The organism is Bradyrhizobium amphicarpaeae, from assembly GCF_002266435.3.
Lineage (GTDB): Bacteria > Pseudomonadota > Alphaproteobacteria > Rhizobiales > Xanthobacteraceae > Bradyrhizobium > Bradyrhizobium amphicarpaeae.
On the sequence record NZ_CP029426.2, the window covers coordinates 3,343,999 to 3,455,792 of the forward strand.

Below are 111,794 nucleotides of genomic sequence, written 5' to 3' on the forward strand. Positions count from 1 at the left end.
ATTAGGACGGCGCAGAGGAGATTATTCTCCGGCAGAAATTTTTGGTGTGGACTCCTTACGGCCTCTTGCAATCTCGAAGATGCGGGAGGAACAATATGCGTCCTGAGAGCTTTGTTGCTGGCGCGAGGGAATTGACATGCGGCGGCTGACTAGCCTGGTTCGACGGTTCTTCGGCCCGCGGATGCGGCGCCCGGTCGATGCGGATCCAAGTCTTCCTTTCACCCCCGAAGAGTTCGGCCGGCTGATTCGTAGCGGCCGGCACGAGGACATGAAGCTGCTGGCCGAAGGGCTGGCCTGCCGGTCCATCCCGCGCCGCGCCAGTCATCGCGCCACCCACTAGACTTGACCCACTAGACTTGGCGCGCTGCGCCGCCATTGCCCGGGGCTCACCGCGTGAGTGCGACCTGCTTGAACGAGGTCACCAGCGCTTTTTCCAGTTTTCCGTCCATCCCGCGCAGGATGTCGTAGGCTTCCGCGCGCGGCATGGTCGGCTTGTAATGCCGGTGCTCGATCAGCGCTGCAAAGATGTCGGAGATCGTGAGAATCCTCACGATGTCGCAGATGCTTTCGGCGCAGAGCGCATCGGGATAGCCGCTGCCGTCGAGATATTCGTGATGGTGGCGAACGGCATCGAGGATCTCCGGCGAGATCTTGTCGTGTCCCTTCAGGAAGTCGTAGCCCGCGACCGGGTGGGTCTCGATCAGGGCGCGTTCCTCCGCGTCGAGGCGGCCCGGCTTGTCGAGAATGGCGAGCGGGATCTGCGCCTTGCCGATGTCGTGGAACATGGCCGCCGAGTAGAGGCGCTCCAGGTCGGTCCTTCCGACACCGAGGCTCAGGCCGAAGTCGATGGCGACGCCGGTCACGAGCAGGCAGTGCTGATAGGTTCCCTCGTGGTGGCGCCGCACCGTCGTGAGCCATTCCGAAAGGCCTCGCGCGGTGATGCGATCGGCAATCTGACGGCCGGCCTCCCTGGTGCCATCGACGTCGAGGGGCTGGCCGAGCGTGACTGCCGTGAACATCGAGGCGATCGCGGTTGCAGCCGCCTCGACCGCGTTGTCGGACTGTGCCGTCGCGCCCGGCGAGGCGGTGGACGGACCCGCTGGATCGGACAGCGCAGACAACAATTGGTTCCGGTTGATCGTACCGGGCAGGACGTGCGTCGCCCCGAGCGCGTAAGCTTGCGAGATACCGACGTGCGAGGTGTGCTCGAGGAGGAATATCCGCTTCTTCGCCTTGGCGAGCTTGCCCGCCCGCCTCTTGATGGCCGCGATGTTGTCGACATCGCGCAGCTCGGCACGGATGACGATGGCAGAGGGCACCTGCGACAGCTTGGCTTCGGCGTCCAGCCGCTCGCCGGCAACGGCAAAACGGTCCTCGAGGATCGCACAGACGCCGGCCAGCTTGTCGGATGTGTCGGCCAGCACATGGACGAAGGAGCGGGCCTGGTCCGTCTCGCGGATGGCGCCCGCATCGACGGGGCTGAAGATGGTTCGCGCGTTCTGCACGGTTTGACCTGGTCTGTCGCGGTTGCAATGGGTGGGATGAATGCCGGCCTATTTGCTTTGGACCACGCTTTGCGTAGCGGCTGACGGCGCGCTCGCCGGCCGCTTCTTGCCGTCGGCGGTGACGAAGTGAATGCCGGCCGTGGTGCCATCAATCCAGACCAGCTCGCAGCGCCGATAGGCGAGCCCGGTCGACGACAGCAACATGAAGAACTCCTTGGCCTGCAGCACGTCCAGCGTGCCTTCGACCTCGAGCTTTGCGCCTGTCTGCGACACGTCGAGTAGAACGCAGCTGCGCCGCCATGTGCCGTCGGAGCCCATCAGATTGACGGCCTGCCTGTGGTCCATCCGCACGCGCGCCGCCTTGCGGCCGTCGAACTTCATCGGCTAGCCCCCGCTTTTGCGCCGCGACTTCCGCGACTGCTCCCCTTGACGCTCGCGGCGATTTCGCCCCACCGTACCGTCCACTGACTGGTCGACAGAAGCAGCGTCTCGAAAATGAGCTGTGCGCGTTCGCGCTCGGCAAACGAAAGCCTGATCCCGCTGCGGTTGCTCAGGATGGTGAGCGTGGTCTGCCAGTTCAGCCGTGAAGCCCGGCAGGCCATGACCAGCCCTTCGCAATCGCCGTCGGTCATGACGTGCTCGACGATCTCCACGGGCGTCCCCGAAAGCACCGACAAGGCCGTGAGCAGATTGGCGGTCTCGCCGCGGATCGCGAAGCGATTCACCGTGGAATCGTTGAGCTTTCCGATGCGGTTGAGCGCGACGATCTCCGGCCGTGCGCTTGCATAGTCGGCCGCACTGGGCAACCGGGGCACAATCGGCGCTGCCGCTTGAGGATCCGAAACGGAGGGAGCCTTGGTCTCCGCGCGAGCGTTGGGGGCCGGCGAGGCCGACAGCAACTTCTTCAAGACCGGATCTGGCGTGCCTGGTCTCAGCGCGAGCGCCTTCGTGAGCTCGTCATCGCTCGCGCACGTCTCGACGAGCGCGACGTAGGCGGCATCGGAGAATTGTGCGCCTGCGTTCCCGATCAGGGCCAGGTGGACGGCGCGGCCGCCGCGCCTGATGAGAGTCTCGGTCAATTGCGGCTCGATGCGCGCGCGGGAAGCAATCGCGAGCTGCTGTGGTTCGCCGCACGAAATCGCGATCGTTTCGAGATCGGACGCGGACAGCGCGAGCGATTTGAGCAGCACGCGACAGGCGACATCAGGATCGTCGTGCGAGGCAAGACGTCTCGATGTCTCCGGTGGAGCTGCTTTGAGTTCGGCGAGCGCATCGCCGAGTTGGATCAAGGCGCTGGCCTCGAGCCGCTCCATCAATCGCACCAGGACACCGTCGACCACATTGGCAAGCAATTGCTGAGGCCGGTCGCGGCTGCCACTGAGCAACTGCAAAATGCCGTCGAGGATGCGGGAGCAACGGTCCAACGGGCAGGTTGCGACCGCATCCTCCAACTCGATCAATAAATTGGCAGGCGCGTTTGCCATCATGGCAGGGAGCCCGAATTGCAATGACTTTGACGATCTAACGCGTTCCATTCCGCCCGAAAGGCGTTAATTTGCTTTTTAGGATTTCGCGCTCGGGTGCCGAATTACCGGAAAACGCTATCGAAATTTGGCGAGATGCCACGTCCCTCCTTGTCCTCAGGACTGGACACTCGTCTCCTGAGGGGAAGCGTTCAGATCGATTCCCTCGGTCTGACGTAAAACCGAAGGGGGGAGCGAACGGCTCATTGCCGGGCGCGCGATGACGCTGCGCTTCTCGTCGCCATGAACAGCATTGATGATGTGCCCAGCTTGGCACCCAGAATATTTCGCTTTTCGGACGTCGATGAATTTCGAAATGCCATCCGAGGATTGAACCTCGAATTTACGCCTTTCGTTCGGAGGATATCGGCCGAGCAGATCATTCTGTCGATGCCCGGCTGCGAGGTGAATCTGACGACCGCATTTCCGCGCGTGGTCGACGCCCAGCTTGTCGAGAGTTGCACGGCGGTCGGCTTCACGATGGACGACCTCGACGTGCCGATACGCTTCAACGGCTCGCAGCGTATGCGTCCGGCTGTCGTCATCGGCAGCGGCGGCGCAGCCTATACCATTATCGAGGAAGTGCAGCGCCAGATTGCCTCTGTGGTTTTCAGGCCCGAGGTGACTGAACGCGGCTGGCCGAGCCCAACCCAGAGCTTCAAGATTTTCGAAACGAGCGCCGTTGGCCTTCATCGGTTGCGCAGTGTGGTTCGCGAGATCCTGGCCGAGGCCTCAGCGCCGGTCGAGGCGTCAGATATACCGCTCAAGGCGAGAGCAATGAAGGAGTCTCTTCTCGCGGCCGTCGACCACGCGCTCGAAAACGTCGTCTCGGCCCGCTGGACCCTGCGTCCCAACGACGAGCGCAACTTCCGGATATTCAAGGATATCAGCGCTCTTCTGTCCGATGATCTCTCGCTGCCGATCTACAGCGATGAGATTGCCCGCAAACTCGGATTGTCCGTCCGCACGATGCACGACGTCGTCCGCCGCTATCGCGGCATGAGCCTGCACCGTTACCTGCGTCTGCGGCGGCTGTGGCTGGTGCGCCAGCGGTTGCTCGCGGGCGCCGACAGTGTCAAGGCCGTGGCGCTCGCGTTCGGCTTCTGGCATCTCAGCGACTTCTCCCGAAGTTACCGCGACCAGTTCGGCGAGGCGCCGTCGCATACGCTGGAGTGCGGACGCGGGCGATAGTTGGCAAATCGAGTAGGGCGGCCGCCGGTTTCGTGCTACCGTCCGGCGATGAGCAATCGCATCCTCGTTCTCTACGGTTCCTACCGTTCCGACCGCATGGGCATCCGCCTTGCGAATTTCGTCATCAATCGGCTGCGCGAGCGCGGCGACGAGGTGACCCTCATCGACGCCAAGGCGATTGGGCTGCCAATGCTCGACCGCATGTACAAGGAGTATCCGAAGGGCTCGGCGCCCGAGGCGCTGGAGCATCTGGCCGGGCAGATCCGCAGCGCCGACGGCTTCGTGTTCGTCACCGGCGAGTACAATTGGGGCATCCAGCCCGGCCTGAAGAATCTCACCGACCATTTCCTCGAAGAGTGGTTCTGGCGACCGGCCGCGATCGCGAGCTATTCGGCCGGCCGCCTGTCCGGCGCGCGCGCCGCAACCGCCTGGCACGGCACGCTCTCCGAGATGGGCATGGTGGTGGTGTCGAGCACCATCGGGGTCGGCCCGATCGCGCAGACATTGTCGGCCGAGGGCGAGCCGATCGGCGACGGCGGCAAGGCCCTGGAGCACGCGTTCCCGCGCTTTGCCGATGATCTCGCGTGGTGGATCGAGGCGGCGAAAGCGCAGCGGGGGCGCAAGGCGCCGCCGTACTAGGCCCGGCTGCGTAGCCCGGATGGAGCGAAAGCGTAATCCGGGGCAGTGCCGATGACGTTCGAATCCCGGATTTCGCTACGCTCCATCCGGGCTACGAGTTCATGCCTTTAGGCCGCCCTGACCTCACCGAGGAAGCGGTCGAACTGTCCGGCGAGATCGCGCGACTGCGTCGAAAGCTGCTCGGCGGCGCCGAGCACTTCCCTGGCAGCAGCTCCGGTATCGTCGGCGGCGCGCTGCACGCCTGCGATGTTGGTGTTGACCTCCTGGGTGCCGCGGGCGGCCTCCTGGACGCTGCGGGAGATTTCCTTGGTCGCCGAGCCCTGCTGCTCGATCGCCGCGGCGATCGCGGTGCCGATCTGGTCGATCTCGCCGATGACGTCGGCGACGTTGCGGATCGCGGCCACGGTCTCGTCGCTCGCGGTCTGGATCGCCGTGATCTGCTCGGAGATTTCGGTGGTGGCCTTGGCGGTCTGGCCCGCCAGCGATTTCACCTCGGAGGCGACCACGGCGAAGCCGCGGCCGGCTTCGCCGGCGCGGGCGGCCTCGATCGTGGCGTTGAGAGCGAGAAGATTGGTCTGCTCGGCAATGCTTTGGATCAGGGTGACGACGTCGCCGATCTTCTGCGCGCCCTCGGCGAGGGTGCGTGCCGTGTCGCCGGTACGGCGGGCGTTCTCGACGGCGCGGGCCGCGATTTCGGTGGATTGTGCGACCTGACGGCCGATCTCGGAGATCGAGGAGGTCAGCTCTTCGGTGGCGCTGGCGACGGTCTGCACGTTGGTCGAGGTCTGCTCCGAGGCCGCGGCGACGACCGCGGCCTGGCTGTTGGTCTGGGCCGCCGTGGAGGTCATCGACTGTGCCGTGCTTTCCATGGTCGAGGACGCCTTGGACAGGCCGCCGACGAGCTCGGTGACCTTGGCTTCGAACGTGCGAGTGAGCTGGTCGAGCGCCTGCGCGCGGCGCATCTTGCCGTCGTTCTCGGCCTGCTTCTCGGCCGTGAGCCGATCCGCCCGGATCATGTTGTCCTTGAAGACCTGGACGGCCGCAGCCATCGCCCCGATCTCGTCGGAGCGCTCGGCACCCGGGATGCTGTCGGCAACCTCGCCCTCGGCGAGCCGTGACATCCGGCCCGTCAGGTTGACGATCGGCGCGCAGACGCGGCGGCGAACCATCGCGATGAGTCCGACGCTCGCGATCAAGACGGCGACAAGGCCTGCGAGCGCGATGGTGAAGCTGGTGCGCGCGGCGGAAGCAGCGCCGGCGAGGATCTGCTCGGCATTGTCGTAGAGCGCATCGCGAACTCCGATGATGGAGCCGAGGCCCTTTTGTGACGCCGCATAATAGGTCTCGACATCGTGCTCATACTTGCCGCTGACGGCGCCGTCCTTGACCAGCTTGAGCTCGCGGCCGAACTCCTCGACGTAGCGCGAATTCATCGTCTCCAGCGCAGTGCTGACATTGGCGGGCGTTGCGGGATGGCCGCGCAACTCCATCAGCGACATCACGATCTGGTCGCTGCGTCCCTGCATGCGGGCGACGTCGGCCTTTTCCGCGTCGGTCGCGACCTTCTTGCCGCCGACGAGGTTCTTGTGCACGCTGGCATTGAGGCCGCCGATGTCGCGGAGCGTCATGGCGATGTTGGCGTAGTTCGCCTGCCGGTAGGCGTCGCCGTTCAGCATCGCCATGCGGCGAACCTGCTCGTTGAGCAGTGCGGTCACGCCTGCGTTGAGAACGGCGTTGTCGGCGACGACCTTGCGGGCCGCGTCCTTGCGCGCGTCCGCGGGGCCCGCGATCGCCTTGTCGATGGCTTCGCGGAGCGCGGTGAACTTCGAATTGATGGCGTCGATCTCGGTCCCGATGTTGGTGCCGTCGTCGAACGAGCCGGGCAGCTCCTTGCGCAGGGCGTTCATCCGGTCGCGCGCACCATCGGTCTGCTTGCGGAGCTTGTCTTGTTCGGCCATCTGCGCCGGATCCACCGTCGCAGGCCCGTAGAGGATGTTGGTCGAAAAGCCCCGTTCGGGATTGAGATAGCGTGGAATGTCGCTGGCGGCGCGGACGATCGCAAGCCGGCCCTGGGCCTCGCCGATCCTGTCCATCGTCTGGTACTTGGTCGCGGCGACGTAGACGGCGAGGCCGCCGCCGACGGTCGAGAGCGAGACGATGGCGGTGGTCAGGAGCGTTCCGATTTTCATGATCTGTCCGGCAATTGGCGCGGGAGGGGAGAATGATATTCTCCCGAAAATTGACAGACCCGTATTAATCGGGGGTTTACGCTGCCGGGTTCTGCGGGTGCGGCCCGGCCTAACGACCAAGGGTAGCAAGAATCTCCAGCGTTGCGGCGTCGCGCTCGCCTGCGAAATAACGGGCGAGCGCCTCGCCGAACACGGGCTGATCGGACACCGCGCCGAACAGCGTCATCGACGAACGGAATTTGGCGTCATCCGGCGCCCCGAGGATCGCGTTGATGCTCCGGCCCTGAACCGCAAGCACGAGCCCGGTGCATTCGATCAGGCGCGCCCCGAGCACGGAATGGGCGAGATAGGCCTTCGCCTCCGCGCGGGAGCCGATGGCGTAGCGCTGCGACATGGCGCTGGAGCCAAGTCCGGCGACCTGCGGAAAGACAAACCACATCCAGTGGGTCTGCTTCCGGCCCCGGGCCAGCTCCCGCTGAACGTTGCGGTAGACCGGATCCTGGGCCTGGACAAAGCGCTCGAGATCGAAAAGATCGGTCATTAGATACCTCAAGATGCCTTGCCGCACCCTTGTCGGCCGCGATTATGCCTAACTTTTGGCTCCCAATGTGGTAGCTGGTATAGAGTCGCCGGGTGGGGGTTGGGCCCCCCGGGGGTCGTTTTGGGGATCTGATGGTTTCCGACCGCGCAAGCGCCGAGAGGCTTTTGTCGCGCCGCCGTATTGGGCGAGCGGAGACGATATTGCTGTCTTTGGCTGCCGTCGCACTGGCACTGGGGGCTGCTGCCTGGGTTGCTGATTTCGGCGATACGACCGCACTCGTCAACGCTACGCTGCCGCCGGCCAATAGCCCGTCTTTCGAGGACCGTTTTGCGTCGGCTTCCGGCAATCCGCCGGCCCGCGAGCTCGGCCTGCGGACGATGGAGCGTTCCGCCCTGAGCGCGGTCCAGCTCAAGCTGCGCGACGCCAAGGCGATGCTCGCCCAGAAGCTCCAGGGCGACGATTGGCGCTCGACCTTGACCGATGACGACCGGCACGTGGTTGACGAGACGCGGCCCTCGCAGCGCGCCGACGCTATCCCGATGCCGCGCTCGCGACCGGCCCAGGCGGACTTGTCCGCCCAGATCGCCTCCAGCCAGGCCTATGCCGACACCAACCCCAGGGTCGACAACCGCAACTTCTTCGAAAAATTCACCGACAAGATCAGGCTCGCGTCGCTGACGCCCGGCGACGGCCTGTTCGGCAAGGCGCCGGATCTGGCCGCGCTCGGCTACGATTCGCGAACAGCGGTCTACGACATCAAGGCCAAGGCGCTCTACCTGCCGAGCGGCGTCGCGCTGGAAGCCCATTCCGGCATGGGCGCGCTGATGGACGACCCCGACCATGTCGATCAGCGCATGGTCGGTGCGACTCCGCCCGCGATCTACGACCTGAAGCCGCGCGAAAGGCTGTTTCACGGTGTCCGCGCTTTGCGCCTGACGCCGACCGAGGGCACCAGCGCACTTGGGCGCGTCGGCCTTCTCACTCACAACTACATGCTGGGCCCGCGCGGCGATTCCAACGGCTGCGTCTCGATCAAGGACTATGATCGTTTTCTCAAGGCCTGGGACAATGGCGAATTCAACCGCCTTGTCGTGGTGCCGAGCCTGAACGGATCTGCGACGGCCTCGCAGCGCGCCAGCACCGACTCCTGACATTCGCCTGCTTGCTGTGGGGCTGCCGTTTCCCCTTCGTTAAGCCGTCATCGTCCAGAAGCAGCCCATGAGTGATCCATCAAGTTCCGAGACCCCGCTGCGGACGACGTTCAAGATCAAGCTGAACGGTGACACGTTGGCGATCGCGACCGTCGGTCAGGCCTATCAATTCCTCACCAACTTCAAGTCGGTCGAATGGATGGAATTCCGCTCCCTGCACGAGGACGCCGTCGAAGCCCTGGAAGGCGCAGCCGGTAACGCGATGCTGGCGGTGCAGGCAACCAACGCCGTGCGCGCGCTGTTCGTCAGCGCCAAGCTGCTCTGAGGCTGTTCTGCCCACGGTCTCGTAGCCCGGGTGGAGCGCAGCGTAATCCGGGACGGTGCCGTTGACGCGCAATTCCTGGATTGCGCTGCGCTCCATCCAGGCTACAGGCCGTTCTGTCGCATCTTGAACTCTGCCTTGGGAACGGGCAAACGGTCCGCGACGATCGTCGCCACAACAATATGTTTTGAAATTTAGTTCAGGGGAGAGACCTCATCATGAAACGCCGTACATTCCTCAAGGGCGGTGCCGTCGCCGGAGCGACGACGCTGGTTGCTGCACCTGCGATCGCGCAGAGCGCGCCCGAGATCAAATGGCGCCTGACCTCGAGCTTCCCGAAGTCGCTCGACACCATCTACGGCACGGCGCAGACCTTCGCGAAATATGTCGCCGAGGCCACCGACAACAAATTCCAGATCCAGACTTTTGGCGCCGGCGAGATCGTTCCGGGCTTGCAGGCGCTCGACGCCGTCAGCACCGGCTCGGTGGAGATGGCGCAGACCCCGCTCTATTTCTACATCGGCAAGGAGCCGGCGCTGGCCTACGCCACCGGCGCGCCGTTCGGCATGAACCATCGCCATCAGGAATCTTGGTGGCACTTCGGCGGCGGTGCCGATCTCACCAACGAGGCGCTCAAGCCGTTCAAGGCGCACGCGATCCTCTGCGGCAATTCCGGCACCCAGATGGGCGGCTGGTTCCGCAAGGAGATCAAGACCGTCGACGACCTCAAGGGCCTCAAATTCCGCATCGCCGGCATGGGCGGCCACGTGTTGGCGCGGCTCGGCGTCGTGCCGCAGCAGATCGCGGGCGGCGACATCTATCCGGCGCTGGAAAAGGGCACGATCGACGCGGTCGAGTTCGTCGGCCCCTATGACGACGAGAAGCTCGGCTTCCAGAAGGTCGCCAAGTACTATTACTTCCCCGGCTGGTGGGAAGGCGGCGCGATGCTGCACATGATCGTCAACGACGAGAAATGGGCTTCGCTCCCCAAGCAGTACCAGGCGATCGTCAACCAGGCCGGCGCGGCAGCCGGCGCCTGGATGCTGGAGAAATACGACAGCGTGAATCCGGCGGCGCTGAAGCGGCTGATCGCCAATGGCGCGGAGCTGAAGGCGTTTCCGCAGCCGGTGCTGGAGGCCTGCTACAACGCGACCCAGGACCATCTGAATGAACTCGCCGCCAAGAGCGACCTGTTCAAGCGGACCAAGGAAAGCCACGACGCGTATATGAAGGAGCTGCTGTTCTACACGCAGATCGCGGAGAATTTTTACGACAACTATCTGCTCAGCAAGATGCGCAACAAGAGCTGACGGCGAGAGGGCGCGGCTCTGCGATTGCGCCGCGCTCTTGTAGGGTGGGCAAAGGCGCATTTGCGCCGTGCCCACCACTACTTGCTTGACTCGTCATGGTGGGCACGCTGCGCTTTTCCCACCCTACGAGATCTATCGTGTGTTGAATTACGCCGTCCCCAACCCCAGCTTCGCATAAATCCGCCGCGCGTACGCACCGAACGCATCGGTCGTCTTGAGCGGAAGGTCGCGCGGGAAGGGCAGGTCGATCGGGAAATAGTCGGCCATCTTCGCAGGTCCCGCCGTCAGCACCGCGCAGTGCGACGACAGGAACACCGCTTCCTGAATCGAGTGCGTGACGAAGATGATGGTCTTGCCGCTCTCGCGCCAGATCCGCAGCATCTCCAGGTTCATCTGCTCGCGCGTCAGCGCATCCAGTGCGCCGAACGGCTCGTCCATCAGGATCAGCTTTGGATCGTGGATGAACGCGCGCGCGATGGCGGTGCGCTGCTGCATGCCGCCTGACAGCTGCTGCGGATATTTCTGCTCGAAGCCTGAGAGGCCGACGAGGTTGAGCAGGTCGCGCGCCCGCTCGCGCGCCGCCTTCATCGGCAGGCCGACGATTTCGGCCGGCAGCAGCACGTTGTCCAGGATCGTCCGCCATTTCAGAAGCAGCGCTTGCTGAAACACCATGCCGATGTCACGGCTCGGATCGAACGGGCTGTCGGCATTGCCGATCTTCACGCTGCCGCCGTCGGCGCCGTGCAGACCGGCCAGGATCTTCATCACGGTCGTCTTGCCGCAGCCGGACGGGCCGACCAGCGAGACCAGCTCGCCTTCCTGTACGTCCATGGTGACGTCGGAGACGGCCAGAAATTCGGCGCCGCCGCTGCGATAGACCTTGCGGACGCCTCGGAGGCGGATGAAGGGTTCTGAGCTCATGCCAGCCATTTACTCAAATGGGCGGCAACGAAGGCGTCATCGCTGAGGTCGGCGTGCTCGCGGCAGACGCGGTCGATCTCGTCCTTCTGGCCGGGGCTGAGGCCCTCGTTCGGATCGAGGCACCACAGGCCTTTCATCAGGCCCTGGCGCCGCAAAACCTCGTGGCAGCCGGCGATGCAGCCGTGGAAATCATTGGCGACGTCGAAGAAGGCGCTGTTGCAGTCGGTAACGCGGGCGTCGAGCGCGAGCAGGTCGGCCGGCACGCTGTCCTTGTGCCGCGCCGCCTTGCAGCGCTCGAACTGCTTGATCGCGCTCGCCGTCCACACCGACCAATGGCCGAGCAGTCCGCCTTTAAAGTAGGTGCGCGTGGTGACGCCGTTGTCGCGGAGGTCGAACGGCAACATCAGGTCAAGCAGGATGTGGTCGTCGTTTCCGGTGTAGAGCGCGACACGGTCGAGCGCGCCCGCGGCCGCAACGCCGCGCAGGACGTCGAGGGTGCGATAGCGGTTGAACGGCGCGATCTTGATCGCAATGACATTGTCGATCGAGGCGAAGCGCTGCCAGAACCGGGCGGAGAGGATGACGCCGCCGACGGCCGGCTGAAGATAGAAGCCGACCAGCGGGATCTCGGCTGCAACAGCCGTACAATGGGTGATGATCTCGTCCTCGGAGGCGCTCTTCATCGCGGCAAGACTGAGCAGGCCGGCATGATAGCCGATGTCGCGCGCGGTGCGGGCCTCGGCAACGGCTTGCGTGGTCGGGCCGGCGAGGCCTGCGACCATCGCCAGCGGACGCTTGGTCCAGTTGGCCGCAGTCTCGGCGGCAAGCTCGAGCACGGGGCGATAGAGCCCGACCTCGCGGATGGCGAACTGCGTGGTGTGGACACCGACCGCAAGACCGCCGGAGCCTGCGTCGATGTAGTAGCGCGTCAGCGCGCGCTGATGCGTCTTGTCGAGCTGGCGCTCGGCGGTGAGCGCGAGAGGATGCGCCGGCATCACGGTGCCCTCGGCGATCAGCTTGCGGATGTCGGCGTTGATCTGGCTGTGGTGCATGATGTCCTATCCGAATTCCGGGCCGGCGACGGCGAATGGCATGTCTTCACCGGCAGTGGTGGCGGGGCCGAACCGCATGCGCTGGAACGGCCGTTCGATGGTCCAGCCGGATGCTGTCAAGCCTTCCAGGAACGCGGCTTGCGAGGCGACGGCGTCGAGCAGCAGCGGACCGGTCTCGGAGCGCGCGATCGCGTCGATCAGGGTCAGCGCTGCCGCGGCATCGTCGGCCAACAACGGGCCGACCTGGCGGGCGGTGCGGCCGTCGCGCACCAGCGCGATGGCGCCGTTCGCGCCGACGATGCGGGAGCCGGAACGCCGTGCAAAGGCTTCGAACAGCGCGGTCCGGTCGAAACCGGTGGCTCGCAGGTCCCGCGCACGCAGCGCTTCGATTGTCGCGGACGACGATGGCGGCGTTTCGGCCCGCGCAGGCTTCGCCAGCTTGAGGCGGCGCAATTGCAGCGTCGGCGTGAACCCCAATGGTCCGTAGACGGCGGCGCCGTCGGGCGTGGCGTCGAGCCAGCTGGTCAGGCCGTTCCGACGCGCCGTCTCCAGGCAGGCATCGACGAGGTGGGTAGCAAACCCACGGCGGCGATGTGTGCCTGAGACCAGCACCATGCTGATCCAGGCGTTGTTGCCGGAATAGGGCAGCACGGCGGCCGTGGCGACCAGCCGCATGCCGTCGCGAATGCCGAACACGATTCCGTCGCGCAGGAAGATGCGCCAGTCCTCCTCTGTCTGGTTCCAGTGCGCTTCCGTCGACAACGCCAGCCCCGCGATCGCGTCGTCAAGGCCGAGCTGGACGATGTGCGGGGCGTCAGTAACGGCCATCGCGGACCTCGTATTTGGTGGGCTTGCCGAGGCTCGGCATGGCGCGCGAGACCCAATCGGCGGTCCAGGCGATCAGCTGCTCGGTGTCCACGACCGGCCGGCCGAACAGGTCCACGGCCTTCGAGGTGTCGGTCAGCCAGGCTGTCGGCTGCTCCTCGCCGACAAGCACCGGCGCGCGACCGAACCTTGCGCCGAATTTTGCCGCGAGATCGCGCACCGCCAAAATCTCGTGGCCGCTGACATTGATCGGCGAGGTCGGCGCGGTACAATGGGCGAGGCAGCGCAGCGCCTGCGCCGACGCGTCGCCCTGCCAGATGAAGTTGACGTGCCCCAGGCTGACGTCGATCGGTGTGCCCGTCAGCACTTTCGTCGCGATGTCGTGCAGCACGCCATAGCGCATGTCGATCGCGTAGTTGAGGCGGAACAGCCGACCGGGCGTCGAAAACTTGCGCGAGAAATACTCGAACATCCGCTCGCGGCCGACGCAGGACTGGGCGTATTCGCCGGGCGGGTTCGGTGCCATCTCCTCGGTCGAGCCTTTGCTCTCGACAGGCACGAAAGGGTAGATGCAGCCGGTCGAGAACGCCACGATGCGCGAGGACGGAAAGGCCTGCGCCACCAGCGCCGGCACATGCGCGTTCATCGCCCAGGTCAGCGACAGATCGCCCTCGGCGCCGAACTTGCGGCCGGCCATGAAGACGATGTTGGGCGCTTTCGGCAGCGACTGGATCGCCTTTTCATCCATCAGATCGCAATTGATGGTTTCGACGCCGCGCGCGTGCAGCCATTCCTTCACGCCGGCCTCGCTGAAACGAGCGACGCCGATGACGCGACGGCCCGGCGCGGCGGCCTTGGCGAGCCCGGCCAGCGTCGGGCCCATCTTGCCGCCGACGCCGAGGATCATGATGTCGCCCTCGACCTCGGTGAGGTCGTCGATCAGCGCTTGCGTCGGCCGGCACAGGAGATCGTCGAGCGCCGCGATATCGGGAATGGTCTTCGGCAGGGTCTCGCGGGTGAGCAGCATGGTCGGTCCTTCGTCAGTTTTGTCTGGCATCGCCGACCACGAACATGCGTTCGAGGACGAGGACCAGGCCGTAGAGAGCGACGCCGAGCAGGGTCAGCAGCACGACGGCCATCACCATCGCAGGCGTGTCGAGCGACGACTGCACCTGGATCATGAGGTAGCCGAGCCCGCGCTCGGAGGCGATGAACTCGCCGACGATGGCACCGGCGACCGCGAGGATGGCGCCGACTTTCATGCCGGAGAACACGTAAGGCAGCGATCCCGGCAGCTGGATCTTGCGGAACAACGTCCAGCGCGAGCCGCGCAGCGATTTGACGAGGTCGAGCAGCTCAGGCTCGACCTCGCGCAGGCCGCGCGCGGTGGTGAGCAGGATCGGAAAGAAACAGATGCTGAAGGCGATCAGGATGTTCGGGATGATGCCGTAGGAGAACCAGACGATGAAGAGCGGCCCGAGGGCGACCTTCGGGATCATGTTCAGCGTCACGAACAGCGGCAGCAGCACCAGGCTGAGTAGCGGCGCCCAGCTGAAGATCACGGCGAGCGCGACACCGACCAAGGCGCCGAGCGCGAAGCCGCCAAGGATCTCGACCGCCGTCACCAGCGTGTTGGCGCCCCAGGCGTAGTTCGCGGTTCCCAGTGTCTGGATCGTCGCGAGCGGGGAGGGCAGAATGAATTTCGGCACGTGGAAGGCATCGACCGCGACCTGCCAGAGCACGAGCACGGCGAGGTGCACGATCAGGATGATCGCAAAACTGCGCGAGGCGCGTGCGCTGTCTCCGGCCACCGGTTGCTCCCTGTTGGCGCGGCCGCGATGCCGCAAATCTTCAGCCTAAGCAACCGCAAGCCTAGCCGCCTTTCGGGAAAGTTTCAACCAGTTGGTTGATTAGGCCGCAGCGACTGCAGTACGAGGTCGGCGACATGGCGGCGGCGGGCGCGCCGTGCGGTGCGGCTCGACAGGTCCTTGCCGAAGATCGCCGACAGCGTCGGCGTATTGGAGAAGAAGAAATAGCTGAGGCCCGCGATGGAGATATAGAGCTGGACCGGATCGATGCCCTTGCGGAACACGCCCGCGCGCACCCCCTCGTTGAGAATGTGGGAGACGCTCTTCACCAGCGGGGAGTGCATCGCTTCCAGCCGCGTCGAGCCGCGGACGTGGCGGGCGCCGCCGCGGTTCTCGTCGTTCAAAAGCACGATGAAATCGGGGTTGGCGGCCAGATGGTCGAACGAAGCCTCGATCAGCTTGCGGATCGCCTTCTCCGGCGGCAGGCCCTCGAGATTGAGCTTGCGCTCCTGCTCGCGGATGTCCTCGTAGACCCATTCGAGCACGGCGAGGTAGAGCGCGTCCTTGTCGCCAAAATAATGATAGACCAGCTGCTTGTTGACGCCCGCCCGCTCGGCGATTTCGTCGACGCGGGCGCCGGCGAAGCCGTGCCGGGCAAATTCAAGGCGCGCCGCGGTCAGCAGCTTGTTGCGGGTGGCGACGGGATCGCGGCGCTGCGGCACGGTGTCGCCAGATCGTTTTGCGGGCATTTCCAACCAAACAGTTGACAAGTGGAAGGCGGGCTTGTTGCATTGGTATCCTCACACGGGGAGAGCGACAAGCCGGGTCGCTGGCATGAGGAGAGATGCGATGAAGCGTTTGCAGGCGGCTGTTGTGGCCCTGATGCTCGGTTTGCCGGCGGTGCCGGCGAGCGCGGGCGAGGCGGTGAATCTGATCCTGAACTGGACGCCGACGGCCGATCACTCGCCGTATTATTATGCCAAGGCGCAAGGCTGGTACGAGAAGGCCGGCATCGACGTTACGATCGAGACCGGCAAGGGCTCGGGCGTCTCCGCCGCCAAAGTCGGCTCCGGAGGCTCGCCGTTCGGCGTTGCCGATCTCGCCACCATGCTGGTGGCCAAGAGCAAGGGCGCCGACACCGTCGCGGTGATGAGCGTCTATGCCAACACCGGGCAGACCTTCTACTGGCTGAAGAGCTACGGCGTGACCGGCGTGAAGGATTTTGCCGGCCACAAGATCGGCAACCCGCCCGGGGACGCCTCGCGCGTGATGTGGCCGGCCTTCGCCAAGGCCGCCGGCATCGCGCCCGATTCCGTCGGCTTCGTGAACGTCGGACCGACCGCGAAGATCGCCGCGCTGAAGAGCCACACCGTCGACATCATCAGCGACTTCTACAACGAGCACGATCTCAAGGTGATCGAGTTCGGGCAGGACCTCGGCTACGTCAACTGGAAGGACATCGGGCTCAATCTGTACGGCAATTCGCTGATCGTCAACGGGGCGTACCTGCAGAAGCACCCGAAGGTCGTCGAGGACTTCGTCCGTGTCACGCAGAAGGCCTTCGCCGCCTGCGTTGCCGACGTCGCGCCGTGCCTGAAGGCGCTGCTCGACCAGGTCTCCGGTCTCGACCAGGCGAACCAGGAGCGCCAGTGGGAGCGCATCAAGTTCCTGATGACGGACGAGTTCACGACTACCAAGGGTCTTGGGTGGATCGACGGCGAGCGGATGAAGAAGGACTACGAGCTGGTCCAGACCTATCTCGGAATGGAGAAGCCGTTCGACGTGACGACGGCGTTCACGACCAAGATGCTGGATCCCGCCATCAAGATGGATGCCAGCAAGGTGAAGAAGTAGGGGGTGGCGGCGCGCTCCTCTCGTGCCCCGGACGCAGCGCAGCGTCCCTTGACGGTGCGCTGCAGAGCCGGGGCCCATTGTGCCGAGAGCATGATCCGGGCGGCCTGGGTCCCGGCTCTGCGCAGCAGCGTTGCACGCTGCAGCGCGTCCGGGACACGAGAGCGGTGTCAACCGGCCCATTCCCACGTAACCCCACGGAGAAATTAACCGGCCGTTAACCATATCCGCCGCATCGTTAACCATTCAATAACAGGGAACGAGTCGGCCGCTATGGAGGCTGCAGTCAAACCTCAACGCCAAATGGTGCGCCTGCGCGGGCGCTCCTATGTGGCCTTCGTGTTTACGCCGACGGTTCCGGTGCAGGATTGGCTGCACGAGATCGACGCCACCATCGCGCGCTCGCCGGGCTTCTTTGCCGGCCGGCCCGTGGTGATCGACCTGTCCTCGGTCGATCTCAGCCAGTCCGGCATCGGCCATCTGCTCACCAGCCTGCAGGACCGCAACATCCGCGTGCTCGGCATCGAGGGCGTGGAGGAGGCGAAGCTGACGGCGATGATGCCGCCGCTGCTGTCGGGCGGGCGCAGCTGCGTGGTCGAGCCGAGTGCGCCGAAGAAGGCCGAGACGAAGGCCGAGGCCAAGCCGACCTCGCTCTTGCTCGAAAACCCGGTGCGCTCGGGCCAGACCGTGATCTTCCCGGAAGGCGACATCACCATCCTCGGCTCGGTCGGGTCCGGCGCGGAAGTCGTCGCCGGCGGTTCGATTCACGTCTATGGCGCGCTGCGCGGCCGCGCCATGGCGGGCGTGAACGGTCACACCAGCGCGCGCATCTATTGCCAGAAGATCGAGGCCGAACTGCTTGCGATCGATGGGTTTTATCAGACCGCCGACGATATCGATGCCGCCTTGCGCGGCAAGCCGGCCCAGGCCTTCCTGCAAGGCAACACCATGCGAATTACCGCGCTGAACTGACCAGAAGGAGATTTTAGAAATGGCCAAGGTACTGGTCGTGACATCAGGCAAGGGCGGCGTCGGCAAGACCACGACGACCGCCGCCCTGGGAGCGGCGCTGGCGCAACGCGGCGACAAGGTCGTCGTCGTCGATTTCGACGTCGGCCTGCGCAACCTCGACCTCGTGATGGGTGCCGAGCGCCGCGTCGTGTTCGACCTCATCAACGTAGTGCAGGGCGTTGCGAAACTCCCGCAGGCGCTGATCAAGGACAAGCGGCTGGAGAACCTCTGGCTGCTGCCGGCTTCGCAGACCCGTGACAAGGACGCGCTGACGGAAGAGGGCGTCGGCAAGGTCATCGACGAGCTGCGCGCCCGCTTCGACTGGGTGATCTGCGACAGCCCGGCCGGCATCGAACGCGGCGCCTCCATGGCGATGCGCTTCGCCGACGAGGCCGTGATCGTGACCAACCCGGAAGTCTCCTCGGTGCGCGATTCCGACCGCATCATCGGCATGCTCGATTCCAAGACCGTGCGGGCCGAGAAGGGCGAGCGCGTCGAGAAGCACATTCTCATCACGCGCTACGATCCCTCTCGCGCCGCGCGCGGCGAGATGCTGACCATCGAGGACATCCTCGAGATCCTCGCCACACCCTTGCTCGGCATCATTCCCGAAAGCCAGGACGTGCTGCGCGCCTCCAATGTCGGCACGCCGGTCACGCTGTCGAACGCGGATGGCGCCCCGGCGCGGGCCTATATCGACGCGGCGCGCCGGCTCTGCGGCGAGACCGTCGCCATGCAGGTGCCGACCGAGCGCAAGGGATTCATGGATCGTCTGCTGCGACGGAGGGCTGCATGAGCATGGGTTTGCTTCGGCTTCTCCGCGGCAACAAGGCCTCTGCACCCGTCGCTCGCGAGCGGCTGCAGATCCTGCTTGCCCATGAACGCGGAATGCGTGGCCAGCCCGATCTGCTCGGTGTGCTGCGTGAGGAAATTCTCGCCGTCGTGTCCAAGCACGTCACGCTGGACCCGACCAAGGTCATCGTCCGGCTCGAGCGCGGCGACGAGGTGTCGACCCTGGAGGTCGATATCGAGGTGCCCAACGATTTCGAGCGCAAGAAAGCGGCGGTCGCGTAGGGAACGCGGCCGGCGAATCCCAATTTTGGGGTGGGTGAGAAGGCGGTCCGCTGGGCATAGCGGGCCGCCTTTGTTTTGGGGCTTCGGAACGCGGGCCTGCCCTCAATCGTTGTGAACAACCGCGGGAGCGAAGCGGCCTGCGGTCTGGTCAGACGGGAGAGCGCCCATGATGTCCGAGGTCCAGGTCCACACCGTCGCGCGGCAGATGCTCGAGCAGCACGGGTTTGCTGCGATCGCGAAGGCCGCCGAGCAGGCCCAGGCTTGCGAAGGCCGCGGCGAGGCCGATGACGCCAGGGAGTGGCGTCACATCGCCGATGCCATGAAAATTATCCGCGGGCCGCACCAGAGCTGATTGCCAGGCTGGAACGCTTCAGCGCTCCTCGCGATCCGATCCCCGTGACGAGGATCGATGCTGCGTCTGCGGCTGGTCGCGCTCGCCGGCTTCCTTGCAAGGGAGCGGTTCCCACGATCCGTCCGGCGCCTGCTGATAGGCGCTGCACGAGGACGACGAGGTCGATTTGTCCTCGCCCTTTTGGGCGTCGGAATTCTTTGCCTGTGCCGGGGTGGCCAGCGCTGCGCTCACCGCGAGCACGCCGGCGACAATGAGATGCGTCATCCGCATGGGCTTCTCCTGTGCGAAACGAGCCTGCATGCTGGCGAGGAATGTGACGATTATTGGCCGAAACGCGGGTTCCGTCGGGGTGTGCTTAACGCCGCGACGGCGCCCTTGCTAGCCGCCCTTGGCGCGGATCAGGCCGGCGAGGTTGGTTTTCTGGGCCTCGCACCAATTGGGCATGCCGAGGCGACGCTGGTTGAGATCGGTCGCCTGGGTCGCCACCGCGACCTCGGCCATCAAATCGTCGTCCTGCTTCTCGCCCATCTTGCCGCCGGTGTGCATCCAGGCAATCGCCTTGCGCACCTTCTCCGTCGTGCCCTCGGGCAGCTTCATCTGTTCCGCCTTCTGCACGAGATCCTGGTAGACGACATCCGTGCCCGGACATTCGACCTTGGCGGCGAAGGCCTGCAGGACCAGGGTCACATAGGTCGAACGTGGATGGTCCTCGGCCTGGGCCGGAGCGGCGATCAGCAACAGGCCAGCCATCAGGAAACCGTAGCGCATCCCAGGTATCTCCTCCGCTTTTTTTAAGAGGCTAGCGTCCGGCCGGCTGCTCCGCAATGGTGCCGGGGCGAATTTGTCGCTCCACGCTGCAATGCGCTATCGTGGCCCGCATCCCGGCCTCGGAGAGCGATATGAGCCTGTTCAGCACGCCGTTCGATCCCACCCGCGACACGGCGCTCGTCACCGGCGCGGGCAACGGCATCGGCCGCGCCATCGCGCAGGCCCTGGTCGGCGAGGGCGTCCGGACCGTATTCGCCGACATCAGCGCGGAACGGGTGAGCGCCGCGATCAGTGCGAGCAAGAATCCTGAGCTGGCGGTGCCCTGGATCGGCGATCTCGCCGAGCCCGATGCGTGCGACGCACTGCTTGCCGCGGCGGACGCCGCGCTGGGCGGGATCACGCATTTCGTCCACAGCGCCTCGCCGCCGCGGCGGGAGGCCGATCACGCGCTCGCAGTCGATCGCAAAACCTGGCAGCAGATGCATGCCGTTAATCTCGATGCCGGCTTTCATCTGGCGCGCGAACTCGCAAAGCGGCTGATCGCGGCGAAGCGGCCGGGCTCGTTCCTGTTTCTCACCTCGCTGCATGCCGGCACGCCGCGCAACCTCCCGCATTATTCGACGGCAAAGGCGGGGATGGCGATGCTGGTGAAGGAGCTGGCGAAGTCGTTTGGCCGCTACGACATCCGCGTCAATGCGCTGGTGCCCGGCGCGATCGCAGCCGGCGGGTTCGTCGCGGATCCCGCGCTAGCGCGGCACATTCCGCTCGGGCGCCTCGGCGAGGCCAATGACCTTGCGCCGATGGCGCTCACCGTCTTGTCGAAGAAGCTCTCCGGCTACGTCACCGGCGCGGCCTTCGTCGTTGACGGCGGTTTGTCGCTGACGAACTGGTTCGAGCCGCCGCTGCTGGAAGAGTAGTCAGCGTTGCCAGGCCGGCACGGGATCCAGCGGCGTGCGATAAAGCTCGTTGTCGTCGCGATCGGTGACGCGAACCGCGCAACCCCTCTGCTGCAGCTCCGGTTTCACCTGCGACAGCTCGGTGGCGAGCTGATCGGCCCGATCGGAGGCAACCTCGATGTCTTCGAGGATGATTCCGCCCTGGTTCCTGAACTCTCCACCAACCACGAGATCGAAAGAGTAGTACGGCATCCGAGTTCCCCGGTGTGACGAGATGAGCTTCGGTGGAAGTCTCAACACATGACGGATGGTACTACTGAGTCGATATCTATCGGATGAACGGACCGCGCAATCTCTGTGCTTATGGCGCAGAAATGATGTGCAGCATGTGAACGGGGTAACATTTTATTAAACATGTCGACGCGATCATGAGGCATGGAATTGCAGCAGAACCGGGCTCCGGGAACCGGCAGCTGCAAGAGAAGGCCGCCGGCATAGATCCCGACGGCCTTTTCTCTTGAGCGAGGAAAATCGCCTTCCGTAATTTCCCGGACTCAACGCATCACATCGACCAGGACAGCCTATGCGACGTTGTCGCAGCGCGCCGTGCTGTTGTGCGTGGTCTCAGTCTTAGCGCAACGGCATCGGCGGACGCACGATTGGCCCGTCGTCATCGGCGACGGCTTGGGTCGTGGTGACAGGTGCGACCGGCGGCGGGACCGCGGCAGCTTGCGACGGCGGTGGCGCGAGCGGCGCGGGCGAATAGGCCGGCACGTAGGTGTGCGACACGACCGGTTTCGGTTTGCGAACCGGCGGTGGTGACGGAGCCCGCGGAGGGAGCGCAGCGGTGCGCGCGCGCGGATCGACCGGCTTGACCTCAGCTGTTGGCTTCGGCGCGGGCGGTTTTGCCATCTCGCGCGCCATCTGCTCCTGTCCGGCCTTCAACCCGGCGATCTCAGCTTTGAGCGCTTCGATCTGCTGCGCCATCGCGGCGAGATCGTGCGTCATCGCTTGCACCGACTGCGCTGCATCGGGCTGCGTCGCTGCAGGCGCAACTGCGGCGACCTGGACTGCGGGCGGCGTCGCAGATTGATCGGCCGTTTGATCGGTTGCAGCCTGCTCCGTGGGCGGTGCGGCCTGCGCGGTAGCGACCGGCGCGGTCTGCGATGTCAACGGCAGCAGCGACGCCAAGGCCGGTGTCCATTCGGCGAGCATCTGCTTGGCGGCGTCGCCATGTTGCGCCCAGACGATCGTTGCGGCCGCACTGCCGCCCGCAAAAAGAAACGTGACGAAAGCGCCGCGCAGCCACTTGCCGGCGGCGGATCGCTTCCGCGGACCGGCACCATCGCTCGCGGCGACGCGGACGGCGGTGTCGACAGAGGGCGGGGGGGCCGCCTGCAACTCCGAGATAGGACTGAACCTGGGCTCCAGAGAGATTTTGCGCTCGAACGAGGCTTTCGGCTCCGGCACGAATTTCGGCTCCGGACGGGTCGCGATGTCAGGTGCCAGCGCGGGCGCAACGCTGACGGGACGCGAAGCCAGCACGATGGCGGGCGAAATCTGAATCGCGTCGTGCGGATCGTTGTCCTTGACCGTGTCCTTCACGATCTCATCGACGATTTGCTTGGGGTTCAGCGTCGCGAGCATCGCAGCTCCTCTGAAGCCCGGTGCTTAAAATCCGGGCGTTTGAAATACTGGTCGTCCGCATTGGCGCGAGCCGATTGATTGATGTGAGCCCATCCCGATCGGACGAGCCTCGCTCGATGACGCACGAGTCCAGCCGGGTTTGACCAAAGCAAGGCGAGGGGATGGAGATGATGCGACGCTCTTCCGCCGTTTGTGGTGATGGAACTCACCTTGTCGAACACGCGCAAGTGTTCCGCAGGGCCTTGTTTTCAGCACGATTTTGGCGGCATCTGGAAACGCTGGGGGCGCTGCTATCCGCTATCGGGGGCCGGCGGTGCCAAGATTTCTGATCGCTCTACTCGCTGTTGCCTTGCTGCCGCTGGGCGGCTGCATGCAGACCACACTCTCGCCGTCGACCGACGCGAGCATGACGCCGCGCGACCGGCAGTTGCTCTCGCATGCGCCTTACGCGCAAGCGAACGTGCCCGAGCAATTTCTCCGTCACGTCGTCGACTACCAGCGCAAGGAGCAGCCGGGCGCCATCCTGGTCGATACCGACGCGCGCTATCTCTATTACGTGCTGCCCGAGGGCAAGGCGATCCGCTACGGGGTTGCGGTCGGCGAGGAAGCCATGGCGTTCTCCGGCGTCGCGCGGGTCGGCCGTCTGGCGGAATGGCCGGACTGGGTTCCGACGGCAGATATCCAGGCGCGGCTCGGACCATATCCGGCACGCGTTCCCGGCGGTCCCGCCAATCCCTTGGGCGCGCGTGGCATCTATCTTTATTCCGGTAACAAGGACACGCTCTACCGCATCCACGGAACCAACCAGCCGGAATATATCGGGCAGGCGATCTCGTCCGGCTGCATCCGGATGCGCAACGAGGACGTGATCGATCTCTACGACCGGGTGAAGCTCAATTCGACGGTCGTGGTGCTGCCGCCGGGACAGAGCGCGCAGGCCGAGGCGGGCGGAAGCTGGCGCGGGTGAGGAAGGCTCCGGCGCGCCCTGGTGCGGTCTGATGTCGCTCTATTCCTCAGGCCGGGCAATGCGCCATTGCAACGTGGTTGCGGTGCCGTTGGCTTCACCTGGCGTCTTGTCGGCGGGGGAGGTGTAGAGCGGGCGATAGCGGTACGCCCACATCTTGCTGCCGTCGTTGCGGCTGATCACGGTGAAGTCGCCGACCGCCTTGGCGTCGGCCGTTGCTGGCAGAGGCACCCAGCTCTCGGTACATTTGCCGTTGCAGTTCGACGTCTTTCCAGTGGTGTCGCGCTCGTAATAATAGAGCGTCATGCCCTTGAGATCGACGAGCTTGGGACCCTGCTTGGTGATGATCACCTTCGCCGGCGCGATCGCCGCCTCGGGCTTGGGCGCAGGCGCGGCTTCGCCGCCGCCATGGCCGTTTGCGAGCGCAAAGCCAGTCGAGAGCGCGATGGCCGCTGCCGCAATGACGAACCTGAACATCTTGATCTCCCGAACCGGCAAAGTTAATTGCGCGTTAAGCGCAGAATGTTGCCGAGCGTAGCAGCTGAAGGTTAGTTCCGGGTTTCGTAAGCCTGCGACAATTACGTACAGGAATACCCGATCATGCCTGCACGTCGCGCAGTGGCGCGCGGCTCAGATCGTTGCCCGCGGCAATCGCCTTGCGCAGCAGCCGCATCAATTCCTCGCCTTCTTTCGTGCTGAGGCCGCGCAGCAGGATGCGCTGGGCCGATTCCACGGCCGGCGTGATCTTGCGCAGCGTGCGCCGGCCCTCGTCGGTGATCTCGAGCTCGCGGGCGCGGCGATCGCGGCTAGAGGCGCGGCGCTCGGCCAGGCCCTTCTGCACGAGGCGATCGATCACGCCGGTGATGGTAGTTCGGTCATAGGCGATCAAGCCTGCGAGCGTCACCTGGTCGAGCCCCGGATTGGCCTTGATGGTCGCGAGCGCGGCGTATTGCACCGGCGTGAGGTCGAAGCCGGCATCCGCGACCTCGGCCAGGAACACGGCAACGGCGATCTGTTGGAACCGGCGCGCCAGATGCCCGGGCATGTCGTTGTTGTCTTTCACCGAATTCTCCTTCGGAGCCGGGAAGTGCGACGTCGTTGACAAGTATACTGATAGTCAGCATACTGAGCAATATCAAAACAGAGAGTTGACGGGAGCGGCGCATGCAATTCCATCTGAATGGATTTCAGCCGGGCGACCCTGAGATCGCCGACCCCGCCGAGCGCGTTCACGCCCCGGGCGCGGCGGGCGCCGTGCCTGACGAGGTCGATGTCCTCATCGTCGGCTGTGGCCCTGCGGGCCTCACGCTCGCCGCCCAACTCGCGCAATTCCCCGATATCAAGATCTGCATCGTCGAGCAGAAGCCGGATCGCCTGCTGGTCGGGCAGGCCGACGGCATCGCCTGCCGCACCGTGGAAATGTTTCACGCCTACGGCTTCAGCGAGCGCGTGCTGAAGGAGGCCTATTGGGTCAACGAGACGACGTTCTGGAAGCCGGACGAGCGGCAGCCCGAGACCATCGTCCGCAGCGGAAGGGTGCAGGACGTCGAGGACGGGCTGTCCGAATTCCCGCATGTCATCCTCAACCAGGCGCGCATCCATGACGGCTTTCTCGACGTGATGCGGAAATCGCCGGCCAAGCTCGAACCTCATTACAGCCGCCGGCTGGTCGACCTTCAGGTCGATCCGGCCGCGGGGCCCGACGATCACGCCGTGACCGTGCGCCTGGAGCGCCTCGACGCTGCGAACGAAGGGAAGGTCGAAACGATCAAGGCGCGCTATGTCGTCGGCTGCGACGGTGCGCGCAGCATGGTGCGCAAGTCGATCGGGCGGGAGCTGCACGGCGATTCCGCCAACCACGCCTGGGGCGTGATGGACGTGCTGGCGGTGACCGATTTTCCGGACATCCGCTTCAAGTCCCTGATCCAGTCGGCGAGGGACGGCAGCCTGCTGATCATTCCGCGTGAGGGCGGCTACATGGTCCGCATCTATGTCGAACTCGCCAAGCTCGAGGTCGGCGAGCGCGTCGCCAACCGCAACATCACCTCCGACGATGTGATTGCGAAAGCCCAGCGCATCCTGAAGCCGCATACGCTGGAGGTGAAGGAGATCGCCTGGTGGTCGGTCTATGAGATCGGCCAGCGTCTCACTGACAAGTTCGACGACGTGCCGGAGGCCGAGATCGCATCGCGCCTGCCACGTATCTTCATCGCCGGCGATGCCTGCCATACCCACAGCCCCAAGGCCGGGCAGGGCATGAACGTCTCGATGCAGGACGCATTCAATCTGGGCTGGAAACTTGCCGCCGTCCTGCGAAAGCGGTGCGCCCCACACCTGCTGCATTCCTATTCGGCGGAGCGCCAGGCGGTTGCGAAAGAGCTGATCGATTTCGATCGCGAGTGGGCGGGGATTTTGGCGTCGTCAGCAAAAGCGGGCGGCGCCGACGCAGCCAGGACGCAGGACTATTTCGTCAGGCACGGCCGCTACACCGCGGGCACGGCGACGCATTACATGCCATCGATTCTCACCGGTGCAGCCTCGCATCAGCATCTCGCGCATGGCTTCGTTATCGGCAAACGCTTCCACTCCGCACCGGTGATCCGGCTGGCGGATGCCAAGCCGATTCATCTCGGCCACGCCGCGCAGGCTGATGGCCGCTTCCGGATCTATGCGTTTTCGCCTGCGGAAGATCCTGCGGCCGCAGGCTCCGCCATTCGCGCGCTGTGCACCTTCCTCACCGAAGCAAGGGAGTCTCCGGTGAGACGATACACCCGCGTCGGCGCCGACATCGACAGCGTGATCGATTTGCGGGCGGTCTTCCAGCAAAATCATCGCGAGCTCGCCGTCGCGGCGATGCCGTCGCTGCTGCTCCCGCGCAAGGGGCGCTATGGCTTGCGCGACTACGAAAAGATGTTCTGTCCTGACCTCAAGAGCGGTCAGGACATTTTCACGATGCGCGGCATCGATCGGAAAGCCGGCTGCGTGGTCGTGGTGCGGCCGGACCAGTATGTCGCGAACGTGCTGCCACTTTCCGACTTTGCCGGGCTTGCATCGTACTTCGACGCGTTCATGTTGCAGGTCAACTGACGGTCCTTCAGCGCGCCATACGCGGTGCGCCGATGAACGGCGGATGAATATCGAACCGCCCACGTGCGTACATCTCGATCTTTCGATAGACGGCGCGCCGTACTGGGAACGCCTGTTGTGCTGGCGCGTTCCGCCTCTCAAAGGAGGACTGCGCCATGAAGTTCAGAACCGCTTTAGTTGCAGCATTGTTGCTGGTCCCGACGGCCGCGCTGGCCGCTCCGGGCATCGTCACCGTCTCGACAGGCCTGCGCGCCGGGCCGGGGCCGGGTTTTCCGCTCGTCGACCGGGTCCCCGAGGGCGCCCGCGTCAACATCCATGGCTGCCTGCGCGGCAATGCCTGGTGCGACGTCAGCTTTTCCGACGATCGCGGCTGGGTGTCGTCGCAATATCTCGAATATCTCTATCGCAATCAGTACGTCTATTTGCCGGACTATGTCGATGAGATCGACGTTCCCGTCGCTCCCTTCGTGCTGACGTCGTACTGGTCGAACTATTATGAAGGGCGTCCCTTCTATCGCCGCCACGCTTACTGGAATAACTACTGGACCTCGCACGAGCGCGTTGCGACGCGGATGACGCTTGATCCGCGTGCGGCTCGCATCGGCCGGGCGGCGACGGGCGATGCCGCAATCGCATTGGGGCGCGACGGCGTGCACGGCAAGGGTACCGCCGCGACTTCAAGGCGTGACGCCGCGACCACACAGCGCGACGCGGCGATCGCAAGGCGCGACGCTGCGATCGCGAAGCGCGACGCTGCTGTTACGCCCGACCGGACCCGCGCTGGACGAAGCGAGCGTATCGCGCATGAGCGGACCAACGTACAGACCCGCAATCCGCGCGATGCACAGGCGCGCATGATGCACGAGCGAGCGGCGACCCGCGCTCCGGTGCGTGCGCAGCCGATGGCCCGCGCGCATGAAGCGCCCCGCGTATCGGCCGCGCCTCCAGCCCGTCCGGCGATGCCGCATGTCGCCCAGCCGAACGTGAGCCATGGTTCGCCGATGAATGCCCGTGCGCAGATGCCGGCGCCGCGCGCCGCCGCGCCTGCAATGCCGCACGGCGGCGGGGGTGGTGCCCCGCATATCAATGCGGCCCCGCGTGGCGCCGCTCCGGCGGGCGGCCCCGGTGGCGGACATCAGCGGCACTAGCATTGCAAAGCACCGCAAAGCAAAGCCCGGCCCCGGTGCCGGGCTTTTTCTTCGCCGTGCCCAGGCTTTTACAATTTAAGATAGTTGTTCGTGAGCAGATTTCGTCGATCGTAACATGTCTACCCAAAGCTGTAAGTATCCACTCGGGGCAGCGGGGCACGGGAGGATGACATGAAACAGAGCCAGGCGGAGACGCGCCGTCAAAATGTCGCGAAGCGTTCCATGACGAAGGAGGCCAGGCAGCTGAGCGGCCTGATTGCGGGGCTGCGCGAATCCCTCGAAAGGATCCACAAGGAACGGATGGGTGCCAAGCTCAGCGGCGCCGAGATGGGCATGCTCGACGAGCGCCGCAACAACCTGCTGCTCACCATCGCAGCCCTCGACGACCGCCTCTCAGCGGTGCAGGGGCTGATCGATCTCGGCCGCCCGCACGTCATCCGCGTGCACTAGGGGCTTTGGAGACGGGACCATCGGTTCCATCGACACCGATCGCCAGCGCCGATCATCGGCGCCATGCCTGCGGATGGCACCAAATTGCCACGCTCCCGGCGAATTGCCGCCAAAGCCCGCTGCCACGAGGAGGCCGGGTGCAGGGCGACGCAAGGGGATGCGAATTGGCCTACAAAATGATCGCAGAACGCGACAACGCGAAGTACAGTTTCGCCCGCGAGAGCCGGCTGCTCATCGTGGCGAAGGCGAAGGTGTGGGCGAGCGAGGGGTGGCAGGTCGTCATCACCGACCAGGACGGCAAGGCCTACGCGCCACCGGAGTTCGATCAGCTGTTGGCGGCGTGACCCAAAGGCGGGCGAGGGGACGGCATTTGACATCGCTGTTTCGACCGGGGCGCGTTCTGATCGTGCCCGTGATGATTGTTGCAGCCGCCGCCGTTCTGACGGCGACGGTTGCCACCGCGCAAAATCTCGACGCCGGCAAGCCGCCCGCAAAGCTGTTCGCTGACGGCTGCGCGACCTGCCATCGCAGCCCGCGCGGCCTTGCCAAGGGGCGCTTCAGCCTGACTCTGGCCTGGTTCCTCAAGGATCACTACGCGACCAGTTCCGACTCGGCCAAGGCACTCGCCTCTTATCTGCAGTCGGTTGACGAGCCGCCGCCGCGCGCAGCGGTCAGGCCCAAGAAACCCGCGCGATCCGCAGCGCGCCCTGCAAAGCCCGTGCAAAGCCAATAGCCGGTGTGCCGGCTCCCCGGCGTCAACGCACCGTGGTCTCCGAGAACAGGTTGATGACGACGACACCTGATACGATCAGGCCAATGCCGACGAAGGCTGCGGCGTCCAGTATCTGGCGGAACAGCACGAAGGACACGGTGGCGGTCAGGATGATGCCGACCCCACCCCAGATCGCATAGGCGATGCTCAACGGGACGACCCGGATCGCTACCGACAGTGCATAGAACGAGGCTACGTAGAGCAGGACCATCCCCAATGTCGGCCACGGACGGGTGAACTGCGCCGACTGCTGCAACAACGCCGACGCGGTGACCTCGAACACGATGGCGAGCGCGAGTGCCGCGTAGGCATTGAAAACGGGGGACATGAGTCTCTCAGCGGGTGAAAGATGCAGCGCGACAGCCACGGTCAGTCATGAACAGACTCTTCGCCGTGAGCGAATATCATTCGTAAGTGACGAAGCTGCGACACCGGCTGGAAGACGGGCCGTGCGGTTTCAACTGATCCGCACGGAGAGTTCGACGTCTTCGGCAAAGGGGGTGGACATGTAACCACTGCCGACTGCGCGCACACGCGCCAGGTAGTCCGGGCTGTCGTCGGCATTGTCGGCGACGATGATCGCGCCCGCGCCGAGATGGCCTTCGAGCAGGTCCAGGATCTCCGGATAGAGTGCCTTGGCGCCATCGAGCAGCACGAGATCGATCGTATCGGGCAGGTCGACGCTGAGGGTTTGCAGCGCGTCGCCTTCACGGATTTCGACGAGATCGATCAGGCCGCCGGCAATGAGGTTTTGCCGTGCCCGCGCCGCCTTGGACGGCTCGAACTCGCTGGTGATCAGACGGCCGCCACCATTGTCGCGCAGGCCTGCGGCAAGGTGCAGTGTCGAGATGCCGAACGATGTGCCGAACTCGACGATTTCCGTGGCCCGGGAGCTGCGGGTCAGCATGTAGAGCAACTGGCCCGTCTCGCGCGACACCGCGAGCGGTGCGTCCTTGAGGCGTCCGTAGAGGTCGCGATAGTCGGTCTTGCTGAGCATCAAGCGCGCACGATCGGCATCGGAGAAATCTGTGAAGCCTGCCAGCGTTGCGTTGTTCGCTGCGTCGGTTTCGTCGAACAAGCGCTCTAGAAACGGCGCAAGCGATGTGATGGTCGGAATGGTCATATGAGGTCTCCGGAGTGGACGAAAAACGCGTGCTTGCGTGCCGAGTCAAATACGACTAATTCGTCGCATTTCCTATTCGCATTCGCCAGGTGAGCCATGGCCGAGCGTCGAAGCCGTTCAATTTCTTCACGAAAACAGCCGCAACAGGCGCGCTCCAATGAGCTTGTCGCAGCTATTCTCGATGCAGCCGTTCAGGTCCTGACGAAGGAGGGCGCGCAGCGTTTCACCACGGCGCGGGTGGCGGAGCGGGCCGGGGTCAGCGTTGGATCGCTCTATCAATATTTTCCGAACAAGACCGCGATCCTGTTCCGTCTCCAGAGCGACGAGTGGCGGCGCACGAGCGAGCTGCTGCGCGGCATCCTCGAAGAGCGGGCGAAGCCGCCGCCGGTGCGGCTGCGCGCGCTGGTCCATGCCTTCATTCTGTCCGAGTGCGAGGAGGCCGCGATCCGCGGCGCGCTCAGCGATGCCGCGCCGCTCTATCGCGACGCGCCCGAGGCGCAGGACGCGCGGGCCGCCGGTGCGGGGATCATCGCGGCGTTCATGCGGGAAGCGCTACCCAAAGCCCCGGGGGCAACCCGTGCGCTTGCCGGCGAGCTGATCAAGACGACGCTGAGCGAAGTCGGCAAGCGGTTTTCGGAGACGCCGCGCAGTGAGGCCGAGATCGCTCGTCATGCCGAGGGGCTGGCCGACATGTTCTGCGCTTACCTCGGCGAGCTGGCGCGCCGCTGACGTGCGGGCGCCGCGTGCTCCCGGGGCCGGTACAGGCTACTCTTGCATCGCCTGATGTTTCTCCTTACGGACCACTTCCATGCTCGTCATCTCCATCCAAAGCCAGGTGGTCCACGGCCATGTCGGCAACAGCGCGGCCGCCTATGCCATTCAGGCGGAAGGCGTGAACGTTGCGGCGGTGCCGACGACGCTGCTGTCCAACCATCCGCGCTATCCGAGCCTGCGCGGGCGGGTGCTGGAGACCGAGCTCGTTGCCGATCTTCTCAGGGGCGTCGAGGAGCGCGGGCTCGTCGACGAGGCCGCCGTGCTCGTGACCGGCTATCTCGGCTCGCCGGGCAACGCCGCGGTGATCGCCGATTTCGTCGAGCGGGCGCTCACGCGGAATTCCAGGCTCGTCTATCTCTGCGATCCCGTGATCGGCGACGACGGCCGCGTCTATGTCGCCGACGGTATCCTGGATGTGGTCCGGCACCGGCTGCTGCCGGCAGCCAGCCTCACCACGCCGAACCAGTTCGAGCTCGAGCTGCTCTCAGGCCTCACGATCGCGGATGCGCAAGACCTGCGTGCGGCGTGTGCGGCGCTGGCGGGGACCGGCCGCATCGACGTGGTCGCGACCGGTTGCACGCTCGCTGATACCCCGGCAGGGCAAGTTGAGACGATCCTGTGCGCCGCGGGGCAGTTGTCGCGCTTTGCGACGCCGTGCCTGCCGATCCGCCCTTATGGCACCGGCGATCTTCTGACCGGCCTGATCGCCGCGCATCTGGCCAAGGGCGAGGCGATCGAGGCTGCGGTGCGGCTTGCGGTCGAAACCATCTTTGCGGTGCTCACGCGCACGCAAGAAGCCGGCACGGCCGAGATGCGGCTGGTGCCGCTGCCGACGCCGGGACGTAGACCTTGACGTCCTCAGGTTGCGCGCTTGCCGGTCGATTGCGCCGATTTCTGTGGCTTGGCCGGGCTCTTCTGCTCGCGCGCGGCTTGCGCCTTTTGGGCCTTTGGCGGCTTGGCGCTCGCGACAGCCCGCGACGTCTTCGGTTTGGCTCTGGCGACGTCCTTACGTTCACTCGTGCCACGCTTTGAGATGTATTCGGCGCCGTCGACCGGGCCGACATGCGGCGGATCGCGGCCGAGATAGGGCCGGCCGATGCCGTACGCCTTGGCATTGGCGTCGACCCACTTCCAGAGGATTTCAGTCGAGACCCAGCGCTGCGCCCGATTATTGCCCTGGGTGCTGACGATGTCCGCCGCCATGCCGTGGCCGTAGCCGCCGCGCGTGCTGCCGCCGTGATAGGAGCGGTCGGAGGCGGCCTTCAGGCCGCTTGCGATCGACTGGCGATAATCGTCGCGGAACGCGCTGGTGATGCCGGGCGAGAGGCCGGCGGCCTCCGCGGCGAGCAGCGTGCGGAACAGCTTCTGCTTGAAGCTCTTGTCCATGCCGCCGATGACGTAGTCCATCATCGACATGCCGGCATGCTCGGCCGCCTTCGGATCCTTCCAGCCGAAATCCTCGTCGACCAGCTTGGTGAAGCTGCGCATCACCGTGATCGTCTTGCCCTTGCGCTTGACGGTGACGGCGCGGCGCTCCTGGACCTTGATCGAGTCCTCTTTTGCGGTGCGCTGATAGAGCGCCCAGAGATAGCGGTCGATGCAGGCATCCATGACGAAGCATTCGTCGAGCACGGCGACGGTGTCGGCCGGCGGTGATGCCTTGCTCACAGGTGTGACGGGGCCGGTCGCGATCGCCGCGGGCGACAGTTCGTCCGTCGTCACGATCTCGGTGGGATCGGCAGAGGCGAGCTTGACCGTCGCGGGCGCTTCAACCGGGGAAGCCTCACTGACGACGGGCTCTGGTTCAGGCGAGATCTGCGGCGCGGGCGGCGTCTCCGCAGGCAGGATCAGCGCCGGATCGGCCGAGGCGAGCTTGATGGCGGGCGGCTCGGGCACCGTTTCAGTGATCGTCGGAGCCGGTGCCACGGCGATGGCAGCCGCGATGTCGGCGGTCAAGGCGATACCGTCCTCGATCGTCGCAGCGCGCGGCACGTCGGCGAGGTCGAGCCGGCTGAGATCTTTGGCGCGGGACACGGCAGCCGCATTGGCGCCGCTGTTCTCGATGAGGGCAGGGGCATAGGCGGAAAGGGAGAGCGCCAGCCAGCCGGCGACAACGGCCGAGGGGCACGCGACCGCCACCAGAAGAGACCGCCGATCGTTCATGATCCCTGCCTCCAAACGGTTCTGTTCGGACACGCTCTGTCGGAACAGTCATGATGCAAAACAGTCTTGCACGGAAAGGCACGCAGCGCCTCGATTGTTCGGAGGACCGTGTGGCGGCGCAATGGCGTAATTCGGCGAAATCGGGCTTTTCGCGGGGGTGTTGCCAAGGTGCAACGCGGGTTCCACAGCCGTTTTCGAGGGAAATCTCGAGCAGAAGCAGTGTTCATTGTCGTCAACTTGAAGCGATCGGGTTTATTCAATCTTGGATTGTGGTCGTGCATTTCTCGCTTGCCGGCGTTCCGGTAGAGTTGGGAAGGACACGATTGTGACGTTGAAATGCAAATGGGCTGAATTCCTCGCCGATGAATCAGGCGCCACCGCGATCGAATACGGCCTGATCGCAGCCGGCATCGCGCTCGCGATCATCGAGATCATCCATGCGCTCGGCATCAATCTCGTCGCAAAGCTGCAGTCGCTGGCGACGGCATTGAAATAGGGCGGCGCGCTATGGCCGGGGTGGTGTGCTCGGTGGCTGAACACCGTCCTTAAAACCGTCATGTCGCGGCCGGCCGTGATTCGGCCAACGCCTTGTACGCGTTAAACATATCGCCATGCACCGCACGCGCTGTTGCAATGCAGCAAAGCATGTCGCAATGCAGCAAATCGCGCCTAAATATGCTCCGACTCTTCCACTCTGGAGCATCACAATGAACAAGAAGACTCTGTCGATCGCCGCCGCCATCCTGGCGATCGCGGGCAGCACTGCGGCTTTCGCCGCCGAGTTGCCGACTTACGAGACCAACGGATTTCCGGTCTCGCCCTTGCAGGTTCGCGTCCTCGGCGCCGCGCATGTCGAGCAGCAGACCGCTGCGCCGACCAACCTCGCCTCGGCTCACCAGGTGAACGTGCTCAGCCCTCGCAAGGTGAAGACCGCCACCGTCGGCGTTGCGCGCTAAGCTGACATTTTGAACGGCAGCTGGGCTCCGCGAAAGAGGCGGAGCCCACTGCCTCAAATGATCGAAATCGACGCTGCTTGCGCAACCCGCGTGCGGCGATCGTTCGGACTGCCTCGTGCGCGATCTGGCGCCGATGCGCTGATCGAGAATCCGGCCGCGAACAAGTTCGCGTGAATGTGCCGATGATGTATCCCCGTTCATAACAGGCGTGATCCCTTTAACAGTTGCTTTGCACGTCGCGTCGCTTGATGCGGCCGCCGCATCGTTGCGGCCGATTTTGAAATCATATTGGAGGCCATCGTGCCCGTTGCACAGAAAGCCGATATCGTCACCGCGTCACCGCGTGCGTTCATTCTCAAGCACACGGCCCTGTTCGCCGCCGCCGCCTTGTTCGTGTTCGTGCTGAGCCTGACCTACGGCCTCGATCTCAGCCCGGGATTTTTCTGAGCGGCGTCGGGCGCGGCGCTGAAGCCCGATAATCACCGCCGCGTGCCAGCCCTGCAGCCGCATGGGTTGAGCCGATATAGGCGCTGACATAAGGCTTGAAGCCATGGATCAGCGGACCAGCGGCGCCGGCGCGCTCTCTCAGCAGCACGATACGGCGCCGGCACTGCTCGGCGTCACGTGCGGCCTTGCCGCGGCGCTGTTCTGGGCGCTGGGCTTTGCCGCCACGCGGCATGGCCTCAAGGTCGGTTTCACGCCGGTCGATCTGCTGGTGCATCGCTATGTCTGGTCGGGACTCGTGTTCCTGCCGCTGGTGCTCCGCGCCGGCATCTCCGATCTCTGCGGCATCGGCTGGAGCAGGGGTCTCTTGCTGATGGTGCTCGGCGGCCCCGTGATGTCGCTGATCTCCTACACCGGCTTTCTGTTCGTGCCGCTCGGCCATGGCAGCGTGATCCAGCCCTCCTGCGCGACGCTCGGCGGCCTCCTGCTCGCGGCGTTGGTGCTGAAGGAGCACATCTCCGCCTCGCGCCTTGCCGGCGCGGTCGTCATCGTCGGCGGCCTCGGCGTGATCGGCGCGGAATCGATCGGCCATATCGGGGCCGACGGCGTGCTCGGCGATTTGACCTTCGTGCTCACCGGATTGATGTTCGCAGGATTCGGCGCGGCTCTGCGCCACTGGCGCGTCTCGGCGGTGTCGGCTGCGCTGGTGATCAACGTGCTGTCGCTGCTGCTGCTGCCGGTCTACGTCGCAACCGTCGGCTTCGCCCATGTTGCGGCGATGGGCGTGACCGAGAATGCGATCCAGGCGCTGGCGCAGGGCGTGCTTGCCGGCCCCGCCGCGCTCTATCTCTACGCCGTCTCGGTGCAGCGCCTCGGCGTCGCCCGCGCCGCGGTGTTTCCGGCCTGCGTGCCGGCGCTGACGCTGCTCACCGGCTGGCTGCTGCTCGGCGAGCCCCCGACGATGCTGCAGGCCGCAGGACTCGTGACGGTGCTGTGCGGATTCTATCTGGCGCAGCGGCAGGGTTAGGCGCGGGCTCAAGCCTTCTTCACGAACTCCGACTTCAGGTTCATCGCGCCGATGCCGTCGATCTTGCAGGCGATGTCGTGGCCGTCGCTGGCGTCCTGCAGGCGGATGTTGCGCACCTTGGTGCCGCCCTTCACCACCGAGGAGGAGCCCTTGATCTTGAGATCCTTGATCACGATGACGCTGTCGCCGTCAGTGAGAACATTGCCGTTGGCATCGCGCACGCCGGTCGCCTGCGCGGTGTCCGCCGCCGCTTCGGCCGCACCGCTCCACTCATGGCCGCATTCCGGGCAGACCCAGAGATCGCGGTCCTGATAGGCGTGCTCGGAGCTGCAGGCAGGGCATTTCATCGCGTCGGTCATGGGCTGTCTCGTCAAAGCGCTTCGTTCGCGGCGCGACCGTAGGGGCGGGATCGCGGAAAGCAAGCGAAAGCTGCGGAAAGCGCCGGTGCCATACCACCGAAGCGGCGCGATGAGGATCGCAGTGAGCCAGCCGAGCAGCTTGCTTGACGCAGATCAACCTCGGCCGCCCGGTGCGACCTACGCTTCGTGTGCCTTCGAAGCAGTGACGGGAGATGGCGATGTCTCACAGCGTTCGACTCTATCTCGGGTTCGTCATCCTGGTCGCGTTGTCGGTGCTGCTTCTGCTGAGCGTCATTCACTCCGCCGCGGGGGCGCCGCGGTCCGGCCCGCGAGCTGCGGCCGAGGGGCATCGTCTGGCCGAGGCGTGGTGCGAGAGCTGTCATGCCGTCGACCCGCACATGCCGGGCTTCTTCGACGAGGCGCCGAGCTTCCAGGCCATCGCCGACCGCAACGGCACCACCGCGCTGTCGCTCAAGGTGTTCTGGCGGACCAGCCACCGGAGCATGCCGAACCTCGTGATCTCGCCGCAGCAGGCCGACGCGCTGTCGGCCTACATCCTGAGCCTCAGAGACAGGTGAGGCCGGGCAAAAGCGATTCTGCGAAAACAACCCCATGCACAGTAGAGATGTGCTTGATAAGGCTCGCATATTTCGGCAATGCCGAATCGTGCGACTTGAGGCGTCGGGCAAAACAGCGGATTGCGCTTGGCGCCATCCGAGCTAGGTTCGTTCCGCAATTGCAACGAGCCCGCCATGACCTTTCTCCTCAACATCGACGTCCCCGACGTCGCGCAAGCCACGCGCTTCTACACCGCCGCGTTCGGCCTCAGTGTCGGCCGCCGCTTCGGGAGTGATTTCGTCGAGCTGCTCGGCTGGCCCGCGCCGGTCTATCTCCTGACCAAGCCGGCCGGCACGATCGGTGCCGGCGGCGACCGCCGCCGCTACGAGCGGCACTGGACGCCGGTGCATATCGACGTCGTCGTCGATGATGTCGACGCCGCCGTCGCGCGTGCGCTCAGCGCCGGCGCGATCCTGGAGGCGCCGGCGCGCGATGCGCCCTATGGGCGGATCGCGATGCTGGCCGATCCGTTCGGACACGGGTTTTGTCTGCTGGCGTTCAGCGAGAAGGGGTATGATGCGCTGATTGGAAGTTCGTAGTTCGTAGCCCGGATGAGCGAAGCGACATCCGGGATATAACTCGCAGGATAAGTCCCCGGATATCGCTTCGCTCATCCGGGCTACGACCGCTAACACACAGCGAAATCACAATCGGGACGACATGCCGGCCAAGCCGAAACGAAAGCTGAAGACCTACCAGACCTCGCTCGGCTTCTATGACCAGGCTATCGCGGCACCCTCGATGAAGGCGGCGCTCGAGGCCTGGGGCGCCAGCTCCAATTTGTTCCATCAGGGCGCGGCGAAGGAGACCGACGACCCCGATGTCGTTGCGGCGACCATGGCGAAGCCGGGCGTCGTGCTCAGGCGTCCGGTCGGATCGGACAAGCCGTTCAGCGAAAGCGCGGAGCTGCCGACCGATCTCGTCGATGACGACGCCGAGCCCGGACGCAAGCGCAAGAAACAACCTAAGAAACAACCCAAGAAACAGCCGAAGAGCAAGCCGCGATCCTTGAAGCGTCCCGCCAGGGCCGCAGAGAAATCATCCGGCAAGAGCGACGATCAGGCAGCCCGCAAGGCCGCCGCCGCGTTCGAGAAGGAGGAGCGGCGGCGAGAGGCTGCGCGCGCCAGGGAGGAGGCCGCCCGCGCCAAAGAGCGCGCCCGCCGCGACAAGGCGGTCGCCGCCGCCGAGGCAGTGCTGGACAAGGCACGACGGGAACACGATTCCAGGGCGGAGGCGATCGAGGCTGAGCGGGCCGCGCTGGACGAGCGCGCGGAGGCGGAACAGGACCGCTGGGACAAGCAGCGGATCAAGCTGCAGGAGGCGCTGCGCCGGGCGCGGGAGTAGGGCCGCGAAAACGCCGGACCAACATGTCTCGCGCGCGCCGCAGGATCGCGGTTCCATCCCTATATGAGCTGATGTCTCATACAGGATCTCCATGCCCGAAAAGTCCTCGAAATCCGCAAGCCCCATGCTCGTGCGCCCCAGGCGCGCGGCGCCGGTGCTGGTCTGCCGCAAATGTCTCAAGCGCAGCGACGAGGGCCGCGATGTCGGTCGCGCGCTGAAATCCGAATTGAAGGCGCGGAGGCCTGATGGCCTCAAGCCGGCCAAGCTGGTCATGACCGGATGCTTCGGCCTGTGCCCGAAGCGGTCGATCGTGGTCGCGAGCGGCGCCAGCCTGCAGCGGCAGGAATATGTGCTGGTAGAAGACCGCGATCAGGTGCCGCGCGCGCTCGCGCTGTTGAACGGCGAACGCGACGGTTGATCGTCGGTCCCGGCGCCGGCGGGCGCGCGTTGGCAGGCATTTCTTTGCCGCGGCCTGCAGTTGTGGCTGAGCCGCCGGACGATCAGCAGCTCCGGAAAAGCTCCGCGCGGTAGTTTTCGCTGTGATGGCGGCGAGGGCGGAGAGGCTGTTCGACGCTGCCGCATCGACCGGGAGCGCAAGCACCATGAGCGATCATCGCGCCGCAGCCAGGCGCCACACGCTGCGGACCGGCCTCGTCGAGTTCGACAACGGCGCCGGCAGCATCGTCAGCGTGCCCTGCACGATCCGCGACGTCTCCGCCACCGGCGCGCGTCTGGCGCTGAACAGCTCGGCATGGGTTGCCGACGCGTTCACGCTGGTGTTTTCGAGCGGCCTGCGCAAGGGTTGCCGGGTCGCCTGGCGCAAGGAGCGGCTGATCGGCAGCGCGTTCGCGGACGGCTATGCGAGCCCGGACGAGCAGGCCGCGATGATGACCGCGGACGAGCAGGCAAGGCACCGCCTCGGCATCGGCGCGCGCGTCAAGGCCGCACGCGAGACCCGCGGCTATACGCGAGCCCAGCTCGCCGAGCGCATTGGCGTCACGCCGGCTTTCGTAGGCCAGGCCGAGCAGGGCGAGGCGGACATTCCGCTGTACCAGCTGATGCATATCGCAGATCTGCTGATGGTCGGTCTAGACGGGCTCGTGGCGGGGCCGGTGCCGGAGGAGGTTGATGCGGGGTAGGGCTTCGTAGCCCGGATGAGCGTAGCGACATCCGGGACTTCGTTGCCGGATGATTCCCGGATATCGCTACGCTCATCCGGGCTACATCCGAGCGCGCCGCTCTATCCCCGTCATTGCGAGCGTAGCGAAGCAATCCAGGCTGCCTCCACCGAAGGATTCTGGATTGCTTCGTCGCAAGGGCTCCTCGCAATGACGGCGGAGAGGTCGGAGCGCCAAATTCGTCAGCGGTCATCCCAGCAAGCTCGCGCGAAATTTGCTTGCCTTGGTCCGAGTCCTTTTGCACTCTCGCCGCGAAGGAGACCAATGCATGACAAAAATCACCGCCGCCTGCGCGCTCGGAACCGCCCTGGTGCTGGGCAGCCTGGCAACATCGGGTGCTGAAGCCCGGACGCGGAAAGCCGTCGTCGTTCGCGCACCCCAGGAGCGCCTGATCGTCACGGCGCCCGTGCTGAGGCCGACGCCGTGGGATTACAACGTCGTTCCGCGCTATCGCTACCGCCCCGAGGACGACAAGGTCGATCCCTACGGCCCGCCGCTGGTGCCGTCCTATGTGCGCTACGAGGGATGGCGCTGGCCGTATTGGTGGTAGGAAGCGACAATTCGTAGGGTGGGCAAGGCGAAGCGTGCCCACGTGTCTTTGGCCGGATCGCAGAGATCGTGGGCACGGCGCAAGGGCGCCTTTGCCCACCCTACCACTCATCCGGGCTACAAGCGTCCGCCCTCAGATGTTGCCTTGCTCGCTCTCCGGCACCCTGTCCCAGGGGCGGTAATAGAGCCGGGCGCATTCCTCGCGCAGCACGCCGCCTTCGATGCTGAGATCGTCGCGATAGGCCTTGGCGACGAAGTCGAGCGTATCGACCTGGCGCGCCTCGAAATACATCTTGTGGACGTCCTCGCGGCCGGCGCCGTAGACGATGCGCGAGACCTTCGACCAGATCGACGCCATGGTGCACATGCCGCAGGGCTGCAGGGTGGTGTAGAGCGTGGCGCCGCGGATCTCGCCGTTCTCGAACGAGGCGCCGGCGGCCCGGATCGCCTCGATCTCGGCATGGGCGACGGCGTCGTGATGCTCGGCGACATGATTGCGCTCGGCCGCGAGCACGCGCCCGTCCAGCACGATGACGCAGCCGATCGGGCTCAGCGCGGGATCGGTGCCGTCAGCGCTCGCCACGCGCAAGGCCTCCGCCATCCAGCGCACATCCTCGCTCATCGCCCTATTTCGGCTCGATGCGAAGCCTGGGGTCGGTCGGCAACACCACGGCGCCGGCGTCGGCCGCGGCCTGCTCGGTGGTGACGGTCCGCCGGGCGTCGGCCTCCTTGGCCGGCAGCAAGAACAGGCCGGCTGCACCGAGAGCGATGCTGGCGAGAATGATGATCAGAACGGGAACGTTGCGCATGATCATACAAATCAAATGACCGCCGCAAGTTCCTGAAAGCGCAGAGACAGACGAAGTGGATTACGCGGCGCAAAACCACCCTACGAAATCGACGTTTTCCTCAACCGCTCAGCCATCCGCTCGGCGATGGCGACCGTGGTCAGGTGCGTATTGGCGCGCGGCACTTCCGGCATGATCGAGGCATCGACCACCCGCAGGCCCGTGTAGCCGATCACCCGGCACTCGGGATCGACGACGGAGCGCGGATCGGAGGCCGCGCCCATGCGGCAGGTGCCGCTGGCATGCTGGGCATCGCTGCACTCGGCGAACAGCCAGTCATCAAGCTCGGCGTCGCTGAAAGGCGCGTCCATGGAGTGTCCGCTGTTGCCGTAATCGACGCGGGAGGCGATGTCGGTCACGGCAGGCTGCAGGCAGATTTCGCGCAGGCGGCGGACGCCGTCGCGCATCCTCTCGAGATCGCGCGGGTCGGACAGCATCCGTTCCTCGACCGCAGGATCGACTTCGGGGTCGGTGGTGGTGATGCGGACGCTGCCCTGGCTAAAGGCCTGATAGACGGAGACCGCGATGCGTCCCAGCGAGACCACGGCCAGCGCTTGCGGCGTGCGGGCGAGGTTACCTGCGATCATGATCATGTCGTTGTCGCCGGCGCCCGCAAGCCCCGACGAATAGCGCAGGCAGCAATTGGTGTGCCGGTGCATCAGCGTCGAGACCTGGCGGTCGTCGCGCAGATGCAGCAGCGCGTTGACGATCGGATGATCCAGCAGGTTCTCGCCGACCGGCAGGTCGGCGCGGACCGCGATGCCGAGCCGCTCCAGCAGCGCGGCGGGGCCGATGCCGGAGCGTTGCAGGATCGCCGGCGAATGGATCGCGCCGGCGCAGAGGATCACCTCACGCGCGGCGCGCGGCGTATAGGACTGGCCGTTGACGCGGACCCGGACGCCGCTGGCATGCAGCCGGTTGCCCTCGAACACGATGGTGTCGACCAGTGCGTTGCCGACGATGGTGAGATTGGCGCGGCCGCGCGCCGGCTCCAGATAGCCGTCATTGGTGGAGATGCGCAGGCCCGCTTCGCTGTTGATCGCATAAGGCGAGACGCCGGTGCCCTCAGGCGCGTTGTGGTCCTCGCACCAGCCATAGCCCAGCGCCAGCGCCGACGATCGCAGCGCCCGGTCGACATTGCCCCAATCCGGAATCGGCGCGCGATACACCGGGATCGGACCGCGGTCGCCGTGCCAGGCGGCCTCGGGGAAATTCTTGTCGGTCTCGAGCTTGCAGAAGAAGGGCAGCATCTCGTCCCATGACCAGCCGGTGCAGCCTGCCTCCGCCCAGCGATCGAGATCATCGGGAACGGCGCGGATCGCGATCTGGCCGTTGATGGTCGAGCTGCCGCCCATGGCACGGCCGCGCCAGAGCAGCAGCGGCTCTTGCCGCTCGGTGCGCCGCGCGAGCAGGTTCGGCCAGCGGAAGTCGTCATCGCCGATGGCGCGCATCGGGTTCGGGATGCGGATATGCTCCGGCGTGGTCGCCGTGCGCAGATCCTGCCCCGCCTCGAGCAGCAGCACGCGATGCGAGGGGTTTTCGCTGAGCCGCGCCGCCAAGGTGGCGCCGGCGGAACCGCCGCCGATGACGATGGTGTCGTAATCCTGCTCAAGCATTTTCGCTTGCTCCATTCCTCGCGCGTCATCCCACGCGCCCTTGAACGCAACCTGCGATGTCGCGTCGTTGATCACGACGCGCGGTGTCGATCCACCAGGCCGCGTGGCCAACACATAGATCATTGCGCCAGACTGTTTCCAGCCATGTCGCGCACAAAGTTGTGGCGCGGCAGCGATGATAAAACGCGCAGAAGGACGGGGCAGGCGCAGCGTCGCGTCGAGATTGCCGCGGAAGGGATCGTATAGGACTTGTTGCGGGAGGCCTGCGCGCACGCCTCGTCCTTCGAGACGGCGCTCACGCGCCTCCTCAGGATGAGGCCAATGGGCGTCAGTGCCTGTTGAAACTGTAGCCACGTATTCATCAGTAGACACGCATTCAGTCCTCATCCTGAGGAGCCCGCCTAAGCGGGCGTCTCGAAGGATGGCCGCAGGGGAAAGGTCTCATGCGCGGCGGCGCGGTTAACACATTGGTTATATCTTTACGGTCATTTTCGCGACCTCAGTCAGCGAGGAGGTACCATGTCCGACATCACCATTCCCGGCGGCAAGATCCGTTCGTTCGTCGAGCGGATCGAGAACCTCGACAGCGAAATGCAGGAGTTGAGCGAACAGAAGAAGGAAGTCTTCGCGGAAGCCAAGGGCGATGGCTTCGACGTGAAGATCCTCAAGGAGATCATCAAGCTGCGCAAGGAAGACAAGAACGAGCGCGACGAGCGCGAGAGCCTGCTCGACCTCTACATGCGCGCGATGGAGACGGCCACGCCGGAGCAGGCGAAGGCGGCGTGAGACGCAGACAGATCAGTGAAGAGTGACGGCCGCAATCCCGGCGATTGCGGCCGTCACGCGGTGACAACTGGCCAAGGGGAAGGGCAGCAGAACCCACCGTCATTCCGGGGCGCGCCCGCTTGGGCGCGAGCCCGGAATCCATCGGGCGGCACGACACGAGGCGCAATGGATTCCGGGCTCGCGCTTCGCGCGCCCCGGAATGACGGCGGCTCAATAGCGGCTGCCGGTGCCCTTCTGCTGAGTGATCCAGTCCGACAATGATTTTGGTTTCGCTTTCACCATCCGGACGGGGGATGCCTTCGCATTGTCGCGCAGGCCTTTCGTCGAACCTGCGCGCGGCGCTTGCGTTGCGTTGCCTCTCGAGCCAGCCGTCGCCGCCTCCGCGGCTTCCTTCTCCAGCCGCAACTGCTTCAATCGCGCCATCTTGATGCGCTCCGCCTCGACTTCGGGTCGCTCGGCGAGCAGCGGCTTGGGTTGAGCCATCTCGGCCGGAACCAGGACGCCGAGAATGGTCGTCTCGCCGAGCGCCTTGCAGGCCTCTAACCGATGCAGTCCCTCGACCAGAACGAGGCGGTCTCCGTCCATTCGAACGGAAATGGGGGTCTGCTGCCCGATGTCCAGCATGCTTTCCGCGATCTCCGCGACGATCTCGGGCTTGAGGGTCTTCTTGATTTTCGTGGGAACGAAGATCGTCTCGATCGGGAAGCTTTCCGGTGGGGGCATAACTCGACTCCGCTTCTACCGGGGCCGTTGGAACTCATGCCGGTGAGGTCAGGAGTTTAAGGGGAAAGGGATCGACCGCAAAGGCAATTCGGCGCGCGGGGTATTGAATGAGCCTCTAATGAAACCCCTAGTAAGCTCGCGGATCGCTCAAATTCGATTGAGGAATATTCCGAGATCGAGGTCGGCTATATCGCTCTTGGCGATGTAGTGAGCGATCTTCCAATTGTCAGCCTTGCTCCAACCGTTCGGGTGATCGGCCAAACGCTCAAACGGCTGAAGGACCTCAAAACTGTCGCCTAATGCCGACTTGATAGCATGATCAGGAAAATAGTTTTCAAGAGCGCGCAGCTCTGTGACGCAGACTTCAAATCCAACCTTTTGGCAGATGTCTTGAAATGCAATGCGTCGCTGGGCTGGTGGGGCCGCTTCGTGCGGTCGCTCGCTGTCCACTAGTGCGAATATGTTGTTCGAAAGTCGCTTCAACTCTTGTAACTCTTGCTCTCGTCCACCTGCAACGAGCTGATCCCCGCCCAAGGGCAAGATCACAGTAGTGTGTTCCTTGCCGAAGAGGCGCAACAGCTGCTGCACGGCTTTGACATCGTTTACCCCTTCAACCAACAAAATTCGGTCGCACCCCATATCCTTAAAAGCAGAAAAGCTGAGTTCTCCTAAAAACTCCGAGTAGTTTGAAGTGGCTTCAAAAGGACGGATAACAGGCCCTCGTTCTTCTTTTTGAATTGAGTAAATGCGATTCGCGACGGAACGAGCTAAGCCAATCGAGTGGGTTGAAAACAGGCATCCGACCGCGGCGTACTGTGCAAGCGTGAGCAAAAAATCCATCTGCAACGCGGGATGCAGATTGGTCTCAGGTTCATCTATTAGGATGATCGATGGCTTCGATGTCGCGGCATTGCCGAGCACCATAACAAACTGGCTGATGCCAGATCCCAATTCACCAAGGCGGTACTGGTTGCCATTGATAGTAGCCAGCAGAGTCTCGAGCGGTACTGAAGCATTGATCTCCAATTGTTCAAACTGAAAGAGGCGCCGAATCTCTTCCGTTATTTTCGTGATCGCGCGAGCATTTGCTTTCGACCCACCTGTCTTCCAATTGTTCCAGAGGTTGATGAAGCCGGTGCCGATCTGGAAGTCATAGTAGCTAGCCGACCCTTGGTTGAGGGCATTTCGGAATGCGCCGTAGTATTTGGCGTTTCTGAAAACGCTTAAGATTTCGCGTAGGTCCTGGAAGTCGAAGAGCGTCCTAGGTTGACCATTAGCAAGAAATAGCCCGGTCGACTGTTCTCCGACAAAGCCACTAGGAGCTTCTACAGGTGCATCGGGAGATTCGAGAGAGTAGGCCCGAAGCCACCACGTGGTTGGGGCTGACCGATGAGCAGTAAGGCGTAGACGATGCATGTGGTGGACGATTGTCCCGGGCTCAGCATCGATGCCTTCTGAGACGTTGCTGGGATTGATTACTTCAAGTTCGATGCTGAGGTTTCGATCGTTCGAGTTGTTGAAAAGCTCCGCGGGATCCGATGTCCCAGGATAGCTGATGTTTATCTGACTTCCGTTTACCCCGGCCCCCAGGCTCGGATCAAGTGTAGGTGGCCGAATCAATACGTCGAACAATTCGCGCAACTCGAAAATAAGTAACTTCAATGCCGATTTACCCGCGTTATTCGGGCCGACTAGCGCAGTCAAGCCGTGTCCGATTTCAATCACCGCGCGCGCTTGATCTGAGAAGCCGCGGTAATTCTTTATCGTTAGCTTTGCTGTCTTCATTGTCCTGCGTCAGCTCCTGGGTGAGCCCTTGCAAAACCCATCAACAATCCTGGGGAAGATAGATTTCGAAAAGGGCTCAAACCATCCTGCGGCTACGTGGCGCCCGTCCTTCGATGATAGGGCATGTCAGCGACGATCATTTGTTGGGTCGAGCCGTCCCAAGCATAGTAGATGCGAAGGCACCGGCTGGGATCGCGCGTATTTCCCCCGTTCTTAATGTGCCAATCCGCCGTGTATTGGTTGCCCTGCCAACTAAAATCGAAGCTATCTTTACCGCAATGAGCATTGCGCACTCCGTCGCTAACAGGTTCCTCCCTAATTGAGCCGTCACCGCCGCTTATTCGCGAATTACGCCCTTCATTGGCGAGCCAAAGGAGGCAGTTCGCAGCCAGTGAAAAATCAGTGAACTCAGGAGACTTTACTGCACGACGCGCAACGGGGCTTAGAACGACGCGCCCCGCGAGATTGGAATCGCACCAGTTTGCAAAATCGGCCCACGAGTCAGGAAGAGAGAGTGTGGCATCGGCTTTCTCGCCTTGCTGCTCAATTTGGGAAAGTAGTTGCTGCACCCGAAATGCTGAGGCACGTTGTTGTTCTTCTGCTGCCTCAGCTCTCTGCTCCGCCCGATCGTGTTCGCTGGCATAATATTCTTGAGCCGCTCTTTCTTCCTCAACCTGCTTTTCGAGGGTCGCGATCCGAAGCTCGGCTGCTTTCAGTTGTTCGACGTCACTCGCTCCCTCATTAGCTAGTTCTTGCTGCCTTTGTTTCAGGCGCGAGCTGCGGATTGCTGCGAAAGCTAATACCTCGTCTCCAAGGAGCGTGCGACGCACGCTTTCGTATGCAGCGAGAGTTCGTATCCACCTTGCGCATTGTGCAGGCCCGTCCTGTGTGGCTAGGTGGTCTGCGATCACAAGCCTATGGTTGTAGGGGCTAGCATCTTCGGCAAATCCGGGAAGATAAACTCTGACCGCGCCGCCGAACACAGAGCGTTGTTTGCCAAATCGATCAGTTATTCCCCAAGTGAAAGGAGCCGGCACGACTACAACGATAGCTATGCCAAGCGTTGCCCGGGCTAGACTATCGGCGTCTAGCAGAGGTTCTTCTTCGTTGGTGCCAGCTTCCGGTACCGTTAGTACGAACAAAGGCAGTTTGCGATTTTGATCCACCATTTGGTCGCAGAGATCATCAGCCTCTTCATACGATCGGATAACTCTAGGGGTCGCCGCCAGGACATTGCATCCGCGGGCAAGCCCGCAGTGTTCAGCGACTTGTTGAACTAGACCGGGGACATGAGGTTCGATGTCTAGTTCGTCTTCAGACGTGCTGGCGAGAAGTCTAAGGCTGAAGCGTGGAGCTTGGTCAGCGAGTGTTCCAACAACTACTTCCGTAGTCCATATACGTCCGGGTATCTGCTTGTCCGGATCTTCGGCACGAATCGCCCAGACGTCCGCTTGCTCAGTTTGGATTCGAACGCCAATGCTGTTTCTGCCGCCTGAGAAATACTCAAAATCGCGATGTTGCCACGCTTCTTGAGGGAGGCGTCCGCCAGATCTCCTCTGTGCCCAGGCAAGAACTTCTTGGCGTGCCGCATTGGCGGGCTTCTGTTTCCGCGTACCTATTGTCGCGGCAACTCGAAGAACTTCGTGTTCGCGTACCGGTCCTGCCATTCGCGCGAACAGCGGGACGAGCGCCTTCCATATTGGGGAAGCTTGCATTCAGCTAAGCCTGGGTCGGAGCCGCGCGGTACGTAAATCTTAGGTAAAGAATAAAGGATCGATAAATTTACGGTTCATCTTATGGTTGCACCCTAATCAGATCAAGCGAAGTCTCGTCGGAGCTTCGTTGGTGCAAAGAGCAAAGAAGTTGCATTGCAACAAAGAGCGACCTTTCGGTCGCCCTCCTATGAATGCTGGCGTCAAGGTTCGGGCCACATCTTGTCGTAGCCTGCGGCCCTCTAAGAACATCCCGTCGTGCTGCCGCACGTATCGCACTTCATACAGGTCCCATTCCGCACCAGCGTGAAGTTGCCGCACTCCGAGCACATCTCGCCCTCGTAGCCCTTGGCCTTGGCCTCAGCGCGGCGCTCGGCCTTGCTGGGGACCGCAACCGCGGCGCTGCCGGCCTTGCTCCATTGCAGGGCTTCCAGTTTCTCCGTCGGCGAGAGGTCGTGCTGGACTTCCTGCTTCAGCGCGACGGCGCCTTCCAGGACGTCGCCGACCCGGGCGCTCGCGCCGTGGCCGGCCAGCGCGGTGACCTTGCTGCCGCCTGAGGGCGCGCTGTCATTGCCGGACGAGACCGCGGCCGAGCCGCCGCGCATCACGAACAGATTGTCCGTGCGGGAGCGGGTGAGGCCGCGCGAGACCAGCCTGTTGGCCTGCTGGTTCGGCTCCTCCGGCTCCTTGCCTTCCTCGACGCCCTTGCCGAGCGCGTCGAAGTTCGACTCGGTCGGATCGACATGGGCGAGGTCGAAGCGCGACATGTAGCTCACCGCCAATTCGCGGAAGACATAGTCGAGGATCGATGTCGCATACTTGATGCTGTCGTTGCCCTGCACGGGGCCCGCCGGCTCGAAGCGGGTGAAGGTGAAGGCGTCGACATATTCCTCGAGCGGCACGCCGTATTGCAGGCCGAGCGATACCGCGATGGCGAAGTTGTTGATGAAGGAGCGGAGTGCGGCGCCTTCCTTGTGCATGTCGATGAAAATCTCGCCGAGACGGCCGTCGTCATATTCGCCGGTTCGCAGATAGACCTTGTGGCCGCCGACGACCGCCTTCTGGGTGTAGCCCTTGCGGCGATCCGGCATCTTCTCGCGCTCGCGCATCACGATGATGCGCTCGACCAGCTTCTCGACGATCTTCTCCGAGACGTGGGCGGCGCGCGCCGCCATCGGCTTCTCGTAGAGGCTCTCAACCGCATCGTCCTCGTCCTCATCATCGCTGATGAGCTGCGAGTTGAGCGGCTGGCTGAGCTTCGAGCCGTCGCGATAGAGCGCGTTGGCTTTCAGCGCCAGCTTCCACGACAGCATGTAGGCGGACTTGCAGTCCTCCACCGTGGCGTCGTTCGGCATGTTGATGGTCTTGGAGATCGCACCCGAGATGAAGGGCTGGGCCGCCGCCATCATGCGGATGTGGCTCTCGACCGACAGATAGCGCTTGCCGATCTTGCCGCAGGGGTTGGCGCAGTCGAACACCGCGTAGTGCTCGGCCTTGAGGTGCGGGGCACCTTCCACCGTCATCGCGCCGCAGATGTGGACGTTGGCTGCCTCGATCTCGCGCTTGGTGAAGCCGACGGCCTGGAGCAGGTCGAAGCCGGGGGCCGCGATCGCCTCGGCGCCGATGCCGAGCTGGTCGCGGATGAAGTCTTCGCCGAAGGTCCATTTGTTGAAGGCGAACTTGATGTCGAAGGCGGTCGGCAGCGCCTTCTCGACCTTGGCGATGGCCTCATCGGTGAAGCCCTTGGACTTCAGCGTCGAGGCGTTGATGCCGGGCGCGTTGGAGAGCGAGCCGTGGCCGACGGCGTAGGCCTCGATCTCCGCGATATCGGCTTCGCGATAGCCGAGCGCGCGGAGCGCCGCGGGGACCGCGCGGTTGATGATCTTGAAGTAGCCGCCGCCGGCGAGCTTCTTGAACTTCACCAGCGCGAAATCGGGCTCGATGCCGGTGGTGTCGCAATCCATCACGAGGCCGATCGTGCCGGTCGGCGCGATCACCGTGGTCTGGGCGTTGCGATAGCCGTGCTGCTCGCCGAGCTCGAGCGCCGCATCCCAGGCCGCCTGCGCATGGGTGACGAGGTCGGTCTGCGGGCAGGACACCAGGTCCATCGGCACCGGATTGACGCTGAGCGCCTCATAGCCGTTGGACTGGCCGTGGGCGGCGCGGCGGTGGTTGCGGATGACGCGCAGCATGTGCGCGGCGTTCTTCTTGTAGCCGGGGAAGGTGCCGAGCTCGGCGGCCATCTCGGCGGAGGTCTTGTAGGTGATGCCGGTCATGACGGCGGTGAGCGCGCCGGCGATCGCGCGGCCTTCCTTGCTGTCATAGGGCAGGCCCATGGTCATCAGCAGGCCGCCGATATTGGCGTAGCCGAGGCCGAGCGTGCGGAACTCGTAGGAGAGCTCGGCGATCGCCTTCGACGGGAACTGCGCCATCATCACCGAGATTTCGAGCACGATTGTCCAGAGCCGGCAGAGATGCTCATAGCCCTCGACGTCGAAGCGCTTGGCCTCGATGTCGTAGAACGTCAGCAAATTGGCGGAGGCGAGATTGCACGCGGTGTCGTCCAGGAACATGTATTCCGAGCACGGATTGGAGGCGCGGATGTCGCCGGACGCCTTGCAGGTGTGCCAGTCGTTCATGGTGGTGTTGAAGTGCAGGCCGGGATCGGCCGAGGCCCAGGCGGCGTGGCCGATCTTCTCCCAGAGGTCGCGCGCCTTCAGCGTCTTGGTGATCTTCTTGGTGGTGCGTCCGACCAGATTCCATTCGCCGTCGGTCTCGACCGCGCGCAGGAAGTCGTCCTTCAGCGAGACCGAGTTGTTGGAGTTCTGGCCGGAGACGGTGAGATAGGCTTCGCTGTCCCAGTCGGTGTCGTAGACGTCGAACTGGATGTCCTTGTAGCCCTGCTTGGCGAACTGGATGACACGCTTGATGTAATTGTCGGGCACGAGGCTGCGGCGCGCGAGCTTGATCTCGCGGCGCAGCGCCGGGTTCTTCTCGGGGTCGAAGCAGTCGTCGCCCGAGCCTTCGCAATTGACGCAGGCCTTCAGCACCGCCTTGAGGTGCTTCTGGTTGATCTTGGATCCGGTGACGAGGGCGGCGACCTTCTGCTCCTCCTTCACCTTCCAGTCGATATAGGTCTCGATGTCGGGGTGATCGACGTCGACGACGACCATCTTGGCCGCGCGGCGCGTGGTGCCGCCCGACTTGATCGCGCCGGCTGCGCGGTCGCCGATCTTGAGGAAGCTCATCAGGCCGGACGAGCGGCCGCCGCCGGAGAGGCGTTCGCCTTCGCCGCGCAGGCGCGAGAAGTTGGAGCCGGTGCCGGAGCCGTATTTGAACAGGCGCGCTTCGCGGACCCAGAGGTCCATGATGCCGCCCTCGTTGACGAGGTCGTCACCGACGCCCTGGATGAAGCAGGCGTGCGGCTGCGGGTGCTCGTAGGACGATTTCGAGCGGGTCAGCTTGCCGGTGAAGGGGTCGACGTAATAGTGGCCCTGGCCGGGGCCGTCGATGCCGTAGGCCCAATGAAGTCCGGTGTTGAACCATTGCGGCGAGTTCGGCGCGACCATCTGCATCGCGAGCATGTAGCGGAGCTCGTCGTAGAAGGCCTGCGCGTCCTCGTCGGTCGAGAAATACTTGCCCTTCCAGCCCCAATAGGTCCAGCAGCCGGCGAGGCGGTCGAACACCTGCTTGGCCGAGAGCTCGCTGACATAGCGCTCCTTCTCGGGCAGGAGGGCGAGGGCGTCGGTGTCGGGCACGGAGCGCCACAGGAAGGAGGGGACGGATTCCTCCTCGACCTTCTTCAGGCGCGCGGCGACGCCCGCTTTGCGGAAATACTTCTGGGCCAACACGTCGGAGGCGACCTGCGACCACGCGGTCGGCACCTCGACGCCGTCCAGCTTGAACACGACCGAGCCGTCGGGATTCCTGATCTCCGAAATGGTCTGGCGGAAATCGATTCCCGCGTAAGGTGACTGTCCTACCGTGGTGTGGCGCCGCTCAATCCGCATCGTATTGCCCCGTCCTATTCTCTGACCGGTCCCGCCTCCGTTCAGGCGTGCCGGGTCGACGTTTCGTTTCGCGGCGCCCTTTTGGCCATCGGCCGGAAGGCATCGCAGTTCAGCCGGTGGACCCGGCCCTTGTTCTCCCGACGCGACTCCTCGATGCCTGCATCGATCATCCGCCGGCATGTCCACGCCCATCCGCCCCAACGGGATGCGCGCGACAAGCGTTCAACGCCCCACACCATCACAACTTCTATCGATGCCATCCGAGCCTGTTGCCGGCCCGTTCTGGCGCCCGAAAAGTCCGCTTATCGCGGGCAGACAAGCCCTCATTCCGCAGCCTTCGGCTGGCTGGCGGAGATGAGATTTGCGGAACCCTTTGGGGGAGTGCCGGCGGGACGCAAACTCACTCGCGCCGAACGGATCGAAAACTAGGACTCTCCATTGCGCCCGTCAAGAACTAGTGCGAGTTCCTGAATCAAATACTAAATATGGTGGATTGCGGGGGATAACAGGGGGCAAGCCCGCGCCTGTTGTGGAGGCAAGTATCAGTGAGTCCTCAGAGATTCCCAACCGAAAAAATTCGCATTCCGTGGTGCTGCGGATGCTTCATCCCGCTGTTCACAGGGCAGGTATATTTTTGGGCGAAGGGATTGCGTCAGCAGGACTCACGTAGCCCTACGGAAGGTGAGGGCAGGCATGCCCGCCGGGGTGGTGGTTTGGCGTGCGAATCCGCGCCAAGCTGACCAACGATTTTGCCGGGTACCCTTCATGTTTGATTCGACTCGCCGGGATGCGCGGCCGCGCATCGCCCCGGCCGGCCTGATGTTCCTTGCCATCACCTCGATCGGCTGGGGCTTCAATTGGCCGGTGACCAAATTCCTGCTCTCCGAGCTGCCGCCGCTGACGCTGCGCGGGGTGACCGGCGTGCTCGGGGCGGTGCTGCTGGCGGCGCTGGCGGTCCTCCGCCGGCAGAGCCTCAAGGTGGACCCCGCGATCTGGCCGCGCCTGCTCACCGCCGCCGTGCTCAACGTCACCGGCTGGATGGTGCTGATGGGCCTGGCGCTGCTCTGGCTCCCGGCGAGCGAGGCGGCGCTGATCGCCTACACCATGCCGGTCTGGGCCTCGATCATCGCCTGGCCGGTGCTGGGCGAGCGCCCGACTCTGCTGCGCACGCTGGGGCTGGTGATGGCCTTCGTCGGGCTTGCCTCGATCATGGGCGGCAACGGCATCGCCGCCAGCGTCGAGAAGCTGCCTGGAATCATCATGGCGCTCGCCGGCGCGCTCGGTTTCGCGGTGGGCACGGTGTTCTCGAAGAAATACCCGATCCATCTGCCGCCGATCACGGCCGCGGCCTGGCAGATCGGGATCGGCTGCCTGCCGATCTCGATCATTGGCCTCATGGTCGAGACCACGCACCTCTCCAACGTGACGCCGCTCGGCTGGTGGCTGCTGGTCTACTCGACCGTGGTCCAGTTCTGCATCGCCTATGTCAGCTGGTTTGCAGCGCTGGCCCGCCTGCCGGCCTCGGTCGCCGCGATCGGCACCATGGCCGTGCCTGTGATCGGCGTGGTCGCCTCGGCGATGGCCCTGCACGAGCCGCTGGGGCCGGGCCAGATCGCCGCGCTGATCTTCACGCTGGCGGCGGTGGTGCTGGCGACGCGCTAGCCACCCCCCCGGCAAGCGCCTTCCTGATCATCTCCGCGAGCTGGTTTCTCCGATACGGCTTGGTCAGCAGCATCACGCCGTCGTCGAGCTTGCCGTGATGGACGATGGCGTTGTCGGTGTAGCCGGAGGTGTAGAGCACCTTCACGCCCGGCCGCAGCTTCGCCACCTCGTCGGCGAGCTCGCGCCCGCTCATGCCGCCGGGGATGACGACGTCGGTGAAGAGGAGATCGAATGGCTGGCCGGCCGCGATCAGTTCCAGTGCGGTCTTTCCGTCGGGGGCGGCAATCGTCTTGTAGCCAAGGCTCTGCAATTGCGCGGTGACGAAGCTGCGCACGAGGCTATCGTCCTCGACGACGAAGATGGTCTCGGCACCGCCTTCAATCTGCGGCGCGCCGGTCGCGGCCACGTCCGCCATGCCATCGCCCGGCGGCAGATAGAGCTTGATCGTGGTGCCGTGGCTTTCCTCGCTGTAGATCTTGATGTGGCCGCCGGACTGCTTGACGAAGCCGTAGACCATGGAGAGGCCGAGGCCCGATCCCTTGCCGACCTCCTTGGTGGTGAAGAACGGCTCGAACGCCTTCTGCTGGGTATCGGGCGACATGCCGGTGCCGGTGTCGCTGACGGCGAGCATCACGTAGGGGCCTGCCACCACGTCCGCGTGAGCCTGCGCATAGGCCTCGTCCAGCACGACGCGGTGGGTCTCCAGCAGCAGCTTGCCGCCGTTCGGCATCGCGTCGCGCGCGTTGATCGCCATGTTGAGCACGGCATTGGTGAGCCGGGACGGATCGATATGCGCGGTCATCGGCCCCTGTTCCAGCACGGTCTCGATCTGGATCTGCTCGCCGAGGGTGGGGCGCAGGAGTTTTGCGATGTCGGCGATCGCGGCGTTGATCTCGACGTTGCGCGGCTGCAGCGGCTGCCTGCGCGCGAAGGCGAGCAGATGCTGGATCAGCTCGGCGCAGCGCTCGGCGGCCTCGTCGATCAGCCTCGCCACGCGCTGCAGCTCGGGCTGCTCTTTCAGGCTCGCCACCAGCGTCTCGGTGTTGCCGGAGATCACGGTCAGCATGTTGTTGAAGTCGTGTGCGACGCCGCCGGTCAGCTTGCCGATCGCATCCAGCTTCTGCGACTGGTACAGCTGCCGCTCGGTCTCGCGCGACATGGTCGCGTCGTGATAGACCAGCACCGCGCCGGAAATGTTGCCTTGCCCGTCCAGCATCGGCCGGCCGCTGATCATGAGATGACGCGAAGGATTGCCGCTGTGCGGGCGGACGATCATCTCCATGTCCTCGAACTTCTCGCCGCGCAGCACGCGCACCGAGGGCAGCTCGTCGGCCTTGAGCGGCGTGACGCCGTCGCCGTGAAACACATCCGACAGCGCGCGCAGATTGCGCAGGTTCATGCCGGTGCGATGCAGCAGCATGCGCTCCGCGGCCGGATTGGACAGCAGGACGTTGCCCTCGGCGTCGATGACCAGCACCGCCTCCGCCATGCTGTGAAACGTGCTCTGGAGCACGTTGACCGACAGGCGCAGTTCGTCATGCGCGTTGACGAGGTGTTCGGTGCGCTCGGCCACCGCCGCTTCGAGCGCGTGCTTGGCGGCCGTGGTCTCGCTCAGCGTGCTCTCGAGCTGTACCGTCGCGCGCCGGCTCTCGCGCATCATCAGCGCGACCAGCAGCAGGATCAGCAGGGCGCCGGCGACGTCGATGCCGAGCAGCACGATGCCGGTGCGGCGCGAATCCTCGGAGCGCGCGGCGAGCACGCGGTCCTCCTCCGCGCTCAGATGGTCGAGGTTGCCCATCACGGCGTCCATCAGGCCGCGGCCCTCGGCCTTGCCGTTGAGCGCGGCTATGCCGGCCTCGTCGCCCGCCGCGCGAAGGCGCATCGCCTCGGCCGCGATCTCGACCCGGCGCAGGGCCAGCGGTTCGGTGCCCTCCAGCAGCTTGACCTGATCCGGATTGTCGCGCACGCCGCGCTTGAGCTCGGCGAGGGCCGGCGCGATCTGGGCTTGTACGGCCTGTAATTCGGCGCTGAAGGCCGGGCTGCGGTAGAGTTCGTAGCCGCGCGCGGCGCTCTCGGCGCGGCGCAGCAGCACGCGCAGATCGGAGATCTTCTTCTGTACCCGGACGGTCTGATGGACCCAGGCCGCGTCGGACCGCGACTTGACGTCGAGGGCGATCGAGGCTGCGGTGATGATCAGGAGGATGGCAAGTCCAGCACCGAGAATGACGCGCTGCGTTGGGATCAAGGGGCTTCTTTCTTGTCCTTCGCCTGTGCGCCTTCGCCCGGACCGGCGAGGCATTCCCGGATCGTGGTCAGCAGCGCTTCCGGCGTGAACGGCTTGCGCAGGCAGCGCGTGGCGCCGAGCTCCAGCGCCATGCGGAGAAAATCGGGAGAGGGCGAGGCGGACGATGCGAAGGCGTAGCCGGACATCGCAATCAGCGGAGTAGCCGGCGCGCGCTCGTGAAAGATGCGGATGGACTCGAAGCCGCGCATATGCGGCATGAAGATATCTACGAGCATGACCTCAAAGGCCTGTCCTTCCAGCGCAGCCAACCCCGTTTCGCCACCGTCGGCCAGCGTGACGTCGAAGCCCTGACGTTGGAGGAGGACCTCGATGGTCGCGCCGACCATCGGATCGTCATCAACCACGAGAATACGCGGCATGACACTTCCCAGTAATCGAAATCCCCATCGTCGGTGGTGATATCCGCGAATCGTGCCTCGGGTCAATTTTGGATTGGATCAGGGTAGATATGCACGGTGCGGTGAATAGAGGTCCGGTTATATCGACTTGTAAGCATCGTTGCCGGCGACGGGCCCGATGCGGGCGAAATCGCCGAGGCGCCCGGGATGCGAAAAAAGGCGTCGCAGCGATGCGACGCCTTCCTTCAAGCGTGACTGGAGTGCTTACGGACAGGGGTGACGCTGGCCGTCATAGCCGAGATAGGTGCCCGAAGCCGGGTCATATGACTTGAAACGTTGCGAGCAATAGGCCACGGAATCGTCGCCGCTATCGGGAACGACCGCTACCGACGGCTCGTCATAGTAGCTGTCGCCATCGTAGTAGGGGTCGCCGTAATAGCCGCCGCCGCCATAATAGGCGTAGGAGCCAATTCCGCCGATAGCGGCACCCGCCGCGACGCCGGGCCAGAAGCCGCCGCCGCCGTGACGATGATGGTGCCAGCCGCCGCCGTTCCAATTGCCGCCGCGACCGCTCCAATTGCCACCGCGACCCTGCCAGGTGCCGCCGCTGGCGGCCGCGAAGTTACGGGCTGCGCCGCCGGTGAAGGACGTGCCGCCGCTCGGGCGGGCCGCCAAAGCGCCGCCACCGCCATGGAACGCGGCGCCACCGCCACCCATCCGCGCTCCGCCACCGAAGCCGCCGCCGCCCATGCGGGCGCCGCCGCCACCGAAGTGAGCGCCACCGCCACCACCACCGAAATGTGCGCCGCCACCGCCGCCACCACGACCACCGTGACCCTGCGCGAAGCTCGGCGTCGCCAGCGGCAGAACCAATGCTACCGCCGCAGCGGCACTCAAAATTTTCAGACTTTTCATGAGTGAACTCCTTTTCCCGGAAGCAAACCCTGTGAAGGGACAGGGGTTCCTGGGATCACGCCGGTTTGCGCGTGAACGGAAGCCTCGCGCATGGCCGCTGTACCCGGCATGAACGGATCGCGTCCGATTTGCGGCAACCTTGGGCGCGAGGGCCGCGCATGCGGAGGGGACCGCCGCTCCCGCCGAACTGGACATTTCGCCGCCCGGATGGCATCAGGACCCGACGAAGCAGGGCCCTTGCCGCATGAAACAGTTCTTCCTCAAGTTCTTCACCTGGTGGAATGGCCAGACTTTTGGCACCCAGCTCTGGACCAGGCGATACGGCGAGCTGGTCGGCCAGGACGAGCAGGGCAATCTCTACTATCGCACCCGCGGCGGCGTGGTCGATCCGACGCTCGGCTTCGAGCGGCGCTGGGTGGTCTATAACGGCTATGCCGAAGCCAGCCGGATCCCGCCGGCCTGGCACGGCTGGATGCATCATACCGTCGATGTGCCGCCGACGCAGGACAACTACAAGCCGCGCGAGTGGGAAAAGCCGCACCAGCCGAATCTCACCGGCACGGCACAGGCCTATCGGCCCTCGGGGTCGACCCTGGCCAGCGGCAAGCGGCCGAAGGCGACCGGCGATTATCAGCCCTGGACGCCGGGCTAGGCTTTCCGTCCGCCATCAATCTCGATCGTTCGGTTGGATGCACCCGCATCCGCCTCACCATGCTGTGGACAACGGGAACAGCGGGGACGGCGTCGGCGCGGACGTTGCGGTCGCGCGAGCGATGCGGCTCAATGACACCATCTTACGGAGATGGGAGACCATCGCGTTCGGTTCGGGCAACAGTTCGCGACTGTCCCGAAATGCAGCGGCCGCCGACCAGGACTCGATCGGGAGATAGGCCCCCGGTCTGGAAGTTCCGAAATCGCCCGATGGAATGTGCAGCCGCCGTAAGACAGGAAAGGCCGCTTGGGAAACCGAGCGGCCTTTTTCTGTTGGGGACCGGCACGAAGGTCACGTGCCCCGGACGCGGCGCAGCGCGAAGTGATGCGCTGCAGAGCCGGGGCCCATATTGCAGCAAGCTGTGTGGGCCTGCTGGGTCCCGGCTCTGCGCAGCAGCGTTGCACGCTGCAGCGCGTCCGGGACATGAGAGGAGGAGCTAGTTCACCCGCTCCGCCGCGCGCTTGACCGCTTCGAGCCTCCGCGCCTGGTTTTGCGCGCCGCGCTCTCTCAGCAAGGCCAGCACTTCAGCAGGCGCCGTATCGGGCGAGCCCGAATTGAAGGGAGGGGCGGGATTGTATTCCATCTGGAGCTGGATTGCTTCCGCCGTGGTGCGATCGATCAGCATCGACACCAGTGTCAGCGCGAAATCGATTCCTGCGGTGACGCCGCCGCCGGTGATGCGGTTGCGGTCGACGCAGACGCGCGTCTTCGTCGGCGTTGCGCCGAATTGGCTCAGCATCTCCATCGCACTCCAATGGGTGGCGGCGCGGTAGCCCTTGAGCAGGCCGGCAGCGCCGAGCGCCAGCGACCCCGTGCAGACCGAGGTGACGTACTTCGCGCCTTCGGCCTGCTTGCGCAGGAAATCCAGCACCTCCTGGTCATTGAGCAAATCGTTGGTGCCGGCGCCGCCGGGCACGCAGATCACGTCGAGCTGCGGGCAGTCTGTGAACGTCGTGGTCGGCGTCAGCGTCAGCACCGAATCGCTCGGCACCGGTTCGATCCGTTTCCAGATCAGGTGCAGCTGTGCCCCCGGAACCATCGCGAAAACCTGCAAGGGGCCGGTGAAGTCGAGCTGGGTGACGCGCGGAAACACCAGAAGACCGATCTGGAGCGGTGACGACATCGGCAGGTCCTCCAAAGATGAGCTTGACGGGCGAAGACTGGCATGGTGCGGTCTTGTCTGAAATGGCGTAATTCCCTCTATTTCGGACACTGGCTATGATCGGCATCCTGATTTTCCCGGATTTCCAGCTGCTCGATGCGGCCGGCCCGATCTCGGTGTTCGAGGTCGCGGCGCGCTGCACAGGCAAGCCGCTTGCGCTCCGCGTGGTGGCCGCGAGCGCGGGACTGGTGCGCAGCTCGTCGGGCGTCGAGATGATGGCGCGTGATTTCAAGTCGGCGAATGCGATCACGACGCTGTTGATTGCGGGCGGCGCGGGCGTAGCGGACGCCGCGCGCTGCGAGATCACGCGCGCCTTCGTGCAAAGGCTGGCGCGGCGCGGTGTGCGTGTCGCGAGCGTCTGCTCGGGCGCCTATGTGCTCGCCGAGGCGGGGCTGCTCGACGGCCGCCGCGCCACCACGCATTGGGGACGAACGCGCGATTTCGTCGCGCGCTATCCGAAAGTGAAGTTCGAGCCGGACCAGATCTTCACCCGCGACGGCAATGTCTGGACCTCGGCCGGCATCACCGCGGGCATCGATCTGGCGCTCGCGATGGTGACGGAGGATCATGGCGAGGAGGTCGCGCAAGAGGCGGCGCGGCACCTCGTGCTCTACCACCGCCGCAGCGGAGGCCAGTCGCAGTTCTCCTCACTGCTGGAGCTGAAGACGCCGAACGGCCGCTTCGGCGCGCTGTTGTCCTGGGCGCGCGAAAATCTCGACGCGCCGCTGACCGTGGAGGACCTCGCCGATCGCGCCGGCATGAGCGCGCGGCATTTTGCCCGCGCCTTCGCCGCCGAGACCGGCACGACGCCGTCGAAGGCGATCGAGCGGCTCCGGCTCGAAGTCGCGCGCGAGCGCGTGCAGTCCTCGCGCGAGGCGATCGAGCTGGTCGCAGAGGCGACCGGCTTCGGCGATCCCGAGCGGATGCGCCGCGCCTTCATCCGCGCCTTCGGCCAGCCGCCGCAGGCGCTGCGGCGCGCGGCGCGGGCGGGGTAGGACGGGCACACGATCGTCAGCCGAAGGCCTTGCCGACCTCCCGACCGACCGATGCGATCACGTCATTCCGACCATTTGGGTCGAGCGATGCGCCGGTGAGGTAGACTGCGATGATGAGCGGCGAACGCTTGGGCGGCCAGACGATCGCGACGTCATTGGCAGTGCCATTTTCACCTGCTCCGGTCTTGTCGCCAACCCGCCAGCCTTGCGGCAGCCCGGCGCGTAAACGAGTATCCCCGGTCTTGTTGGCGATGAGCCATTGGCCGAGTTGATCACGCCCTTCCGGAAGCAGGACGTCACCGAGCAGCAAGCGTCGGTAGTTGGCGGCCATCGCATTTGGAGTCGTGGTGTCGCGAGGATCGCCGGGCTTGGCCTCGTTCAATTCGGTTTCAGTCCGGTCCAATCTCGTGATGTCGTCGCCGAGGCTCCGCGCAAAGCTGGTCAAGCCGGCTGGACCGCCGATATTCTTCAGAAGCGCGTTACCGGCCGTGTTGTCGCTCCGGGTGATGGCCGCGTCGCAGAGCTCGCGGAGTGTCATTCCTTCTCCGCCGATGTGCTCGCGGGTGACGGGCGAGTACTCGACGAGATCGGCCTGTTCGATACGAACGCGTCGTTCAAGCGCTTCCAGCTTGCTGCCCGCGGCTTTGAGGATTGCCGCGGAGGCCAGGACCTTGAACGTGCTGCACATGGGAAAGCGTTCGTCTCCCTTGTGATGGATCGGAACGCCGGTCATTGTATCGAGAACGGACACGCCGAGCCGGCCGCCACTCTTCAGCTCCAACTGTTTGATGGCTTCGATCAGCGATGCGGTTCCACCTGACGCGGCGCCTGAGACGCCCGGCAGGACAAGACTTCCGGCCACCGCCAGTGTTGATGAGCCGAACTGACGTCGTGTGAGCATCGTGACCTCCCGAAGATTGCAGCGAGGTTTTGCGTCTGGCTCCGGCAATTGACAAACGATGCTTCGTAAGGCCATCCATAAGCAAAACTTGGATCAGAATGGCCCGCCGTCCCGCCAGCATTTCCACTCTGCCTCTCAACGCGCTCCGCTCATTCGAGGCGGCGGCGCGCCATCTGAGCTTCACCAAGGCCGGTCTCGAACTTCGGGTATCGCAGGCAGCCGTGAGCCAGCAGGTTCGGGCGCTGGAAGAGAGTCTGCGCGTCAAGCTCTTCAAGCGACTGACCCGCGGGCTTGCTCTCACGGAAGAAGGCGAGACGCTACAGCCCGTCATATCAAGCGCCTTCAGCCAGATCAGTCAGGTCCTGGATCGGTTCGAGAATGGCCGCATGCGTGAGAGCATCGCCATCGGTGTGGTGGGGACGTTTGCGTCGGGTTGGCTGCTTCCTCGCCTCGGGAGCTTCACCTCGAGCCATCCGCATATCGACGTCAGGATCTTCGCGAACAACAACCGTGTGGACCTCGGCGGCGAAGGATTGGACTATGCCATTCGCTTTGGCGACGGTGCGTGGCACGGAACGAACGCCGAGCGTCTGGTCGAGGCTCACTTCACTCCGATGTGCGCGCCTGATGTCGCGAAGCGCCTCAAAGATCCGGTCGACCTCCACAAGGAGGTGCTGTTGCGCTCGTATCGGCCGGGCGAATGGGCGCACTGGTTCGAGACGGTAAAATGCAGGCAACCGCGGATGACCGGCCCGATTTTCGACTCGTCGGTCTCCCTGGCCCATGCGGCAGCTCAAGGTGCCGGCGTCTCGCTGTTGCCGGTCGTTTTGTTTTCCGACGACCTGGCGCGCAAGCGGCTGGTTTGCCCGTATGACAGTCAAGCCTTTCTGGGATCTTATTGGCTCACGTCCCTGAAATCGAAAAAGCTCTCACCTGCCATGAAAGCATTTCGCGACTGGATATTGGCCGAGTGCAAGAAGAAGAGACCACGCAGCGCATAAGCCTTCTCCATTCTGGCGAAGTGCGTTGAGCGCGGTCCTCGATGCTGACCGAAACTCAGGCGGGTCCCCGCCCTCCGGGCGGCAAGTCTCAGTGCTTGACGTCTCTGAGGACGCCCGCCAGGCCGTCGATCATGGACTTGACCCAACGGTCGTCTCTCGCGAGGGCCTCGGTCTTCAATCTCAGCTGATCTTCATCCGTGAGCGGCAGCGGTGGCGGCGGAGCGTTCTTTTCAATGAACATCATCACTGGACCTCTCAAGGGGCAAGACTCCCTGATGTCGATCGTTCCCGAGCGAGTGTCTTTTTGCACTCCGCGCCCCGGTCTGAGGTAAGTTCTCATCCGTCCAAAATAGGCCTTGCGCTGCCTCCGCAATGGGTAGCTACTGCGCGCCTCAGCGCGCCACGCTGCTCAGCCGTCGGAGGGCGCAATGCAGAGCTACGTAAACCACGAAAACATCAGACGTTACGAGAAGCTCATCGCGATCAGTGAGGGTGACCCGTCACGCGATGAAGCACGGTATCAGACGCTGTTGCGACTCCTGGCCGAGGAAAAAGCCAAGGACGTACGGCCGGACGACTGGCCGAACGTCTGATCTGGACCGCCCATTGGCGGCGTCGATCCAATTCGGCTTCAAGTTCCGCTTCGGGGCCGCATGTCCGATTTGCCGCCGAATCGGACATCCAGCAATTGCGGGGAGGGGGCGCGTCAGTGCTCTTTGCGCGCCGCCAGGCGACGCGCGATCGGCATCAGCATGTATGGGGCGAGGTGGATCGGAAACTGCGTCATCGCGAAATAGAGCCAGGTGGTGGGCGGCAATGCGCCGGCGGTTGCCGCAAGCATCAGGCCGAGATTGCGCTGTGACACCATCAGGCCGAGCGCCAGCGCGCGCCCGGTGCCGATGCGGCGGAACAGCAGCGTGGTGATCGCGAGCAGGGTGAAATAGATCGCGAACGAGAGAGCCGCGAGGCCAAGGGTGAATAGCGGCTGCGCGACGAGGTCGCTGACGACGTCGCCCATGATCGCGGCAGCGAAGACGAAGAGGATGATGATGTTGAGGCCGTCGATCGGCGTCTTGTGACGCTGGATCGCCTCTGCGCCGAAGATCCATCGGATGGCGGTGGCGGCCAGCAGCGATGCTGCGAGGATGCCGAGCAGTTTCAGGCCCAGCGTCAGCGGCGTGACGCTGAGCATGTCGCCGAGGAAGAGGCCCGCGAACAGCGAGGCCGTGAAGGGCACCAGCGCGGTCGACGTCACCAGCGTGATCAGCACCAGCGTGGCATCGAGCCCCATCAGCGCGGCCAGTGCCGGAGAGGCCATCATCGGCGAGGCCATGCTCTGGAGCATCAGTGCGAGCGAAAGCCCGGGCGCGCCGGCCGTGAGCCCGGTGGCGTGGGCGATCAACCCGACGATCAGCGGCACACCGATCGTGGTCCAGGCCGTGGCAGTTGCCACCAGCGCCGGCCGGCGCAGATGGCTGTAGAGGGCGGCCAGATCGACCCGCATGAAGGAGATGCAGAGCAGGCACAGGATGGCCTCGGTGAGATAAGGGCGCAGCAGCGCGCCGAGCGATGGCACCGCGGCCGCGATGAAAACGACGGCGGCAACCCCGCGCGTGCCCTGGCTGCCGAGCCATGACAGGACGCGCAGCGGGTAGGCGAGAGTCGTTGGGAGGGTGGACGGCATTGCGATGAGTGTCGCCTGCGTAGCCCGGATGAGCGCAGCGATATCCGGGACAGGTATTTGCGAGGGGTGAGAGCGGTCCCGCATGTCGCTGTCGCTCATGCGGGCTACGGAAGTTCGCTAACCCAATCCCTTTAGCCAAGCGCCGATCTCGCCGACGGCGACATTGGCCTGTGGCAGCAGCTTGCCCATGGTGAAGAAGCCGTGGAACTGGCCCGGATAGTGCTTGGTGGTTACGGGCACGCCGGCCTGCTTGAGCCGCGCGGCATATTCGTCGCCTTCGTCGCGCAGCGGATCGGCGCCGGCGGTCAGCACATAGGCCGGCGGCAGGCCGGCCAGGCTTTGCGCGCGCGCCGGTGAAGCGCGCCAGTCGTGGATGTCGGCGACGCCATTGAGGTAGTGGTCGCGAAACCAGCGGATCACCGAATGCGTCAGCAGCACGCTGGTCTCGGGCTCGCGGTGGGAGCCGTGGGTCATGGCGAAATCGGTCGCCGGATAGATCAGCACCTGGGCCGCGAGCGCAGGGCCGCCGGCGTCGCGCGCGGCGAGCGCCACGACCGCGGTGAGATTGCCGCCGGCGCTGTCGCCGCCAATCGACAGGCGCGAGGCATCGATGCCGAGATCGCGCGCGTTCGCCGCGATCCATTGGGTCGCCGCGATGGCGTCATCGGCGGCAGCGGGAAACTTGTGCTCGGGCGCGAGGCGGTAGTCGACCGAGATCACGATCAGCGCGCCGGCGTCGGCCAGCTGGCGGCAGACGACGTCGTGGGAGTCGAGATCGCCGATCACCCAGCCGCCGCCATGGAAGAACACCAGCGCCGGCGCCAGGCCGTCGTGCCGGCGCGGCTCCTTGGGCACGTACAGGCGGGCGGGGATTACCGCGTGCGGGGCCGGGATCGAGAGCGGCGTGACGCGGGCAAGTTCCGGCGGCTCGGGGTTGGTGGCAAAGCGGGCCTGCGAATAATAGGCGCGCGCTTCTGGCGCGGTCAGGGCTTCGTAGGCGGGGCGGCCGGCCTCCTGGAAGGCCTTGTAGACGGCGGCGGCATCGGGATCGAGCACCACGGGCATGGAACGGCGCACCTCTGGGTTTCCGGTTATCGTTGGACGTCGTTTTCGGGCGCGATGCCCGCTTCGCGCCCTTGGGAGGGGGGATTCGACTATCCCACCCGTCAGCCGGTCTGGCCAGCGGGCGGCGGGCAGGGCAGGGATGCCCGCCCTTCCCCCGCCGTATTCGCCGTGTTAACCGGAGGGCCTGCGAGCGGCGGTATCCCCTGTAGAATGTCCAACAAGCCCGATTCGCTGTTGAAGCCGCGCGAGATGTTTCGAACCATTACCCTGACAGGTCTTGCGGCGCTTTTGGCCGCCACCGCACTGACGGCTGCGACGCCGGCCCAGGCGCAGATCGGCACGATCTTTTCCGATCCGCCGCCGCTGCGGCCGCCCGGCAACATTCCGCGCGGTCAGCCCCAGCCGCAGCAGATCCCCGATGACGACGAGGAAGTGCCGGAGCTGCCGCCTCAGGGCCGCGTGCTGCCGTCGCGCCCGATGCCTCCGCCTCAGGGACGGCAGGGCAATGTGATGCCGGGACCGGTCGAGAGTCAGCCGTTGGCGCCGCCGCCGGGCTCCACCGTCGCGCCGCCGAACCAGCTGCCGTCCACCGCGGTTGCGCCGCCGGGCGCGCCGGGTCGCCAGCCGCAGCAGAAGGGCGGGCCGGGCGGCGCCGTGCCGCAGACCCCGGCCAGCCTGCAGCCGGGCGACGAGGTCGTGACCGAGCCGCCGGCCCAGAAGATCGTGAACAAGAAGGCGACCTTCTCGGGCCTCGACAAGATCACCGGGCGCATCATCAATTTCGACGAGGAGATCGGCGAGACCGTCCAGTTCGGCGCGCTCAGGGTCAAGACCGACGCCTGCTACACGCGGCCGGCGACGGAAGCCACCAACACCGACGCCTTCGTCGAGGTCGACGAGATCACTCTGCAGGGTGAGGTGAAGCGCATCTTCTCGGGCTGGATGTATGCGGCAAGTCCGGGCCTGCATGGCGTCGAGCATCCGATCTACGACATCTGGCTCACCGACTGCAAAGAGCCGCAGCAGACCATTGCGACCGCAGCGCCGGATCCTGCGACCAAGCCTGCACCTCCGCCGCCGGCTGCGCAGAAGAAGGCCGCGCCGAAGCAGGTGCAGCAGCGTCCGCCGCAGCCTCTGCCGCCGATCCAGCAGCAGCAACCGGCCCCGCCTCCGCCCCCGCCGCCGGAGCAGCGGCCGGGTCTGTTCGGCATCCCCGGGTTTGGCCGTTAGGCCAAATCCCCCAGGGTTGGCCGCTAGGCCTGGCTGTCGATCATTGCCGCGCGGCGATGATCTCGAGCGCGCGTGCGCCCGGGATCGCCTCACCCGCAGAGAGCTTCAGGAAATCGCCGGGATCGCCCGCGAGCGCCTTGTCGAGCAGCGCGGTGTAGCGCCGCCGCGAGATTTCGGCCGCGCCGAAGCTCTTCAGATGGTCCGTGACATATTGGGTGTCGAGCAGCTCGAAGCCGCCATGGATCAGCCGCGCGACCAGATGCACCAGCGCGACCTTGGAGGCATCGCGCGCGGTGTGGAACATGCTCTCGCCGAAGAAGGCGCGTCCGAGGCTGACGCCATATAGCCCGCCGACGAGGTCCTCGCCCTGCCACGCCTCGACGCTGTGGCAATGGCCGAGCTCGTAGAGGCCGCCGTAGAGGTCACGGATGCGCTTGTTGATCCAGGTGTCCTCGCGTCCGGCCTGCGGCGCGGCGCAGCCGGCGATCGTCGCCTTGAACGCGGTGTTGACGGTGACGCGAAACACATCCGAACGCACGGTGCGCGCGAGCCGCGAGGCGACGCGAAATCCGTCGAGGGGGATGACGCCGCGCAGCTCCGGCTCGACCCAGAACAGGGTCGGATCTTCGGCGCTTTCGGCCATCGGAAAGATGCCGCAGGCATAGGCGCGCAGCAGCACGGCCGGTGTGATTTCAGACGGAGCGGAGTCGCGCGAAGTCATGGTTCGCAATCATAGCAGGATCGCGATGCCGTTGCGATGGGGGGCGCGGCAGGGCGCGAAGATCAGCTCGCGGCCGCCGTGCTGGTCCTGTTGGGGGCTACGGGCATGCGCGCGAATTTCAGAACGATCCGGGTTCCGGAATGGGCGGGATCGCGCTCGACCACGGCGTCGAGCTTGGAGGCCATGGCCGCGACGATGCGCTGGCCCATGCCGGTGGAGCGCGGGTCGGCCTTGACGTTGTCGCCGACGCCGTTGTCGGTGATCGACAGCAGGACATCCTCGCCGTCGGCGTGCAGCTCGACATGAATCGGGCCGGCGCGGTCAGGATAGGCGTATTTCACCGCGTTCATCACCAGCTCGTTGACGATGATGCCGACGGCGACCGCGCGGTCGGGATCGATCTCGATCGGCTCGGCCTTCAGCGTCAGGCGCGACATCCGGTTGCCTTCGGCCGAGCGGCGGAGATCCTCGAGCAGCGAGTCCAGATACTGGTTCAGGACCACGCTCTTCAGATCCTGCGAGGTGTAGAGGCGGCGGTGCACCTGCGCGACCGCGGCGACGCGGCCCATCGCGTTGGTCAGTGCCGCCTTGACCTCGTCCTGGGCGGCGGAGCTTGCCTGCAGGTGCAGCAGCGAGGCGATGATCTGGAGCGAGTTGCCGACGCGGTGGTTGACTTCGCGCAGCAGCATTTCGCGCTCGGCAGCGAGAGCTGCATAGCGGTCGCGCGAGGCGTGGATCTCAGCTTCGGCTTCCTCGCGCGCCCTCTGCAATTCCGACTGGCGCAGCGCGCCTTCGGCGGCGACGTGGAGCAGGGGGATGAAATCGCCGGTGACGTCCTTGACCAGATAGTCGGCCGCGCCGGCCTTCAGCGCCGTGACCGCGATGCTGGAATCCTGCGAGGCCGTGACGAACACCACGGGCGGCGAGCCCGGGATCGCCATGATCTGCTCCAGCGTCTCCAGCCCGTCGAGGCCGGGCATGTACTGGTCGAGTGCCACCACGTCGATGATGCCGTCGATGTTGCTTTCGGCACACGCGCGGCGGATGCGATCCAGGCCTTCCTCGCCACTGGCGGCATGGACGACCCTGTAGCCGCGCCGCGTCAGGCCGCGATCGACCAGGCGCGCCAGCGCACCGTCGTCGTCGATGTAGAGCAGGGTTGGCGTGCGCTGGTTCATGGGGCGGCGGGCGGGACCTGGATGACCGAGAAGAACAGCCCAAGCTGCCGGATGGCATTGGCGAAATTCTCGTAGTTGACGGGCTTGGTGATGTAGACGTTGCAGCCGAGCTCGTAGCAACGCTTGATTTCCTGGGAATCGTCGGTGGTGGTCAGCACCACCACGGGCGAAGCCTTCAGGTATTTGTTTTCCTTGATCTGCCTCAGGATGTCGATCCCGCTCATGTCGGGCAGGTTGAGGTCGAGCAGGATCAGCAGCGCGTTGCCCTTCTGCACGAGTCCGCTGCCGTCGGCGCCGAACAGATGCTGCATCGCGTCGGTGCCGTTGGGGAAGGCGACGATCTCGTTGTTGACTCCCGAGCGGCGGATGTTGCGCTCGATCAGGCGGGCGTGGCCCTCGTCGTCCTCGATCATGATGATGGTAACAGGCTGGGTCATCGATCTGCGTTCCGGTTGTTCACGTTCCAGGCGATCGGCAACGTGATGGTGAAGGTGCTGCCCGCGTCCAGTTCCGATGATACCGACATGGTGCCGCCGAGGCGACGCACAAGTGCACGCACATGCGCAAGACCGATGCCCTGGCCAGGCTTGTCCTGGGTTCCCGCCCGGCGGAATAGGTCGAAGATCCGCTGGTGATCCTTCGGGTCGATCCCGCGGCCATTGTCGGTGATCTCGAAGATGGCGTAGCCGAGCTTGGTCCGCCCGCGGATTCTGATCTCGCCGGGCACTCCGCGCTTGAGATACTTGATCGCATTGTCGACCAGATTGGAGAAGATCTGTTCGAGTGCGAGCCGGTCGCTCACGATGTCAGGGAGGGGCTCGATGTGGATCTCGGCCTGCGCCTCGGCCGCCTGGTGCGCCAGCGTCGACACGATCGCCTCGATCAGTTCGCGCGTGTCGACCTTCACGGGCTGGAATTCGCGCCGGCCCTCGCGGGTGAGGTTGAGAATGGCCGAAATCAGCCGGTCCATCTTGGCGATCGACGTCTTGATGAACCTGAGCGCTTCGGAAACATCGTCCGAGAGCTGCTTGTCGGCCGCTTCGAGCATGATCTCGCCGGGGGTGCCGGGCGCCAGCGGCGGCCCGCCGGCGGGGACCTGGGTGAGGCCGCCGATGCGGCGGAAGACATCGCCGCTGAGCTCCTCGAGTTCGCTGGTGAAGCCCATGATGTTGACGAGCGGCGAGCGCAGATCGTGGCTGACGATATAGGCAAACCGCTGGATCTCGTTGTTGGCCTCGCGCAGGTCGGCGGTACGTTCGTCCACGATGGATTCGAGATTGAAATTGGCGTCGCGCAGCCGCGCTTCAGCCTCGTCACGGGCGCGGGCCGAGCGCCGCACCAGCCAGATCGAGATCAGCGCCAGCACCACGACGAGACCCGAGCCGATGCCCGTCATCGAAGCGGCGAGGGTCTGGCTGCGGTCGGAATTGGCGGAGCGGAGGCGGAACAGCCGCTCCTCCTCCTGGATCATCGCGTTCGCGATGGTGGCGATCTTTGCGGTTGTGTTCTGAGCCGCGGCCTCGCGAACCAAGGCCGTGGATTTGTCCGGCTGGCCCTGCTGGATGAAGCTTATCTCCTGCGCGAACTGGCTGATGCGGGTTTGGATCGCCTCATTCAGCTTCTGGACGTTCGAGCGTTGCTCTGGATTGTCACTGCTCAAGCGGGTGAGCTTGTCCAGGGCGGGGGGGATGGCGGCGAGCGCGGTTTCATGGTCGACCCTGAAATTGTCTTCCCGGGTTAGCAGGAGGCCGCGCACTGCGCTTTCGGCACGCCGGATTTCGAGCAGCAGCGCGTTGACCTGGTTCTCCACCTCGATGGTGTGAACCACCCATCTGTTGTCGTCCCGCGCTTTATTGACCAGGTAGACCGAACCGGCGCTGATGGCGGTCAGCACCAAAAGCCCCGCTGAAAACAGCAGGATCTGCCAAAATGTGCGCCGTCGTTGCGCGTCGACGGTCACGGCTGGTACGCCTTGTGAGACTCGGCCGAAATCAAAATGCCCCCTGGGAACTGGCCCCAACGTTGGGAACGCTATGGCGGCCTAAAGGTTCCACAACGAAAACGGATTTATCGCGGGGCGGGTTCCGCCTTGCCGGCGAGGTACTGTTCCAGCCAGTGGATGTGGTAGTCGCCGTTGATGATGTCGTCTTCCCGCACCAGCGCGCGGAACAGCGGCAGCGTGGTCTCGATGCCTTCCACGACCATCTCGTCCAGGGCCCGGCGCAATCGCATCAGGCATTCGGCGCGGGTCTTGCCGTGCACGATCAGCTTGCCGACCAGGGAATCGTAATAGGGCGGGATCGTGTAGCCCTGGTAGACCGCGGAATCGATCCGGACCCCGAGCCCGCCGGGGGGGTGATACTGCAGGATACGGCCGGGCGAGGGGCGGAAGGTCTGGGGATTTTCGGCGTTGATGCGGCACTCGATCGCATGGCCGATGACCTGGATATCTTCCTGCCTTGCCGGCAAATCGCCGCCGGCGGCGATGCGGATCTGCTCCAGCACGAGGTCGATGTCGGTGATGCTCTCGGTGACGGGATGCTCGACCTGGATGCGGGTGTTCATCTCGATGAAGTAGAACTCACCGTCCTCATAGAGGAACTCGATGGTGCCGACGCCGAGATATTTCATGTCGCGCATGGCCTTGGCGCAGGTTTCGCCAATCTTGGCGCGCGCGGCGGCGGCAAGGACAGGCGAGGGGCCCTCTTCCCAGACCTTCTGGTGACGGCGTTGCAGCGAGCAGTCGCGCTCGCCGAGATGGATCGCGCCGCCACGGCCGTCGCCGAGGATCTGGATCTCGATGTGGCGCGGCTTCTGGAGATATTTTTCGAGATAGACGGAGGCATCGCCGAAGGCGGATTTGGCCTCGTTGGCCGCCGTCGACAGCGCCATGAGCAGGTCGGCCTCGCTGTGTGCGACCTTCATGCCGCGGCCGCCGCCGCCGGCCGCCGCCTTCACCAGCACCGGAAAGCCGATTTGCTTGGCGATCGCCATTGCGTCGTCATCGGGACCGACCGCGCCGTCGGAGCCGGGCACCACGGGGATGCCGAGCTTCTTGGCGGTCTTCTTGGCCTCGATCTTGTCGCCCATCAGGCGGATGTGCTCGGCCTTGGGACCGATGAAATGCAGATTGTGCTCTGAGAGGATCTCCGCAAAGCGGGCGTTCTCGGACAGGAAGCCGTAACCGGGATGCACGGCATCGGCGCCCGTGATCTCGCAGGCCGCGAGCAGCGCGGGCACGTTGAGATAGCTGTCCTTGGACGCCGGCGGTCCGATGCAAACGCTCTCGTCCGACAGGCGCACATGCATGGCATCGGCGTCGGCGGTGGAGTGCACGGCGACGGTCGCGATGCCGAGCTCCTTGCAGGCCCTGAGGATGCGAAGGGCGATTTCGCCGCGATTGGCTATGAGGATCTTGTCGAACATGGTGCCTCGGGGGGAATAGCGAATGGCGAACTGGGAGGAGTAACTATTCGCTACTCGCTATTCGCCACTCCCTCACTCAATGATCACCAGCGGCTCGCCGTACTCGACCGGCTGGCCGTCCTCGACCAGGATCTGCGTCACCGTACCGGCGCGCGGCGAGGGGATCTGGTTCATGGTCTTCATGGCTTCGATGATCAGGAGAGTCTGTCCGACCGAGACCTTGCTGCCGACCTCGATGAACGGCTTGGCGCCGGGCTCCGGCGCCCAATAGGCGGTGCCGACCATGGGCGAACTGACGGCGCCGGGATGCTTCGACAGGTCGGGCCCGGCGGCGGCGGGCGCGGCGGCTGCTGCCGGCAGTGCGGCGGGCGCGGCTGCCATCTGCATCGGCATGGTCGCGGCAACGCTGACGTTGCGGGCGACGCGCAGGCGCAGGCCCGCACGTTCGATCTCGATCTCGGTGAGACTGGTCTCATCGAGCAGCAGGGCGAGCTCGCGGACGAGCGCGGAATCCTCGCTGGAAAACTTTGCGGCTGCTTTGTCGTCTGGCTGGCGCGCCATGTTGTTTGATCCGAATGTTCTGTTTGATGAGAGGCTTCAGGCCTTGGGCTTGATGGCAAGCTTGGCGGCAAGGCCCTGGATGGCGAGGCGGTAGCCCTCGATGCCGAAACCGCAGAGCGAGGCGAACGCCGCGCGCGCGGTGTAGGAGTGGTGACGAAAGCTCTCGCGGGCGTGGATGTTGGTCACATGCACTTCGACCGTCGGGATCTGCACCGCGAGCAGCGCGTCGTGCAGCGCGATCGAGGTGTGCGAATAGCCGCCGGCGTTGACGATGATACCCTTCATTTTGCGGGCATGCGCCTCGTGGATGAAGTCGATCAGCTCGCCCTCGCGATTGGACTGCCGGCAGTCGGCCTTGAGGCCGAAGCTGGCGGCCGTGTCCCGGCACAGCGCCTCGACGTCGGCCAGCGTGGCGTGGCCGTACTTCTCGGGCTCGCGCGTCCCCAACATGTTGAGGTTCGGTCCGTTGAGAACGAGGATCGTATCGGTTGCTGGTTCGGCCATTCCTATCCCGGCAGGTGCTTCGGCGTGGCGGGGTTATAGGTAACAAAGCGTCCTAGGGGAAGCCTTGAAGGGCCTCCCAGGGGCCTTCAAGTACCTCATCCCCGGTGCAAAAACCTGTGCGGAAGCCACGGAAATTGCTTGTTAACCAGTTCTAATCGTGGCTGCCGGAGGGAGGCTCCAAGGGGAGGGCAACGGATAGGCCAAAGGCCCCTGCCGATGTCTCGGCAAGGGCCCATTTGGCGTTCAGCGAGGCAGCTTAGCCTTCGATGATGTAGACGATCTCGCGGGTCTGCGGACGGACGATCACGTACTGGCCGCGGACGAAGATCACTTCATAGCCACGCCACTGCGGATAGATCTCGACGATCCGGGGCGGCAGCGGATGGAAGTGGACCGATGCCGGGATCGCGGTGCCGACCGAGATGTTGAAGTTAACGTTGGTGGTCTCCTCGATCTTGGTCGACTTGATCGCCGAGGAGATTTCAGTCCGCTTCTCGGCGGGCGGCGCAGCCGCGGTCGCGGGCGCGTTACCCGTCGTGGTCTGGGACTTGCTGTCGGTGGCGGCCTTGCTGTCGGTAGCGGTCTTGCCGTCCGCGCCCTTGGTCTGGGCGTTCATGTTGCCGCTCTTGGTGTCGGTCTCGGTGCTCTTGGACTTGTCCATCTGGGACTTGTCCATCGTGCTCTTCGACTTATCCTGCTCCATCGTGCTCTTCGACTTGTCCTGCGCGTTCTGCGTACGCTCGCCCTTCATCGCGCCGGCCTTGTCGTCAGCCGCGTTCTTGTTCATCGCGCCCGACTTCTCCATCCCGCCGGACTTTTCCATTCCACCGGATTTCTCCATCGCGCCGGAGGACTTCTCTTCAGAGGCTCCGCCGGGCTTCATGGCGCCGCCGGCTTGGCCGACGGTGCCCTTCTCCCGGCTCATGGCGCCGCCGTGCTCTGCTGCGCCACCCGAGGGCTGCGCATGCTGCGTCGGCGTTGCCCCGGCTGCACCACCGGTGTCGCCCTTCATACCCTGTGCGTTCGCCACACCGGCGCCCGCGACAAGTGCGGCCGCGGCAACCGAGATCATAAAACGGTTCAACATGGAAATTCTCCTCACGTGGTTCTTTGCGTCATTGCCCGCGCCGACAACGAAAGGGGAAGTGGGTTGTTCCGGAACTTAGTCAGTTCCGCGGCATTTGTTTGTTGAACGCCAGATGAATGACTTTCGCACGAAGCTGCCACGGTTCGTGCGCAAGAAAAAAGGCCGGCTCTCAAGCCGGCCTCCGGTGCGATCAGGATCGAAAGTCGTGTGATCAGCAAGTCGCCTTGCCGCAGCGGGCAATGCCGATCTTTTCTTTCAGACCTTCGACGCCGACGGCGCCGACCACGATCTGCTTGCCGATCACGTAGCTCGGCGTGCCGTTCATGCCCATCGCTTCGGCGAGCTTGAAGTTCTCCTCGATGGTGGCGCGCACTTCGGGGCTGGCGAGGTCTTTTTCGATTCTGGCAGTGTCGAGGCCGGCTTCCTTGGCGGCCTGAAGCGCGCGCGCCTTGTCGGCGGCGCCGCGGCCGCCGAGCAGCTTCTGGTGGAAGTCGAGATATTTCTTGCCGGAGGGATCCTGCATGCGCACGGCGACCGCGACCTGCGCCGCCTCGACCGAGCCCTGGCTCAGCACCGGAAATTCCTTCAGCACTACCTTCAGCTTCGGATCGCCCTTCATGAGCGTGAGCATGTCGTCCATCGCGCGCTTGCAATAGCCGCAATTGTAATCGAAGAACTCGACGAAGGTGACGTCGCCGTCCTTGTTGCCGAGCACGACCTGGCGCGGCGAGTTGAAGATCGCATCCGCGTTCTGCGCGATGCTGGCCTCGTGCTTCTGCGTCTCGGCCGCGGCCTGGCGCTTGCTCAGCTCAGCCATGGCTTCCTCGAGCACCTCGGGATGGCTGACGAGGTAGTTCTTGATGATCTTCTCGATGTCGGTGCGCTGGCCGTCGGAGAAGCTGTCGGCCGACGCGGGCGCGGCCGCGCCGAACAAAGCGAGCGCAAATAGCGCGGGAGCAAGCAGGCGCAGCGAAGGCATGGGTAAATCCTCTTATCCAAAGCAGGTTTCGGAATACGTCCCGGCGGACTTAAGCTCGGGGTCGTGACGTCGTGGGTTCGGGCGTCGTTCGAGTTCGTCAGTTCTTCGGCGGCTTCGCCGCCACGATGTCGTCGGCCTTGACCCACCCGGGCGTGCCGACGGCGAAACGGGTTTTCGCGCGCGTGGCGAGCTCGCGGGCGGTCTTGTTGTCGCCGCGCAGGTAAGCGGCTTGCGCCGAGGCCAGATCCGCTTCGGCATAGTCGCCCTTCCGGCCATAGGCCATCGCGAGCTGGGTAAAGCCGAGCACCGCCTCGGGCTCTCGGGCTACCGCACCGCGCAGAATCCGAACAGCGTCGTCGGTGTAGGCTTTATTATCGGTTCCAACCAGAGCCTGCCCAAGTAACATCTCGATGAGGGGGGCATTGTTGGAAAGCTGTGCGGCCTTGCGCAACGGCGCGATCGCCTCGGCCGGCTTGCCGCTCTCCAACAGGGCCTGGCCGCGCACCTCGTAGAAGTACGGGTTGTTGGGCTGGACCTGGATCAGTGCGTCGATCTGGGCGAGCGCGCTGCGCAGATCGCCGTGCAGATAGGTGCTGATGGCGCGGGCATAGCGCGCCGGCATGCTGTCGTTGGTCTGGGGATAGCGGCGGTACACCGTTTCCGGCCGCTCCATGAACGCGGAGATCTTGGCGCGAACCATGTCGTGGCGGAGCTGCAGCGCAGGATCGTCCTTCTTGTTCCAGTAGGGGCTGGTGCTGGCGAATTCCTGAAGCGCGGCGACGCGCTCGGCCGGCATCGGATGCGACTGCAGATAGGGATCGGCGCCGCGCGCGGCGAACAGGCTCTCGCTGGTGAAGCGCTTGAAGGTCTCGTACATGCCCTTCGGCGATTGCTGGGTCGCGGTCAGGAATTTCACGCCGGCGCGGTCGGCGTTCTCCTCCTGCTGGCGCTGGTAGGACAATAGCGTCCGGCGGATCACCTCCTGCGGAGCGGAGATCGCGGCGGCGCCGGCATTGGCGAGCCCGTTGTTGCCTGCGCTGCTGCGCTGGGTGCTGCCCGCGGCGATCGCGCCCGCGCCGAGCAGCATCGCGATGATCATCTGGGTCTGGGCGGCGGCGAGCTGCTCGCGCAGCTTGGACAGATGGCCACCGGCCAGATGCCCGGTCTCGTGCGCCAGCACGCCGATGATCTGGTTCGGCGTCTCCGATTGAAGCAGTGCGCCGTAATTGACGAAGATGCGGCGGCCGTCGGCGACGAACGCGTTGAACGAGCTGTCGTTGATGATCACCATCTGGATGTTCTGCTTCTCCAGACCCGCAGCACGCAGGATCGGGCGCGTGTATTCGCGCAGCAGCTGCTCGGTCTCGGTGTCGCGCAGGACCGGCGGCCCCTTCTGCTGCGCCCGCGCCGCCGGGAGCGGCAGCAGAGCGATCGCCGCGGCCGTGACGAGGGCGATGAGGGCGGAAGCCTTCTTGCGCAATGCGATCTGGAACGACATCAAACGGTCTTGGTCAAACGGTCAGGACAGCGGTTTCGTGATTGGTTTTGGCGATTGGCGGCGGACCGGATACGCGATATGCCCTTGTGAGCGTTACCCTTATGAGCCGTACAATGCGGCCAGTCTGGGGCGCAAGCGCCCCGTTTTACGGACCAGACGCACCGGTCCGCCAGCGAATAGCAGAAATCGATGCACGATGCGACATTGAGGACCCGGTTGGGGCAGTGGCTCGAGCCCTCCCGCCGCAGCGATGTTCCCCCGTTCATGGTGATGGACGTCATGGCCGCGGCCGCCCGAATCGAGGCCGCCGGCGGCCATGTCATTCATATGGAGGTCGGCCAGCCCGCGGCCGGGGCGCCCAGCACCGCGATCGCGGCTGCCCACGCGGCGCTGGAGGCCGGGCGGATCGATTATACCTCTGCGCTTGGCATTCCCAGCCTGCGGCAGCGCATCGCGCGCCATTATCGCGATGCCTATGGCTGCGACGTCAGCCCTGACCGGATCGTGGTGACCACCGGCTCCTCCGGCGGGTTCATCCTGGCCTTTCTGTCGATGTTCGAGCCCGGCGACCGCGTCGCCGTGACGGTGCCCGGCTATCCGCCTTATCGCCATATCCTTACCGCGCTCGGCTGCGAGCCGGTGCTGATCGAGACCACCCACGAGACGCGCCATGCGCTCACCGGCGAGGCGTTGCTCGCGGCGCATCGCAAGGCGCCGCTGAAGGGTGTGCTGGTCGGCAGTCCCGCCAATCCGACGGGAACGATGATGTCGCGCGAAGCGCTCGCAGGACTGATGACGGCCGCCGAAGACGCCGGCATCCGCTTCATCTCGGACGAAATCTATCACGGGCTCGATTATGCGTTTCCGGCAGTCACCGCGGCAGCGCTCTCCGAGCACGCACTCGTGATCAACTCGTTCTCGAAATATTTCTGCATGACCGGCTGGCGCGTCGGCTGGATGGTCGTGCCTGACATCCTGGTGCGGCCGATCGAGCGGTTGCAGCAGAACCTCTCGATCTCGGTGCCGTCGCTCTCGCAGATTGCCGCCGAAGCCGCCTTCGACGGTGCGGCCGAGATGGAGGCGATCAAGCACGGCTATCAGGAAAACCGGCGGATTTTGATCGAGGGTCTGCCGAAAGCCGGCCTCACCAAGTTCCTGCCTGCCGATGGTGCATTTTATCTCTATGCCGACGTCTCGGACTTCACCTCCGACAGTTTCGAATTCGCCAAGCAGATGCTCGAACAGGCGCGCGTCGCGGCCACGCCGGGGCTCGATTTCGATCCTGTTCATGGCCGCTCCTTCATCCGTCTTTCCTATGCGCGCTCGCCCGGCGAGATGCGCGAGGCAGTTGACCGGATCGCTCACTGGCTTAAATAGCCGCCAGTTTTCGACCAATTCCGGAGTTCAACTTGTCTGACCGATCTGTCCCGACCCCTGCCACGCATTTTCCTCTCGCCGCATTGATGTGGCCGACCCGACCGGGCGAAGCCGTTGGCGCGGTGCGTGCCGTCGTTCTGGTTGCGCTCGGCACCGCATTGATGGCGCTGTCAGCCAAGGTCAATCTGCCGCTGCCCTATGTGCCCATGACGTTGCAGACGCTGGTGGTGCTGATGATCGGCGCCGCCTATGGCTGGCGTCTTGGCAGCGCAACCATGATTGCCTACCTCGCCGAAGGTGCGCTTGGCGCGCCGGTGTTTGCCGGGCCGGTGGGCGGACTTGCACCGCTGTTTGGCCCGACCGCGGGCTATCTGTTCGGCTTCATTGCAGCCGCTTTCGTGACCGGCTGGCTCGCTGAACGTGGTTGGGATCGCAGCGTGATGCTGCTGTTCGCAGCGATGGCTGTCGGTCATATCGTCATTCTGGCAGCCGGCTTTGGCTGGCTGGCGTTCGGCCTCGGGCTGGGCGCTGCAAAGGCGTTTCAGGTCGGCATCGTGCCGTTCGTTGCGGCCTCGCTGGTGAAGAATGCGCTTGGCGCAACGTTGATGCCGGCAGCGCGCAGATTGATCGATCGCCGTCGGTAAAAGGCGCAGGAGCAAGCGGTTCCGATTGACAGGGCCGGCCAAGTTGATCTTGGCTGGCCCAGTATTTTGAGGGGGAGTAAACGATGACGACGACAACCATGACGGGGGCGCCGGTCGCGCCGCCCGTCGCCAAGCCGTGGTACAAGGTTCTCTACGTCCAGGTGCTGATCGCCATCGTGCTCGGCGCCATCGTCGGCTGGCTCTGGCCGACGGTTGCCACCAACGAATGGATCAAGGCGCTCGGCGACGGCTTCATCAAGCTGATCAAGATGGTGATCGCGCCGATCATCTTCTGCACCGTCGTCTCCGGCATTGCCCACATCCAGGACGCCAAGAAGGTCGGCCGCATCGGCGTCAAGGCGCTGGTCTATTTCGAGGTGGTCTCGACCTTCGCGCTGGTCATCGGTCTCCTCGTCGGCAATCTCGCCAGGCCGGGCGCGGGCTTCGGCAATGCGGCGGCAAACGAGGCGGCCGTTGCAAATTACGCCAAGCAGGCTGCCGGGCAGAAGTCCGTCGACTTCGTGCTGCACATCATTCCGGACACCGTGGTCGGCGCGTTCGCGCAAGGCGAGATCCTTCAGGTATTGCTGTTCTCGGTGCTGTTCGGCTTCGCGATCATGAGCCTCGGCGAGCGCGGCCACACCATCCGCAGCTTCATCGATGACGCCGCCCATGCCGTGTTCGGCGTCATCTCCATCGTGATGCGCGCGGCGCCGATCGGTGCGTTCGGTGCGATGGCCTACACGATCGGCAAGTTCGGCACCGGCGCCATCCTCAATCTGATCGGGCTGATCGCCACGTTCTACCTGACCGCGGCGCTGTTCGTCTTCGTCGTGCTCGGCATCATCGCGCGCCTGGCTGGATTCTCGATCTTCCGCTTCCTGGCCTACATCAAGGACGAATTGCTGATCGTGCTCGGCACTTCGTCCTCGGAAAGCGCGCTGCCGTCCCTGATGGAAAAGCTGGAGCGTCTCGGCTGCTCCAAGTCGGTGGTCGGCCTCGTGGTGCCCACGGGGTATTCGTTCAACCTCGACGGCACCAACATCTACATGACGCTGGCCACGCTCTTCATCGCGCAGGCGCTCGGCTACGATCTCAGCTTCAGTCAGCAATTGACCATCCTGGTCGTGGCGATGCTGACATCGAAGGGCGCCTCCGGCATCACTGGTGCGGGCTTCATCACGCTGGCGGCGACGCTGGCCGTGGTCGATCCGCGCCTCGTGCCGGGCATGGCGATCGTGCTCGGCATCGACAAGTTCATGAGCGAGTGCCGAGCCCTGACCAATCTGTGCGGCAACGGAGTCGCCTGCGTGATCGTCGCCTGGTGGGAGGGTGAACTCGACCGCGACAAGCTCAACGCAAACCTCTCCAGGCAGATCGATCCGACCGACATGGAGACGGCGATCACGACGGACTAATCTGGATCTGACAACGCGAGCTGCGTTGTCAGACCTTGAAGTAATGGGGCTGGTCGAGATCCTCGATCAGCCCTTTTTCCTTGGGCGCCCAGCCGAGCGCGGCCCGCGTCTTCGCGCTCGAGGTCGGAACGTCGACGGCCGCAAACCGCGCGAACCAGCCGAAATGAGATTCGGCCTCGTCGGGCGATTTCGAGATCACGGGCACGCCGAGCCTCTTGCCGATCACCCCCGCGATCACCTTGAACGGCACGCCTTCTTCGGCGATGGCGTGATAGCGGCGAGCGGATGCGCCTTGCTCCAGCGCGAGGCGATAGACGCGCGCGGCATCGAGGCGATGGGCGGCGGGCCAGCGGTGCATGCCGTCGTCGACAAAGGCCGCAGCTCCTTTCTCCCGGGCAATCGCAATCAGGCGCGGGACGAAGCCGTGGTCGCCCTCGCCGTGGGTCGTGGGCGGCAGCCGCACGATGCCGGCACGGACGCCGCGGTCGGCGAGCTCTTCGGCGGTCGCTTCCGACACGCGCGGAAAGTGGCGGGCCGCCGCATCGTCCTCGGTCGCGACCCGTCCGGGCGCGAGCAGCGCGACGCCCGAGGTGACGATCAGCGGACGCTCGGAGCCTTTCAGTTCGTCGCCGAGCGCGAGGATCGCACGGCGGTCGAGCTCGCAATTCTCGGTGAACTTCGAGAAGTCGTGGTTGAATGCGAGGTGAAGCACGCCGTCGGAGGCGGCCGCGCCGCTGCGCAACGAGGCGTGATCCTCAAGCGAGCCGCGATGGACCTCCGCGCCCATCGCGGTGAGGGCGGCGGCACCAGCGTCGGTCCGGGCAAGGCCGGCAACGCGATGTCCGGCGGCGATCAGGTCGGCAACGACGGCGGAGCCGACGAAACCGGTGGCGCCGGTGACGAATACACGCATGAGCAATCTCCAAGGAGGCAATCGGGGTTGGCGGAGACGAACATCGGCGCTAGATTTATCCAGGTAAAGCAGTGACCTTATCGGGGTATAGTAGCTAACAGGATGAGCGAGACCGCATCCGTCGAAAACCTGCTCGGGGCCTATTTGAAGGACCGCCGGACCCGGCTCGATGCCGCCGCGTTCGGTTTTGCCGGCAGCCGCAGGCGCACGCCAGGGCTGCGCCGCGAGGAGGTGGCGCAGCGCGCCAATATCAGCCCGACCTGGTACACTTGGCTGGAGCAGGGCCGCGGCGGAGCGCCCTCGGCCGACGTGCTCGACCGCATCGCCCGCGCCTTGCTGCTGACCGATGTCGAGCGCGAGCATCTGTTCCTGATCGGCCTCGGCCGCCCGCCCGAGGTGCGCTACCAGGCCAGCGAAGGCGTCTCGCCGCGGCTGCAGCGCGTGCTCGACGCGCTCGCATTCAGCCCGGCACTGGTGCGGACCGCAACCTGGGACGTCGTCGCCTGGAATCGGGCTGCAAGCACCGTGCTGACGGACTACGGCGCGATCCCGCCGGGACAGCGCAATATCCTTCGCTTCATCTTCTGCGACCCGCGCGTGCGCGCGGCGCAATATGACTGGGACAGCGTGGCGCGCTTCGTCGTGGCGGCGTTCCGGGCGGATGCCGCGCGCGCGGGCGCGGTGTCGCATGTTGCCGACTTCGTCGATGAGCTCTGCCGCACCAGTCCGGAATTCGCAGCGCTCTGGCGCGACAACGACGTGCGCCATCATGGCGACGGCACCAAGCGGCTGCTCCACCCGGTTCACGGCATGATGTCGTTCGAATATTCGAGCTTCAGCGTCGAGGGCCGCTCCGATCTCAGCATGATCGTCTACAACCCGGCGACGCCTGAAGATGCCGAGCGCATCAGAAAGCTGCTCGCGGCGCGAACGGATTGACGGGAGCAGGCAGCTTGCCCGACGGCTTAGAAGCGCCCCGGCCGGTACGGCGTCGGATCGATCGCAGGCGTCTCGCCGCTCATCACCTCCGCAAGCAGGCGTCCCGTCGCCGGGCCGAGGGTGAAGCCCTGGTGGCCGTGGCCGAAATTCATCCAGAGGCCCGGATGACCCGGCGCTTGCCCGAGCACCGGCAGCATGTCGGGCGTGCAGGGGCGGGTGCCGAACCACGGATCCGGCTCGACGCGTTGGCCGAGGTCGATCAGCTCGCGTGCGGAAGCCTCCGCGGCTGCGAGCTGCACCGGCGTTGCGAGCGCGTCGGGGCGCGTCAGCTCCGCTCCCGTGGTAATGCGAACGCCCTTGGCCATCGGCCCCATGGCGTAGCCGTTACCCTTGTCGATCAGCGGCAGGTCGAGCGAAGCGCCGCCGCTGTAATGCATGTGGTAGCCGCGCTTGCGCACCAGCGGAATGCGATAGCCGAACTTGTGCAACAAATCGGGCGACCACGGCCCGAGTGTCACGACCGCATGGGCGGCGTCGATGCGTCCCTGATCGGTATCGACCGACCAGCCGGTCGCGCTCTGCTTTAGCGACTGCGCATCGCCGATCACGATCGTGCCGCCGAGACGCTGGAACAGCTCGGCATAGGCGGTCACCAGCGCGCCGGGATCGGACACGGTCCAGGTGTCGAGCCAATGGATGGCGCCGGGGAGATCGTCGCGCAGGACCGGCTCGGCCCTGGCCAGTTCGCTGCCCGACAGCACACGAAAATTCACGCCGAACTCGCGCCGGTCTTGTTCGGCGTCCTTGATCGAGTGCTCCAGGGCGGCAGCATCACGATAGAGCGCGCGATAGCCGGCGCGGCGGATCAGATTGTCGGCATGGGCCTCGCGAATGAGGATGTCGTGCTCGCTCGTCGCGTAGGCGATCAGCCGCGCCCATGCCTCGATTGCCTCGCGATGGCGCTTCGGTGCCGAATGCCACCAGTAGCGGAGCAGGGGCTCGATATGGAGATGAAGCGACGACAGGCTGTAGCGCACGTCGTTGGTGCGGCCGGTCGCGATCTTCAGGAGCGTCGCAAGGTCCCGCGGCATCGGATAGGGGCGGACCGCTTCGGCCTGGATCATCCCGGCGTTGCCGTAGCTGGTCTCGCGGCCCGGCTCCCTGCGATCGACGAGCGTGACGGCCCAGCCGCGCTGCTGGAGGTGCAGCGCCGCGCTCACGCCGATCATGCCGCCGCCGAGAACGATTGCGCTTTGCATTGAAACTGACCTCGCCAAATCAAAAAACGCCCGGCTTGACCCGGGCGTTTTCTCTCGAATGTTCGGTTTTATTCGCCGCCGCCGAAGCGGCGTGACCACCAGCCGGCGCGACGTGGCGCGGCCGGCGTTTCGCTTGCCGGTTCCTGCGCGGGCTCGGCTGCCGGCGGAGTGGCCGGCTCAGGCGCCTGCGCAACCGGGGCTGTCGGCTCGCTCGGGCTGCTCGACAGGAAGCTCACCTTTTCCCGGACCGTGGAGCGGCGCCGCGCGGCCTTGTCGTCGGCGGGCTCTTCCTCTGCGGCAACGGGCTCCGGTTGGGCCGGCGCCACCTCGGTCTGCACCTCGGCGCGCGGCTCGGGCTGCGAGACCTGAGGCTCGGCGGTGTGCTCGGCCTGCGCGATCGAGGGCGCAGCCTCGCTGCCGAAGCCGTCGAAATCGGCCACGGCGTCGGATGCTTCCGACGGCTGACTGGTACCGAGTTCGTCACCGATCGAGCCGGCAAGACCCTCCTCGCCGCTGCCACGCCGACGGCGTCCGCCGCGACGACCACGCCGGCGGCGGCGGTCGGCGCTGCCTTGCTGCTCGCCGCGGGCCGCCTGTTCCTCGCCCTCTTCGCCCTCCTGCTCGGTGTCGGCATCCTCATCGCCTTCGCCAGCCGCGATAGCCGGCTCGGGGAGGGTGGCTGGGCTATCCTCACGCAACTCGCCGTCGCGCTGGCCACCGCGGCCGCGCCGGCGCCGGCGGCGCTTGCGGCGCTGGCCGTCCTGCTCGGAACCTGCCTCGCCCGCGGCCTCTTCAGCGAGACCTTCGCTTTCCTCGGTCTCGACTTCGGATTCGGTCTCAATGTCGAAACCGTCCTCGTCGTCAAAGGCTTCTTCCGCCAGCGGCGGCGGGCTCGCCGCGGCCTGCGCCGCGAGCAGCGCCTTGGCGGCCTCCAGCGTATGCACCTGCTCGCCGCGGTCGATCAGATAGGCCTGCGGTCCCGACACGCTGGGATCGGCGATGACCGACAGCGTCACCTTGAAGCCGTTCTCGAGGTCGCGCAGATGGCCGCGCTTGTGGTTCAGCACATAGAGTGCGACGTCGGTGCGGGTGCGGACCACCAGATTGTGGGTCGCGCCCTTCATCAGGATCTCTTCGAGGCCGCGCAGCAGCTGCAGCGCCACCGAAGACACCGAGCGGACATGGCCGGTGCCGCCGCAATGCGGGCACGGGTCGGTCGAGCTCTCGAGCACGCTGGCGCGGATGCGCTGGCGCGACATCTCGAGCAGGCCGAAATGGGAGATGCGGCCGACCTGGATGCGCGCGCGGTCCTGCCGCAGGCAATCCGACAGCTTGCGCTCGACCGCACGGTTGTTACGCTTCTCGTCCATGTCGATGAAGTCGATGACGATCAGGCCGGCGAGGTCGCGCAGACGGAGCTGGCGGGCGACCTCTTCGGACGCTTCCAGATTGGTCTTGAGCGCGGTGTCCTCGATATGGTGCTCGCGGGTCGAGCGGCCGGAGTTGACGTCGATCGAGACCAGCGCCTCGGTCTGGTTGATCACGATGTAGCCGCCGGAGCGCAGCTGCACAGTCGGCGAGAACATCGCGTCGAGCTGGCTTTCGACGCCCATGCGCGAGAACAGCGGCTGGCCGTCGCGATACTGCTTCACCGCGCTGACATTGGCGGGCATCAGCATCTTCATGAAGTCGCGGGCTTCGCGGTAGCCGGCTTCACCGGCAACCGAGATTTCGTCGATCTCCTTGTTGTAGAGGTCACGCAGCGAGCGCTTGATCAGCGAGCCTTCCTCGTAGACGAGGGTCGGGGCCTGCGACTTCAGCGTCAGGTCGCGCACCGTTTCCCACATCCGGATCAGATATTCGAAGTCGCGCTTGATCTCGGGCTTGGTGCGGGCGGCGCCGGCGGTGCGCAAGATGATGCCCATGCCCTCCGGCACGTCCAGATCCTGCACCACTTCCTTCAGGCGCGAGCGGTCCTGAGCGCTGGTGATCTTGCGGCTGATGCCGCCGCCGCGGGCGGTGTTCGGCATCAGTACGGCATAGCGGCCGGCGAGCGAGAGGTAGGTGGTCAGCGCCGCGCCCTTGTTGCCGCGCTCTTCCTTGACGACCTGCACCAGCATCACCTGGCGGCGCTTGATGACTTCCTGGATCTTGTACTGGCGGCGCGGGCGGAAGGTTCGCTCCGGCACTTCCTCCAGCACGTCGTCGCCGCCGACGGATTCGACGACTTCCTCTTCGGCTTCCTCGTCGTCCTCGTCCTCATCCTCGTCGTCTTCGCCGGTCGTTTCCGCAGCCTCGGCATGCGGGGCCTCGCCGTAGACGGCGTCGGCCGGCTCAGTCGAAGCGGTCACGGCCTCGGCGAGATCTTCGGCATGCGTCTCGTGGGACTCGGAGGCGTGAGCCTCGAAGGTCTGGGCCTCCTGCGGTTCGGCAGCAACCACGGGCTCGGCGCCGACGGCGGCGACAGGCGCGGGGGTCTCATCGACATGATGATGCTCGTGATGATCGTGGCCATGGTCATGATCATGCGCGTGATCGTCGCCATGGGCATGATGGTCGTGCGCGTGTTCTTCGTGGTCATGATCGTGGTGATCATGATGGCCATGTTCGTGGTGATCGTGCTCGCCCTGATGCTCCGCGTCGGCGTGCAGATGCTCGCCTTCGTGCGACGCGCCTTCGGTGAGCAGGGCCTCGCCCTCGACCGGCTGGGCCGTGGAATCGGTGCCTTCAACGATTTCGCTGCGGACGCGCTCGCCATGACCGCGGCGGCGGGAGTTGCGGTGGCGCGAGCGGCGGCGGCCCTGGGAGCGGTTCTCGCTCTCTTCCTCGGCCTCGCGATGGGCCTGTTCCTCGGCCTCGATCAGCGCCTGCCGGTCGGCGACCGGGATCTGATAATAGTCGGGATGGATTTCGCTGAAGGCGAGGAAGCCGTGGCGGTTGCCGCCATATTCGACGAAAGCGGCCTGGAGCGAGGGTTCGACCCTCGTGACCTTGGCGAGGTAGATATTTCCGCGAAGTTGCTTGCGTTGCGCGGTCTCGAAATCAAACTCTTCGACGCGATTGCCGCGGACCACGACGACCCGGGTCTCTTCCGGGTGGGTGGCATCGATCAACATCTTGTTGGGCATGTCTTAACTCTTGGCGGCGGCGGGCGCTATTCACCGTGGGCGCGAGCTGCGCTGCCGGGTGACGCGACGGTCCACCTGATTCGGGGGTGAGGGGAAGGCCGAAACGCCGTCTCTCGCGCCTTGCCGAACCGGAAGCCTCAGGGCCAAGGCGGCGCGCGGGATTTTCACTCCGCAGCGTCGCGAATGATCCTTCAGAATTCGTCGGCACAGTCTGGCGCATCAAGCGTCGGCCCGTATGAAACATTGGGCGGCGAGGCCGCCCTTCAATCAGTTGCTGCTGGCCAGGCATGGCGCGAGCGCGCTCGCCTTTGGGGGTCACGAACCGCTCCCTTGGGATCAAGGGACCGGGTAATGGGTTACGCCGCTGTCAGAACCGTCCCGGAAACACTGAGGTACCCGAGGACCGTCCGCCACCGGCGCTTGACCCGCTCCACCTCGCTGCCGCGCACCGCGCTGGTCTTTGAGAGGAACGGAAAACGCTGGAATTCCCAAACCTTGAGAGTTCCGGCGCTGCACCGGGAGGCTGAATGCGACACAACCGGAAATATCGGCCGTCAGCATTCCGTACATACGAGGAATGAGCCATCGGTGCAAGGGAGCGTCGCACGGCGGTCACAGTCAGCGAGTTTCGCGCTTCTGTCATTAAGGATCAATTAACCCTGTGGTTCTATTGCGTTAAAAGGGCTGCTCGGAGGCACGGAATCGGTGGCGAGCCGCACAAATCAACGGGTTTTGCTGGGATGCGCTCTGCTGTGCGCCGCAGCGTTGCCGTGTGCTGATTCCTCGCGCCTGAGCGCCGCGGAAAGCCAGCCGCAACCCGTTGTTGCGGCGGCGAGTTTTCCAGTCGCCTCCGCCGCCCGGCTGGCCGGAGATGGCCAGCAGACTCGCTTCATTCTCGACCTCGACCAGACCATCACCTTCCGCGCCGTCACGCTGGCCGACCCGTACCGGGTCGTCGTTGACGTGCCGCAGCTGAATTTTCGGCTGCCCGCGGGGGCAGGGGGCGGGGGGCGCGGATTGATCAAGGCCTTCCGCTACGGGCTTGTCATGCCGGGCGGCTCGCGAATCGTGTTCGACCTGACCGGCCCGGCCCGGATCGCCAATTCCTATGTGCTGGAGGCGGCCAACGGCCAGCCGGCCCGGCTCGTGCTGGAGCTGGAGGAGGTCGACCGGACCGCTTTCGTGCAGTCGCTCGCACCCGAAAGCCGCCCCGAACTGCGGCCGACGATTGGCGAGGCGCAGCCCGCAACGGCTCCCGCGACGGCAGCCCCGGACACGGCGCAGCAGAAGGCTGACGGCCGCCCGGTGGTCGTGATCGATCCCGGCCATGGCGGCATCGACAACGGCACGCAGTCGAGCGGCGAGAGCGAGAAGAACCTGGTGCTGGCCTTCGGGTTGGCGCTCCGCGACAAGCTGGAGAAGGCCGGCAAATACCGTGTGGTCATGACGCGGGACGACGACACCTTCATCCCCCTCAATGACCGGACCAAGGTCGCCCGGAATCTGAAGGCGGCCTTGTTCGTCTCCATTCATGCCGACGCGCTGCCCCGTGCCGAGGGCGATGCGCAGGGCGCGACCATCTATACGCTGTCCGACAAGGCGTCCGACGCAGAGGCACAGCGGCTGGCGGACGCTGAAAACCGGGCGGATGCGATCGCCGGCTTCAACCTCGCGGAGGAGCCGACCGACGTCGCCGATATCCTGATCGACCTCACGCAGCGGGAAACCCGCACCTTTTCAAACCGTTTCGCGCGCCTTCTGATGGGCGAGATGAAGTCGACGGTGCGAATGCACAAGCATCCCCTGAAGTCGGCGGGCTTCCGGGTGCTGAAGGCGCCGGACGTGCCCTCGGTGCTGGTCGAGATCGGCTACGTCTCAAATAAAGGTGACCTCGAGCATCTGGTCTCCGAGGGCTGGCGGTCCCGTGCCGTGGGCTCGATGGCGCAGGCGATCGATGGGTTCCTGACCAAACGGATGGCCACGGCGGGATCGTCAAACTGACGACCCGGGGATCGTCCAATTCACGCCCCGGGGATCGTCGTACTGACGACCCGGGGGTGTTCGAACTGAAAGGGTTTTCCAGTCCCGCCGCAAAAGCCCTAGTTTGGCCACAGCGGGCGCTTTATAAAAATGCCGCAGGGGGCTCGGAATCGGCGATAATCCTGCTTGGCAAGGGTCTTGAGCCCGGCACTGATGGTATGTCGTAAGCCGGCCAATTCGCGACGTGAGGTTGGCGCCTGTTTGGGGTGCGGTTTTGCGGTCCGATAGGGCTGATACTGGGCTGATCCAGAGTTTGAACGGATAAACACATAATGCGCTTGCTTGTGCGGTTCATGGGCTTCCTGTTCGCCGCGGGAACTGTGGTGTTCCTTGTCGGTGTCGGCGCCGTGGCAGGCCTGATCTGGCATTTCTCCAAGGACTTGCCCGACTACTCTCAGCTTCAGGATTACGAGCCGCCAGTGATGACCCGCGTGCACGCGGTCGACGGCTCGCTGCTCGGCGAATATGCCAAGGAGCGGCGGCTGTATCTGCCGATCCAGGCCGTGCCCAAGCTCGTGATCAACGCGTTCCTGGCGGCCGAAGACAAGAATTTCTACGAGCATGGCGGCATCGACTACACCGGCATGGCGCGTGCCGGCGTGGCCTATATCCAGAACTACGGCTCGAACCGTCGCCCGCAGGGCGCCTCCACCATCACCCAGCAGGTCGCCAAGAACTTCCTGCTGACCAACGAGGTCTCCTTCGCCCGCAAGATCAAGGAAGCCTTGCTCGCGATGCGAATCGAGAAGACCTATTCGAAGGACAAGATCCTCGAGCTGTATCTGAACGAGATCTATCTCGGTCTCGGCGCCTACGGCATCGCGGCCGCTTCGCTGGTCTATTTCGACAAGTCGGTGAACGAGCTGACGGTGGCGGAAGCTTCATATCTGGCCGCGCTGCCGAAGATGCCGGCGACGCTGCATCCGGTGCGCAACCGTGACCGCGCCATCGAGCGCCGCAATTACGTCATCGACCGTCTGGTGGAGAACGGCTGGATCAAGCAGGCCGACGCCGACAAGGCCCGCAAGGAGCCGCTGGCCGTCACCAGCCGGTCCAATGGCGCCCACACCTTCGCCGGCGAATATTTCGCTGAGGAAGTCCGCCGCGACATCTTCGAGCGCTATGGCGAGAAGAAATTGTATGAAGGCGGCCTGTCGGTGCGCACGACACTCGACCCGAAGATCCAGGTCATGGCGCGCAAGGCGATGGTCACGGGCCTCGTGAACTATGACGAGCAGCAGGGCTATCGCGGTGCCATCAGCAAGCTCGATATTTCGGGCGATTGGGGCGTGAAGCTCGCCGAGATCAAATCACTGTCGGACATCTCGCCGTGGCGCATGGCCGTGGTGCTGGAGACCAGCGACCAGTCGGCGCGGATTGGCTTCCAGCCGAACCGCGAGCTTGGCGGCGCCGTGAGCAAGCAGCGCGAGACCGGCATCGTTACGGCAGACGGCGTGCGCTGGGCGCGGGCCGCGCAAGGCGGCGCCAAAGGCAAGACGCCGACGGCGGTGTCGCAGGTGCTGCAGCCCGGCGACGTGATCTATGCCGATCCGCTTTACAAAGACGGTCAGCCCGTCGAGGGCCAGTACCGGTTGCGCCAGATCCCCGAAGTGTCCGGCGCGATGGTGGCGATGGATCCCTGGACCGGCCGCGTGCTCGCGATGGTCGGTGGGTTCTCGTTCGACCAGAGCCAGTTCAACCGCGCCACGCAGGCCTATCGGCAGCCGGGCTCGTCGTTCAAGCCGATCGTCTATTCGGCCGCGCTCGACAACGGCTACACGCCCTCGACCGTCGTGCTCGATGCGCCCATCGAAATCGACCAGGGGCAGGGCGCCGGCGTGTGGCGGCCTGAAAACTTCTCCTCGGGCAAGTTCCAGGGGCCGGTGACGCTGCGCAACGCGCTGCGGCAATCGCTCAACACCGTGACCGTGCGGCTGGCGCAGGACATCGGCATGCCCTTGATCGGCGAATATGCCCGCCGTTTCGGCGTCTATGACGAACTGCCGAACTATCTCTCCTACGCGCTTGGCGCCGGCGAGACCACGGCGATGCGCATGGTCACGGCCTACTCGATGCTCGCCAATGGCGGCCGCCGCGTAAAGCCGACGCTGATCGATCGCATCCAGGACCGCTACGGCCACACCATCTTCAAGCACGACCAGCGCGAATGCCGCGGCTGCGACGCGCCGGGCGGCTGGAAGAACCAGGCCGAGCCGCAGCTGATCGACCGCCGCGAGCAGGTGCTGGACTCCATGACCGCCTATCAGATCACGGAGCTGATGGAAGGTGTGGTTCAGGCCGGCACTGCGACCGTGGTCAAGGCGGTTGGCAAGCCGATCGCCGGCAAGACCGGCACCACCAACGAGGCCAAGGACGCCTGGTTCGTCGGCTTCTCGCCGGACGTCGCCGTCGCCATCTACATGGGCTACGACAAGCCGCGTCCGCTCGGCAAAGGCAACGCCGCGACCGGCGGCCATCTCGCGGCTCCTATCGCGCGCGACTTCCTCCAGCTCGCGCTCGCCGACAAGCCTGCCGTGCCGTTCAAGGTGCCGGCCGGCATCAAGCTGGTTCGCGTCGTCGCCAAGACCGGCATGCGCGCCGGCCCTGGCGAAACCGGTGGAACCATCCTCGAGGCCTTCAAGCCGGGCACGGCGCCGCCGGACAATTACTCGGTCATCGGCGTTGCCGATGCCGACGGGCGCGGCGGCGGCATGCCGGCGTCGCAGCAGCAGCAGCCGGATTCCGGCTTCTTCATGCGGCCGGGCACCGGCGGGCTGTACTAAGGCTTAGGACAAGACAGAGGATCCCGGTTCCGGCGGTTGCGCTTTGGCGCTGCCGCCGTTACATCCCGTCGAGCGCGATGTTCATCGCGCTTTGGATTTTGTCTTTGCGCATGATCGTCCGGGAAGCGGCCTCTCACTTTCCCGGATCATGCGCGCCACGCGGACCCATTCCGCGACATCAGAGAACGACATGCGCGCCGAAATCGAACGGTTGGTAGAAGAGATCAAGCAGTCAGTCGGGCTGCTGAGGAGGCATCTTTGACGTCGAGAAATCGACGGCGCGCCTCGCTGAGCTGAACAAGCTCGCAGAAGATCCAAACCTCTGGAACGATCCCCAGAAGGCCCAGAAGCTGATGCAGGAGCGGACCTCGCTCGAGGATTCGCTCTCGGGCATCGGCAAGGTCGAGCAGGAGCTCGAGGACGATATCGGCATGATCGAGCTCGGCGAGGCCGAGGGCGATGAGGGCGTCGTCACCGAGGCCGAAAACGCGCTGAAAGCTCTGAAGAAGGAAGTCGCCCGGCGCGAGCTCGAGGCGCTGCTCTCGGGCGAGGCCGATCGCTTCGATTCCTATCTCGAAGTCCATGCCGGTGCCGGCGGCACCGAGAGCCAGGACTGGGCGCAGATGCTGCTGCGCATGTACACGCGCTGGGCCGAGACCCACGGCTTCAAGGTCGAATTCCTCGAAGAGTCCGAGGGCGAAGAAGCCGGCATCAAGTCCGCGACCATCCAGGTCTCCGGCCACAACGCCTATGGCTGGCTGAAGACCGAGGCGGGCGTGCATCGCCTGGTGCGCATCTCGCCGTTCGATTCCAACGCGCGGCGGCACACCTCGTTCTCGAGCGTGCAGGTGTTCCCGGTCATCGACGACAGCATCAAGATCGACATCAAGGAATCCGACGTCCGCGTCGACACCATGCGGTCGGGCGGCGCCGGCGGCCAGCACGTCAACAAGACCGAATCGGCGGTGCGCCTGACCCACATTCCGACCGGCGTTGCCGTGGTCTGTCAGGCCGGCCGCTCCCAGCACAAGAACAAGGCGCAGGCCTGGGACATGCTGCGCGCACGCCTTTACGAGATCGAGCTGAAGAAGCGCGAGGAAAAGGCCGCCGCCGACCAGGCCGCCAAGACCGATATCGGCTGGGGTCACCAGATCCGCTCCTACGTGCTCCAGCCCTATCAGATGGTGAAGGATCTGCGCACAGGGGTGCAGACCTCGGACACCTCAGGCGTGCTCAATGGCGAGCTCGACGACTTCATGGCCGCGACGCTGGCGCAGCGCGCCTTCGGCACAACTGGTGCCGACATCGAGGACGTGGACTGACCATGCCCCGCATCGCCTTCATCGGATTGGGGCGGATGGGGCATGGCATGGCCGGCCGCTATCTCGATGCCGGCTATACGGTGACGCTGTGGAATCGCAGCAAGGCCAAGGCGGAAGATTTGATCGCGCGCGGCGCGCTTTGGGCGACCTCGCCCGAGGACGCTGCGATCGACGCCGACGCGGTCGTGACCATGGTGGCCGACGACGAAGCCTCGCGCGCGGTCTGGCTCGGGCCGAAGGGCGCGGCCAAGACGGCCAAGGCCGGCACCATCGCGATTGAATGCTCCACGGTCTCCTACGACCACGCCCGCGAGATGGGCCGCGAGCTCAACGCGCGCGGGCTCATCTATCTCGATTGTCCCGTAACCGGATTGCCGGACGCGGCCGCGGCCGGAAAGCTCACGCTGTTGGTCGGCGCCAATGCTGCCGACCTCGAACGCGCGCGGCCTTACCTCGTGCCGATCGGCTCGACCATCCGCCATTTCGGCGCGGTCGGCTCAGGCACCGTCTACAAGCTGATCAACAATCTGATGGGCGCGATCCAGATCGCGGGCCTGGCCGAGGGTCTTGCAATCGCCGAGCAGGCCGGGCTCGACATGAACCTCGTGCTGGACTCGATCCAGGCGGGCGTGGCCGCAAGCCCGCAGGTGCAGCGCCACTCCAAGCGCATGGTTGCCCGCGATTTTTCCGGCGCGACCTTCACCACGGCGCTGCGGCACAAGGATGCCGCCTATGCCTTGAGGCTTGCGGAGAGCCTGCTGGCCGGCAAGCCGCTGGTCGCACACGCTGCCGTCGAGTCCTACGCGCAGGCCAAGGTTGTGATGCCGGACGATGACGAAGGCAGGATGATCGAGCTGGTGTCGCGGAAGAAATAGGCCAGCGATGCGGGACTCGATATCGCAACCTGTAAAAAATGCTTGCACGCCACCCTTTGAGGCGACATGTCGGCGAGACGGTCATTTCGGAAGCTGAACGACGGGTTGAATGCGGAGCCGAATGCTCCGTGCCCGCGAGTGGCGATATCGGGCGACGACGTCCTGCTCCGCTTCCTGCTCAATCCCTTTCAATTCAAATCGTTTGCCGAGGAAGACGACGGCGTCCTTCGCTTTGCGAATTGCAACCGATATCGCCTCGGCGCAACCAACGATGAAGGATGGTACGGCGGCCAATGTCGCTACGGCAAGCTGGCGCCATGTTGGGGTGAATTTTACGAGATCGTTGGTCCCGATCCACATCTGATGGAACCGATCGACTGGACCCTTGTGAAAGAGACTTCGACATCGTCGCATCACTTCCTGTTCTATTTTCGCGACGAGACGTTCGAGTGCCTCGCTGCCGACTGGACGTTCGAGCCTATTCCAGAGAATGCGCTGATCCGTAAGTTGCGCGCCGGCTGAGGTGAGCCGTTTTGCATTTCTGACGGAAATCGGGTGGTGCAATCCGCCGGTCCGGTCTAGCTCGGGCGCAAAGGTCAAACCCATGCCCCCGAAAGACGACCGGATCGACGCGCGAGACTGGTCGCTGCTTGCCGTGCTCTCGATTCTCTGGGGCGGCTCCTTCTTCTTCAATGGTGCGGCGTTGCGGGAGTTGCCGCCGTTGACGCTGGTGTTTTTACGTGTCTCGCTCGGTGCGGCCATGCTGCTGCCGTTGCTGCGCATGCAAGGGATAGGTTTGCCGAGCGGCATTGCGGGGTGGACGCCGTTCGTCACGATCGGGCTGCTCAACAACGTCATTCCGTTCTCGCTGATCGTGATCGGCCAGACTTTCATTCCGAGCGGGCTGGCATCGATCCTGAACGCGACGACGCCGCTGTTCACCGTGCTCGTGATGGCCGCGACAGGCGAAGAAGCGTTGCAGATCCGCCGCGCGGCCGGTGTTGCGCTCGGCCTCGTCGGCGTCGTCATCCTGCGCGGATGGGGCATCGAGACGACGCCTGGGCAGGGGCTCGGCATCCTGCTCTGTCTGGGCGGGGCGCTCAGCTATGGATTCGCCGCACTGGCAGCGCGGCGATTGCTCAAGGATTCGCCGCCGCTGGGCACGGCGACGTTCCAGCTGATGGCATCGACGGTCATGTTAGCGGTCGTCGCCGGCGTGGCGGAGCAGCCTTGGCGCCTTGCGATGCCGGGCGTTGCGACATGGTCCGCCGTGCTTGGCCTTGCTGCGCTTTCGACGGCGCTCGCCTATATCGTGTTCTTTCAGATCGTGCGGCGCTCAGGCGCGAGCAACGTCATGCTGGTGACGCTGCTCATTCCCGTTACCGCCATTCTGCTGGGATGGCTGGTGTTGGGGGAGCCGATTTCCACGCGCGAGATCGCGGGCGCGATCATCATCGGCAGCGCGCTGCTGGTGATTGACGGGCGCGCTCTGCACCTGCTGCGGCGCAGCGTTTAGTTCCACATCCGCTGTTTCGCCTTGCGGAAAATCGTGGTGCTTGCCAGCCATCGTCCGCCTTGCGACACTCCCTGCAAAACAAGACTACAAAACGTAAGGGGAGAAAACGATGCCGGGTCGTCGCGAAAACCTTGCTGCCCTCGCCATTCTTGCCGGCGTGCTCGTCACGACGCCGGCCTCGGCGCAGAAGAAATACGATCCCGGAGCCACCGACACCGACATCAAGATCGGCAACATCATGCCCTATAGCGGGCCGGCGTCGTCCTATGGCGTGATCGGCAAGACCGAGGCCGCCTATTTCAAGATGATCAACGAGCAGGGCGGCATCAACGGGCGCAAGATCAATTTCATCAGCTATGACGATGCCTATTTGCCGCCGAAGGCGATCGAGCAGGCGCGCAAGCTGGTCGAGAGCGACGAGGTCCTCTTGATCTTCCAGCCGCTCGGCACGCCCTCGAACTCCGCAATCATGAAATACATGAACGCCAAGAAGGTGCCACAGCTGTTCGTCGCTTCCGGCGGTACCAAGTTCGGCGATCCCAAGAATTTTCCGTGGACGATGGGCTTCCAGCCGAACTACCAGAGCGAGGGGCGGATCTACGCGAAATACATTCGCGACAAGTTTCCGGACAGCAAGATCGCGGTGCTCTGGCAAAATGACGACGCCGGCAAGGACCAGTTCAAGGGCTTGAAGGATGGGCTCGGGGACAAGGCGAACATGATCATCGCCGACAAGTCCTATGAGGTCAGCGATCCCTCGATCGACTCGCAGATCGTGGCGCTGCACGATTCAGGTGCCGACATCTTCTTCTCGTGGGCCGCTCCAAAAGGTTCGGCGCAGGCGATCCGGAAGGTCGGCGAGCTCGGCTGGAAGCCGAAATTCTTCCTGGCCAACACGGCCACGTCCATCGCGTCGGTGCTGAAGCCCGCCGGGCTCGACTATGCCAAGGACATCATCTCGACTGCATATCTGAAGGATCCGACGGATCCGACCTGGGACAAGGATCCGGCCGTGGTGAAGTGGCGCGAATTCATGGACAAATACTATCCCGACGGCGACAAGGCCAATGCCAACAACCTCTATGGCTACGTCCAGGCCGAGGCGATGGCGCAGGTGCTGAAGCAGTGCGGCGACAACCTCACGCGTGAGAACGCGATGAAGCAGGCTACCAGCCTGAAGAATTTTCACACCGACCTGATGCTGCCCGGCATCATGGTCAACACCTCATCCGACGACTACTTCCCGATCGAGCAGATGCAGCTGATGCGTTTCAACGGGCAGGCCTGGGAGTTGTTCGGCGATGTCATCACCGGCGAGGTCGGCCACGAGCGAGGCCAATAGCTGGGGGTACCTGAAGCGCGATAAAATCGGGATGAATCGTCATCGCGCTTCAGGATGTTGTTTGGTCCAGCTCTATGGCATCTTGACGTTGGGTTCGCGCTCCCAGACCCGCAAATTTGCCAGGCTATCGACGAATGATTTGGCCTCTTTCGCGTTGCCAATGGCAATGCAGCCTTCGTCGAGATCCTCGGAGGCAATGCCCGCTTTCTCGAACAGGGGCAGTGCCGCATCGACGTAACCGATGAACTTGCAGTGCGCAAAGGCGTCGGCGACGAAGTCGCGCGCCGTGGATTCCAGTAGCAGATCGCCCATCGCGTCTTCAGCCGGCAGTAGCGCGACCGCGTCGTAGAGAACCGACGGGCCTCCGTCGATCATTTGGTCGGCCTCGATCCAGCTGCCGTCGCTGGCTTTGACACCCGTCACCTTCGGCGCAATGATCTCGAACGTCGCTGCGGCCTTGTCGAGAGCGGCCTTGAGGCCCTTGAGGATGCCCGCGTCCGAACCGTCGGAAACGAGGATACCCAGCTTGCGTCCCTCGAACCGCTCCGGGCCGTTTTCGACGATGCTCAGGGCTGGGGAGGGATCGAGATCCTGACGCGTGGGCACGGCTGCATCCGCAGGCTTCGGCATCTTCTGCAGGCCGAGTTTGTCTGCGACCTTGCTGGCCAGTGTTTCCTCGATGTTGAGAAGATGCGAGACCATCCGCTCGCGGATCGCGGGAATCTTCACCTTGCTGAGCTCGAACGTCAGGGCTGCAGCAATGTGCGACTGCTCGCCTGCAGTCTGACTGATGAAGAATTGACGGGCCTGACTGTAATGGTCCGCGAAGCTTTCGGCACGCAGACGGCGCTTTTCGCCGTCCACCGTTTCGGGGAAGGGCGTAAAGCCGCGCTGTGGCGACTCTCTCGGGCCTTCGCCGAAGGAGTTCGGCTGGTAATTGACGCGACCGACCGGATTGCACATCGCCATGTGTCCGTCCTGCTGGAAATGAGCGAACGGGCATTTGGGCGCATTGATCGGGATGTGCATGAAATTGGGGCTTCCCAGCCGTTTCAGCTGGGTGTCGAGATACGAGAAATTGCGCCCCTGCAGCAGGGGATCGTTGGAGAAGTCGATGCCCGGCGGCACGTTCTGGGTCATGAAAGCGACCTGTTCGGTCTCCGCGAAGAAATTGTCCGGCATCCGGTCGAGCACCAGTCGCCCGACTGGAATGGGCGGCAGAATTTCCTCGGGAATGATCTTGGTGGGATCGAGGACGTCGAAATCGAACTTGTCTGCAAAGTCCTGATCGAACAGCTGGAGCTGAAGCTCCCACTCCGGAAAGTTGCCGGTCTTGATCGCCGTCCAGAGGTCGCGCCGGTGGAAGTCGGGATCGGCGCCGTTGATCTTGACGGCTTCGTTCCAGACCACCGACTGCAGCCCGAGCTTCGGCTTCCAGTGGAATTTGACGAAGGTGGATTCGTTCTTGGCGTTGACGAGCCGGAACGTATGAACGCCGAACCCCTCCATGAAGCGAAATGAGCGCGGGATGGCGCGGTCGGACATCACCCACATGACCATGTGCATGCTCTCGGGGGTGAGGCTTATGAAGTCCCAGAAATTGTCATGAGCGGACTGGGCCTGGGGAAAGGCGCAGTCCGGCTCTTCCTTCACGGCGTGGATCAAGTCGGGAAACTTGATGGCGTCCTGAATGAAGAAGACCGGGATGTTGTTGCCGACGATGTCCCAATTGCCTTCCTGCGTGTAGAGCTTGACCGCAAAGCCGCGCACGTCGCGGGCGAGATCGACCGAGCCCTTGCTTCCGGCAACCGTGGAAAACCGCACGAACGCCGGCGTCTTTTCGCCGGCGCGCTGAAACAGGTCGGCGCGGGTGTATTTCGCCAGCGACTTGTAGGTCTCGAAGAACCCGTGTGCCGCGTATCCGCGTGCATGCACCACCCGCTCCGGGATGCGTTCGTGGTCGAAGTGGAAAATCTTCTCGCGAAAATGGAAATCCTCGAGCAGCGTCGGCCCGCGTGCGCCGACCTTGAGTGAGTTCTGGTCGTCGGATACCGGTCCGCCCTGGGCGGTCGTCAGAACCGGGGCTTTTCCCGTTGCAGTCTGATGAAGTTCGCCGCCTTCACCCCGCACGAGCTTCTGATCATGAATGGTTGCCGTTCCCGCAGAGGCGCGGGTTGGTTTCGTCGTTTTGGCCATGTGAGGATCTCCAGGCGCCCGTGGAGTCCTTCAATCCGGCGGCTTAGCTTACGTTCCTCTTTTGGAACGGCCTCACGGCTAGCCCGCGCTGAGGCGCACGCCGGCGCGCAGGAATTTCTGCGGATCGACCGCTTCGCCCTCGATGCGGGTCTCGTAATGCAGATGCGGACCGGTCGAACGACCGGTCGAGCCGACCAGACCGACGACCTGGCCGATCTTCACGATCTCACCGACCTTGACGTTGATCTCGGAGAGATGGCCGTAGCGGGTCGAAAGCCCGTTGCCATGGTCGACCTCGACCATGCGGCCGTAACCGCCCGACCAGCCGGCGGACACCACCTTGCCATTGGCGGTGACGCGAACCGGATCGCCGCTGGCGGCACGGAAATCGAGCCCGGTGTGCATCGCGGGCCGACCGAGGAAAGGATCGCTGCGAACGCCGAAGCCGGAGGTGAATTCGACCTCGCCGATGACGGGCTTGCGATAAGGCACCAGCGCCAGCGTGCGATTGAGGCGGTCCATCTCGGCGCGCGTGGTGTTGATGCGTGAGAGCTGCTTTTCGAACGGCCCGGCATTGGCCGTCAGTTTGACCGGTACGAACGGCCCGCCCATCGCGGTGCGCGGCACGGCGGATTCGAGATTGGCGAGATTCAGGCCGAGATCGCTGACGACACCGCGCATCCGGCGCATCCGTGAATCCATGCCTTCCTCGACGGCGCTGAGCGCCGCCATCTGGCGCCGCTCGACCTGGTCGAGCGAGGTCGTGAGCCGGACCAGGACGCTGTCGAAACCCTGATTCTTGGCGAATTGGTTGGTCGGGGGCGCCGCGACAGTCCGAGCGCGCGACTCGAGGCGCGCCTCACGATCCGGCGGCGCCACGAAGATCACGGTGTCGCTGATCGGCGAAGGCTTTGGCGTCACCTGGCTCGAATCGCCGCGCTGAGGCGTCGCTCGCGGAATCGAGCCGGTTACATCAGGCATGGCTCCGAGCGCCGTGGCTCGGGACTCCAGCGCCGTCTGGCGCTTCATGATCTGGTCGAGCTTCTGATCGAACTGTTCCTGGTCGAGCAGCTGGCGGCTGGTGGTCCGGTCGACCTTGGCGCGCAGCTCCGCGATGCGGTCCTCATAGGCGTATTGCATCTCGGCCTGGCGGGCGATCAGCCGGGTCAGGACGTCGTCACGGAACGCGAAATAGGTGGCGGTTGCCGCCGACCAGAGGCCGAGCAGCACCACCGTGCCGACCACGATCCAGAACACCACGGGTCCGAAGCGGACCTGTTTGCCGGCGTGGACGATGGTGTAGGCGTCGTCGGTTGCGGGAAGGGGAATCGCTGCGGCTGCCGCAATGGCAGGACGGCGTTGGAAGGCCCGACCGTGGTCGTGAGGGTGATGTTGGGCGTACTGCGAATATTGGGCAGAACTTTTCGACATCGGCACTCCCGCGCCGGTCGGATGAGTCCGTACGGCCTAATTGCCGCAGCAATCTGGGCCGCTCATGGTTAATTTTCCGGAAACGGGAACGCGCGAATTTAATGAGCTGGTTAAAGACTCCTTGCGGCTTCCAGCACCTCGTCGGCGTGACCGTCGACCCGGACATTGCGCCAGATCCTGGCCAGTTTGCCATCGGCTCCGACCAGTATCGTGGTGCGAAGAATTCCAAGGAAGCTCTTGCCATACATCGACTTTTCGCCCCAGGCGCCATAGGCTTCCAGCATCTGGTGCGTCTCATCGGAAATCAGGGGGATGCCGAGCTTGTGCTTGTCGCGGAATTTTTCCTGGGCCTTTAACGGATCGGCGGAGACGCCGAGCACGGCGGTGCCGGCAGCGGCGAAGGCGCCGGCCAGGCGGGTGAAGTCGATCGCTTCCCGGGTGCAGCCCGGGGTGTCGGCGCGGGGGTAGAAGAACAGCACGAGCTTTTGGCCGGCATAGTCCGCCAATGTGACGACGTCGCCGCCGTCGCGGGGCAGGCGGAAGGAGGGGGCCTTCTGGCCCTCGGCCAAGCCGGATTTCGCCTTTGCGGGCGGGGATACCGATTTGGACGAATTTAACTGTTTCGATGCGGCCCTATGTGATCCTGGTTTTGCTAAGGTCACGGCTGATTTGCTCGCCGGGGTCCGCGGTGTTTTTGCGGGCTTGGCCGGGATCGAGGCCCGCGTCTTGAGGGCCTTCTTTTTAGCGGTCGGACTGCCGGAGGACGTTTTGGACGATTTCGTTCGGGATTTCTTGGACATACGCCTTCCTTTCGACGCTTTCGGCGGGTCAACCGAAACGGTATTGCAGCTCTCGTCCGGCGTGCCGGAATCGCGCCCTTGGCTGGGCAAATCTGGCGGCGCCGGAGTATGGTTACAAGGAATTCCACGCACCACCCCACTGCTCGTTGAACGCGCTCCCGGGGCGAAATGACGAACAGCAGGAATATTCGAGGTATGGCGGCAATGCCGGCGCAGGGAGCTTCGCTTCCGGTGGACGGCTGCGGTCCCGACGGCGCTCAATCCTATGACGGGCGCCTGTATCGAGAGGCAATGGCAAGGAACAGGTCGCCCCAGGATTACAATCCGGACTTCGATCGGCGCGGCGTTCAGCAACAGCCGCAGGAATGGGACGACGCCGATTGGGATCCGGATCAGGAGGCGGCCGCGGGCCATCGCGCGCGCCGGCTGTTGTCGCGTTCCAATTCGGGCTTTCACCGCTTCGGTGACGGGTTTGGCGGGTTGCGGCGCTGGCTGGCCGCCGATCGCTGGCTGAAGCGGGTCGCGCTCGTCGTCGCAACTCTCGCCGTCGTCTTCGTCGGCTGCTTCGGGGCGCTGTGGTGGCGGCTCGGTGCCGGCCCCATCAATCTCGATATCGCAACGCCGTGGCTGGCGGCCGCGATCGAGGACAATATCGGTCACGGCAACACGGTCGAGATCGGAGGCACCCAGATCGAGCGCGCCGGCCGGGTCCGCATCGCCGTCCGCATCCGGGACATCATCGTCCGCGATCGCGATCATGCCATCGTTGCCAGCGCGCCTAAGGCCGAAGTGAAGCTGTCGGGTGCAGGGCTCTTGATGGGGCACCTGCGTGCCGAAAGCCTCAATCTGGTCGATGCCGAGCTCGCCATCCGCATCGCTCCCGACGGCACCGTCACCGTGTCCGCCGGCGATACCGCAAAGCCGCTGGCAACCGGCGTCGCCTCGAAGAAGGACGCGGGCCTGCCGCCGACCTTCCCGCGCAATGGCGTCCCGCCACCGCCCTTTGCGACGGCGCCTGCGAACCAAGATCCATCCCAAGCCGCCTCACAAGGCCCGCCTCAGGCGACGGCGCAGAGCGGCATCCTCCAGGGCCTCGACTGGCTCGACAGTCTGAGCATGACCGGCCTCGACGGCCAGAACCTCAACGAGATCGGCCTGAAGAACGGCAACCTGATCGTCGACGATCAGCAGCGCGGCAGCAAATGGTCGTTCGAGAACATCACGCTCAGCCTGCGCCGGCCGAACCAGGGTGGCGTCACGCTCAGCCTGGGCGAAGAGGGCGCGCGCCCCTGGATGCTGCGCGCCACGATCGGGCCGGCCGAGAACGGCGTGCGCTCGGTCGACATCAAGGCCGACAAGGTCTCGACCTCCAACATCCTCCTCGCGTTGCGGGTCAAGGATCTCACCTACACGGCCGACCTGCCGCTGACGGGCGAGCTCAAGGGCGAGCTCGGCCGTGACGGCGTGCCGACCTTCTTCCGCGGCAAGATCGCGGTCGGCGCCGGCAATATCATCGACACCGACACGCCAGACTATCCGATGGCGATCGACCAGGCCGAGATCAACGTCGAGTGGGACGCCAATCGGCGGGTGCTGGTCGCACCGTTCAAGATCCTGTCGGGCGCGAACCGTCTGACGCTTCTGGCCCATCTCGAGCCGCCCAACGGCACCGTCAATGACTGGCAGCTCGGCTTCAGCGGCGGTTCGATCCTGCTCGGCGGCATCGACAACGAGCCGCCGCTCGTCTTCAACCGCATCGCCGTCGGCTTCCGCTTCGACACCGACCACAAGCGCCTCTTGCTGACGCAGGCCGACATCAGCAATGGCGAGATCGGCGTCGCCGGCACGGGTGCCATCGACTATTCCGGCGAGCCGCGGCTGACGCTGGGCTTTGCGGGCACGCCGATGTCGGCCTCCGCGCTGAAGCGGATGTGGCCGACGCTGGTCGTTCCCGAGTTGCGCGAATGGGTGATCGAACGGATCGAGCGCGGTACGCTCCAGCGCATCGAGGTCGGCGTCAATTCGCCGACGAAGAACCTTCCGCGCAAGGGCCCGCCGATTCCCGACGACGGCCTCTCGGTCAATATCGTGGCGAGCGGCGTCGCGGTCCGTCCCGTGGACGGCATGCCAGTCGTGCACGATGCCGATCTGAAGGCGCGCGTGACCGGCCGCACCGCGACCGTGACCATCGGGCAGGGCATTGCCGACACGCCCGCCGGCCGCAAGGTCACGATTTCCGATTTCGTTTTCGAGGTGCCTGACATGGCGCCCAAGCCCTCGCCGTCGCGAACCAGGTTCCGCATCGACGGCCCCGTGTCTGCGGCGGCCGAGATGCTCTCGAATGACCGCCTGAGCGATCTGTCGTCGACCGTCATCGATCCCAACACCAGCAAGGGGACGTTCACGGCAAACATCCAGCTCGGCCTCCCGGTCAAGGGCGAGCTGACCAAGGCGGACACGACCTACGCCGTCACCGCCGATCTCAACGGTTTTGCCGCCGACAAGCTGGTGATGAACCAGAAGCTGGAGGCCAACACTCTCAAGATCGTCGCGAGCAACCAGGGCTATCAGGTCAAGGGCGACGTCAAGATCAACGGGCAGGCGGCATCGCTCGACTATCGCAAGCCGGCCGAGGGCGACGCGGATGTCAAATTGCAGGCGACGCTGGACGATGCGAGCCGGGCGCGGCTGGGATTCGATCTCAGCCCCGCCGTCAGCGGATCGTTGCCGATCAAGCTGTCGGGCAAGATCGCCGGCGGTCCCGAGCAGACGACCAAGCTCGGCATCGAGGCCGACCTGACCTCGGTCAAGCTCGACAATATCCTGCCGGGCTGGGTCAAGCTGCCGGGCAAGTCGGGCAAGGCCTCCTTCAAGGTCGTGCCGACCGCGCAATCGACGCGTCTGGAAGACATCGTCATCGAAGGCGGTGGCGCCTCGATCAAGGGCTCGCTCGAAGTCGACGCGAACGGCGATCTCATGAACGCGAACTTCCCGGTCTATTCGCCGTCTGACGGCGACAAGGCCTCGCTGAAGGTGGAGCGCAGTCAGGATGGCGTGGTCAAGGGCACCATGCGCGGCGACGTGTTCGACGGCCGCGGCTTCCTGAAGTCGGCGATCTCAGGCAATTCCAAGGACGACAAGACCAACAAGTTGAAAAACGTCGATTTCGACATCGACGTGAAACTCGGCGCCGTCGCCGGCTTCAACGGCGAGGCGATGCGCAGCGTCGACGCCAAGATGTCGAAACGCAATGGCGCCATCAAGGCGTTCACGCTGAGCGGCAAGGTCGGCAAGGACACGCCGGTGGCGGCGGATCTGCGCGGTGGGCGTGCGCAGGGTAACCGCGAGGTGATCTACCTCCAGACCAACGATGCCGGCGCGCTGCTGCGGTTCACCGACACTTACACCAAGGCGGTCGGCGGCCAGATGGTGGTGGCGATGGAGCCGCCGACATCCGATCCGAACACCTCGCGCGAGGGCCTGATCAACGTCCGCGACTTCACGGTGAAGGGCGAGGCGCAGCTCGAACGCGTTGCCGCCGGCGCGCCGAACGGCACCGGCAACGGGGTCTCGTTCAGTGCGCTCCGCGCCGAGTTCACCCGGCAGAACGGCGCGCTGACGGTGCGCGACGGCGTGGTCAAGGGTCCCATGATCGGTGCCACCATCGAGGGCTCGATCGACTATCCCGGCAACCAGGTCTGCATGAGCGGCACCTTCGTGCCGATGTATGGCGTCAACAACATCTTCGGCCAGATCCCGCTGTTCGGCATCTTCCTCGGTGCCAACAACAACGAGGGTCTGATCGGCGTGACCTATGAGGTCGTGGGCACGCCGGTTGCGCCCGTGATGCGCGTCAATCCGATCTCGGCGATGGCGCCGGGGCTCCTGCGCAAGATCTTCGAGTTCAACACCGGCAAGCAAAATGCGCCGTTCGAGGAATTCCCCTCGCAGTCGAACGACGGCTCCACGGGATCGACGCGCCAGCTCTCGAGCGGCTGCACCCTGACGCGGCGGTCTCAGTAGAAACTGCCGTTCTGGTATCCGCAGATGGTCAGCGCGGAGAACGTGGATGGCCGGGACAAGCCCGGCCATGACGCCTGTGGAGGATTTTAGCGCAGGAGATCTTACGCCGCGCGCACGCCTGCCAGGAACGTCCCGACTTCGCCGGAGAGCTGCTCGGCCTGCTTGGAGAGGTTGCTGGCTGCGGCGAGCACCATGCCGGCGGCGTTGCCGGTCTCGTTCGCGGCGGTCGAGACGCCGCCGATATTGGTGGTGACTTCCTGGGTGGCTTCCGCGGTCTGCGAAACGCTGCGGGCGATCTCGGCGGTGGCGGCGCCTTGCTCCTCGATCGCGGCCCCGATCGAGGTGGCGATGCGGCTGACCTCCTCGATGGTGGCGGTGATGCCGCCGATGGCGTCCACGGCCTCCTTGGTCGCCCCCTGGATCTGGGCGATCTTGTCGCCGATCTCGCGGGTGGCTTCGGCGGTCTGGCTCGCCAGCGACTTCACCTCGGAGGCGACGACGGCAAAGCCGCGGCCGGCCTCACCGGCGCGCGCGGCCTCGATGGTGGCGTTGAGCGCGAGCAGGTTGGTCTGGGCGGCGATGCTGGAGATCAGCTCGGCGACGTGCTCGATCTGCTGGGCGCCGTCCGAGAGCGCGCGCACGATGGTGTCGGTACGGCGGGCGCTGTCCACGGCGCGGCCGGTCACTTCGGCGGATTGCGCGACCTGGCGGCTGATCTCGGTGATGGAGGAGGAGAGCTCTTCGGCGGCGGCCGCGACGGTCTGGACGCGCTGGCTGGCTTCGGTCGCGGCGGTACCGACCACGACGGCGCGGCGGTTGGTGCCTTCGGCGGTCGACGACATCGACTTGGCGGTGGTCTCGAGCTCGCCGGAGCCGGAGGCCATCAGGCCGACGAGATGGCCGACGGAGGCATCGAAGCGGTCGGCGAGGGCGATCAGCGCGTCGCGCTTCTCCTGCTCGGTGCGGGTCTTGGTGGCGACCTGCTCGGCTTCCAGATTACGCGCCGTCAGCGCGGTCTGCCTGAGCACTTCGAGGGTTTCGGCCATGCGGCCGATCTCGTCGCCGCGGTCGGTCTCCTCGACCGGCTTGTCGATGGCGCCTGCGGAAATCTCCTGCATGCGGTTCTTCTGGCGATCGAGCGCGCTGAGCACGTCGCGGGCGATCAGCCAGGACAGAGCCGCCATCAGCAGCATCAGGCCGGCACCGATTGCAGCGAGTTGCAGCGTCAAGGCGCGAATGTCGGCGTCGATGTCGTCGACATAGAGGCCGTAGCTGATGGTTGCGTTCCATGGCGCGAATTTGCGCGCGAACACGGTCTTGCGCACGGGCTCGGTCTGGCCGGGGCGGGGGTAGAGATAGGAGGTCACGCCGCCCTGCGCGGTGTCGCTGCCGGCCTTGATGATGGCGTCGGCGATCAGGACGCCGTTGGAGTCCTTGGCCCCGGTGATCTTGCCTTCCAGCTGCTGGTTGGCGCCGTTCACCAGGATGGAGGTGTCGGGGTTGTAGACGACGGGGTAGCCCTGGTTACCGTTGAAGTTCATGCGGCGGCCGCGCTGGTGGAACTGGGCCTTGGCGTCGGCCGGCGTCAGCTTGCCGGCGGTCACTTCGTCCTGAAGCGATTGTGCGTAATTGTAGAGTAGCTCCACCGCAGTCCGCATCTGCTGGACCCGGTCCTCCATCATGCGGCTCTTGCTGAGGACCGACGAGACGCCGATGATGGCCGTGACCGTGAGCGCCGCAAGGCAAACCATGCTGGTAAGTTTGGTGCGGATCGTCAGATGGCTCAACAGCTTCATCACAGCCCCTACGGAATGGTTGTTGTTGCTCGCATGGGTAGCATGAAGTTCTTACCAATCATGAATTTACGCCTGCGGGCGCCGGCTGCGCGAGGGACGCTCCGCAGCCTCATGCGCAAGCGTGCAGGCAGAATGCCATGCATTGCCGTGCGCCCGTATTCTTGCGGGAGGATCTCGTACCCGGACTGTGTTGCTGATCGAGCGCTATCGGAGCGGCAATGAATCGATTCGCTCATCGCCTCATCATGGTGGTGCTGCTCGTGGCGGCCCTCGTTCTGATCTGGAACGTGCTGGGGGCGCGCTGAGTCGGCACCGGCAGATCCGCCGGTGCCGTCTTGCTTCCAGGTTAATTCGCGAGCGCCTCAGCGCCGCGCGAACGTGCAGTTAGTCCTTGCCCATCGCCGCATCGGCGCTGACCGAGCCGCCGCCGGCCGCCGACAGATAGAGGCAGGCGAAGCAGAACAGGATCGCGGCGGTGCCGCCATTGAGCAGCGGCAGGAATACCGGCGTTTCGCCCTTGAGCATGTGGCCCATGAAATAGGCGAAGGCCATCTCACCCGAAAGGATGAAGGCGGTGAGGCGGGTGAACAGGCCGATCATCAGCAGCGCGCCAAGCACCAGCTCGAGCGTGCCGGCGGCGTAGATCAACGGCGGGATGTTCGCGAAGTAGGGAAGCACCGGAAACTTGAACAGCTTGGCGACGCCGTACTGAAACAACAGGAGCCCGGTGATGAAGCGAAACAGGCTCAGAAGAACCGGTTGAAAGCGAGTGAGATAAGGAAAGTTCATTGGTTTGTGCCCTCCATCCAATGCCCGACTAGGATCGTATTCAGTTCAACCCCGCAAGCGACCCCGCGTCGATTTGCGCTGACATTTTTGTCATGTCGGACAAAACACCGCAGTTCGTCCGTTCACGCCGCTTGCGCCGGATTTTTTTTTCGTACGATGTCCGTCCATCATCCGTATTTTCCCGGTGACACCGAGGGATGCAGGTTACGTTGGGGAGACCTATTCCCGCAAGGCGGGCACGATCAGGAAGGGGATCATTCCGAGGATCACGCTCGCAAGTGCGAACACGAGCAGCAGGTTGTAGCCGTGGGTGAAATCGTGGATGAGGCCGCCGCTCCATGAGCCGAAGGCCGAGCCGAGGCCGCTGCCGATCGAGATGGTGCCGAAGATCGTGCCGACGCGCTTGCCGCGAAAGATCTTCATCGCGGTTGCCGTGATCAGCGGGCCGCGCGAGCCCATCATGCTGCCGAAGCAGACGACGAAGCCGGTGAGCAGGATGATGTTCGGATAGTACTGAAGCAGCCAGAGCAGGGCGATGCCCAGAATCGAGATCGCGTAGCTCAGCAGCACCGACGGCCGCCGCCCGATCAGGCCGTCGAGCGCGGACACGCCGAGCATGCCGAACACCAGCACGACGCCGGAAAAGCCCCAGGCTGTCGCGGCCTGCAGCGGCGGGAAGCCGGCATCGATCAGATAGGCCACGATCTGGGCAGCGATCGCATACATGCCGACCGCGGTGAAAAAGAAGGTCGAGAACAGCGCCCAGAACGCGTGGTGACGCATGGCGCTCGGAAGCGTCCAGCCATGGTCGATGAAGTCAGGATCGCTTCTCTTGGTCACATGCGGCGAGCCGGCTGAAAACATCCGCCAGGGCAGCAGCAGCAGCGGCACCAGCAAGCCGAGCGCGGCGAAGCCGAACAGCTGGTAGGTCTCGCGCCAGCCGAGATGGTCGATCAGGAGCTGCGAGGCCGGCAGCAGCGCCAGCACGCCGCCGCCCATCGCCGAATACACCACCGCCATTGCGGTCGGCAGCTTTGCACCGAACCAGCGGCCGAGCAGCATCGAGTTCGGCACATTGCCGATGAAGGCGACGCCGATGCCGACGCAGAGTCCGATGGAGAGCTGGAATTGCCACAGCGCCTGCGCCCGGCTCGCGATCAGGAAGGCTGCGCCGAGCAGGAATAGTCCGAGCGCGTAGACGATGCGCGGTCCGGAATGGTCGAACAACCGTCCCACCAGCGGCGCGGTGAGCCCGCTGATCAGCCAGGTCAGTGAATAGATCGAAACGACCTGCGCGCGGTCCCAGCCGAAGTTTTCGGAGATCGGTTTGAGGAAGACGGTGAAGCTCTCGCTCAGGCCCCGACCGAGAACTGCCAGCGTGAAGCACAATGCGAGCACGACGAGCGCGGTGCGAACCGCAGCTTGTTGCGAGCGCTCTGGTTCCGTGGCCGCTACCGCGGGTGCTTCCTTGGTCGTTTCCCTGGGCGTGTTCTGATCCATTGCGATCAGGGAGCGCGCATCCGCGCGCCCTGACAAGCATCAAAACCTCATACGCCTATGCAGGCTTGAGAAGGACGTGCTTCTTCTTGCCGAACGACAGCTTGATCACGCCTTCCGGCGTCAGATTGGCCGCCGACAGCGCCATCTTTTCGTCGGTGACCGGCTCGTCGTTGACGCGAAGGCCGCCGCCCTTGATCTGGCGTCTTGCTTCGCCGTTGGAGGCAACGAGGCCCGCCTTGACGAAGGCGTTGAGCACGCCGAGGCCGGCGTCCAGCTCGCCGCGCGGAATTTCCACCGTCGGCAGGGTTTCGGCGAGAGCGCCTTCCTCGAAGGTGCGGCGCGCGGTCTCCGCCGCCTCGTTCGCGGCGTCGCGGCCGTGCAACAGCGCGGTCGCTTCGGTGGCGAGCACCTTCTTGGCCTCGTTGATCTCGGATCCGCCGAGCGCTTCGAGCTTCCTGATCTCGGCCATCGGCAGTGTCGTGAACAGCTTCAGGAATTTGCCGACGTCGGCATCCTCGGTGTTGCGCCAGTACTGCCAGAAGTCATACGGCGAAAACGCGTCGGCGTTGAGCCAGACCGCGCCTTGGGCCGTCTTGCCCATCTTGGCGCCCGATGCCGTCGTCAGCAGCGGCGTCGTCAGCGCGAACAGCTGATGGGTGCCCATGCGGCGGCCGAGATCGACGCCCATGATGATGTTGCCCCACTGGTCCGAGCCGCCCATCTGCAATTTGCAGCCGGTGCGCTTGGCAAGCTCGACGAAGTCGTAGGCCTGGCAGACCATGTAATTGAACTCGATGAAGCTCATCTCCTGCTCGCGCTCGAGGCGCAGCCGCACGGAGTCCATGGTCAGCATGCGGTTGACCGAGAAGTGCCGGCCGACGTCGCGCAGCATCTCGATCCAGTTGAGCCTGGTCAGCCACTCCGCATTGTCGAGCATGATCGCGTCGCTCTTGCCCTCGCCATAGCGCAGCACCTTGGCGAACACGCCGCGGATCGATTCCTTGTTGGCCTCGATCTCGGCGACGGTGCGCATCGCGCGCGTCTCGTCCTTGCCGGAGGGATCGCCCACCATGGTGGTGCCGCCGCCCATCAGCGTGATCGGCTTGTTGCCGGACTGCTGGAGCCAGTGCAGCATCATCATGGTCAGGTAATTGCCGATATGCAGCGAGCGGGCGGTGCAATCGTAGCCGACATAGGCGGTCGCTTCGCCCTTGGCGGCGAGCGCGTCCAGCCCCTCGAAATCGGAGCATTGGTGGACGAAGCCACGTTCCTGCAGGATATTGAGGAAATCCGATTTAAATGCAGTCATCTGTCGGCATGCCCAGAAATTCTTGGTTTACTGTTTTGGGAGCAGTTTAAGGGTCTTCCGTAGGAACCCGATCGCTGCCCGCCACTTGGCGCTGTGGCATTATAAGATGTGTCCCTCTGGCACAAGATCGGCATGCCGGAGGGGTGTTTGAGGGCGCTGATCCCATGATGTTGACGGCACTCGGTTTGATGAGCGGCACCTCGCTGGACGGGGTGGATGTCGCGCTGATCGAAACCGATGGAAAGCAGGTGAAGGCGTTCGGGCCGTCCGGCTACCGGGCTTATAGTCCGGCGGAGCGCAATCTGCTGCGCCAGGCGCTGAGCGAGGCCGTGCACCTGTCGCAACGTGACGCCCGGCCAGGCATCCTGGCCGAGGCCGAGCGCGCAGTGACACGGGCCCATGCCGAGGCGGTTGCCGCCTTCTTCGCCCAGCACCGCATGAGGCCCGAGGACATCGACATCGTCGGCTTCCACGGCCAGACCGTGCTGCATCGCCCCGAGCGGCGGCTGACGGTGCAGATCGGTGACGCCGCCTCGCTGGCGAAGGCGATCCATATCCCCGTGATGCATGATTTCCGCGCCGCCGACGTCGAGGCCGGCGGGCAGGGGGCGCCTTTCGTACCAGTCTACCATCGCGCGCTCGCCCACTCGCTGGATCGCGAGGGCCCGATCGTCGTCGTCAATATCGGCGGCGTCTCCAACATCACCTATATCGACGGCAACGACACGCTGATCGCCTGCGACACCGGGCCCGGCAACGCACTGCTGGACGATTTCATGTACCGCACCATGAACAAGTCGTTCGATGCGGAAGGAAAATTCGCAAGCCTCGGTAAGGTCGATGAGGCCTGGATTGCCCGCGCGCTGGAGCTGCCGTTCTTTGCGCTGCCTCCGCCGAAATCGCTCGACCGCAACGATTTTGCGGCGCTCAGGCTCGGCGAGGTCGCCCCTGCCGACGGCGCGGCGACGCTCACCGCTTTCACCGCGGCGGCGATCGCCCGAATCATCCCGCTGCTGCCGCGGCGGCCGCGGAGCTGGATCGTCTGCGGCGGCGGCGCGCGCAACCTCACCATGCTCAGGATGCTGAGGGAGCGGGTCGGAACAGCCACCGTCGAGGCCGCCGAGGCGCTCGGCTGGGCCTCCGACGCCATCGAGGCGCAGGCCTTTGGTTTCCTGGCCGCCCGCGGCCTGAAGGGCCTGCCGTTGTCCTATCCCGCCACCACGGGCGTGCCGATGCCGATGACGGGCGGGGTGATCGCGCGGCCCTGAGGTTGATGCATTTGCATGGACCTTGACATGTTCATGCAAGTGCATCTATCTTGACGGCGTTTGCACCAAACCGCCGGGATCATGGCCATGACGACTTCATTTGAAACGACCGCTTCGCTCAAACTGATCAGCCACAAGCTTTGCCCCTACGTGCAGCGCGCCGTGATCGCGCTGAAGGAGAAGGGTGTTCCGTTCGAACGGATCGACATCGATCTCGCCAACAAGCCCGACTGGTTCCTGAAACTGTCGCCGCTCGGCAAGGTGCCGGTGCTGGTGGTAACGACCAAGACCGGCGAGGTCGCGCTGTTCGAGAGCAATGTGATCTGTGAGTACATCGAGGAGACGCAGGGTGGCGCGAAGCTGCATCCGGTGGATGCGCTTAAGCGGGCCGAGCATCGCGCCTGGATGGAGTTCGGTTCGGCGATCCTCGGCGATCTCTGGGGGCTGGAGACAACGACGGAACCGGCGACGTTCGAGAGCAAGCGGCAGGCGCTCGGCGCGAAATTCGCGCGGGTGGAAGCCGCGCTTGGCGAAGGTCCGTATTTTGCCGGCGAAGCGTTCAGCTTGGTGGATGCGGTGTTCGCGCCGATCTTCCGCTACTTCGACCTGTTCGACGAGCTGACCGAGCACGGCATCTTCAAGGACGTGCCGAAGGTGCGGACGTGGCGCGTTGCGCTGTCAGAGCGTCAGAGCGTGCGGACGGCCGTCGGCGAGGATTATCCGCAATTGCTGCGCGCGTTCCTGGTGCGCCACGATGCGCATCTGCTCAGGCTTGCGGCCTGAGACCGGATTTCGCACCCGCTTAACTCCATCGCGGCGACGTATGGGCCCCGGCTCTGCAGCGCAGCGCTGACGAAGCGCTGCACTGCGTCCGGGGCACGGGATCGTTGCAAGCGCATTCATGTTTGCTGTGTCCCGGACGCGCTGCAGCGCCCTTGCGCTGCTGCGAGCCGGGACCCATGCTGCTGACCGAAAGAGAAAGATGGGCGCCGGCTCTGCGGCGCATCACTGCGTGATGCACCGCGTCCGGGCACGTAGAAGCCTCAGCGAACGTTCGCCAGCCGCATGTCCAGATACGCCGTGATCGTTTCCATCAGTGGCTCGAGCTTGGCGTCGAAGAAATGGTTGGCACCGGGGATGATCTGCTGGTCGATCACGATGCCCTTCTGCGTCTTCAGCTTCTCGACCAGCGTGTTGACGTCCTTGGGCGGCACCACCGCATCCTTCTCGCCATGCACGATCAGGCCGGAGGACGGGCAGGGCGCAAGAAACGAGAAGTCGTAGAGATTGGCCGGCGGCGCGATCGAGATGAAGCCCTCGACCTCGGGGCGGCGCATCAACAGCTGCATGCCGATCCAGGCGCCGAAGGAGAAGCCGGCGACCCAGCAAGCGCGCGCTTCGGGATTGATGGTCTGCGCCCAGTCGAGGGCTGCGGCGGCGTCCGACAATTCGCCGGTACCGTGGTCGAACGAGCCCTGGCTGCGGCCGACGCCGCGGAAGTTGAAGCGCAGCACCGAGAAGCCACGATGCGCGAACGCATAGTAGCACTGGTACACGATCTGATGGTTCATCGTGCCGTGAAACTGCGGATGCGGATGCAGGATCATCGCGATCGGCGCGTTCTTCTGCTTGGCCGGGTGATAGCGGCCTTCGAGACGGCCGGCAGGGCCAGTGAAAATAACTTCAGGCATCGATGATCTCTTGATTGATTTGCTGGAGCGACGATCCTCGGCAATCAACCGATTGTGGCCTCATCGGCAGGTGCCGACGGAAGCGAATGAAGGGTGAGAAGGCGCGCCTTGCGGTGATGCGCAAAAGGCGCGCGGTGACTTGACGGTGCGGGTTCTAACATAGGCTGAGGGTCAAAAAGCAAGCATCTTCGACATCTGCCAATGTGCTCAAGAGCTTAGCCGGTCATCGCAGTGTCACGCCAATGGCGGCCGAGATCGAGCCGGGGCATGGCCAACCTCGCCCTTGTGGGGGCAACTGATTGGAATCACGATTGTTTATCGCCTGTCGGGCGATCCTGGAGGCGATTCACAGAGGCGCCGTGCGGCCTCCGAGCGAGGCGACCGCGGACCTGTAGCGGCGGCTGCCCCCGAGCGTCTTCCCGTTGTCGAATGTGAGCTCGAAATCGCCTGAGGGCTTGAAGTCCACGCCGCTTACCCGGTCGAGATTGGCAAGCCTTGT

At 64.6% G+C, this 111,794-nt stretch carries 111 protein-coding genes (2 of these 111 only partly in view); 53 read left to right on the forward strand and 58 right to left on the reverse strand.

Annotated features, from left to right (window positions below):
• Together CIT40_RS15385 and CIT40_RS15390 are read left to right on the forward strand one after the other, a co-directional pair.
• Positions 1-5: the 3' portion of a nitroreductase gene (locus CIT40_RS15385; RefSeq protein WP_094896801.1), read on the forward strand. It extends 673 nt beyond the left edge of the window; only the last 5 of its 678 coding nucleotides appear in the window; its start codon lies off the left edge, out of view; it ends in the stop codon at positions 3-5.
• Between the two features lie 131 nt (positions 6-136).
• The gene (locus CIT40_RS15390; RefSeq protein ID WP_094896802.1) at positions 137-340 is read left to right on the forward strand and encodes a hypothetical protein; all 204 of its coding nucleotides are present in this window, start codon (positions 137-139) and stop codon (positions 338-340) included.
• A gap of 46 nt (positions 341-386) precedes the next feature.
• Here the strand turns inward: CIT40_RS15390 and CIT40_RS15395 are convergent, their stop codons facing one another.
• Genes CIT40_RS15395 through CIT40_RS15405 form a run of 3 tightly spaced genes read right to left on the reverse strand, consistent with a single transcriptional unit; the run spans position 387 to position 2,992 of the window.
• A complete protein-coding gene (locus CIT40_RS15395; protein WP_094896803.1) occupies positions 387-1,505 on the reverse strand; it encodes an HD-GYP domain-containing protein in 1,119 nt (372 codons plus the stop codon).
• Positions 1,506-1,553: 48 nt separating this feature from the next.
• Positions 1,554-1,886, reverse strand: coding sequence for a PilZ domain-containing protein (locus tag CIT40_RS15400; protein ID WP_094896804.1), 333 nt, complete (start codon positions 1,884-1,886; stop codon positions 1,554-1,556).
• Complete coding sequence (locus tag CIT40_RS15405) at positions 1,883-2,992, reverse strand: DUF2336 domain-containing protein (protein ID WP_094896805.1); 1,110 nt, start codon at positions 2,990-2,992, stop codon at positions 1,883-1,885. The genes CIT40_RS15400 and CIT40_RS15405 overlap by 4 nt, the downstream gene beginning before the upstream one ends.
• Before the next feature lie 279 nt (positions 2,993-3,271).
• On the opposite strand from CIT40_RS15405, the gene CIT40_RS15410 reads away from it, so the two are divergent.
• Entirely contained in the window at positions 3,272-4,219 is a 948-nt protein-coding gene (locus CIT40_RS15410) for an AraC family transcriptional regulator (RefSeq protein WP_094896806.1), read from the forward strand.
• Positions 4,220-4,267: 48 nt separating this feature from the next.
• Positions 4,268-4,858 (forward strand): NADPH-dependent FMN reductase, encoded by a 591-nt coding sequence (locus tag CIT40_RS15415; RefSeq protein WP_094896807.1) that lies wholly within the window; start codon positions 4,268-4,270, stop codon positions 4,856-4,858.
• Between the two features lie 107 nt (positions 4,859-4,965).
• Here CIT40_RS15415 and CIT40_RS15420 read toward each other — a convergent pair whose 3' ends face one another.
• Positions 4,966-7,047, reverse strand: a complete 2,082-nt coding sequence (locus tag CIT40_RS15420) for a methyl-accepting chemotaxis protein (protein WP_094896808.1) — start codon at positions 7,045-7,047, stop codon at positions 4,966-4,968.
• Positions 7,048-7,156: 109 nt separating this feature from the next.
• Complete coding sequence (locus CIT40_RS15425; protein WP_094896809.1) at positions 7,157-7,588, reverse strand: DUF1810 domain-containing protein; 432 nt, start codon at positions 7,586-7,588, stop codon at positions 7,157-7,159.
• A 200-nt stretch (positions 7,589-7,788) separates the two neighbouring features.
• On the opposite strand from CIT40_RS15425, the gene CIT40_RS15430 reads away from it, so the two are divergent.
• The 3 genes from CIT40_RS15430 (at position 7,789) to CIT40_RS15440 (ending at position 10,371) form a co-directional block, all read left to right on the forward strand.
• A complete protein-coding gene (locus tag CIT40_RS15430; RefSeq protein WP_094896810.1) occupies positions 7,789-8,739 on the forward strand; it encodes a DUF2778 domain-containing protein in 951 nt (316 codons plus the stop codon).
• Positions 8,740-8,806: 67 nt separating this feature from the next.
• Positions 8,807-9,064 (forward strand): hypothetical protein, encoded by a 258-nt coding sequence (locus tag CIT40_RS15435; RefSeq protein ID WP_018322933.1) that lies wholly within the window; start codon positions 8,807-8,809, stop codon positions 9,062-9,064.
• A 215-nt stretch (positions 9,065-9,279) separates the two neighbouring features.
• Complete coding sequence (locus tag CIT40_RS15440; RefSeq protein ID WP_094896811.1) at positions 9,280-10,371, forward strand: TRAP transporter substrate-binding protein; 1,092 nt, start codon at positions 9,280-9,282, stop codon at positions 10,369-10,371.
• Between the two features lie 147 nt (positions 10,372-10,518).
• On the opposite strand, the gene CIT40_RS15445 is transcribed toward CIT40_RS15440, so the two are convergent.
• From CIT40_RS15445 to CIT40_RS15470, 6 genes are all read right to left on the reverse strand, one after another.
• Positions 10,519-11,301 (reverse strand): ABC transporter ATP-binding protein, encoded by a 783-nt coding sequence (locus CIT40_RS15445; RefSeq protein ID WP_094896812.1) that lies wholly within the window; start codon positions 11,299-11,301, stop codon positions 10,519-10,521.
• Entirely contained in the window at positions 11,289-12,344 is a 1,056-nt protein-coding gene (locus CIT40_RS15450; RefSeq protein ID WP_094896813.1) for a dihydrodipicolinate synthase family protein, read from the reverse strand. Before CIT40_RS15450 ends, CIT40_RS15445 begins: the two co-directional genes overlap by 13 nt.
• A 6-nt stretch (positions 12,345-12,350) precedes the next feature.
• Complete coding sequence (locus CIT40_RS15455) at positions 12,351-13,172, reverse strand: GNAT family N-acetyltransferase (protein ID WP_094896814.1); 822 nt, start codon at positions 13,170-13,172, stop codon at positions 12,351-12,353.
• Entirely contained in the window at positions 13,159-14,196 is a 1,038-nt protein-coding gene (locus tag CIT40_RS15460; RefSeq protein ID WP_094896815.1) for an NAD-dependent epimerase/dehydratase family protein, read from the reverse strand. The genes CIT40_RS15455 and CIT40_RS15460 overlap by 14 nt, the downstream gene beginning before the upstream one ends.
• Positions 14,197-14,209: 13 nt before the next feature.
• Complete coding sequence (locus CIT40_RS15465; RefSeq protein ID WP_094896816.1) at positions 14,210-14,980, reverse strand: ABC transporter permease; 771 nt, start codon at positions 14,978-14,980, stop codon at positions 14,210-14,212.
• Positions 14,981-15,063: 83 nt separating this feature from the next.
• Entirely contained in the window at positions 15,064-15,726 is a 663-nt protein-coding gene (locus CIT40_RS15470; RefSeq protein WP_094896817.1) for a TetR/AcrR family transcriptional regulator, read from the reverse strand.
• Between the two features lie 100 nt (positions 15,727-15,826).
• Here CIT40_RS15470 and CIT40_RS15475 point away from each other — a divergent pair, with 100 nt between their 5' ends.
• The 5 genes from CIT40_RS15475 (at position 15,827) to CIT40_RS15495 (ending at position 19,265) form a co-directional block, all read left to right on the forward strand.
• Positions 15,827-16,831: an ABC transporter substrate-binding protein gene (locus CIT40_RS15475; protein WP_094896818.1), complete on the forward strand. Its 1,005-nt coding sequence runs from the start codon at positions 15,827-15,829 to the stop codon at positions 16,829-16,831.
• Positions 16,832-17,101: 270 nt separating this feature from the next.
• On the forward strand, positions 17,102-17,800 hold the full coding sequence (gene minC, locus CIT40_RS15480; protein WP_094896819.1) for a septum site-determining protein MinC: 699 nt from the start codon (positions 17,102-17,104) through the stop codon (positions 17,798-17,800).
• A 19-nt stretch (positions 17,801-17,819) separates the two neighbouring features.
• Positions 17,820-18,635, forward strand: a complete 816-nt coding sequence (gene minD, locus CIT40_RS15485; protein WP_094896820.1) for a septum site-determining protein MinD — start codon at positions 17,820-17,822, stop codon at positions 18,633-18,635.
• Entirely contained in the window at positions 18,632-18,913 is a 282-nt protein-coding gene (minE, locus tag CIT40_RS15490) for a cell division topological specificity factor MinE (protein ID WP_028136732.1), read from the forward strand. Before minD ends, minE begins: the two co-directional genes overlap by 4 nt.
• Before the next feature lie 166 nt (positions 18,914-19,079).
• Positions 19,080-19,265, forward strand: coding sequence for a hypothetical protein (locus tag CIT40_RS15495; protein ID WP_094896821.1), 186 nt, complete (start codon positions 19,080-19,082; stop codon positions 19,263-19,265).
• Positions 19,266-19,283: 18 nt separating this feature from the next.
• On the opposite strand, the gene CIT40_RS15500 is transcribed toward CIT40_RS15495, so the two are convergent.
• Together CIT40_RS15500 and CIT40_RS15505 are read right to left on the reverse strand one after the other, a co-directional pair.
• On the reverse strand, positions 19,284-19,535 hold the full coding sequence (locus CIT40_RS15500) for a hypothetical protein (RefSeq protein WP_094897063.1): 252 nt from the start codon (positions 19,533-19,535) through the stop codon (positions 19,284-19,286).
• Between the two features lie 108 nt (positions 19,536-19,643).
• Positions 19,644-20,033, reverse strand: coding sequence for a hypothetical protein (locus tag CIT40_RS15505; RefSeq protein ID WP_094896822.1), 390 nt, complete (start codon positions 20,031-20,033; stop codon positions 19,644-19,646).
• A 131-nt stretch (positions 20,034-20,164) separates the two neighbouring features.
• On the opposite strand from CIT40_RS15505, the gene CIT40_RS15510 reads away from it, so the two are divergent.
• Positions 20,165-20,950: an SDR family NAD(P)-dependent oxidoreductase gene (locus CIT40_RS15510; protein WP_094896823.1), complete on the forward strand. Its 786-nt coding sequence runs from the start codon at positions 20,165-20,167 to the stop codon at positions 20,948-20,950.
• Here the strand turns inward: CIT40_RS15510 and CIT40_RS15515 are convergent, their stop codons facing one another.
• Complete coding sequence (locus CIT40_RS15515; protein WP_094896824.1) at positions 20,951-21,181, reverse strand: DUF6894 family protein; 231 nt, start codon at positions 21,179-21,181, stop codon at positions 20,951-20,953. It abuts the gene before it with no gap.
• A gap of 378 nt (positions 21,182-21,559) precedes the next feature.
• A complete protein-coding gene (locus tag CIT40_RS15520; RefSeq protein WP_094896825.1) occupies positions 21,560-22,576 on the reverse strand; it encodes a hypothetical protein in 1,017 nt (338 codons plus the stop codon).
• A gap of 370 nt (positions 22,577-22,946) precedes the next feature.
• Here CIT40_RS15520 and CIT40_RS15525 point away from each other — a divergent pair, with 370 nt between their 5' ends.
• Complete coding sequence (locus CIT40_RS15525; protein ID WP_167443349.1) at positions 22,947-23,543, forward strand: L,D-transpeptidase; 597 nt, start codon at positions 22,947-22,949, stop codon at positions 23,541-23,543.
• 39 nt (positions 23,544-23,582) lie between these two features.
• On the opposite strand, the gene CIT40_RS15530 is transcribed toward CIT40_RS15525, so the two are convergent.
• Both CIT40_RS15530 and CIT40_RS15535 read right to left on the reverse strand, forming a co-directional pair.
• Positions 23,583-24,017: a COG4315 family predicted lipoprotein gene (locus CIT40_RS15530; RefSeq protein ID WP_094897065.1), complete on the reverse strand. Its 435-nt coding sequence runs from the start codon at positions 24,015-24,017 to the stop codon at positions 23,583-23,585.
• A gap of 121 nt (positions 24,018-24,138) precedes the next feature.
• Complete coding sequence (locus CIT40_RS15535) at positions 24,139-24,603, reverse strand: MarR family winged helix-turn-helix transcriptional regulator (protein WP_094897068.1); 465 nt, start codon at positions 24,601-24,603, stop codon at positions 24,139-24,141.
• Between the two features lie 101 nt (positions 24,604-24,704).
• Here CIT40_RS15535 and CIT40_RS15540 point away from each other — a divergent pair, with 101 nt between their 5' ends.
• The 5 genes from CIT40_RS15540 to CIT40_RS15560 all read left to right on the forward strand — a co-directional run bounded on the left by CIT40_RS15540 (position 24,705) and on the right by CIT40_RS15560 (position 28,958).
• Positions 24,705-26,627: an FAD-binding monooxygenase gene (locus tag CIT40_RS15540; protein ID WP_094896827.1), complete on the forward strand. Its 1,923-nt coding sequence runs from the start codon at positions 24,705-24,707 to the stop codon at positions 26,625-26,627.
• Positions 26,628-26,782: 155 nt separating this feature from the next.
• Positions 26,783-27,775, forward strand: a complete 993-nt coding sequence (locus tag CIT40_RS15545) for an SH3 domain-containing protein (protein ID WP_094896828.1) — start codon at positions 26,783-26,785, stop codon at positions 27,773-27,775.
• A gap of 171 nt (positions 27,776-27,946) precedes the next feature.
• Positions 27,947-28,225 carry a hypothetical protein gene (locus tag CIT40_RS15550; RefSeq protein WP_094896829.1) on the forward strand — a complete coding sequence of 93 codons (279 nt, stop codon included), beginning with the start codon at positions 27,947-27,949 and terminating at the stop codon, positions 28,223-28,225.
• Positions 28,226-28,362: 137 nt separating this feature from the next.
• The gene (locus CIT40_RS15555; protein ID WP_162307510.1) at positions 28,363-28,569 is read left to right on the forward strand and encodes a hypothetical protein; all 207 of its coding nucleotides are present in this window, start codon (positions 28,363-28,365) and stop codon (positions 28,567-28,569) included.
• Positions 28,570-28,640: 71 nt separating this feature from the next.
• The gene (locus tag CIT40_RS15560; RefSeq protein WP_094896830.1) at positions 28,641-28,958 is read left to right on the forward strand and encodes a hypothetical protein; all 318 of its coding nucleotides are present in this window, start codon (positions 28,641-28,643) and stop codon (positions 28,956-28,958) included.
• A gap of 22 nt (positions 28,959-28,980) precedes the next feature.
• On the opposite strand, the gene CIT40_RS15565 is transcribed toward CIT40_RS15560, so the two are convergent.
• Together CIT40_RS15565 and CIT40_RS15570 are read right to left on the reverse strand one after the other, a co-directional pair.
• Complete coding sequence (locus CIT40_RS15565) at positions 28,981-29,325, reverse strand: DMT family transporter (protein WP_094896831.1); 345 nt, start codon at positions 29,323-29,325, stop codon at positions 28,981-28,983.
• Between the two features lie 129 nt (positions 29,326-29,454).
• A complete protein-coding gene (locus CIT40_RS15570; RefSeq protein WP_094896832.1) occupies positions 29,455-30,120 on the reverse strand; it encodes an O-methyltransferase in 666 nt (221 codons plus the stop codon).
• A gap of 96 nt (positions 30,121-30,216) precedes the next feature.
• Here CIT40_RS15570 and CIT40_RS15575 point away from each other — a divergent pair, with 96 nt between their 5' ends.
• Both CIT40_RS15575 and pdxY read left to right on the forward strand, forming a co-directional pair.
• Positions 30,217-30,849 (forward strand): TetR/AcrR family transcriptional regulator, encoded by a 633-nt coding sequence (locus CIT40_RS15575; RefSeq protein ID WP_094896833.1) that lies wholly within the window; start codon positions 30,217-30,219, stop codon positions 30,847-30,849.
• Between the two features lie 79 nt (positions 30,850-30,928).
• Positions 30,929-31,747: a pyridoxal kinase gene (gene pdxY, locus CIT40_RS15580; RefSeq protein ID WP_094896834.1), complete on the forward strand. Its 819-nt coding sequence runs from the start codon at positions 30,929-30,931 to the stop codon at positions 31,745-31,747.
• Positions 31,748-31,752: 5 nt separating this feature from the next.
• Here the strand turns inward: pdxY and CIT40_RS15585 are convergent, their stop codons facing one another.
• Entirely contained in the window at positions 31,753-33,057 is a 1,305-nt protein-coding gene (locus CIT40_RS15585; protein ID WP_094896835.1) for a hypothetical protein, read from the reverse strand.
• 325 nt (positions 33,058-33,382) lie between these two features.
• Between CIT40_RS15585 and CIT40_RS15590 the strand changes: the two genes are divergently transcribed.
• The 4 genes from CIT40_RS15590 to CIT40_RS15605 all read left to right on the forward strand — a co-directional run bounded on the left by CIT40_RS15590 (position 33,383) and on the right by CIT40_RS15605 (position 35,484).
• Positions 33,383-33,553 carry a Flp family type IVb pilin gene (locus CIT40_RS15590; protein WP_094896836.1) on the forward strand — a complete coding sequence of 57 codons (171 nt, stop codon included), beginning with the start codon at positions 33,383-33,385 and terminating at the stop codon, positions 33,551-33,553.
• A 211-nt stretch (positions 33,554-33,764) separates the two neighbouring features.
• Positions 33,765-34,013 carry a hypothetical protein gene (locus CIT40_RS15595; RefSeq protein ID WP_094896837.1) on the forward strand — a complete coding sequence of 83 codons (249 nt, stop codon included), beginning with the start codon at positions 33,765-33,767 and terminating at the stop codon, positions 34,011-34,013.
• A 300-nt stretch (positions 34,014-34,313) separates the two neighbouring features.
• Positions 34,314-34,460, forward strand: coding sequence for a hypothetical protein (locus CIT40_RS15600; protein ID WP_167443350.1), 147 nt, complete (start codon positions 34,314-34,316; stop codon positions 34,458-34,460).
• 103 nt (positions 34,461-34,563) lie between these two features.
• On the forward strand, positions 34,564-35,484 hold the full coding sequence (locus CIT40_RS15605) for a DMT family transporter (RefSeq protein WP_094896838.1): 921 nt from the start codon (positions 34,564-34,566) through the stop codon (positions 35,482-35,484).
• An 8-nt stretch (positions 35,485-35,492) separates the two neighbouring features.
• Here CIT40_RS15605 and CIT40_RS15610 read toward each other — a convergent pair whose 3' ends face one another.
• On the reverse strand, positions 35,493-35,843 hold the full coding sequence (locus CIT40_RS15610; protein WP_094896839.1) for a zinc ribbon domain-containing protein YjdM: 351 nt from the start codon (positions 35,841-35,843) through the stop codon (positions 35,493-35,495).
• Between the two features lie 218 nt (positions 35,844-36,061).
• On the opposite strand from CIT40_RS15610, the gene CIT40_RS15615 reads away from it, so the two are divergent.
• The 6 genes from CIT40_RS15615 (at position 36,062) to CIT40_RS15640 (ending at position 39,533) form a co-directional block, all read left to right on the forward strand.
• Positions 36,062-36,421 carry a c-type cytochrome gene (locus CIT40_RS15615; RefSeq protein WP_094897074.1) on the forward strand — a complete coding sequence of 120 codons (360 nt, stop codon included), beginning with the start codon at positions 36,062-36,064 and terminating at the stop codon, positions 36,419-36,421.
• Positions 36,422-36,595: 174 nt separating this feature from the next.
• Positions 36,596-37,000: a VOC family protein gene (locus CIT40_RS15620; RefSeq protein ID WP_094896840.1), complete on the forward strand. Its 405-nt coding sequence runs from the start codon at positions 36,596-36,598 to the stop codon at positions 36,998-37,000.
• Positions 37,001-37,121: 121 nt separating this feature from the next.
• Positions 37,122-37,805: a cell envelope biogenesis protein TolA gene (locus CIT40_RS15625; protein ID WP_094896841.1), complete on the forward strand. Its 684-nt coding sequence runs from the start codon at positions 37,122-37,124 to the stop codon at positions 37,803-37,805.
• 91 nt (positions 37,806-37,896) lie between these two features.
• The gene (locus tag CIT40_RS15630) at positions 37,897-38,223 is read left to right on the forward strand and encodes a non-ribosomal peptide synthetase family protein (protein WP_094896842.1); all 327 of its coding nucleotides are present in this window, start codon (positions 37,897-37,899) and stop codon (positions 38,221-38,223) included.
• Between the two features lie 184 nt (positions 38,224-38,407).
• Positions 38,408-38,944: a helix-turn-helix domain-containing protein gene (locus tag CIT40_RS15635; RefSeq protein ID WP_094897078.1), complete on the forward strand. Its 537-nt coding sequence runs from the start codon at positions 38,408-38,410 to the stop codon at positions 38,942-38,944.
• A 307-nt stretch (positions 38,945-39,251) separates the two neighbouring features.
• Positions 39,252-39,533 carry a hypothetical protein gene (locus CIT40_RS15640; protein WP_094896843.1) on the forward strand — a complete coding sequence of 94 codons (282 nt, stop codon included), beginning with the start codon at positions 39,252-39,254 and terminating at the stop codon, positions 39,531-39,533.
• Between the two features lie 132 nt (positions 39,534-39,665).
• Here the strand turns inward: CIT40_RS15640 and CIT40_RS15645 are convergent, their stop codons facing one another.
• The 3 genes from CIT40_RS15645 to CIT40_RS15655 all read right to left on the reverse strand — a co-directional run bounded on the left by CIT40_RS15645 (position 39,666) and on the right by CIT40_RS15655 (position 41,996).
• Complete coding sequence (locus CIT40_RS15645; protein ID WP_094896844.1) at positions 39,666-40,154, reverse strand: nucleoside deaminase; 489 nt, start codon at positions 40,152-40,154, stop codon at positions 39,666-39,668.
• A gap of 4 nt (positions 40,155-40,158) precedes the next feature.
• Positions 40,159-40,341 (reverse strand): hypothetical protein, encoded by a 183-nt coding sequence (locus CIT40_RS15650; protein ID WP_148667200.1) that lies wholly within the window; start codon positions 40,339-40,341, stop codon positions 40,159-40,161.
• An 80-nt stretch (positions 40,342-40,421) separates the two neighbouring features.
• Positions 40,422-41,996 carry a GMC family oxidoreductase gene (locus tag CIT40_RS15655; RefSeq protein ID WP_094897080.1) on the reverse strand — a complete coding sequence of 525 codons (1,575 nt, stop codon included), beginning with the start codon at positions 41,994-41,996 and terminating at the stop codon, positions 40,422-40,424.
• 519 nt (positions 41,997-42,515) lie between these two features.
• Between CIT40_RS15655 and CIT40_RS15660 the strand changes: the two genes are divergently transcribed.
• Positions 42,516-42,782 carry a DUF2312 domain-containing protein gene (locus CIT40_RS15660; protein WP_094896847.1) on the forward strand — a complete coding sequence of 89 codons (267 nt, stop codon included), beginning with the start codon at positions 42,516-42,518 and terminating at the stop codon, positions 42,780-42,782.
• Between the two features lie 210 nt (positions 42,783-42,992).
• Here CIT40_RS15660 and CIT40_RS15665 read toward each other — a convergent pair whose 3' ends face one another.
• The 4 genes from CIT40_RS15665 to CIT40_RS15680 form a co-directional block, all read right to left on the reverse strand.
• Positions 42,993-43,505, reverse strand: a complete 513-nt coding sequence (locus CIT40_RS15665; RefSeq protein WP_094896848.1) for a ParB N-terminal domain-containing protein — start codon at positions 43,503-43,505, stop codon at positions 42,993-42,995.
• A gap of 147 nt (positions 43,506-43,652) precedes the next feature.
• On the reverse strand, positions 43,653-45,290 hold the full coding sequence (locus CIT40_RS15670) for an ATP-dependent nuclease (protein WP_094896849.1): 1,638 nt from the start codon (positions 45,288-45,290) through the stop codon (positions 43,653-43,655).
• A 92-nt stretch (positions 45,291-45,382) separates the two neighbouring features.
• Entirely contained in the window at positions 45,383-47,005 is a 1,623-nt protein-coding gene (locus CIT40_RS15675; RefSeq protein ID WP_148667201.1) for a hypothetical protein, read from the reverse strand.
• Between the two features lie 239 nt (positions 47,006-47,244).
• Positions 47,245-51,012: a vitamin B12-dependent ribonucleotide reductase gene (locus CIT40_RS15680; protein ID WP_094896850.1), complete on the reverse strand. Its 3,768-nt coding sequence runs from the start codon at positions 51,010-51,012 to the stop codon at positions 47,245-47,247.
• Positions 51,013-51,777: 765 nt separating this feature from the next.
• On the opposite strand from CIT40_RS15680, the gene CIT40_RS15685 reads away from it, so the two are divergent.
• On the forward strand, positions 51,778-52,674 hold the full coding sequence (locus CIT40_RS15685) for a DMT family transporter (RefSeq protein ID WP_094896852.1): 897 nt from the start codon (positions 51,778-51,780) through the stop codon (positions 52,672-52,674).
• Here the strand turns inward: CIT40_RS15685 and CIT40_RS15690 are convergent.
• From CIT40_RS15690 to CIT40_RS15700, 3 genes are all read right to left on the reverse strand, one after another.
• The gene (locus tag CIT40_RS15690) at positions 52,640-54,919 is read right to left on the reverse strand and encodes a CHASE3 domain-containing protein (protein ID WP_094896853.1); all 2,280 of its coding nucleotides are present in this window, start codon (positions 54,917-54,919) and stop codon (positions 52,640-52,642) included. The genes CIT40_RS15685 and CIT40_RS15690 overlap by 35 nt on opposite strands.
• A complete protein-coding gene (locus CIT40_RS15695) occupies positions 54,916-55,338 on the reverse strand; it encodes a response regulator (RefSeq protein WP_094896854.1) in 423 nt (140 codons plus the stop codon). The genes CIT40_RS15690 and CIT40_RS15695 overlap by 4 nt, the downstream gene beginning before the upstream one ends.
• 243 nt (positions 55,339-55,581) lie before the next feature.
• Positions 55,582-56,232, reverse strand: a complete 651-nt coding sequence (locus CIT40_RS15700) for a BA14K family protein (RefSeq protein ID WP_094896855.1) — start codon at positions 56,230-56,232, stop codon at positions 55,582-55,584.
• Positions 56,233-56,476: 244 nt separating this feature from the next.
• Between CIT40_RS15700 and CIT40_RS15705 the strand changes: the two genes are divergently transcribed.
• Positions 56,477-56,884: an NADH:ubiquinone oxidoreductase subunit NDUFA12 gene (locus CIT40_RS15705; protein WP_094896856.1), complete on the forward strand. Its 408-nt coding sequence runs from the start codon at positions 56,477-56,479 to the stop codon at positions 56,882-56,884.
• 496 nt (positions 56,885-57,380) lie between these two features.
• Here CIT40_RS15705 and CIT40_RS15710 read toward each other — a convergent pair whose 3' ends face one another.
• Positions 57,381-58,067 carry a DJ-1/PfpI family protein gene (locus CIT40_RS15710; RefSeq protein WP_094897083.1) on the reverse strand — a complete coding sequence of 229 codons (687 nt, stop codon included), beginning with the start codon at positions 58,065-58,067 and terminating at the stop codon, positions 57,381-57,383.
• Between the two features lie 95 nt (positions 58,068-58,162).
• Here CIT40_RS15710 and CIT40_RS15715 point away from each other — a divergent pair, with 95 nt between their 5' ends.
• Complete coding sequence (locus CIT40_RS15715; RefSeq protein ID WP_094896857.1) at positions 58,163-59,101, forward strand: GlxA family transcriptional regulator; 939 nt, start codon at positions 58,163-58,165, stop codon at positions 59,099-59,101.
• A gap of 16 nt (positions 59,102-59,117) precedes the next feature.
• Here the strand turns inward: CIT40_RS15715 and bla are convergent, their stop codons facing one another.
• On the reverse strand, positions 59,118-60,002 hold the full coding sequence (bla, locus tag CIT40_RS15720) for a class A beta-lactamase (RefSeq protein ID WP_094896858.1): 885 nt from the start codon (positions 60,000-60,002) through the stop codon (positions 59,118-59,120).
• Positions 60,003-60,100: 98 nt separating this feature from the next.
• Here bla and CIT40_RS15725 point away from each other — a divergent pair, with 98 nt between their 5' ends.
• Complete coding sequence (locus tag CIT40_RS15725; RefSeq protein WP_094896859.1) at positions 60,101-61,003, forward strand: LysR family transcriptional regulator; 903 nt, start codon at positions 60,101-60,103, stop codon at positions 61,001-61,003.
• Positions 61,004-61,091: 88 nt separating this feature from the next.
• Here the strand turns inward: CIT40_RS15725 and CIT40_RS15730 are convergent, their stop codons facing one another.
• The gene (locus tag CIT40_RS15730; protein ID WP_155525993.1) at positions 61,092-61,247 is read right to left on the reverse strand and encodes a hypothetical protein; all 156 of its coding nucleotides are present in this window, start codon (positions 61,245-61,247) and stop codon (positions 61,092-61,094) included.
• A gap of 184 nt (positions 61,248-61,431) precedes the next feature.
• Between CIT40_RS15730 and CIT40_RS15735 the strand changes: the two genes are divergently transcribed.
• Complete coding sequence (locus tag CIT40_RS15735) at positions 61,432-61,596, forward strand: hypothetical protein (RefSeq protein ID WP_155525994.1); 165 nt, start codon at positions 61,432-61,434, stop codon at positions 61,594-61,596.
• A 113-nt stretch (positions 61,597-61,709) separates the two neighbouring features.
• Here CIT40_RS15735 and CIT40_RS15740 read toward each other — a convergent pair whose 3' ends face one another.
• Together CIT40_RS15740 and CIT40_RS15745 are read right to left on the reverse strand one after the other, a co-directional pair.
• Complete coding sequence (locus CIT40_RS15740; protein ID WP_094896860.1) at positions 61,710-62,687, reverse strand: Na+-dependent transporter; 978 nt, start codon at positions 62,685-62,687, stop codon at positions 61,710-61,712.
• Positions 62,688-62,804: 117 nt separating this feature from the next.
• Positions 62,805-63,752 carry an alpha/beta hydrolase gene (locus CIT40_RS15745; protein WP_094896861.1) on the reverse strand — a complete coding sequence of 316 codons (948 nt, stop codon included), beginning with the start codon at positions 63,750-63,752 and terminating at the stop codon, positions 62,805-62,807.
• Between the two features lie 210 nt (positions 63,753-63,962).
• Between CIT40_RS15745 and CIT40_RS15750 the strand changes: the two genes are divergently transcribed.
• A complete protein-coding gene (locus CIT40_RS15750) occupies positions 63,963-64,982 on the forward strand; it encodes a DUF2155 domain-containing protein (RefSeq protein ID WP_162307511.1) in 1,020 nt (339 codons plus the stop codon).
• Between the two features lie 40 nt (positions 64,983-65,022).
• On the opposite strand, the gene aat is transcribed toward CIT40_RS15750, so the two are convergent.
• From aat to CIT40_RS15800, 10 genes are all read right to left on the reverse strand, one after another.
• The gene (gene aat / locus CIT40_RS15755; RefSeq protein WP_094896863.1) at positions 65,023-65,703 is read right to left on the reverse strand and encodes a leucyl/phenylalanyl-tRNA--protein transferase; all 681 of its coding nucleotides are present in this window, start codon (positions 65,701-65,703) and stop codon (positions 65,023-65,025) included.
• A gap of 62 nt (positions 65,704-65,765) precedes the next feature.
• The gene (locus CIT40_RS15760) at positions 65,766-66,881 is read right to left on the reverse strand and encodes a sensor histidine kinase (RefSeq protein WP_094896864.1); all 1,116 of its coding nucleotides are present in this window, start codon (positions 66,879-66,881) and stop codon (positions 65,766-65,768) included.
• Complete coding sequence (locus CIT40_RS15765) at positions 66,878-67,318, reverse strand: response regulator (protein ID WP_094896865.1); 441 nt, start codon at positions 67,316-67,318, stop codon at positions 66,878-66,880. Before CIT40_RS15765 ends, CIT40_RS15760 begins: the two co-directional genes overlap by 4 nt.
• Positions 67,315-68,841 carry a sensor histidine kinase gene (locus CIT40_RS15770; RefSeq protein WP_094896866.1) on the reverse strand — a complete coding sequence of 509 codons (1,527 nt, stop codon included), beginning with the start codon at positions 68,839-68,841 and terminating at the stop codon, positions 67,315-67,317. The genes CIT40_RS15765 and CIT40_RS15770 overlap by 4 nt, the downstream gene beginning before the upstream one ends.
• Before the next feature lie 107 nt (positions 68,842-68,948).
• Positions 68,949-70,307: an acetyl-CoA carboxylase biotin carboxylase subunit gene (accC, locus tag CIT40_RS15775; protein WP_094896867.1), complete on the reverse strand. Its 1,359-nt coding sequence runs from the start codon at positions 70,305-70,307 to the stop codon at positions 68,949-68,951.
• 72 nt (positions 70,308-70,379) lie between these two features.
• A complete protein-coding gene (gene accB, locus CIT40_RS15780) occupies positions 70,380-70,868 on the reverse strand; it encodes an acetyl-CoA carboxylase biotin carboxyl carrier protein (protein WP_094896868.1) in 489 nt (162 codons plus the stop codon).
• A gap of 36 nt (positions 70,869-70,904) precedes the next feature.
• On the reverse strand, positions 70,905-71,372 hold the full coding sequence (aroQ, locus tag CIT40_RS15785; protein WP_094896869.1) for a type II 3-dehydroquinate dehydratase: 468 nt from the start codon (positions 71,370-71,372) through the stop codon (positions 70,905-70,907).
• A gap of 256 nt (positions 71,373-71,628) precedes the next feature.
• Positions 71,629-72,459 carry a DUF1236 domain-containing protein gene (locus tag CIT40_RS15790; RefSeq protein WP_094896870.1) on the reverse strand — a complete coding sequence of 277 codons (831 nt, stop codon included), beginning with the start codon at positions 72,457-72,459 and terminating at the stop codon, positions 71,629-71,631.
• A 211-nt stretch (positions 72,460-72,670) separates the two neighbouring features.
• A complete protein-coding gene (locus CIT40_RS15795; protein WP_094896871.1) occupies positions 72,671-73,438 on the reverse strand; it encodes a DsbA family protein in 768 nt (255 codons plus the stop codon).
• A gap of 97 nt (positions 73,439-73,535) precedes the next feature.
• Positions 73,536-74,936, reverse strand: coding sequence for a M48 family metalloprotease (locus CIT40_RS15800; RefSeq protein WP_094896872.1), 1,401 nt, complete (start codon positions 74,934-74,936; stop codon positions 73,536-73,538).
• 189 nt (positions 74,937-75,125) lie between these two features.
• On the opposite strand from CIT40_RS15800, the gene CIT40_RS15805 reads away from it, so the two are divergent.
• The 3 genes from CIT40_RS15805 (at position 75,126) to CIT40_RS15815 (ending at position 78,375) form a co-directional block, all read left to right on the forward strand.
• Positions 75,126-76,313 carry a pyridoxal phosphate-dependent aminotransferase gene (locus CIT40_RS15805; protein ID WP_094896873.1) on the forward strand — a complete coding sequence of 396 codons (1,188 nt, stop codon included), beginning with the start codon at positions 75,126-75,128 and terminating at the stop codon, positions 76,311-76,313.
• A gap of 86 nt (positions 76,314-76,399) precedes the next feature.
• Positions 76,400-76,957 (forward strand): biotin transporter BioY, encoded by a 558-nt coding sequence (locus CIT40_RS15810; RefSeq protein ID WP_094896874.1) that lies wholly within the window; start codon positions 76,400-76,402, stop codon positions 76,955-76,957.
• Between the two features lie 83 nt (positions 76,958-77,040).
• The gene (locus CIT40_RS15815; RefSeq protein WP_094896875.1) at positions 77,041-78,375 is read left to right on the forward strand and encodes a dicarboxylate/amino acid:cation symporter; all 1,335 of its coding nucleotides are present in this window, start codon (positions 77,041-77,043) and stop codon (positions 78,373-78,375) included.
• Between the two features lie 28 nt (positions 78,376-78,403).
• Here CIT40_RS15815 and CIT40_RS15820 read toward each other — a convergent pair whose 3' ends face one another.
• On the reverse strand, positions 78,404-79,288 hold the full coding sequence (locus CIT40_RS15820; protein ID WP_094896876.1) for an SDR family oxidoreductase: 885 nt from the start codon (positions 79,286-79,288) through the stop codon (positions 78,404-78,406).
• Positions 79,289-79,390: 102 nt separating this feature from the next.
• Between CIT40_RS15820 and CIT40_RS15825 the strand changes: the two genes are divergently transcribed.
• A complete protein-coding gene (locus tag CIT40_RS15825; RefSeq protein ID WP_094896877.1) occupies positions 79,391-80,227 on the forward strand; it encodes a helix-turn-helix transcriptional regulator in 837 nt (278 codons plus the stop codon).
• Between the two features lie 26 nt (positions 80,228-80,253).
• On the opposite strand, the gene CIT40_RS15830 is transcribed toward CIT40_RS15825, so the two are convergent.
• Complete coding sequence (locus tag CIT40_RS15830) at positions 80,254-81,486, reverse strand: NAD(P)/FAD-dependent oxidoreductase (protein WP_094896878.1); 1,233 nt, start codon at positions 81,484-81,486, stop codon at positions 80,254-80,256.
• A 68-nt stretch (positions 81,487-81,554) separates the two neighbouring features.
• Positions 81,555-84,614: an Rne/Rng family ribonuclease gene (locus CIT40_RS15835; protein WP_094896879.1), complete on the reverse strand. Its 3,060-nt coding sequence runs from the start codon at positions 84,612-84,614 to the stop codon at positions 81,555-81,557.
• Between the two features lie 705 nt (positions 84,615-85,319).
• Here CIT40_RS15835 and CIT40_RS15840 point away from each other — a divergent pair.
• The 8 genes from CIT40_RS15840 (at position 85,320) to CIT40_RS15875 (ending at position 94,492) form a co-directional block, all read left to right on the forward strand.
• Complete coding sequence (locus tag CIT40_RS15840) at positions 85,320-86,615, forward strand: N-acetylmuramoyl-L-alanine amidase (protein ID WP_094896880.1); 1,296 nt, start codon at positions 85,320-85,322, stop codon at positions 86,613-86,615.
• A 311-nt stretch (positions 86,616-86,926) separates the two neighbouring features.
• Positions 86,927-89,437, forward strand: a complete 2,511-nt coding sequence (locus CIT40_RS15845; RefSeq protein WP_094896881.1) for a penicillin-binding protein 1A — start codon at positions 86,927-86,929, stop codon at positions 89,435-89,437.
• 43 nt (positions 89,438-89,480) lie between these two features.
• Positions 89,481-89,699: a hypothetical protein gene (locus CIT40_RS15850; protein ID WP_167443324.1), complete on the forward strand. Its 219-nt coding sequence runs from the start codon at positions 89,481-89,483 to the stop codon at positions 89,697-89,699.
• Positions 89,628-90,759 (forward strand): peptide chain release factor 2 gene (gene prfB, locus CIT40_RS15855; RefSeq protein ID WP_100298088.1). Its coding sequence is split into 2 segments (ribosomal slippage): positions 89,628-89,696 and positions 89,698-90,759, totalling 1,131 coding nucleotides; the frame shifts between segments, so codons are not numbered across the junction. The genes CIT40_RS15850 and prfB overlap by 72 nt, the downstream gene beginning before the upstream one ends.
• 2 nt (positions 90,760-90,761) lie before the next feature.
• Positions 90,762-91,634, forward strand: a complete 873-nt coding sequence (locus CIT40_RS15860; protein ID WP_094896883.1) for an NAD(P)-dependent oxidoreductase — start codon at positions 90,762-90,764, stop codon at positions 91,632-91,634.
• Positions 91,635-91,700: 66 nt separating this feature from the next.
• Positions 91,701-92,156: a hypothetical protein gene (locus CIT40_RS15865; RefSeq protein ID WP_148667202.1), complete on the forward strand. Its 456-nt coding sequence runs from the start codon at positions 91,701-91,703 to the stop codon at positions 92,154-92,156.
• An 82-nt stretch (positions 92,157-92,238) separates the two neighbouring features.
• The gene (locus CIT40_RS15870; protein ID WP_094896885.1) at positions 92,239-93,150 is read left to right on the forward strand and encodes a DMT family transporter; all 912 of its coding nucleotides are present in this window, start codon (positions 92,239-92,241) and stop codon (positions 93,148-93,150) included.
• 109 nt (positions 93,151-93,259) lie between these two features.
• The gene (locus tag CIT40_RS15875; protein WP_094896886.1) at positions 93,260-94,492 is read left to right on the forward strand and encodes an ABC transporter substrate-binding protein; all 1,233 of its coding nucleotides are present in this window, start codon (positions 93,260-93,262) and stop codon (positions 94,490-94,492) included.
• Positions 94,493-94,564: 72 nt separating this feature from the next.
• Here CIT40_RS15875 and katE read toward each other — a convergent pair whose 3' ends face one another.
• The 3 genes from katE to CIT40_RS15890 all read right to left on the reverse strand — a co-directional run bounded on the left by katE (position 94,565) and on the right by CIT40_RS15890 (position 98,919).
• Positions 94,565-96,688, reverse strand: coding sequence for a catalase (gene katE, locus CIT40_RS15880; RefSeq protein ID WP_094896887.1), 2,124 nt, complete (start codon positions 96,686-96,688; stop codon positions 94,565-94,567).
• A 78-nt stretch (positions 96,689-96,766) separates the two neighbouring features.
• Complete coding sequence (locus CIT40_RS15885) at positions 96,767-98,119, reverse strand: M23 family metallopeptidase (protein ID WP_193550919.1); 1,353 nt, start codon at positions 98,117-98,119, stop codon at positions 96,767-96,769.
• A gap of 110 nt (positions 98,120-98,229) precedes the next feature.
• Positions 98,230-98,919: a peroxiredoxin gene (locus tag CIT40_RS15890; RefSeq protein ID WP_094896889.1), complete on the reverse strand. Its 690-nt coding sequence runs from the start codon at positions 98,917-98,919 to the stop codon at positions 98,230-98,232.
• Between the two features lie 204 nt (positions 98,920-99,123).
• On the opposite strand from CIT40_RS15890, the gene CIT40_RS15895 reads away from it, so the two are divergent.
• Positions 99,124-102,942, forward strand: a complete 3,819-nt coding sequence (locus tag CIT40_RS15895) for a DUF3971 domain-containing protein (protein WP_167443394.1) — start codon at positions 99,124-99,126, stop codon at positions 102,940-102,942.
• 101 nt (positions 102,943-103,043) lie between these two features.
• Here CIT40_RS15895 and CIT40_RS15900 read toward each other — a convergent pair whose 3' ends face one another.
• The 4 genes from CIT40_RS15900 to tyrS all read right to left on the reverse strand — a co-directional run bounded on the left by CIT40_RS15900 (position 103,044) and on the right by tyrS (position 108,336).
• A complete protein-coding gene (locus CIT40_RS15900) occupies positions 103,044-104,738 on the reverse strand; it encodes a methyl-accepting chemotaxis protein (protein ID WP_094896891.1) in 1,695 nt (564 codons plus the stop codon).
• A 384-nt stretch (positions 104,739-105,122) separates the two neighbouring features.
• The gene (locus CIT40_RS15905) at positions 105,123-105,527 is read right to left on the reverse strand and encodes a DoxX family protein (RefSeq protein ID WP_094896892.1); all 405 of its coding nucleotides are present in this window, start codon (positions 105,525-105,527) and stop codon (positions 105,123-105,125) included.
• A 219-nt stretch (positions 105,528-105,746) separates the two neighbouring features.
• Positions 105,747-107,027, reverse strand: coding sequence for an MFS transporter (locus CIT40_RS15910; protein ID WP_094896893.1), 1,281 nt, complete (start codon positions 107,025-107,027; stop codon positions 105,747-105,749).
• A 55-nt stretch (positions 107,028-107,082) separates the two neighbouring features.
• Positions 107,083-108,336, reverse strand: a complete 1,254-nt coding sequence (gene tyrS / locus CIT40_RS15915) for a tyrosine--tRNA ligase (RefSeq protein ID WP_094896894.1) — start codon at positions 108,334-108,336, stop codon at positions 107,083-107,085.
• 164 nt (positions 108,337-108,500) lie between these two features.
• Between tyrS and CIT40_RS15920 the strand changes: the two genes are divergently transcribed.
• On the forward strand, positions 108,501-109,604 hold the full coding sequence (locus CIT40_RS15920) for an anhydro-N-acetylmuramic acid kinase (RefSeq protein WP_094896895.1): 1,104 nt from the start codon (positions 108,501-108,503) through the stop codon (positions 109,602-109,604).
• An 87-nt stretch (positions 109,605-109,691) separates the two neighbouring features.
• Entirely contained in the window at positions 109,692-110,387 is a 696-nt protein-coding gene (locus CIT40_RS15925) for a glutathione S-transferase family protein (protein ID WP_094897086.1), read from the forward strand.
• A gap of 260 nt (positions 110,388-110,647) precedes the next feature.
• On the opposite strand, the gene CIT40_RS15930 is transcribed toward CIT40_RS15925, so the two are convergent.
• Both CIT40_RS15930 and CIT40_RS15935 read right to left on the reverse strand, forming a co-directional pair.
• The gene (locus tag CIT40_RS15930; RefSeq protein ID WP_024337874.1) at positions 110,648-111,295 is read right to left on the reverse strand and encodes an alpha/beta hydrolase; all 648 of its coding nucleotides are present in this window, start codon (positions 111,293-111,295) and stop codon (positions 110,648-110,650) included.
• Between the two features lie 346 nt (positions 111,296-111,641).
• Positions 111,642-111,794, reverse strand: the final stretch of a protein-coding gene (locus CIT40_RS15935; protein ID WP_094896896.1) for a LytTR family DNA-binding domain-containing protein. 798 nt of this gene lie beyond the right edge of the window; 153 of the gene's 951 nt are visible here — the last part of the coding sequence; its start codon lies off the right edge, out of view — the gene reads right to left on this strand; its stop codon occupies positions 111,642-111,644.

Coding starts and splice junctions, on each gene's coding strand:
- CIT40_RS15835 (WP_094896879.1), bottom strand. CDS start 84,614: ATGCCCAACAAGATGTTGATCGATGCCACCCACCCGGAAGAGACCCGG.
- CIT40_RS15530 (WP_094897065.1), bottom strand. CDS start 24,017: ATGTTCAGGTTCGTCATTGCGGCAGCGGCCATCGCGCTCTCGACTGGC.
- accC (WP_094896867.1), bottom strand. CDS start 70,307: ATGTTCGACAAGATCCTCATAGCCAATCGCGGCGAAATCGCCCTTCGC.
- CIT40_RS15735 (WP_155525994.1), top strand. CDS start 61,432: ATGCAGAGCTACGTAAACCACGAAAACATCAGACGTTACGAGAAGCTC.
- CIT40_RS15550 (WP_094896829.1), top strand. CDS start 27,947: ATGAAACAGAGCCAGGCGGAGACGCGCCGTCAAAATGTCGCGAAGCGT.
- CIT40_RS15415 (WP_094896807.1), top strand. CDS start 4,268: ATGAGCAATCGCATCCTCGTTCTCTACGGTTCCTACCGTTCCGACCGC.
- CIT40_RS15870 (WP_094896885.1), top strand. CDS start 92,239: ATGCCCCCGAAAGACGACCGGATCGACGCGCGAGACTGGTCGCTGCTT.
- CIT40_RS15895 (WP_167443394.1), top strand. CDS start 99,124: ATGCCGGCGCAGGGAGCTTCGCTTCCGGTGGACGGCTGCGGTCCCGAC.
- CIT40_RS15685 (WP_094896852.1), top strand. CDS start 51,778: ATGTTTGATTCGACTCGCCGGGATGCGCGGCCGCGCATCGCCCCGGCC.
- bla (WP_094896858.1), bottom strand. CDS start 60,002: ATGCTCACACGACGTCAGTTCGGCTCATCAACACTGGCGGTGGCCGGA.
- CIT40_RS15630 (WP_094896842.1), top strand. CDS start 37,897: ATGCCCGAAAAGTCCTCGAAATCCGCAAGCCCCATGCTCGTGCGCCCC.
- CIT40_RS15705 (WP_094896856.1), top strand. CDS start 56,477: ATGAAACAGTTCTTCCTCAAGTTCTTCACCTGGTGGAATGGCCAGACT.
- CIT40_RS15675 (WP_148667201.1), bottom strand. CDS start 47,005: ATGCAAGCTTCCCCAATATGGAAGGCGCTCGTCCCGCTGTTCGCGCGA.
- CIT40_RS15730 (WP_155525993.1), bottom strand. CDS start 61,247: ATGATGTTCATTGAAAAGAACGCTCCGCCGCCACCGCTGCCGCTCACG.
- CIT40_RS15495 (WP_094896821.1), top strand. CDS start 19,080: ATGATGTCCGAGGTCCAGGTCCACACCGTCGCGCGGCAGATGCTCGAG.
- CIT40_RS15670 (WP_094896849.1), bottom strand. CDS start 45,290: ATGAAGACAGCAAAGCTAACGATAAAGAATTACCGCGGCTTCTCAGAT.
- CIT40_RS15810 (WP_094896874.1), top strand. CDS start 76,400: ATGTGGCCGACCCGACCGGGCGAAGCCGTTGGCGCGGTGCGTGCCGTC.
- CIT40_RS15510 (WP_094896823.1), top strand. CDS start 20,165: ATGAGCCTGTTCAGCACGCCGTTCGATCCCACCCGCGACACGGCGCTC.
- CIT40_RS15455 (WP_094896814.1), bottom strand. CDS start 13,172: ATGGCCGTTACTGACGCCCCGCACATCGTCCAGCTCGGCCTTGACGAC.
- CIT40_RS15425 (WP_094896809.1), bottom strand. CDS start 7,588: ATGACCGATCTTTTCGATCTCGAGCGCTTTGTCCAGGCCCAGGATCCG.
- CIT40_RS15715 (WP_094896857.1), top strand. CDS start 58,163: ATGATCGGCATCCTGATTTTCCCGGATTTCCAGCTGCTCGATGCGGCC.
- CIT40_RS15660 (WP_094896847.1), top strand. CDS start 42,516: ATGTCCGACATCACCATTCCCGGCGGCAAGATCCGTTCGTTCGTCGAG.
- CIT40_RS15865 (WP_148667202.1), top strand. CDS start 91,701: ATGTCGGCGAGACGGTCATTTCGGAAGCTGAACGACGGGTTGAATGCG.
- CIT40_RS15520 (WP_094896825.1), bottom strand. CDS start 22,576: ATGCTCGCGACGCTGAACCCCAAGCAAATCGTCGATGAGATCGTGAAG.
- CIT40_RS15460 (WP_094896815.1), bottom strand. CDS start 14,196: ATGCTGCTCACCCGCGAGACCCTGCCGAAGACCATTCCCGATATCGCG.
- CIT40_RS15390 (WP_094896802.1), top strand. CDS start 137: ATGCGGCGGCTGACTAGCCTGGTTCGACGGTTCTTCGGCCCGCGGATG.
- tyrS (WP_094896894.1), bottom strand. CDS start 108,336: ATGACTGCATTTAAATCGGATTTCCTCAATATCCTGCAGGAACGTGGC.
- CIT40_RS15605 (WP_094896838.1), top strand. CDS start 34,564: ATGGATCAGCGGACCAGCGGCGCCGGCGCGCTCTCTCAGCAGCACGAT.
- CIT40_RS15405 (WP_094896805.1), bottom strand. CDS start 2,992: ATGATGGCAAACGCGCCTGCCAATTTATTGATCGAGTTGGAGGATGCG.
- CIT40_RS15500 (WP_094897063.1), bottom strand. CDS start 19,535: ATGCGGATGACGCATCTCATTGTCGCCGGCGTGCTCGCGGTGAGCGCA.
- CIT40_RS15400 (WP_094896804.1), bottom strand. CDS start 1,886: ATGAAGTTCGACGGCCGCAAGGCGGCGCGCGTGCGGATGGACCACAGG.
- CIT40_RS15795 (WP_094896871.1), bottom strand. CDS start 73,438: ATGCCTTCGCTGCGCCTGCTTGCTCCCGCGCTATTTGCGCTCGCTTTG.
- CIT40_RS15545 (WP_094896828.1), top strand. CDS start 26,783: ATGAAGTTCAGAACCGCTTTAGTTGCAGCATTGTTGCTGGTCCCGACG.
- CIT40_RS15830 (WP_094896878.1), bottom strand. CDS start 81,486: ATGCAAAGCGCAATCGTTCTCGGCGGCGGCATGATCGGCGTGAGCGCG.
- CIT40_RS15615 (WP_094897074.1), top strand. CDS start 36,062: ATGTCTCACAGCGTTCGACTCTATCTCGGGTTCGTCATCCTGGTCGCG.
- CIT40_RS15475 (WP_094896818.1), top strand. CDS start 15,827: ATGAAGCGTTTGCAGGCGGCTGTTGTGGCCCTGATGCTCGGTTTGCCG.
- CIT40_RS15620 (WP_094896840.1), top strand. CDS start 36,596: ATGACCTTTCTCCTCAACATCGACGTCCCCGACGTCGCGCAAGCCACG.
- CIT40_RS15765 (WP_094896865.1), bottom strand. CDS start 67,318: ATGACCCAGCCTGTTACCATCATCATGATCGAGGACGACGAGGGCCAC.
- CIT40_RS15470 (WP_094896817.1), bottom strand. CDS start 15,726: ATGCCCGCAAAACGATCTGGCGACACCGTGCCGCAGCGCCGCGATCCC.
- CIT40_RS15655 (WP_094897080.1), bottom strand. CDS start 41,996: ATGCTTGAGCAGGATTACGACACCATCGTCATCGGCGGCGGTTCCGCC.
- CIT40_RS15450 (WP_094896813.1), bottom strand. CDS start 12,344: ATGCACCACAGCCAGATCAACGCCGACATCCGCAAGCTGATCGCCGAG.
- CIT40_RS15410 (WP_094896806.1), top strand. CDS start 3,272: ATGAACAGCATTGATGATGTGCCCAGCTTGGCACCCAGAATATTTCGC.
- CIT40_RS15640 (WP_094896843.1), top strand. CDS start 39,252: ATGACAAAAATCACCGCCGCCTGCGCGCTCGGAACCGCCCTGGTGCTG.
- CIT40_RS15665 (WP_094896848.1), bottom strand. CDS start 43,505: ATGCCCCCACCGGAAAGCTTCCCGATCGAGACGATCTTCGTTCCCACG.
- CIT40_RS15740 (WP_094896860.1), bottom strand. CDS start 62,687: ATGCCGTCCACCCTCCCAACGACTCTCGCCTACCCGCTGCGCGTCCTG.
- CIT40_RS15820 (WP_094896876.1), bottom strand. CDS start 79,288: ATGCGTGTATTCGTCACCGGCGCCACCGGTTTCGTCGGCTCCGCCGTC.
- CIT40_RS15560 (WP_094896830.1), top strand. CDS start 28,641: ATGATTGTTGCAGCCGCCGCCGTTCTGACGGCGACGGTTGCCACCGCG.
- CIT40_RS15505 (WP_094896822.1), bottom strand. CDS start 20,033: ATGCGCTACGGTTTCCTGATGGCTGGCCTGTTGCTGATCGCCGCTCCG.
- CIT40_RS15745 (WP_094896861.1), bottom strand. CDS start 63,752: ATGCCCGTGGTGCTCGATCCCGATGCCGCCGCCGTCTACAAGGCCTTC.
- CIT40_RS15645 (WP_094896844.1), bottom strand. CDS start 40,154: ATGAGCGAGGATGTGCGCTGGATGGCGGAGGCCTTGCGCGTGGCGAGC.
- accB (WP_094896868.1), bottom strand. CDS start 70,868: ATGGCGCGCCAGCCAGACGACAAAGCAGCCGCAAAGTTTTCCAGCGAG.
- CIT40_RS15680 (WP_094896850.1), bottom strand. CDS start 51,012: ATGCGGATTGAGCGGCGCCACACCACGGTAGGACAGTCACCTTACGCG.
- CIT40_RS15920 (WP_094896895.1), top strand. CDS start 108,501: ATGATGTTGACGGCACTCGGTTTGATGAGCGGCACCTCGCTGGACGGG.
- CIT40_RS15700 (WP_094896855.1), bottom strand. CDS start 56,232: ATGAAAAGTCTGAAAATTTTGAGTGCCGCTGCGGCGGTAGCATTGGTT.
- CIT40_RS15540 (WP_094896827.1), top strand. CDS start 24,705: ATGCAATTCCATCTGAATGGATTTCAGCCGGGCGACCCTGAGATCGCC.
- CIT40_RS15710 (WP_094897083.1), bottom strand. CDS start 58,067: ATGTCGTCACCGCTCCAGATCGGTCTTCTGGTGTTTCCGCGCGTCACC.
- CIT40_RS15435 (WP_018322933.1), top strand. CDS start 8,807: ATGAGTGATCCATCAAGTTCCGAGACCCCGCTGCGGACGACGTTCAAG.
- CIT40_RS15570 (WP_094896832.1), bottom strand. CDS start 30,120: ATGACCATTCCGACCATCACATCGCTTGCGCCGTTTCTAGAGCGCTTG.
- CIT40_RS15760 (WP_094896864.1), bottom strand. CDS start 66,881: ATGAACCAGCGCACGCCAACCCTGCTCTACATCGACGACGACGGTGCG.
- CIT40_RS15790 (WP_094896870.1), bottom strand. CDS start 72,459: ATGTTGAACCGTTTTATGATCTCGGTTGCCGCGGCCGCACTTGTCGCG.
- minD (WP_094896820.1), top strand. CDS start 17,820: ATGGCCAAGGTACTGGTCGTGACATCAGGCAAGGGCGGCGTCGGCAAG.
- CIT40_RS15805 (WP_094896873.1), top strand. CDS start 75,126: ATGCACGATGCGACATTGAGGACCCGGTTGGGGCAGTGGCTCGAGCCC.
- minE (WP_028136732.1), top strand. CDS start 18,632: ATGAGCATGGGTTTGCTTCGGCTTCTCCGCGGCAACAAGGCCTCTGCA.
- CIT40_RS15800 (WP_094896872.1), bottom strand. CDS start 74,936: ATGTCGTTCCAGATCGCATTGCGCAAGAAGGCTTCCGCCCTCATCGCC.
- CIT40_RS15635 (WP_094897078.1), top strand. CDS start 38,408: ATGAGCGATCATCGCGCCGCAGCCAGGCGCCACACGCTGCGGACCGGC.
- CIT40_RS15925 (WP_094897086.1), top strand. CDS start 109,692: ATGACGACTTCATTTGAAACGACCGCTTCGCTCAAACTGATCAGCCAC.
- CIT40_RS15750 (WP_162307511.1), top strand. CDS start 63,963: ATGTCCAACAAGCCCGATTCGCTGTTGAAGCCGCGCGAGATGTTTCGA.
- CIT40_RS15575 (WP_094896833.1), top strand. CDS start 30,217: ATGGCCGAGCGTCGAAGCCGTTCAATTTCTTCACGAAAACAGCCGCAA.
- CIT40_RS15725 (WP_094896859.1), top strand. CDS start 60,101: ATGGCCCGCCGTCCCGCCAGCATTTCCACTCTGCCTCTCAACGCGCTC.
- CIT40_RS15595 (WP_094896837.1), top strand. CDS start 33,765: ATGAACAAGAAGACTCTGTCGATCGCCGCCGCCATCCTGGCGATCGCG.
- aroQ (WP_094896869.1), bottom strand. CDS start 71,372: ATGGCCGAACCAGCAACCGATACGATCCTCGTTCTCAACGGACCGAAC.
- CIT40_RS15650 (WP_148667200.1), bottom strand. CDS start 40,341: ATGCGCAACGTTCCCGTTCTGATCATCATTCTCGCCAGCATCGCTCTC.
- CIT40_RS15930 (WP_024337874.1), bottom strand. CDS start 111,295: ATGCCTGAAGTTATTTTCACTGGCCCTGCCGGCCGTCTCGAAGGCCGC.
- CIT40_RS15625 (WP_094896841.1), top strand. CDS start 37,122: ATGCCGGCCAAGCCGAAACGAAAGCTGAAGACCTACCAGACCTCGCTC.
- CIT40_RS15860 (WP_094896883.1), top strand. CDS start 90,762: ATGCCCCGCATCGCCTTCATCGGATTGGGGCGGATGGGGCATGGCATG.
- CIT40_RS15845 (WP_094896881.1), top strand. CDS start 86,927: ATGCGCTTGCTTGTGCGGTTCATGGGCTTCCTGTTCGCCGCGGGAACT.
- CIT40_RS15905 (WP_094896892.1), bottom strand. CDS start 105,527: ATGAACTTTCCTTATCTCACTCGCTTTCAACCGGTTCTTCTGAGCCTG.
- pdxY (WP_094896834.1), top strand. CDS start 30,929: ATGCTCGTCATCTCCATCCAAAGCCAGGTGGTCCACGGCCATGTCGGC.
- CIT40_RS15440 (WP_094896811.1), top strand. CDS start 9,280: ATGAAACGCCGTACATTCCTCAAGGGCGGTGCCGTCGCCGGAGCGACG.
- CIT40_RS15445 (WP_094896812.1), bottom strand. CDS start 11,301: ATGGCTGGCATGAGCTCAGAACCCTTCATCCGCCTCCGAGGCGTCCGC.
- CIT40_RS15815 (WP_094896875.1), top strand. CDS start 77,041: ATGACGACGACAACCATGACGGGGGCGCCGGTCGCGCCGCCCGTCGCC.
- minC (WP_094896819.1), top strand. CDS start 17,102: ATGGAGGCTGCAGTCAAACCTCAACGCCAAATGGTGCGCCTGCGCGGG.
- katE (WP_094896887.1), bottom strand. CDS start 96,688: ATGGCCAAAACGACGAAACCAACCCGCGCCTCTGCGGGAACGGCAACC.
- CIT40_RS15525 (WP_167443349.1), top strand. CDS start 22,947: ATGCAGACCACACTCTCGCCGTCGACCGACGCGAGCATGACGCCGCGC.
- aat (WP_094896863.1), bottom strand. CDS start 65,703: ATGACTTCGCGCGACTCCGCTCCGTCTGAAATCACACCGGCCGTGCTG.
- CIT40_RS15420 (WP_094896808.1), bottom strand. CDS start 7,047: ATGAAAATCGGAACGCTCCTGACCACCGCCATCGTCTCGCTCTCGACC.
- CIT40_RS15585 (WP_094896835.1), bottom strand. CDS start 33,057: ATGAACGATCGGCGGTCTCTTCTGGTGGCGGTCGCGTGCCCCTCGGCC.
- CIT40_RS15890 (WP_094896889.1), bottom strand. CDS start 98,919: ATGTCCAAGAAATCCCGAACGAAATCGTCCAAAACGTCCTCCGGCAGT.
- CIT40_RS15875 (WP_094896886.1), top strand. CDS start 93,260: ATGCCGGGTCGTCGCGAAAACCTTGCTGCCCTCGCCATTCTTGCCGGC.
- CIT40_RS15515 (WP_094896824.1), bottom strand. CDS start 21,181: ATGCCGTACTACTCTTTCGATCTCGTGGTTGGTGGAGAGTTCAGGAAC.
- CIT40_RS15910 (WP_094896893.1), bottom strand. CDS start 107,027: ATGGATCAGAACACGCCCAGGGAAACGACCAAGGAAGCACCCGCGGTA.
- CIT40_RS15565 (WP_094896831.1), bottom strand. CDS start 29,325: ATGTCCCCCGTTTTCAATGCCTACGCGGCACTCGCGCTCGCCATCGTG.
- CIT40_RS15885 (WP_193550919.1), bottom strand. CDS start 98,119: ATGTCGAAAAGTTCTGCCCAATATTCGCAGTACGCCCAACATCACCCT.
- CIT40_RS15825 (WP_094896877.1), top strand. CDS start 79,391: ATGAGCGAGACCGCATCCGTCGAAAACCTGCTCGGGGCCTATTTGAAG.
- CIT40_RS15900 (WP_094896891.1), bottom strand. CDS start 104,738: ATGAAGCTGTTGAGCCATCTGACGATCCGCACCAAACTTACCAGCATG.
- CIT40_RS15695 (WP_094896854.1), bottom strand. CDS start 55,338: ATGCCGCGTATTCTCGTGGTTGATGACGATCCGATGGTCGGCGCGACC.
- CIT40_RS15610 (WP_094896839.1), bottom strand. CDS start 35,843: ATGACCGACGCGATGAAATGCCCTGCCTGCAGCTCCGAGCACGCCTAT.